Consider the following 114,533-nt stretch of genomic DNA (forward strand, 5'->3'; position numbering starts at 1 on the left):
GCCGGGGTCCCGACGGAAGATGCCGGCGACGATCGATTCCGCGCTCCGCGCCTCCTCGTCGGGTTCGGCGGGCCAGAGCAGCAGGGCGAGAACGGAACGGATGAGGAACCGTGCATCCGCGGGATCATCGGGGTCGACGCCGACCAGATCGGCGGCCACCGCGTGCACCGCGGGGGACGACAGGACGGTTGGCGTCGCGCCGATGAGGTTGTCGGGCCGGAGGAACTGCCGGATGACCCGGTCGCCGCGTAGTGCGCGCAGGGTCTCGATGATCGCCGTCTGGGCGCGATCGGGCCCGGTGAGATCCGCGACGGTCGCACGGATGGCGGCGAGCACCGGTGCCGACGTGGTGGCCAGCACGGACTCGATCAGCGCGGACCGACCGCCGGCATGGCGGTAGATCGTCGCCCTCGAACAGTGCGCCCGACGACCGAGCTCGTCGAGGTCGAACCCGTCGAGGCCACGGCGTGCGATGAGGGCCGCCGCGTGCGCGATCAGACGCTCGCGTGCAGCATCGTGCCGGTCTCCGTCGACCAGCCAGTCCCGGGCCATCGCTCCCCCGTTCTCATGGTGAGACGAACCATCCTGTCGATGAAGGACGTTCCAGCTGTTCACGAGGCTAGCCTGAGACACCGGATGGTGCTGTGACTTCTCACCGATCTCGACTTCGGGGATATGCGTGCGTCGACGGCCCGGGTTGCCCACGCTGGACTCCATGGACACCACCGCCGATCCCACGACCTTCTACTCGCGTCTGCACACCGGTTCGCCCGTGCAGCGAATCGGGGATTCATCGTTCTTCGCCGTCGGCTCCTGGGACCTGATCGCCGACGCGGTCCGACGCCCGGAGGACTTCTCGTCGAACCTGACCGCCACGATGGTGTGGCACGGCGACGGCACGGTCTCGGAGTTCCCGGTCGCCGGCCTGGGCGACGCTATGCACGTCCTCGCCACCGCCGACGGGGCCAGGCACCGCGATCATCGGAAGCTCGCCATGCGGTCGGTGTCTCCGGCACGTACCCGCGAGCTCGAACCGACCATTCGTCGATACATCACGGAGGCATGGGCCGACGATCTCCGTGGTGGCCGGATCGATTGGGTGAGCGCTGTCGCGCAACGGATTCCGATGGAGGTCGCCACGGCGGTGATCGGATTGCCGGTCGCCGACCGTGCCACGCTGACCCGGTGGGCGATCGCGACGAACGTCCTGATCGACGGCGTCATCACGCCGGACCAGCTGACGACGGCAACCGCGGCGGTCGGTGAGCTGACGGCGTATCTGTCGGCGGCGCTGCGCAACGCACACGCCCGGAGCGAAGCGAGCGGGCCGACCGCGTTGGTCGAGGTGGCACGCCGCGTCGCCGAGGGCAGTCTCGATCACGAGACCGCGGTGATGATCCTGTTCCAGCTGGTCGCCGCCGGGGCCGAGTCGACCACGAGCCTGCTCAACAGTGCCGTCTGGCTGTTGGACCGCCATCCCGACGTCGTCGAACGGTTACGCAGCGACCCCGGGCTCATCCCGGTGTTCGTGGAGGAGGCCCTTCGGCTCGAGACCCCGTTCCGTGGGCATTTCCGTCATGTGGTCGCCGACACCACGCTGGGTGACACCGCCTTGCCGGCGGGGTCACATGTGTTCCTGATGTGGGGTGCCGCCAATCGGGACCCCGGGCACTTCGACGATCCCGGCGCGATCGATCTCGATCCGGCGGCGCGGCGGTCGCACCTGGCATTCGGCAAGGGCCTGCACCTGTGTGTCGGGGCGACACTGGCACGATTGCAGGCGCGCCTCGCGGTCGAGCATCTGCTGCGCTCCACGACCGCTTTCCGGGTTGATCTGACGCAGACGGCGTGGGAGCCCGGGGTTCTCGTCCGTCGTTTCACCACGCTGCCGCTGACGATCACCCGCTGACAGCAGAATCCCGACTTCCGCTCGCTCAGCAGCGCGATGGAACCGATATGCCGTCCGATGCGTCGAAGGAAGACCGAGGAACCCGGCCCGTCGCCGGACCGGTGATCGCCCATCGAACGGAGTACTTCATGGCCCGCGCCCTTCTGTTCCGGCTGCTGCTGACACTCGCGGTGAGTGCGCTCGCGTGCCTCCTGGTGTTCGCACCGGCCGCGGCAGCACCCACCACCGACACGCAACGCATCACGATCACGCTGATCTCCGACCACGAGCACAACGGCGCCGCAGCGTGGACGGACGCAGACGGAAGACTCCGCACACAGTCCGAAGTGCCGCTGTCGCAACGAGATCCAGACGGCAAGTTCAAGGCGTCGTTGGTGTACACGCGGGCCGCGGCCGAGGCACCGGTCGACGCGCTGTTCCAGTCCGGCGGGCGGTTCGCCCGGTGCGAGATCACCGTCGACGGTGAACGGGTCGCCGACCACACCGCGCACGGGTCCCGTCCGACGAGTTCATGTCATTCCGGTTGACGCAGCCCGGCGTGGGTTCCGACCCCGCGTCGGCGAGAGGAATCGCCACCGAGACCGTACTCTTGCACTCGTCATGAGCACCAGAACACAGCCGGTCGAGCGCCCGCGGGAGCGGTTGCGGGTCTTGGAGATCCGGCACGCGGAGTCCGAACCACCCGGCGCCTACGGACCCGCCCTGCACGCGATCACCGAGACGGCCACCCTGCGGATCTGGCGCGAACCCGCGACCGTCGATCCAGCGGATTTCGACGCCATCCTCGTTCTCGGCGGAGCGATGGGAGTCGGTGACGCGGACCGCATCCCGTGGATCGCCGACGAGATCGACCTGCTCCGCCGTGCCCGTGAACGCGGTGTGCCCATCTGGGGTGTCTGTCTGGGCGCGCAGATGCTGGCAGCGGCTCTCGGTGGCGAGGTGCACACGAGCGACATACCGGAACTCGGTGTACGCCGGGTGCGTCTCAACGACGCAGGGATGGCCGACCCGGTGTGGGGCGGGGCGGTCATCGCACCCGCACCACGCGACATCGACACAGTCCAGTGGCATTTCGACACGTTCACCCTGCCACCCGGGGCCACCCTGCTCGCGTCCTCCGACGCCTGCGTCAATCAGTTGTTCCGCGTGGACAACTGCTACGGAGTGCAGTTCCACCTCGAAGCCGGCGGCGATCTCGTCCGGGGGTGGCTGTCACACCAGGAATCACGGTCCGCGGTGGCCGAGGTCCTGGGTGAGTCGGCCACCGACCGCTTCCCGATCGACGCCGCGGCCGCCGAGAAAGTGACCGTGCCGACGGCGGAGGCAGTGATGCGGCGCTGGTTGCACGATGTCGTCGGCAGCGCACGGCCCCGCTGGTAACGTGCGGCCGATGACCCCGACGTGGACTCGTCGTACCGCGTGCGCGCTCGTCGCCGTGCTGACCGTCGGAGTGCTCGGCCTCGTCCTTCGCGTCGGCCCGGCCGTGGCCGTCCCGCTGCCGACCGTACCGCCTCCGGCGATCACCACGCCGGTCACCGATCACTGCCCGCACAAAGTCGCCACGCCTCCGGCCGTCGACGAATCCGAGGTCGTCGCACCGGGTTCGACGACCCCCACTCCCCTTCCTGTTCCCGCACCGGCCGTCGGCGGTGACCAACTCGCCGGTTGCGGGGTCATCGCCGATCCGTCGGCCGGTCCCGTTCCGCCACTGCTGACCTCCGCGGGTTGGTTGATCGCCGATCTCGAGTCCGGACAAGTCATCGCCGCCAAGGATCCCCACGGCCGTTACCGGCCCGCGTCGACGATCAAGGTGCTGCTCGCACTGGTCGCACTCGACGAACTCGACCTCGCCGCGCCGGTCGTGCCCACCGTCGAGGACTGGAGCACCGAAGGCGACTCCTGTGGCATGGGGCCCGGTGGTGTCTACACCGTTCGCGACGTGCTCACCGGACTGTTGTTGGTGTCCGGCAACGACTGCGCGCATGCGCTCGCGCGTCAGCTCGGCGGCATCGACGCGACACTTGAGAAGATGAATGACCGGGCCGCGCAGCTGGGCGCGACGGACACGCGTGCTGCCAGCCCGTCCGGACTGGACGCCGCCGGGATGTCCTCCTCGCCCTACGATCTGGCGCTGCTGTTCCGGGCCGCGATGACCGAGCCGACCTTTCGCGAGATCATCGCGATGCCCACGTTCCGTTTCCCGGGCTACCCGCGGCGTCCAGATGTGCCCGGCGACAGAGATCATCCGCCCTACGACATGTACAGCACCAACCGCCTCCTCGTCGATGGGTATCCGGGAATGCTCGGCGGCAAGACCGGTTACACCGACGACGCACGGAAGACGTTCGTGGGTGCCGCCGAACGCGACGGCCGGACGGTGATCATCGTGCAGATGTTCGGCCTGTCCGTCGACGGGGATCTGTACTGGGACCAGGCGAAGGCGATGTTCGACTACGGATTCCGAACCGACCCCGCCATCTCGGTGGGCCGCCTCGTCGAGCCGTCGGCCGCGTCCGGACCGTCCTCGACACCAGCGCCGACGCGGACCGAGAACCGCGCCGTCGCAACAGGTTCCGACCAGGCGTCGTCGACCTCCGTCCAGATCCTCATCGGGCTCGTGGCCGCACTCGCGGCGGTCATCCTCCTGCTCATCGGGTTGAAGCTCGCCGGACGCCGCTGATCAGACGACCAGCGCCGGAGGTCAACGCCGCCGACGCGCTCCGATCAGCGCGGCCGCGACTGCGCCCAGTCCGACGGCGGCCGCGAGGGCGCCGGGCCGGGGCGCCGGGCTCACCTCGACCGTCGGCGAGATCTGGACCGGCCGGTGCAGTTCCGCGTCCGGTTCTTCCACCACCTGGTACTTGCTGTTGATGGGGTCGGTCGCGCACCACGCGGTGGCATACAGCACGATCCGCGACGCGAGGTACGCGAAGACGAACACACCGAAGATCGGACCGAACGCCACCCCGGCCGGCGAACCCAGGACCGATTGGAGATACAGCCCGCCAAGGGATTTCATCAGCTCGAACGCGATCGCGATGACCAGCCCGGCCTTCATGGCGTGCGTCATCGGCAGCGGCACCAGCGGTAGCCGCGCCAGCACGAAGGTGAAGAGCAGCCAGCTGGCGAACACCGACACGACGATGGCGACGGCCCGCACCACGACCGGGGCCCATGACGCGTCGTCGAGGCCCACCCAGGAGAGCATCGTGGTGGTGAGCCCGCTGTTGCCCAGCGTCGTCAGCGCCATCGTCACGGCGAAGGCCATGCCCAGCAATGCGAACGTGAGGAGATCCCACACCTTCGACAGCACGGGGTTGCGGTCGACGCGACCCCCGTACATCTCGGTGAAGGCCACCCGGACGCCGGAGATCCACCCGATCCCGGTGAAGGCGGCACCGATCAGACCGACGATCCCTACCGCGGCGCGGGAGGAGATCGCCGAATCGATGACCTCACTGAGCTGCTCGCCCATCTTGCCGGGCGCGGCGTCGACAACCGCCTGTTGCAGGTCTTCGAGCAGCTGTGGCTGATTCGCCAACACGAACGCGGCGACCGAGAACACCACCATGATGATCGGGACGAGCGCGAGGATGCCGTTGAAGCTGATGGCCGCCGCATACACGTTTCCGCGCCGGTCGTTGTAGCGTTCGACGGTCTGCACCAGGTGCTCGACGGCGGGCCACTTCTCCCGCGCCGCGGCGAAGGCCGACTTGCCCTTGTCGACGGTCGTCATCCCTTTGTCCACCGCCGATTTCGCCGTGTCCACCGGTGATCTCGCCGAGTCGCGCGCGGAGGTCATGGATCGCCTTCCTGGTCGGATCGCGGGACGGCGTCCGGCGGATGCGGTCTCACCGGCCAGGCGCCAGGAACCCCACCTTGTCATAGACCGACGCCAGCGTCTCGGAGGCGATGGCACGCGCGCGGGCCGCGCCCCGAGCCAGGATGGCGTCGAGTTCGGCCGGATCGGACAGGTACTCCTCGACCCGCCCGCGCAGCGGGGTGACGAACTCGGTCAGCACCTCCGCGGTGTCGACCTTCAGGTCGCCGTATCCCTTGCCCTCGTATTTGGCGACCAGATCGTCGACGCCGACACCGGACAGGGCCGACTGGATGGTCAGCAGGTTGGAGACACCAGGCTTATCGACGACATCGAACCGGATCTCCGAACCGGTATCGGTGACAGCCGACCGGATCTTCTTCGCCGAACGTTTCGGATCGTCGAGCAGATTGATCAGACCTTTGTCGGTCTCGGCGGATTTGCTCATCTTGGCCGTCGGGTTCTGCAGGTCGTAGATCTTGGCGAACTCGGCGACGATGTGCGCCTGGGGCACCTTCAGCACCTTGCCGAACCGGGAGTTGAATCGCTGGGCGAGGTCGCGGGTGAGTTCGAGATGCTGCCGCTGGTCCTCCCCGACCGGAACCCGATCGACCTGAAAGGCGAGGATGTCCGCGGCCATCAGGATGGGGTAGGTGAACAGGCCGACGCCCGCCGCGTCGACGCCCTGCTTGGCCGACTTGTCCTTGAACTGGGTCATCCGGCTGGCCTCGCCGAAACCGGTGATGCACGACAGGACCCACGTCAGCTGGGCGATCTCGGGGATGTGGGACTGCACATAGATCGTCGACCGCTCGGGGTCCACACCGACGGCGAGCAATTGCGCGACGCTCAGGCGGGTGCGTTCGGCGAGGACCTTGGGGTCGAACGGCACCGTGAGTGCGTGCATGTCCGGGATGAAGTAGAACGCCTCGAAGTCGTCCTGCAAGGCCACCCACTGCCGGACCGCACCGAGATAGTTCCCGAGGTGGAAGGAGTCACTCGTCGGCTGGATACCGGACAGCACACGCGGACGGGTCGGCATCGACTCGGCCGCGGGCTCTCCGTTGCGCTCTACGTCGCTGGTCATGACGCCCAGTTTGTCAGACCCGGTCACTCGTACCGCACGGTGACCGGAGCGTGGTCGGACCAGCGGAGGTCGTAGGCCGCCGCACGTTCCACCTCGGCCTTGGTCGCCCGGCCGGCCAGCATCTTGTTGGTGAGCTGATAGTCGATCCGCCATCCGGAATCGTTGTCGAAGGCCTTACCGCGCCACGACCACCACGAGTAGGGCCCGGCGTCGTCGGGGAAGAGTTCGCGCATGACGTCGCGCCACCCGGCGGCGAGCAGGTCGGCCACCCAGGCCCGTTCGTGCGGTAGGAAGCCGGGGCTCTTGAGATTGCCCTTCCAGTTCTTGATGTCGGCTTCGGCGGGCGCGATGTTCCAGTCGCCACCCACGACGACGTGGCGGCGTCGACGGACCAACCGATCCAGGTATGCGCCGAACTCACGCATGAAACGGACCTTCTCGTCGTGCTTGGCGATGTCCTTCTCGGCGTCGGAGAGCGCGGCACCCTTCGGCAGGTACAGGCTTCCCGCGGTCAGCGGTCCCAGGTCGGTGTCGACGTCGACTTCGAGATAGCGGCCGAGGTCGTCGAACTCCGCGCTCCCGAATCCGACGCGCACCGCCGACGGCGCGCTACGTGTCAGCACACCGACGCCCGCGTGACCCTTCACCGAGGACTCGCTCATCGTCAGATGCCATCCGGTGTCGAGCACCGGCGCCAGCGCGTCGCGGGCGAGTTCCTCGCTCGCGCGGACCTCCTGCAGCAGGACCACATCCGGTCCAGATGTGTCGAGCCAGGGCAGCAGGCCGCGGTTGGCCTCCGATCGATGTTTGACCGCTGCGCGGATTCCGTTGACGTTCACCGTGGAGATCGTGAGTGGCACGGGGCCACATCCTACGGCGGCGGTCCGACAGCCCATCGGCCGTGATCGCGCCACTCGGACAGCGTCGATAAAAGGTAAGGCAACCCTTGTGCGGACACCCTAAAATATGTAAGCATTGCCTAATCCAGGCACGAAGGTGAGTTTCCGAGATGTTCGTTTGCATATGCCGCGCCGTCACCGTGGACGAGGTCCATGCGCACTGCGATGCGGGCGCGTACACGGTCGACGCGATCAGCGACCGCTGCGGCGCGGGCGAAGGCTGCGGGACCTGCCTGGACGAACTGCACACCATCCTGAGCGAAAGGGCGTCAACCGCGACGACCGCTGCATGACCTGACCTCCGACCCGACGAACCTCGCGCGAGACGACGCGCGGGGGGTTTTGTCGTGTTACGGTTCGAACGGACATACACGGGAAATGGGAGGCGGACAGATGCGTGGCGACCCCGAGGTCATCGACCTCCTCAACGAACAGCTCACGAGTGAGCTGACCGCGATCAACCAGTACTTCCTGCACGCGAAGATGCAGCAGAGCTGGGGTCTCACCGAGATCGCCGCGAAGACACGGGCCGAGTCGATCGAGGAGATGACTCACGCCGAGGTCCTGACCGATCGCATCCTGTTCCTCGACGCCCTGCCCAACTATCAGCGCCTGCTGCCGCTGCGTATTGGGCAGTCGATCCGGGAGCAGTTCGAGTCGGACATGTCGATCGAGGTCGAGGTGGTGGAACGACTCCGCCCCGGAATCGCGATGTGCCGGTCCAAGGGCGATATCACCAGCGCCAACCTCTTGGAGCAGATCCTCGCCGACGAAGAGGAACACATCGACTATCTCGAGACGCAACTCGAGCTGATCAACAAGCTCGGCGAGCAGCTCTACCTGTCGAAGACGATCGCCACACCGCCCACGAACGGCTGATTGCACCGACTCGACGACACGAGGGCCGACCGGACTTATCCGGTCGGCCCTCGTCGTAGGTAGAACGGCCGCGCTCGTTCAGGACCCGACGGGCTGGTGCCGCGCGGTCGCGAGGGCCACGACGGTGACCGCGATACCCGCCACCGCGAGCATCACCCCGACCACCGACGGCGCCAGGTATCCGTAGCCGGCACCGACCACCACGCCACCGAGCAGCGCTCCGGCCGCGTTGGCGATGTTGAGCGCGGAATGGTTCAGGGCCGCGGCCAGGGTCTGTGCATCGGCCGCCACATCCATCAGCCTGGTCTGCAGCGCGGGTAGCATCATCGATCCCGTGAGCGCCACGAGGTAGGTGAGGATCAATGCCGCCCAAGCATTCTCGGCCAGCACCGCAAAAGCGCCGAGGGAGAGTGCGGTGGCGGTGAGTCCGCCGAGGATCGCCACCGCCACGCTGCGGTCCGCGACATAACCGCCGACGAAGTTGCCGGTCACCATTCCCAGTCCGTACAACATCAGGGCGAACGGCACGACCGACACCGACAGCCCGGTGTCGGTGGTCAGCGCGGAGTTGAGATACGTGTAGAACGCGAACATCCCACCGAACCCGACGGTTCCGATGACCAGTGTGAACCAGACCTGGGACCGCTTGAGTGCACCGAGCTCGGTGAGCGGGTCGGTGGTCTTCACCCCGCTGAGCGTGGGAAGCACCCGGATCAGCGCGACGACGGTGGCGATTCCGATCACGACCACGATCGCGAACGCGGACCGCCAGCCGAGCGTCTCACCGAGCCAGGCGGCCGCCGGTACGCCGAGGACGTTCGCGACGGACAGACCGAGCATCACCTGTCCCACGGCCTTGCCACGGTTGCGCGGGCCGGCCAGATGAGCGGCGACCAGAGCCGCGACACCGAAGTAGGCGCCGTGCGGGAGGCCGGCGACGAATCTCGCCACCAGCAGCAAACCGTAATCCGGTGCGAGGACGGTCGCGAGGTTGCCGACCGTGAACGCCACCATCAAGCCGATCAGAAGCGTCCGACGGGACATCCGCGCGGTGAGCGCCGCGATCAGCGGCGCACCCACCACCACACCCATCGCGTAGGCCGAGATGACATGTCCGGCAGTCGGTTCCGAGACACCCAGAGATCCGGCGATGTTGGGCAGGAGGCCCATGGCGACGAACTCGGTCGTCCCGATCCCGAATCCACCCAGCGCAAGGGCGAGGATCGTCCACCGACGCACCCGGCGGGACACCTCGGCCGATTCGGCCCGCGCGGGGCTGCGGAGTTCCCCGGCGGTGGACGGACCCGTCAGTGAGGGGTCGGCCGGGGCTTCGGTCGTCGAGAGAGCATCAGGCACGGTCGATGCCAACCCGCGCCCGTCAGCGCTGATTCCTCAGCCGGTGGTGAGTTCATTCACACACGCAGTGTCCTCAGCATCGCGCGGGGTGTCAGTCGCCGGCTTCGGAGCCCGCATCGCTGTCGGGGTCGGACGGGTCTGCGGAAGGCCCGTCCGGGTCCGAAGCCGTGTCGGACGAGCCGGCCTTCTCGCCGTCCTCTCCCCCGTGGCCGTCGGTTCCAGACGTCTTGACATCGCTTCCCGAGGGATCGGTGGCGGCCGGCGAGTCGTCGTCGCGAGGCGGGGCAGGCGCGGGGTCCGCGTCGGGCGTATCGGTCTCGGTATCGGTGCCCGTGTCGGCCCCCGACGACGTGTCGGTCGTGTGGCCCACCGGGGGCTGCTCGGCCGGTGACGGGTCGGTGGCATCCGGTTCGGCACCCCGGGCCGCCGACGGCTCGGACGAGGGGCCGGACCCGCCCACTTCTTCAGCGCGGACCGGCCCCACGGACTCGTCGGGTACGGCTGCCAGTCGCGCGAACGTGGACGATCGCAGGTGCGACGTGTCCGCCGCGAGAATCGTGACGGCGCCGCCCTCCGACGCCACCGGCCCGATGAGCGCGCCCGCCCAGTATCGGACGAAGTTGACCGGCAGCAGGACGATGCTGCGCACGCTGGCAGCCAGGGCGCTGACACCGCGCACGAACCGAGCCGGTGTCGCGGTGACGATGCCCTGCAGGATGTCCTCGAAGACGAAGATGTCGGGTAGGTATGCGCCGTACCCGAGACGTGGGAGTGGCGGCAGCAAGCCCTGCACCAGCCGGACCACCGGCTGCAGATTCGCCAGTTCGATGCCGAACGGAAGCCCGATGGTCGGGCGATCCGACAGGAAATCGCCGATGGCGCCCTGGTAGCCGAGGTTGCGAGCCCAGCCCTGGACGAGTTCGGCGAGTGCGGAGTCCGCAGCGACCATACAGACGCCGTCCGCACATTCGACCGGACGTTTCGCCCACGTGTATCCCGGCTGCAGCGGGTTGCCCGACATCTCCTCTGGATACAGGAAATGCTTGACCTGGTAGCCGAGGATGCCGTCGATGGCGCCGATCGGGTCGTAGACGGGATCGGGCAGGTCGCAGATCGGGTCGCCCTCGATGCACACCGACACGACCCGGTCGCTGACCGTCCCGAAGCCGGCGTCCGTGCTGCCGGCACCACGTGGCCCCGACATGGTCAGTCCGGGAATGATCCCGATCAGCGACAGCTCGATACCTCGCCCGGTCTTGTCACCGGCCTGCCGCGGATCCGAATACAGCTCGCCCGACACCCCGACGTCGGAGATCACGACGTCGTCGCTGGGATCGTCGGGCGTGTTCGCGACATCGAACTTCCGGCCGTTGCCGATACCGGCGAGCACGTCTCCAGCGATGCGCGCCCCTTGCGAATAGCCCGTCACCACCACCGGCGCCTCGGACCCGCACGCTTCTCGATACGACGAGATCGCGGACGCCGTCGATGCGATCCCCTGTTCGGTACTGCGGTCGTACCCCGTCGCTCCGAGCGGCCATATGGTCGCCGGGTAGGGCGCGTTGATCACCTCATAGCCCTGCTCGCGGTAACGCTCCTTGACGCCCTCGAGCAATAGCGACTCAGCGTCGACGGTCCCCCCGACCACCACGACGGCACCGCTGCACGAGGGCCCGCCGGCTGTCGCCGCCGCCACCCCGGTGAAGCCGAATGCGGCGAGGGTCGACAACGTCGACATCGAGGCGGCCAACAGAGCGACGCGTCGGGTCCGGAGATGAGCCATCACGGCCATGAGCGCTCCTGTGCGAACCCGGACCACCTGAGCGGAGCATTCCGGTGCAGCCGGGGCTGTCCCGAACTCTAGATCCGCGATCGCGGAACCGACAGCACGCTGAGCGTCGCTAACTACCTTGACCAGTGGTTTCGTATCTGACCACACCCGATTTCACTCGGTCGGAGGACAGCCACCGGCACCCTTCCGGTGCACTTCTCAAGGGTTGGGCGCGGCGTGACCGGGACGGTTCTCGGGCGCTCACATCCGTGTTATATCCTTGTCGCCAGGTCATGAGTATCAGTGCGAAGCCCCGGCTGGCTGATCGGCAACCCTCCTTCCGCGGTGGGGTGCTCCGGGTGATGACCGGGTTGCGGGATCGCAGTGGCGATCCCCGGCAAGCGCGGGTCCGAAGGTCGGACCCCAACAGGGTCGAGTTGGCCCTGCCGACCGTAGAAAGTGATGAATCGCCATGTCTGATGTCCCTGACGGCACCCTCGACAGCAACGATCCCAGCGAGAACTGGAGCTTCGAGACGAAGCAGATCCACGTCGGGCAGTCCGCGGACGCGGTGACCAACGCCCGTGCGCTGCCGATCTACCAGACGACGTCGTATGTCTTCAACGACACCCAGCACGCGGCCAATCTCTTCGGGCTCGCCGAACCGGGCAACATCTACACACGCATCATGAATCCCACGCAGGATGCCGTCGAGCAGCGGATCGCCGCGCTCGAGGGCGGCGTCGCCGCGCTGCTCGTCGCATCGGGACAGGCCGCCGAGACCTACGCGATCCTCAACGCCGTCGAGACCGGCGGGCACGTGGTGTCGAGCCCCCGCCTGTACGGCGGCACGTACAACCTCTTCCACTACACACTGCCCAAGCTCGGGGTCGAGGTGAGCTTCGTCGAGGACCCCGAGGATCCGGCGTCGTGGCAGGCCGCGGTCAAGGACAACACCCGCGCGTTCTTCGGTGAGTCGATCTCCAACCCCAACAACGAGATCCTCGACATCTCGGGGATCGCGGAGGTCGCGCACCGCAACGGCGTACCCCTCATCATCGACAACACCGTCGCCACCCCGTACCTGATCAGCCCGCTGGCCCACGGCGCCGACATCGTCGTGCACTCGGCGACGAAGTACATCGGCGGTCACGGCACCGCGATCGGCGGCGTCATCGTCGACGGCGGCACCTTCGACTGGCGGGTCCAGCGCGACGGGAAGGACCTGTTCCCCGGTTTCACCACGCCGGACCCGAGCTACCACGGTGCTGTCTTCGCCGACCTGGGCGCGCCCGCCTTCGCACTCAAGGCACGCGTGCAGTGGTTGCGTGACACCGGCGCGGCGATCTCCCCGTTCAACGCGTTCCTGTTGGCACAGGGCCTGGAGACGCTGAGTCTGCGCATCGAGCGCCACGTCGCCAACGCGCAGAAGGTCGCCGCCTTCCTCGATGCACACCCGCAGGTCGAGTCCGTGGCGTACGCGGGTCTGGAGTCCTCGCCCTGGTACAAGCGCGGTCAGGAATTGGCCCCGAAGGGTCAGGGTGCGATCATCGCCTTCGAGATCCAGGGCGGAGTGGACGCCGGCAAGAAGTTCGTGGACGCGCTCAGCCTGCACAGCCACGTCGCCAACATCGGCGATGTGCGGTCGCTGGTCATCCACCCCGCCTCGACCACCCACAGCCAGCTCACCCCCGAGGAGCAGCTCGCCGCGGGCGTGGCCCCGGGACTGGTCCGGCTCGCCGTGGGCATCGAGGGAATCGACGACATCTTGGCCGACCTCGAACAGGGATTCGCGGCGGCCAAGTGAAACAGGTGAGGCAGCTTTGTCGGTGAGTATCGACCTGAATGCGACAGCATCTGATCAGCCCGACTGGGAGACCCTCCCGGACGGGGAACTCGTCGGCATCCCCATCGGCTCGTTGCCTCTCGACAGCGGAGCACGGATCGACGACGTCACCCTGGCGTTCCAGCGCTGGGGGACGTTGTCACCGTCCCGCGACAACGTCATCCTCACGCTCCACGCATTGACCGGCGACTCGCACGTCACCGGACCCGCCGACGCCGACCACGACTCGGCCGGATGGTGGGACGGGCTGATCGGCCCGGGACAGGCCATCGACACCGACGAATGGTGCGTCATCTCCGCCAACGTCCTGGGCGGATGCAAGGGCTCGACGGGTCCGGGCTCCATCGCACCCGACGGTCGGCCCTGGGGCTCACGCTTCCCGCAGATCACCGTGCTCGACCAGGTCCGTGCCGAGGTGGCACTGCTGGACCGCCTCGGAATCCGCAGCGTCGGTGCGGTTCTCGGCGGTTCGATGGGCGGCGCCCGCGCGCTCGAGTGGGCCATCGAGTACCCCGACCGCGTCCGCAGCGCCCTCGTGCTCGCCGTCGGCGCCCGCGCGACCGCGGATCAGATCGGTATCCAGTCCGCACAGATCGCCGCGATCAAGGCCGACCCGGACTGGTGCGGCGGCGACTACCACGGCACCGGCCGCATTCCGTTGCAGGGCATGGGGATCGCGCGCCGGATCGCCCATCTCATGTACCGCAGCGAACCGGAGCTCGACTCCCGCTTCGGCAACGACGCCCAGGGCGACGAGAATCCCCTGACCGGCGGGCGCTACGCCGTGCAAAGCTATCTCGACCACCAGGCGTCGAAGCTGATGTCCCGCTTCGACCCGGCCAGCTACGTCGTCCTCACCGAGGTCCTCAACCACCACGACGTCGGCCGTGGTCGCGGCGGAGTCGCCAAGGCGCTCAACAATTGCCGCGTTCCGGTGATCGTCGGGGGGATCGACTCCGATCGTCTCTACCCGATCCGGCTACAGGTCGAACTCGCCGACGAGCTGGGCAACTGCGTCGGCGGACTTCAGGTCGTCAACTCCGAGACCGGCCACGACGGATTCCTGACCGAGTTCGATGCCATCAGCGATCTACTCAAGCGCACGGTCGAACTCGCGCGTCGCGACGCCTGACGGACCTGTCGGCGGCGTCTCGTCAGCGCGGCGCCGGGACCGACGGGACCGGGCTGCCGGACCGAGGTACCGGAGTCACCGGTGAGCGCGACTCCCCGTCAACGGATTTCGCGGGCTCGGGTACACCCGGAATCTGAGTCGACCCGGTCGCGCGGGTACTGCTCGGGCGCGGCGGGGCGCTGGGCGCGGAGCGCAACGTCGACGTCGAGTACGTGGGCGGCGGCGGAGTGGGCGCCGCACTCGGCGGGCGCAGACCCGGAGGGAGCAGGTCCGGCGGGATCGTCGGTGTCGAACCGGGCGGGAAGGTCAGGTCCGGCCACGGGAACGGCGAGAGGGTGCGGGTGCTGGTACTTGTCGAGGGCCGCGTCGGCGGCAACTCCGTGGTCGCCCATGCCGGCGGGTCGTTCCAGCCGGTCTCGGGCGCGGGCCGTTGCGTCGGAACGGGAGTGACAACTGTGGGCTCGACGGGTTCGGCCGGGATTCGGGTGATCGGCTGGGAGGTGGGCCGCGCGGTGGACGGCGGCTCCTCCTCGCTGGTCGCCGCCGCGGGGGGCACACTGCTGACCGACGGCTGCGGCTCGACGGCCGGACGGTCGGCGAACGACGAGCTCACCGCGTAGATCGTCATCAATGTGGCCGCGATGACCGCCCCGGCAACCGCAATTGGGGTCGCGGAAAGCCACTCGCGCTGCCGCTTGCCCCCGATGAACGCCAGACGCGCTGCGCCCGAATAACTCTGGAGGGCCAGCAAGGCTGCGCCGGTGGCCACGACCAGCTCCGGCGCCGTCGGGTTCACGACCTCGAGCTCATGCTCTGCCGCGATCGCGCGCACCGCGGGGAGGTTGGCGAGTCCGCCGATGAACACCACCGCGTCCGGTCGTACGCCGCGTGACCTGACGGCCGCTACATAGCGGGCGAACACTTCTTTCGCATCACCGATCATCGGCGCGATCGCCTGCTCGACCTGGGTCGCGGACAGCGCCACACGACCGGTGTTCGCCGAGACCGCGACGACCGACTCGGCGGCCGCGACGCCGCCGTAGGCGATCTCTTCTTTCGCGGTCCGGCACGCGCTGCGCAACTCGCTGCGCTCCGCCCGCGTCCGAGTGGCGTCGCCCAGGACGGGATTGTCGGCGGTCAGCTGGTCGACGATGGACCGGTCGAGACGACGACCGCTCAGCACGGTCGAGTGCTCGGCGTCGCCGATGCGACCCTCGCGGGGATCGACGGTGTAGAGCGACATGCCGGTGTCGCCGCAGTCGACGACGACGGCAGACGAGAAACGGTCGATCTCCCCGGTGTCGGTCAGGTAGGCCAGCACGGCCTCGTCCTCGCCGGCGAGACGGACCTGACGCCGGGGTCCGCTGCCCCGTGAACGCAATTGCCGACGCTGGCTCCCCGTGCGTGCGGCGACCCCGATCGGGCCCACTCGCGTCCCGGTCTCGCGGGCGGCGCTGAGCATCACGTCGATCCCGGCGTTGACCCGGCCGGCGGAATCGAGGCCGTCGGTGGGATCCACGTCGATCACGCGGGAATCGACCACACTGCGACCGAGATCGTCACGCGTCAAGAGGACGTAGTGAATCATGCCAGCCCCTGCTGACACGCCCATGGACGTCACTTCATTCACGGTGCCGTCGGTTGGTGATGCGGTGATACAAACTCCAGCGGTCGGTGTGTCTGCGCAGAGCAGCGGAAAATTGCCTGGTTGAGCGCATGACTGGTCCGCCAGGTCACGCTCAGGTCTCTATTGTAATCAATCCGTGCCCAAAGAGTCGATCGACGCCGCCAGCCACAGCATCACGCCGCCGACCGTGGCCATCGCCGTCACGTCGAACGATTTGCCCCTGACCTGCAACAGGCCTGCCCGCGACGACGGGATGAAGGCACGGAGTACGGCTCCGACGAGCAGAGCCGCCCCGAAGACGAAGGACCCACGCCGCCAGCGATCGAACATCACGAGCAGCGCGGCGGCCAGCACACCCAACATCACCAGCAGGTACGGGAGCTGGACGAGCACCGCCCGCAACCGGGAGGAGTCGGCGGCCCGACGCCCCCGGTGTCCGGGACGGGCGTCCGCGGCGCCGGGCGACTCGGAGTGAGCGGACTCACTCTGGTGCTCCTCTCGGGTCACGCGTCGCTGCCACTCCCCGAGGCGAGCATCTGCTCAGCGCGTTCGACCACATTGACCAGCAGGAACGCCCGCGTCAGCGGACCCACACCACCGGGGTTCGGCGAGACGTGGCCCGCGACCTCCCAGACATCGGGATGAACGTCGCCGGCGAGACGACCCTCGTCAGTACGGCTGACGCCCACGTCGACCACCGCGGCGCCGGGTTTCACCATGTCCGCGGTGATGAGGTGCGGGACCCCTGCCGCGGCGATGACGATGTCGGCGCGCTCGATCTCCGACGCCAGGTCGGTGGTGCCGGTATGGCACAGGGTGACCGTCGCGTTCTCGCTCCGGCGGGTCAGGAGCAGCCCGATGGGCCGGCCGATGGTGACCCCGCGCCCGACCACCGTGACCCGGGCGCCGGCCAGCGGGACGTCGTAGCGTCGCAGGAGGTGGATGACCCCGCGCGGGGTGCAGGGCAGCGTCGACTCCTTGCCCAGCACCAACCGCCCGAGGTTGATCGGGTGGAGTCCGTCGGCGTCTTTCAGCGGGTCGATCCGCTCGAGGGCGGCGTTCTCGTCGAGATGCTTGGGCAGCGGCAGCTGCACGATGTAGCCCGTGCAGGCCGGATCGGCGTTGAGCTCGTCGATTGCCGCGTTGAGCTGCTCGGTGGTGGCATCGGCCGCCAGGTCCTTGCGGATGGAGGCAACGCCGATCCGGGCGCAATCGGCGTGCTTTCCCTTGACATAGTAGTGCGAACCCGGGTCGTCGCCGACCAGAACGGTACCCAGACCAGGCGTGATGCCCGCCAGCCTGAGCTTCTCCACCCGCTCGGCCAGATCTGCGAAGATCTCGTCGCGCGTGGTCTTGCCATCGAGTCGTATCGCCGTCACGCCGACATTCTTCCACGGCGCTACTGTCGGAACGGTGACCGTGGTGCGCAACGACGTCGTCCTCGCCCGCGCGGCGATCGCACCCCACCTCCGTCGCACGCCGACACTGCGCACGACGATCGACACCGTCGACGGGCCGGTCGAGGTGGTTCTCAAACTCGAGTACACCCAGCTCGGCGGGTGCTTCAAACCGCGCGGCAGCCTGTGGGCCACGCTGCACGCCCGTGACCATGGGTTGCTGACCGACGCCGGCGTGCTCGTCGCCTCCGGCGGCAACGCCGCGATCGGCGCGACGATCGCCGCGCGGATCGTCGGCGTGCCGGTCACCGTGGTGATCCCCGAGACCGCGCCGCCGGTCAAGATCGACGCGCTGCGCGCCGCGGGAGCGCGCGTCCATCTCATCGGACGGCGTTATTCGGAGGCCGCCGACGCCGCCGTCGCGCTGGCGGAGCAGACCGGCGCGCTCGCGCTGCACGCCTACGATCTTCCCGATGTCGTCGCGGGCGCCGGCACGATCGGTCTCGAGATCATCGACGACGTGCCCGGACCGCTCACCACGGTTGTCTGTGTCGGTGGTGGCGGCCTGCTGGCGGGCCTCACCGCCACACTGCGCCCGGGCGACCGCATCGTCGGCGTCGAACCACTCGGTGCGTCGTGTCTGCATCAGGCCCTCGCCGCGAGAGCTCCCGTACCCGTCGAACTCGAGAGCATCGCCGCGGACTCGCTCGGCGCCACCAGCGTCGGCGAGCTCTGTTGGAAGGCCGTCGCCGGGAACCCGGCGGTCGGCAGCGTCCTGGTGACCGACGAACAGATCATCGCGGCGCGACGGATGCTCTGGGACACCCACCGCATCCTCGTCGAACACGGCACCGCCACCGCGGTCGCCGGTGTGGTCTCGGGAGCTGTTCGGCCGCAACCCGATTCGACGCTGTGCATCGTGCTCTGCGGGGCCAACACCGCGCTCGCCGTGTGACCGGCGCGATCGCGCGACATCTGCGACGGTCGTCACCGACTACGCTGACACCATCATGTTCCGAATCATGTTCTACCAGCCGTGCATCCCGCCGAACACCGGCAACGCGATCCGGCTGGCCGCCAACACGGGGTGCGAACTGCACCTCATCGAACCGCTGGGGTTCTCGATGTCCGACGCGCAGGTGAAGCGCGCGGGACTCGACTATCACGAGATGGCCAACGTCACCGTGCATCCGAACCTGGTGACCGCCTGGACGACGCTGAAGCCGGAACGGGTCTTCGCGTTCACCGCCCATGCCGAGCGCTATCACACCGACGTCGACTACCAGCCGGGCGACGTGTTGCTGTTCGGCCCCGAGCCGACCGGGTTACCGGCGGAGGTCCTCGACGAACCCGAGGTGACCGACCGGGTCCGCATCCCGATGCTCGCCGGACGTCGTTCCCACAACCTCGCCAACGCCGCGAGCATCGTCGTCTACGAGGCGTGGCGTCAGCACGGTTTCGCCGGCGCGGTGTGATCAGCCGACGCGGTAGCGCTTGATGCGTGCCGTGGCACCGCCGATGAGCGCGATCTTGCTCTTCGGGACCCCGAGGTGGGCGGCGAGCAGTTCGGAGACGGCCTTGTTCGCCCGGCCCTCGGTGGCCGGCTCGCGGACGTAGACGGTGATCGCGCCGCCGGGACCCGTCTCGACCAACGGGCCCTTGCTGCTCTTCGGTTTGACGGTCACCACGACCTGTTGCGGCATGACTCTTCCTGTTCTTCGTGAACACCGATCCGGCTCGGACATCCCGGCGCGTCCGCCGGAGGACTACTGCCAGTCCCGGGATCTGCTCCCCACCCGAAGATCCATGCGCTGCAGTCGATCTGCGACGACGGTCACAGCGCCTTCGGCGTTCTGCACCCGGCCGCGGATCAGCAGAGCGGGTGCCGTCTGAGCGAGTACACGGTACCGCGCCCACAAACCGACCGAACACACCACGTTGACCATCCCGGTCTCGTCCTCGAGGTTGATGAAGGTCACCCCGGACGCGGTGGCGGGACGCTGCCGATGGGTCACCGCGCCACCGACCAACACGCGCGAACCGTCGGGCACCGACAGCAGGCGATCGGCGGCCAGCACTCCCATCGCGTCGAGCCGGGGACGCAGGAACTGCGTCGGATACGACGTGGGGGTGATCCCCGTGGCCCAGGCGTCGGTGGCCGCCAGCTCGACGTCGGAGAGACCCGGAAGGGTGGGGGTCGCCTGCGCCGATTCCAGGGCCAGCTGATCGTCGCGCACCGTCGCGGCGGCCCCGGCCTCCCACAGGGCCTGACGCCGGCTGAGGCCGAACCCGTCGAAGGCGCCGGCACCGGCGAGCCCCTCGAGTTCCTTGGTCGTCAGCCGGGCGCGCCGGGAGAGATCGGTGATGTCGAGGTAGGGACCGTCGGACCGGCGGTCGACGATGCGCTGCGCCGCCTCCTCCCCGACCCCGCGTACACCGTCGAGACCCAACCGGACATCGAGACCCTCGTTCTCCAGAGTGGCGTGCGCGAGTGAGGCATTGATGTCGGGGCGATGGACCGCGACACCGTGCCGTCGGGCGTCGGCCACCAGGGTCTGCGGTGAGTAGAAACCCATCGGTTGCGCCCGTAGCAGCGCGGCGCAGAACGCCGCCGGGTGATGCAGCTTGAACCACGACGAGTAGAACACCAGGGACGCGAAGCTCTGCGAATGACTCTCCGGGAAGCCGAAATTGGCGAACGCGGCCATCTTCTCGAAGATGCGGTCGGCGGTGTCCCCGGTGATGCCGTGCAGGTTCTCCATGCCCTCGTAGAAACGTTGCCGCAGGCGTTCCATCTTCTCCGGCGACCGTTTGGAACCCATCGCCCGGCGCAACTGGTCGGCCTCGGAGGCGTCGAATCCGGCCACGTCGACGGCCAACTGCATCAGCTGCTCCTGGAACAGCGGCACCCCCAGGGTGCGTTCGAGCGCCCTGCTCATCGACGGATGCTCGACCGTCACCGGCTCTTCCCCGTTGCGCCGTTTGATGAACGGATGCACCGAGCCGCCCTGGATGGGGCCGGGCCGAATCAGGGCCACCTCGACGACGAGATCGTAGAAGCAGCGCGGTTTCAGCCGCGGGAGGGTGGCCATCTGCGCACGGGACTCCACCTGGAACACGCCGACCGAGTCGGCGCGACAGAGCATCTCGTACACAGCGGGTTCAGCGAGGTCGAGGGTGGCGAGGTCGACGTCTATCCCCTTGTGTTCGGCGACCAGGTCGATCGCATAGTGCAGCGCGGAGAGCATGCCGAGACCCAGCATGTCGAATTTGACCAGCCCGATGGCGGCGCAGTCGTCCTTGTCCCACTGCAGCACGCTGCGGTTCTCCATCCGCGCCCACTCCGTGGGGCAGACATCGGCGATCGGCCGGTCGCAGATCACCATGCCGCCGGAGTGGATGCCCAGATGCCTTGGCATTCCGAGGATCTCACCGGCGAGTTCGGCGACGTCGGCGGGAGCGGTGTCGGGCATCTTGGCCCAGGCGTCCTGCTGGCCGGGCGCGTACCCGAGCGCCCGGGCCATGTCCCGGATCGCCGACTTCCCCCGGTAGGTGATGACGTTGGCGACCTGCGCGCTGCGCTCCCGGGTGTAGCGGCGGTAGACGTACTGGATGGCCTCCTCGCGTCGGTCGGACTCGATGTCGATGTCGATGTCGGGCGGGCCGTCGCGCTCGGGGGCCAGGAACCGTTCGAAGAGCAGCGTGTTGGCGACCGGGTCGACGTTGGTGATCCCGAGGGCGTAACAGACGGCCGAGTTGGCCGCACTCCCCCGGCCCTGGCACAGGATGTCGTTGGCCTTGCAGTAGTCGACGATGTCGGCGACCACCAGGAAGTAGCCGGGGAACGTGAGCGTCTCGATGATGGCGAGCTCGTGCTCGATCTGCCGGTAGGCCTGCGGATGTTCGGCGGGGGTGCCGTACCGGCGGCGTGCCCGGGTCATGGTGAGTTCGCGCAACCAACTCGCCTCGGTGTACCCGTCGGGGACGTCGAAGGGTGGCAACTGCGGTGCGATGAGGCCCAGGTGGAATGCGCAGTCCGCGGCGATGCCCACCGCGTTGTCGATGGCATCGGGATGTGCGGGCAGCAGCCGCGCCATCTCGTCGCCGCTGCGCAGATGTGATCCGGCGACGCCGGGCATCCACCCGGAGATGGTGTCGATGTCGGTGCGGGCCCGGACGGCGGCCATCGCCATCGCCAGCCGTCGGCGCCGGGGCGCGGCGAAGTGGGCGCCGGTGGTGGCCACGGTCGGCACGCCCGCCCCGGCGGCGAGGCCGGCGAGCACCGCGTTGCGTTCGTCGTCGTCGGCCATGCCCTGCGCGGTCAGCTCGACGACGATGTTGTCGTGGCCGTAGGTCTCGATCAGTTCTCGCAGCGCCTGCTCGGCGGCCGGGACGCCGCCGCGGTCGAGGGCGCGTCGGAGGGCACCCTTCCGGCATCCGGTGAGGATGAGCCAGTGCCCGCCGCCGGCCGCGGCGAGCGCTTCGCGGTCGTAGCGGAGCAGACCCTTCTCCCCTGCGACCATGTGCGCCTCGGCGATGGTCCGTGACAGACGGCGGTAGCCCTCACCGTCCCGGGCGAGGACCAGCAGATGCTCGCCCGGTGGATCGTTCTGACCCGTCCGCGCGATGTCGGGTTCCAGTGACAGCTCGGCACCGAAGACGGTCGGCATGCCGAACTCACGGGCCGCCTCGGCGAAGCGCACGATGCCGTAGAACCCGTCGTGATCGGTGACGGCCAGTGCGCGGAGTCCGAGCCGTTGCGCCTCCTCCACCAGCTCCTCCGGCATCGACGCACCATCGAGGAAGCTGTACGAACTGTGGGCGTGCAGTTCTGCGTAGGGCACCGCCGACGAGCCGCGCGCGATGTCCTCGGCCTGATAGGCGCCGCGTTTGCGCGACCAGGCCGGACTGTCGCCGCCATCCCCGGGGAACGGCGCCCATTCGCTGAGGTCGGGACCGAACTCGGTGCCGGGCCGGTCGGCACTGCCGGGCGCTCGGCCGGCGAGCACCCGTTCCATCTCCGACCACGTCGGTGGTCCTTGATCCCAGCCCACCCGCCAAGCTTATCGAACACAAGTTCGATGCAACAGCGGGGAGGACTCAGCTGTTGGCCCGGCCCCGCTCGACGATGCCGAACCGACGATCGGCCACCCGAGCGGGGTCGAAACCTGCCATCCACTCGACCGACGTGTCCTTTTCCACGTCGAGCGCCGGGCCGACGAGATGCTGCTCGGCACGTCGATACGAGTCGAGCATGGTCCGCACCGCGAGTTGGTCACTCCCGGCCATGGACACCGCGAGTTCCATCGCCGAGGCCATCAGCTGATCGTGGGCCACCACCTCGGTCACCAAACCGACCCGCAGCGCCGTCTGGGCATCGACGAACTCCCCGGACAAGCTCATGCGGCGCGCGAAACCCCGGCCGACCGCTGCCGGCAATCGGGACGTCAGACCCCAGCCCGGCAACACCCCAACCCGCGAATGGGTGTCGACGAAGCGAGCCCGTTCGGACGCGATCAGGACATCGCACGCGAGGGCGAACTCCAGACCACCGGTGGCGGCGACACCGTTGACGGCGCCGATGATCGGCTTCGAGATGGGGCGCCACGGATGCCCGACAGGTACGTCCGCATGATCGAGCAGTCGAGCACTCTCGGTCGACGAGCCCAACTCGGCCAGGTCCAAGCCGGCGCAGAATGCCGAGCCCGCGCCGGTGAGGATGACGACGTCGACGTCATCGTCGTGATCCGCGTTCGCCAATTCGGAACGGAGAGCGTCGATCAGGCCGGAGCTGAGCGCATTCCGGACCTCCGGACGGTTGAGGACCAACGTCCGCACCCGTCCGGATTGCTCGATCAGCAGAAGCGGTTCTCCCGACGTGGCCGTGTGGTCACTGGTCATGCGATGACTTTCGGTGACGTCGGATCAACCCGCCGACTGCGGACGCTCGGCGAGCCCGAGCCGCAAGTGTTCGCTGTGGTAGACCGCCTCGTCGAGCAGCTGGGCGACATGGCTGTCATAGAGGCTGTAACTGATCGACCGACCCGACCGGGTGCCGGTGACCAGCCCGAGGTTGCGGAGCAACCGGAGCTGATGGGAGACCGCGGACTGCTCCATGCCGACGGCGTCGGCGAGATCGGTCACCGAACGCGGTCCGGACCGCAATTCGGTGAGGATGAGCAGCCGGCTCGGGGTTGCCAGCGCCTGCAGAGTGGTGGCGACGTGCACGGCCGATTCCGGATCGAGCCGCGCAGCCGGCCGCATCCCTTCGTCGATGCCGTGTCCCATGCAGCGGATGCTACCGGTCGGACATCATATGAAAATATCTTCATATGAACTGTTACTGTCTGAGAGGTGGTTGTCGGCAAGTGGCTTCGACTCGGCGCCTCGCTCGCGCTCGGTGCCGGCTCAACCAGCAGGAAGGTGGCTGTCGGCAAGTGGCTTCGACTCGGCGCCTCGCTCGCGCTCGGTGCCGGCTCAACCAGCAGGAGGGTGGCTGCCGGCAAGTGGCTTCGACTCGGCGCCTCGCTCGCGCTCGGTGCCGGCTCAACCAGCAGGAGGGCGGCTGTCGGCAAGTGGCTTCGACTCGGCGCCTCGCTCACGCTCGGTGCCGGCTCAACCAGCAGGAGGGCCGACGACAGACGGGAGACACGATGGGTACGGCGGAGACGACGGAACGAACGGCCCGCAACTCGACGCGCGCGGGAGCCGACCGCGGGAGCACCCCGCCGTCGATCCTCCGGACGGGACTCCGGCTACCCGAGGTGCGCTGGGCGGGCCTCGCGCTGGCACTGTTCCTCGCGGGTTGGTTGCTCCAGATCAGCCAGGCGCCCGAATGGTCCTGGTGGACCGCGTATCTCGCGTGCTATCTGGCCGGCGGATGGGAACCGACCCGATCGGGCCTGCAGGAACTGCGGGGACGACGACTCGACGTCGATCTGCTGATGATCGTCGCCGCCGTCGCCGCCGCGTCGATCGGGCAGGTCTTCGACGGCGCGCTGCTGATCGTGATCTTCGCGACCTCGGGAGCTCTGGAGGTCGTCGTCACCCAGCGCACCGCCGATTCGGTGACCGCCCTGCTCGGACTGGCCCCCGAACGTGCCACCCTGTATGCGCCCGACGGCACGACACGCGAGATCGACTGCCGCGAACTCGAAGTCGGCCAGCGTATCCTCGTCCGTCCGGGCGAACGGGTGGGCGCGGACGGCGTCGTCGTCGACGGCCGCAGCGAGGTCGATCAGCAGGCCGTGACCGGCGAGTCGGTCCCGATCGTGCGGGCGGCGGGCGACGACGTGCTGTCCGGCACCGTCAACGGCACCGGCGCGCTGATCGTCGAGGTCGCCCGTCCGGCGTCGGAGTCGGCCATCGCCCGCATCGCGACGCTCGTGGCCGAGGCATCCGAGACGAAGGCACCGACCCAGCTCTTCATCGAGAAGGTCGAGCAGACGTACTCCGTCATCGTCGTCGTCGCCACCCTGCTGGTGCTGGGCATCCCGGTGATGTTGTTCGGCAATACTTTCGACGAGGCGCTGCTTCGTGCCATCGTGTTCATGATCGTCGCCTCGCCCTGCGCCGTCGTCCTGTCGACGATGCCGCCGCTGCTCGCGTCGATCGCCAATGCCGGTCGGCACGGCGTCCTGGTCAAGTCCGCCGCGGTGATGGAGTCGGTGGGACGGACCTCGGTCGTCGCGTTCGACAAGACCGGCACCCTCACCGAGGGACGCCCGCAGGTCGTCGACGTGGCGGCGCTCGACGGTCACGACCCGTCGCAGGTGTTGGCGCTGGCCGCCGCGGTCGAGTACCCCAGCGAGCATCCCCTCGGTCGCGCGATCGTCACCGCCGCCGCCGACCGCGGACTGGACGTCGAATCGGTGGAGGGTTTCCGGGCGCTTCCCGGACGCGGGGTGACGGGGGCGGTCGGCGGGCGCCGCGTCACCGTCGAGCGCACCGTCGCCGGTTCGACCGGGACGGTGGTCGGCGTACTCGTCGACGGGCGGGAGATCGGCCGGATCGAACTCGTCGATCGCCTGCGGGACGACGCCGCCGAGGCGGTGCGGCTTATCGGCGACGTCACGTCGGGTTCGGTCCTGCTGCTGACCGGCGACCGGCCATCGGTCGCCGCGGACGTCGCCGACCGGACCGGAATCCGCGAGGTACACGCCGACCTGCTGCCGGAGGACAAGGTCCGGATCGTCGGCGAGATCGAGGGACACGTGCTCGTGGTCGGCGACGGCATCAACGACGCACCGGCACTCATGGCGGCCGGGACCGGCATCGCGATGGGTCGTCGCGGTGCGGACCTCGCCGTCCAGACCGCCGACGCGATCATCGTGCGTGACGACCTCACCGCGGTCCCCGCGCTGATACGGCTGTCCCGCCTCGCCCGCCGTTACGTCATCGCCAATCTGTGCATCGCCGCCACCGTGATCCTCACCCTCGTGACCTGGGATCTCATCGGCACCCTGCCACTCCCCCTGGCCGTGGCCGGGCACGAGGGTTCGACCGTGCTCGTCGCGCTCAACGGCGCCCGCCTGTTGCGGAAGTCGGCCTGGTCGGGCGATCGCGGTGCACAATCGACGGGGTCGAACGCACAGTCGACGGAATGAGACGCACGATCGACGCGTACGGGCGCGCGACGCCGCGCGCGTAGTCATTGCCATCGCCGCAAGTTAGTGTCACCCTGAGTACCAGACAGATCCGCGGCCCGCGGACCGTGGACAGCCAGCGGGCCGTCGGCCCGCCCATCTGATGGGATCTCTTCCATGACGAGCTACTTCATCACCGGGGGCAGCGGGTTCATCGGGCGACGCGTACTCGAACGTCTCCTGACCGTCGCTCCCGACGCCACCATCCACGCACTGGTACGCGAGACCTCGCGCGCGGCGTTCGTCGCCATGCTCGACGACCTCGACGCGGGCGACCGCGTGACACCCGTGGTCGGCGACCTGACCGCACCCGGACTCGGTATCGCACCGGACACCGTCCCCGCGATCGATCACGTCATCCACCTCGCGGCGATCTACGACATGGCCGCCGATGCGGAGTCACAGCGCGCCGCCAACGTCGTCGGGACCTCGCGCGCCGCCGACTTCGCGATCGCGCACGATGCGCTGTTCCACCACGTCTCCTCGATCGCCGTGGCCGGTGACCACCGCGGGCGGTTCACCGAGATGGACTTCGAAGTCGGACAGGGCTTTCCGACTGCCTACCATCGCACCAAGTTCGAGGCCGAACGTGTCGTGCGCGAACGCGAGGGACTCCGCTGGCGCGTCTACCGGCCGTCGATCGTGGTCGGCGACTCGCGCACCGGCGAGATGGACAAGATCGACGGTCCCTACTACTTCTTCGGCCACCTCGCGACGCTCGGCCGACTGCCCTCGATGCTGCGACTGCCGATGCCCGATCTCGGGACGCTCAACATCGTGCCGGTCGATTACGTCGCCGCCGCGATGGTCGCCCTCCTCGGCGTGAACCCCACGCGCAGCGGTTTGGTGTTCCATCTCAGCGACCCGAAGTCGCTCACCACCACCGAGATGTACAACGCGCTGGCACCGGCGTTCAAGGCGCCGAAGGGGTTCGACGCCATCCCACGGGCTGCGGTGGAACCCGTGATGACGTTGTCCGGCATGGGGATCGCGCGCGTCGGACGCAACCTCGTAGCCGCCCAGCAGGGGATCCCCGGGGCAGTACTCGACGCGGTGACGCTGCCGGTCGACTTCCGCGCCGACACCACCGTGGCGGTCCTGGGTGACCTCGGCATCACCGTGCCCGACTTCGCCGACTACGCCCCGCGCCTGTGGACCTACTGGTCACGACACCTCGACCGGTCACGCAACCGGCGCACCGATCCGCGCGGGCCGCTCGTCGGCAAGAACGTTCTCATCACCGGCGGGTCGAGCGGGATCGGCAAGGCCACCGCACGGATGTGCGTCGCACGCGGGGCCAACGTCCTCATCGTCGCCCGCAACGCCGACGAACTGGAATCGGCGACCGAGGAATTGAACTCGACGACGAGCAAGAAGGGCATCCCGCCCGGTCAGGTGACCGCATACCAGTGCGACATCACCGACGAGGAATCGGTCAATGCGCTCGTCAAGACCGTGCTCGCCGCGCACGGTCACGTGGACGTCCTGGTCAACAATGCCGGCCGGTCGATCCGTCGTGCCACGATCAACTCGGTGGATCGGTCTCACGACTACCACCGGGTGATGGCGGTCAACTACTTCGGCGCGGTGAACCTCGTCCTCGGACTGCTGCCGCACATGATCGCCCGGCAGGCGGGTCATGTGGTAAACGTGACCTCGATCGCGGTGCAGTCGCGTGGCCCGCGGTTCGGTGCCTACGCGGCGTCAAAAGCCGCTCTGGAGGCCTTCAGCGACGTCACCGGCACCGAAACGGTGTCCGACCACGTGACCTTCTCCAATGTCCGTCTCCCCCTCGTGAAGACGCGGATGATCGCGCCCACCGAGGCCTACGACAACCAGCCCGGGACCTGGAACGTCGACCGGGCCGCGGCGCGCGTGCTGCACGCGATCATCGATCGACCCAAGCGCGTCGACTCGCTGGTCGGGCTCGTCGCCGAGATCGGGCACCGCGTCACCCCCGGACTGACCACCCGCATCCTGCACCAGGAGTACCTGGTCTTCGGCGAATCGGCGGCGGCGCTGGGCCGTTCGGATCGTGACGCCGGCGGGCGGGACGCGTGATCGACACCCCGTATCTCGAGGTCGACGTCGACCGCATGACGCGCAACCTCGCGGTGCTCGCCGACCGCGCGCGATCGGCGGGCGTCGACTTCCGGCCGCATGCGAAGACCCACAAATGCGCCGAGATCGCGCGGATGCAGATCGATTCCGGTGCCACGGGGCTGGCGGTGGCCACCATCGGCGAGGCCGAGGCCTTCGCCGACGCCGCCGACATCACCTCGTGCACCGACATCTTCATCGCCTATCCCATCTGGCCGACCCCGGCGAAAGCCGCCCGGTTACGCGCCCTCGCAGACCGGGTGTCGCTACGGGTGGGTGTCGACTCGGCGGAGGGCGCACGGCATCTCGGGGCGCTGCTCGGCGGGCAGCGGGTCGAGGCACTCGTCGAGGTCGACTCCGGGCAACACCGCACCGGGACCGCACCCGGGGACGCCGGAGGCGTCGCGGCGGCGGGCGTGTCAGCGGGGCTCGACGTCGTCGGCGTCTTCACCTTCCCCGGCCACGGCTACGGCGTCGGCGACACCCGCCGGCGGGCCGCGGAACAGGAGGTGGCGGCACTGCGTACGGCGGCGGAGAGTCTCCGAGCGCAGGGCATCGATCCGCGGGTGCGCAGCGGCGGATCCACACCCACCGTCGAATTCGTCGGCGACCCCACGTATGCGGGCGTGCTCACCGAGATCCGTCCGGGCGTGTATCCCCTCAACGACGCCCAGCAGGTCGAGATCGGCACCTGCGGATTCGACGACGTCGCTCTGACCGCGGTGGCAACCGTGGTGCGGAGCGAACCCGGACGGATCGTCCTCGACGCCGGCAGCAAGATCCTCGGCGCCGACCGAGCCGCCTGGGCGACCGGCCACGGACGCCTCCTCGATCACCCCGACGCCCGCGTCGTGCAGTTGTCCGAACATCACGCGGTGGTGGAGTTCCCGGCGGAATCGACGTCAGCCCCCCGGTTGGGCGACGTGATCCGGGTGGTGCCGAACCACGTCTGCACTGCGGTCAATCTCGTCGACGAACTGGTGGCGATCGACGGCTCGGACAGCCGGTGGCCGGTCATCGCGCGGGGGCACAACAGTTGAGTCAGATCGGTCGGATGCCTTCACGGACCAGGAATTTGCGTGCCCGTCCGAACTTGCGGTCGGTGGAGAACGCATACCACTGCTGACTCACACCCGCTTCGTGGACGACGTCCCGGAACCTGCGGAACGCACCTCGTCCCTCGATCGCGCGCTCCAGACGGTTTCGCAGGTCGGGATCGGTGGTGCGCGTGGCGAAATCGGCCATGTCCCGCCAGCTGTCGCGCGAACCGATGCAGTCGAAGCGCAGCCAGCGGTCCGGGTCCTCCTCGACGTCGATCTCCTCATCGAGCACGCCCGGGTCGAGCATCTCGTCGTTGTACACGAAGCCGGTGCTCAGGTCGATGAGTCCGCCGGTGGACCGGTTCGGATCACCCTCCATCTCGTCGCTGAGCATCTCGAGATCCACCGCGATCGGCCGTCCCGGCGCGGGTTCCCCGCGCAGGCTCGCGAGCAGTTCCTCGGCGAGTTCGGCGTCGCCGGCCTCTCCCCGTCGTTTGAGTTGTTCGACGATCGACACAGCCACCGGTTCGGCTCGCTCGCGGCGCTTCTGCAGTGCCATCGGTACCCCGGGGCCGACCTGCTGGAGTGCGTCGTGCAGATCGCATCCGATGACGGCATCCAGGAAACGATCGGCATCCGACGACGCGATCGACCCGCGTACCTCGCCCAGATCGAGTTCACGTATCTCCTTCTGCGCGGGCCACTGGCCGACGAGCATCGGATGAGGAACGGTGGGGCGTGGTGGCGTCTCGTCGTCCCCATCGGCCGTCCGTCGACCGTACTGATCCGGGATGTCGCCCCAACCGAAGTACGCCAGCGGCGCTGTCGGCTTGATGCCCAACACGTCCACCGGGTCGACCTTCAGATCTCCCACGACGCACCGATGGGTCCACTCGTCGCCTAGATCGAAGGTGTACTGGAACTCGGAACCGGTCGCTGCGAACGCGGCGACCTTGGCCGTGGCGATGTCCACGGGCTCGGAGATCGGGCCGCCGATACCACCGGCCAGGTCGGCACCGAGCGCGGCGTCGGCGACGACCCGGCCGTCGTCCAGGGTGAACAGTGACAGATGGGAACGATCCCATCGAGCGAACGCGTCATCGATGGCGGTCGCCAGATCCTTGAACGTGTGCGCCGGCCCGACCGCGAAAACCCTTCCGGGCCAGGGCCACAAATCGATTCCACGACCACCGAGCAGTTCCACGGTGACCGACAACCAGGTACGTGCCATGCGTCGAGAGTGGCATCTTCGAGGCGAACGCGCACGCTTTCGGTCGCGGCGTTTCTTCCCGAAGGCCACTCCGCGGGACGCAGTCACTCGTAGACACCTTCGACGATCCACTCCCCGGCGCGGTAGCACAGCAGCAGGGCGCGCGAATCGTCGAGCAGCACCTGCGCCCGCGCGGTCAGTCCGGTCTCGGCGGCTCCGGTCGGCACCGAGGCCCCGGCTGGCCGGTCGGCGCCTCCGACCGGCCACGGCCCGGCCCACCAGCACAGGCCCCAACTCGACCGGCGCGCCCGGGACGAGGCCAGCGCGACGGTCACCGGTTCGGCGGTGAAGGCCCCGCGATCGGTCACCTTCACCGGTTGCCCCACGGCGTCGAGCACGTGGATCGCGGTCTCCACCAGCACCGTCGGGCTGGGTTGTGGCAGGCGTCCGGGCCACGGCGCCGACGGATCCCGGCGCGGAGCCGGCTCGTCGCCCAGTGAGACCATGGTGATCCGTTCGGCGGGTCCACGACCACCGCTCAGCACGGGAATACGGACCGCATCCCCGCCCAGCAGCCCCTGTATCCGCACCAGCGAACGCCGGGCGCGCTCCTCCACATCCGGTTCACCGGCCAGCCCGCCACGGGAGAGATCGTCGGTGAGCTGATAGTGCAGGGCCCCGGCCTCGACGACCTCGACCGGTTCGAGCCGCAGCCGGACGATCGGCGAGTCGGGTCGGGCACTGCTCCTCGCTGCGCGCGGCTCGACCCGCGGGGAGGTGGGCCGCGCCGCGCCGGTCAGCCACCCCTCGAGTTGCCATCGGACACGATCCGCGGTCGTCTCCGGCGTCAGCGGTTGGGCACATCGCCAGGTTCGCGAATGCTGTTGTCCGCGTTCGGTGGTCGCGATGATGGTGAGTCGCGTGCAGGCCACCGCGGCATCACGCAGGCGTCGGTGCAGCACGTCGGCGAGGGTGCGACCGATGAACGCCGCGACGTCGATGCGGTCGACCGGCGGGTCGCAGGTGTGGTCGACGTCGAGTTCGGCCGGCACACCACGTGACGACGGGACACGCCCCGGCAGCGCATTGGCCAGCCGGTGCGCGACGACCGCATCCCGGGCGAACCGGGTGGCGACGTCGGTGACGGACATGTCGGCGAAGGCGCCGATCGTGCCGATCCCCAACCGGCGCAGCAACTCCACGAGATCGGCACGGGACGGATCGCTCATGCTGGGTTCGACGGCGAGGTCGGCGACGGGGCGGCCGGCGAGGTACTCCCGGTCACCCCCGGGCTCCACCTGATGCCCGTTCCGGGCGGCGAGGACGGCGGTGAAGATCTCGTCGGCGATGCCGACCTGCGACTCGATGCCGCACGCCGACACCACGTCGACGAGCTCCTCCGCGAGGGCCTCCATCCCGCCGAAGTAGCGGGCGGCACGGTCGCCGGCGATCACCAGGAGACCCGGCCGGAGCACTTCGAGGGCGGGGATCACCTCGGCGACCGCGGCGACCACCGGTTCGAACAGCCGTCCGTCCCGGTTCTCGTCGGCGGCGACCACGGTCATCTCCGTGCACGCCGCCTGCGCCTGTCGCTTCCGCATTCCCCGCCGCACACCGGCGGCCCGTGCCGAGGCCGAACAGGCCACCACCCGATTCGCCGACAGCACCGCGACCGGATGCAGCGGGGGCAGATCCGCCTCGGCCGCCGCGGCCATCGCCGGCCAGTCCGGGCACCAGAGCGCGAGGATACGCCGGGACCCCTGCTCTCCGGAGGGCATCAGTTCGCCACCGCGAGCACCGGGGAGACGGTCGCCGCCGCGACCATCTCGACCGTGCGATCGGCACCGTGGCCCGTCGCCCGGAGTTCGACCTCGGTGCTCTCGGATCGCCGGCCGCGGCCCGACACCGTGACCTCCAGCCGCATCCCGCCGATGCGGCCGTAGCCGCTGCGTGCGGAGTCGAGACCGGCCGCGCGGGAGGCGGGAGCAGACCGGCCGGGCAGGCCCGGACTGTGCCGGTAGGTGAGGACACGGGCCTCGAGGGCCAGTTGCGCACCCGGCCATGCACCACCGGTCACCAGCAGCACCGACGACTGTTTGCGCACGCGGCCCATGACCACCCGGGCACGCGAGGGGGCCACCATCTCGTTCCGCGGGCGAGCACCCTCGCCACCGCTCCCCAGGTCCAGGATCACCAGGTCCATACCGTCGAGCAGCACCGCTGCCACCTCGACCGGGTCGGGACCGGGATCGGGGATGGTGGCGATGCGGGACAGGTCGGCGCCCATCTCCGCCGCGGGCAGCAGACTCAACCGGGGCAACCCGACGATCCCCACCTGTCCACCCGCACGGGTCACCGAAGCGATCATCGCGATCAGCACCGAACGGGCGCCGTCGAGCCGGGCCACCGACCCTCGCGGAATACCGTTGTGCGGCAAGATGTCCGACAACGATTCCGGCACGGGAAGGACACCCACCGACCGGTCTCGGACCTCGACCACCCGCTGGTCGGGCCGACCGGACATGGCCGCCATCCGCCGGCGCAAACCCGCCAGCTCGTCGGCCCGGCCACCGGCCGCCGTATCGGTCACGGCATCGGTCACGGCCACACCAGCAGAGACATCCATCCGGCACCCTCCAGTCGACATGAGTAGTTCTCGAGCGAGCCGGGAAGGTGCGCGCCATCAGGGTTCTCGACACAGTTCCCGAACGATCCCGAGGAGGCCCCTCGTCCGCCGATCATTCGAACACTGTTTCGATTGTTCGAGAGTAGAACCAACCACCGACAAGCGTCAACCGAAGCCGAAAGCCGTTGCGCAGCACAGGATGTTTGCATCCACGCCGAAAACAGCCCAGCTCAGGGGCGCGGTCAGGACGGCACGGGTCAGAACAGGGTGAGGGCGTGCCGCAGCTCGGGCGCGGCCACCGTCGCCGGCGAGTCGGGACCCGATTGCCGGAGACCGCCGGAACCGGCCAGGCCATGCCGGTGCACGAGCGGCTTCATCCGGTCACGCAGCCACGAGGAGTACTCCGGGGTGACATAGGCGCCACGCCCGTAGAGCCCCCGGTACCGGCGGATGAGCGCCGGATGCTCCTCCGCCAGCCACTCGAGGAACCACGGCTTGGTCGAGGATCGCAGATGCATCGGGAACGCGGTCACACCAGACGCGCCCGCCTCGGCGAGTGCCTCGAGCAACGAGTCGAGATGCGCGGTCGAATCCGTGAGGTACGGGATGACGGGGGCCACCATCACATGCGGCGCGATGCCGGCATCGGCGAGATCGCGGATCACCGACAGCCGCGCCTGGGGCGACGGCGTCCCCGGTTCGATCTTCTTCTGCAGGTCCTGATCGAGGATCGCCAGCGAGATCCCGACGCTGACCGAGACCTCCCCCGCAGCCTGACGCAACAGCGGAAGATCCCGACGGATCAAGGTGCCCTTGGTCAGGATGGAGAACGGCGTCCGGGACTCGGCGAGCGCGGAGATCACGCCCGGCATGAGTCGGTACCGCCCCTCGGCACGCTGATACGGGTCCGTGTTGGTGCCCAGCGCCACCGTCTCCCGGGTCCACGACCGGCGTTTGAGTTCCTTGCGCAACACCGCCGCGACGTTGAGCTTCACCACGACCTGGGTGTCGAAATCGGTGCCCGCGTCGAGGTCGAGGTACTCGTGCGTCGGACGGGCGAAACAGTAGCGGCAGGCATGCGTGCACCCGCGAAAGGTGTTGACCGTGAACTGAAACGGGAGCTGCGAGGCCTCCGGCACGCGGTTGAGCGCACTCTTGGCCAGCACCTCGTGGAATGTGACACCCTCGAAATCGGGCGTACGCACCGACCGCACCAGACCCGAGCGGCTCAGCCCCGGGAGCGACCCGTCGTCGACCTCGACCGCCTGATCCGACCATCGCATGATGGGAGTCGAACATACGTACGAGATGGCTGTCAAGTGCGGTGCCCGCGGCGTCGACCTCGCCGCTATCATCTCCGTATGTCGACGACCGCCGGAACCCACCATGCGCCGGGTCCCCAGTACCTGGTGGCCGGCCGGTACCGTCTGAAGTCGCGCATCGGCGGCGGCGGCATGGGAACCGTGTGGCTCGCCCGCGACCAGCTCCTCGACCGTGACGTCGCCGTCAAGCAGGTCGTCTCCACCGAGGGCCTCACCGAGGACTCCGCCGACAACGTGCGCAAGCGGGCCATGCGGGAGGGGCGGATCGCCGCGAAGCTCTCCCACCGCAATGCGATCGCCATGCACGACGTCGCCCTCGACCGGGGTGAGCCCTGGCTGGTCATGGAATACCTACCCTCCCGCAGTGTGGCCCAGATCTTGCACACCACAAAGACTCTCGCGCCCGCCGAGGCCGCCCAGATCGGCGCCCAGGTGGCCGATGCGATGGTCGAGGCCCACGCCGCGGGGATCGTGCACCGCGACATCAAGCCCGGCAACATCCTCATCGCCGAGGGCGGACGGCAGACCGGCCTGGTCAAGATCACCGACTTCGGGATCTCGCGGGCGAAGGACGATGTCACTCTCACCCAGACCGGCGTGATCACCGGAACGCCTGCGTATTTCGCTCCCGAGGTCGCGCGCGGCGCCGATCCGCAGGAGGCCTCGGACGTCTACTCGCTGGGCGCGACCGTCTACACGATGGTGGAGGGTCAGCCGCCCTTCGGTGTCGACGACAACTCGATCGCGCTGCTACACAAGGTCGCACGCGCACGCATCAATCCCATGCAGAATGCCGCCGAGCTCGAGCCGATCCTGCTGCGCCTCCTGGAACCGAGCCCGACCAAACGCCCGACGATGAGTCAGGCACGAGACATGCTCACCTCGTTCGCGGCCGGTTCCCGAGGCACCCGCGACCAGGTCCTGACCGGCCTCATCACCCGGCCCGGAGCGGGCACGCCGACCTGGTCACAGCGCGGCGGCCGGTCGTCGACGACCGGTTCGCATCGTCCGGCCGGTGCCACCCTGCCCCCCTACGCCCCGACGATGTCCGCCGATCGCGGCTCCCGCGACCTTCCGGACACACGTCGCGGCATGTCCCCGACCCTGATGTCGACGCCGCAACCACATTCGTCGACGCCGAGACCGCCTGCCTCCCAGCAGTACTCGTCCGAATCCCGGCAACCGAACCCCGGTCCGCCGGCGCCGGGCACGTCGAGCACGGCACTGGCGGTGTCGATCTTCGTGTTCTTCGCCGTGCTCGCGGTCGTCGTCGTACTCGCGATCGCGCTGTTGCGCTGAGCCGGCGCCGCTGCGGTCAGCCGATGTGACGGGTGGCCGCCCATCGGGTGAGGGCATTGCGGTTGGACTGCTGGGTCTTCCGCAAAACGTTCGACGCATGTGTCTCGACCGTCTTGATCGAGATGAACAGCTCCTCGGCGATCTCCCGATAGGTGTACCCGCGCGCCAGCAGGCGCAACACCTCCAGTTCGCGCCTGGTCAGCGAGTCGAGTTCGGGGTCGAGCGGCGGTTCGGGTGCCGAGGATTTTCCGGTGAACGAGTCGAGGACGAAACCCGCGAGACGTGGGCTGAACACCGCGTCGCCGTCGGCGACCCGGCGGACCGCGTCGGCGAGTTCCGGGCCCGCGATCGTCTTGGTCACGTAACCGCGGGCACCGGCCCGGATGGTCGCGATGACATCCTCGGCCGCGTCCGACACACTCAGGGCCAGGAAGACCGGCGGTGTCGAACCCGTTGCATTCGAACCCGTTCCGTTCGATCCGAGTCGATCGAGCACCCCGCGCAGGACCGCCACCCCGCCGCCGGCCGGCATGTGCACGTCGAGCAGGACCACATCGGGAGCCGCCGCCACGATCCCGTCGATTGCCTCGGGTACGGTGCCCGCCTCGCCGACGACGCGCAGGCCCGGCTCGTCGGCCAGTTCGGCACGGACCCCGGAGCGGAAGACCGCATGGTCGTCGACGAGATAGAAGGTCACCGGACCGGGGCCGGTCGGGTCGGAACTCGGGGAACTCGGCGTCATCGTGCCTTCCTGTTGTCGGTCGGGGCGACCGCGTCGACGGTCACCTCGGCAGAGCGTCGGGTGTCGTCCGCTCTCTCGTCGATCGATCCCGATCCCCCGTCACCACGCGGCATCATCAGACCCACGTTCGTCCCGCGCCCGGGGGTCGACGTGATCCGCACGCGGCCGCCCATCCTCTCCACACGTGCGCGGATCGACCGGGAGATGCCCTGGCGGTCGTCGTCGACGGCGTCGGGGTCGAAACCGATTCCCCGGTCACGGACATACACCTCGACCTCGTCGTCGGTGATCTCGCCGTACACGTCCACGGTGCGTTCACCGGAGTGCTTGGCGGCGTTGACCAGCGCCTCGCGGGTGGCCCCCACGAGAGCCGACCAGCGTTTGGCGTCCCGGGTGTTGTCCGGACGCAGATCGCCGACGGTGATGATCTCCACCTCGATACCGTAGGCGTCCTCGACCTCGGCGCCGACACTCCGGAGTGCGGCCGCGAGCGAGCCGCGTTCGGTGGCCGGGTCGCCGAACAGCCAGGCCCGCAGCTCGCGTTCCTGACTCCGGGCCAGGCGTGCCACCTCCTCGGGGCGGCCCGCCTTCTTCTGGATCAGGGCCAGGGTCTGCAGGACCGAGTCGTGCAGATGCGAGGCGATCTCCTCGCGCTCGGCGTTGCGAATGCGGGCCGAGCGCTCCTCGTTGATGGTGCGCAGCATCCGCATCCACAGGGGCACGGTCAACAGGACGACGCCGATCAGGGTCGCCCCGACCGCGAGGATCGTGGAATTGAGACCGCCGAAGCTGCGATCCCCGGCCACCACCACGACCACGAGGCCGCCGACAACGAGCGCGACGCCGCCGATCAACCGCGTCCAAGTGCGCAGTGGGGTGCGGGGTGCGCGCGGGGATGTATCGAATTCGCGCCACACGAGGGCGGCGCCCAACGCGATGAAGACGAACGGGATGAGGTACTCCGCCGGGGTCCCCGACGCCGCGAATCCGACCACGCCCATGGCCACCAGCCCGACCATCGCCAGACCGAGGGATTGACGACGCTCTCCCGGTGCCGGTGACGCGGTGTCGTCGCCCTGCGGGCAGAAGAACCACAGCAGCCCGTAGGCGGCGACCCCGGCGCCGGCCAGCGCGGCCAGGACCACGAAGACGATCCGCACGCGGAAGACCTCGACCCCGAGATGATCGGCCAATCCGCCGGCGACACCGGCGACGACGCGGCCGCCGTCGCGGCGCACCAGTTTCGGGACCGGCTCGACCTCCATTCGACTCACTCCTCGATCGTCCCATGCGATCGGCTTCGCGACATCGGGGTCAACCCCGGTTCATGCGCCGCGATCTCAGGGTGTGTCCGCTCCGCCGCCCCCGGGCCTGGCGGATTCTCCGGGGGACAATTCAGGGGATCACCCGATGTGTCCGGGGCCGGACGGGCGGCACGATGATCGTCATGGACACCAAGGAGTTCCAGCAGCAGATCCAGGGCCTGTGGGCGACCCGTCCGTATCGGCCCGACGATCGGACGATTGCCGGCGTGTGCACCGGCATCGCCGCCCGGTATCGCGTCGACCCGACTCTGGTGAAGGTCGCGTTCGTGGTGGCCGCCTTCTTCGGCGGCAGCGGACTCATCCTCTACCTCGCGGCCTGGGTCGCGTTCCCGGGCGCCGGACGCGCCCGCGCCGATGCGCTCCGTGTCGATTCCCCCCGGGCCGGTCACACCGCGTCGCACAACTCGATGCACGGCCTGGGGAATCCGCAGGTGATCCTGCTGGTCGTGCTCGCGATCGTCATCGTCACCTCATTCGGCCCCAATCGCACCTGGGGCTCGGGCGGGCTCGTCGGCGCGATCCTGATGCTCGGCGGCTGGTACCTGCTGTACCTGCGGACCCCGACTCCACCGGCCGGTACCAGCATCGACACCGCGGCGGTCACCGACATCGTCGTCCCGCCACCGGCGGCCGGGCAGTTCGAACGGTGGGTGCCGCGCGCGATGAGCCACCCGGCCCCCGGCGCGGTCACCCCCACGGACGGCCCCCAGACCCCAGGAGTATCCATGACCAAAGCACCGGGCCCGTCCGCGATCGGCGGGAATCCGGCCACCGAACACCCGGCCACCCCGGTGCCGGAAGTCGAACTGTCGAAGAACGAACCACTCGAGGCGAGTCCACCCGCGTGGGATCCGTTGGGAGCGGCGCGGTTCGCCTGGGATCTGCCCGAACCGACCCGCCCGGCCGAACCGGCCGTCCGTCGGCACCGTCGCTCACCGCTGACCCTGATCGTGGTCGGTCTGGCGACCATCGTGGGTGCGATCGGTGCGGGCCTGCACCAGATGGGTGTCGAGTGGTTCACCGTCCCCCACATCCTGTCGCTCTCCCTCGCCGTGATCGGAGCCGGACTCCTCGTCGCGGCCGTCGTCAAGCGTCGCACCGGCGAGCACAGCACGGGCCTGGCGCCCATCGCGGTCTCTCTCGGTGCCGCGGTCATCGTCACCACCGTGATCTCCGGGGTCAACGGCCTGTCCGGCCCGCTGCCGCCCGGCGGGGTCGGTGACCGCGAGTGGAAGCCGTTGACCGAGAACGACATCCAGGCCGAGTACTCACTCGGCATCGGCGAGATGGCCCTGGACCTGCGCGCGGTCGAACTCACCGCCGACCGGACCGTACGACTCGAGAGCGGGGTCGGCAAGATCACGGTCCACGTGCCGGAGACGATGAACGTGCGTGCCGACTGCCAGACCGGTGTCGGCGACTACAACTGCCCCACCGGGCTCGACGGCGGACGTGACGGCACCGATGGCCCGGTCCTGCAGATCGAGGCCCGCACCGGATTGGGAGAGGTAGAGGTCCTGCGATGAGCACTGAGATGAACGCTTCCGGCACCGATGACGACCGAGGTTGTGGCGCCACCCATCGCGCTCCCGGTCTGGGGCTGCTCGGACTCGCCGCCCTTGCCGTGGCCGGGTGGGGGCTCGCCGACGGGCCGGCGCTTCCCGACGCCGCCGACCTCGGATGGGTCGTCGTCGGGATCGGGCTGCTGGTCGGACTCGTGCTGATCGTGTCCGGCACGCGTTCCCGGCGCTGAGACCCGGCACGCGCAGACGAGAGCGGCCGGTGGCAGACGCCACCGGCCGCTCTCGTCAGCTCATTCCCACTCGATGGTGCCCGGCGGCTTGCTCGTCACGTCGAGCACCACCCGGTTGACCTCGGCGACCTCGTTGGTGATGCGGGTGGAGATGATCTCGAGGACCTCGTAGGGCACACGCGTCCAGTCCGCGGTCATCGCGTCCTCGCTCGACACCGGGCGCAGCACGATCGGGTGGCCGTAGGTGCGGCCGTCTCCCTGCACGCCCACACTGCGCACGTCGGCCAGCAACACGACCGGACACTGCCAGATCTGCGAGTCGAGGCCGGCGGCGGTCAGTTCCTCGCGCGCGATCAGGTCGGCCTTGCGCAGCGTCTCCAGTCGGTCGCCGGTCACCTCGCCGACGATGCGGATCGCCAGGCCGGGCCCGGGGAACGGCTGGCGGGCGACGATCTCCTCGGGCAGCCCCAGTTCGCGGCCGACCGCACGCACCTCGTCCTTGAACAGCAGACGCAGCGGTTCCACGAGACTGAACTCGAGGTCGTCGGGCAGACCGCCGACGTTGTGATGACTTTTGATGTTCGCGGTGCCGCTGCCGCCGCCGGACTCGACGACGTCGGGGTACAACGTGCCCTGGACGAGGAAGTCGACCTTCTCCCCCGCCTCGGCCTCCTCGCCGAGGACCTCGCTGACCGCACCCTCGAACGACCGGATGAACTCGCGGCCGATGATCTTGCGCTTGGTCTCGGGGTCGCTGACGCCGGACAGCTCACGCAAGAAGGTGTCGGCGGCGTCGACCGTCACCAGCTTCGCCCCGGTCGCCCCGACGAAATCGTGCTGTACCTGTTCGCGTTCTCCGGCGCGCAGAAGACCGTGGTCGACGAAGACACAGGTCAGACGATCGCCGATGGCGCGCTGCACCAGCGCGGCGGCCACCGCGGAATCCACGCCGCCGGAGAGCCCGCAGATGGCCCGCCCGTCACCGATCTGGTCGGCGACCGCGTCGATCAGCGCGTCGGCGATGTTGGCCGCCGTCCAGGTGGCCTCGAGACCGGCGATCTCGTACAGGAAACGGGTGAGGATCTGCTGGCCGTGCGGTGTGTGCAGCACCTCGGGGTGGTACTGCACACCGGCCATCCGGCGCTTCAGGTTCTCGAAGGATGCGACCGGCGCGCCGGGCGTCGACCCGGTGACGGTGAACCCCTCCGGCGGGGACTGGACGGCGTCGTTGTGGCTCATCCAGACCGGCTGGGTGTCCGAGAGACCTTGGTGGAGAACGCCTTCGCCGTTGGTCGTGAACGTCGTCCGGCCGAACTCGCGCCCGCCGGTGTTGGCCACCTCGCCGCCCAGCTTGTCCGCCATCGCCTGGAAGCCGTAGCAGATGCCGAAGACCGGGACGTCGAGGTCGAAGAGGGCGGGATCGAGGTCCGGCGCGTCCTCCGCGTACACCGACGACGGTCCGCCCGACAGGATGATCGCGACCGGATCCTTCTCCTGGATCTCCGCGATCGGCGCCTCGTGCGAGATCACCTCCGAGTAGATCCGCGCTTCCCGCACCCGACGCGCGATCAGCTGCGCGTACTGCGCGCCGAAGTCGACGACGAGCACCGGCCGCGGGCCCTCGAGGAAATCCTCGGGAGAGGACGAGTTCGCAGAAGAAGTGTCTGTCACCGGGCCGAGTCTAGTGGGCGGACCGGCGTCGATACCTGGTCACCCCGCCCGGTGGGTGCGGCTGCGCCGCCGCCGCGTGAAATACTCCGGAATCGACATGACTGCATCGCCGAAATCCCCCAACCGCTGGTCGCTGAGCATCGGCGACCTCACCCAGGCCGCCGTGTTCGCCGCGCTGATCGCCGCGCTCGGCCTGCCCGGGACCATCAACATCGGCACCAGCGGTGTGCCGATCACGTTCCAGTCGCTCGGGGTCATCCTCGCCGGGGCGGTCCTCGGCCCGCGGAAGGGCACGCTGGCCGTGGTCATCTTCATGGTGCTGGCGATCGCCGGACTCCCGATCCTCTCGGGCGGACGCAACGGCCTCACCGCGCTGTCCTCCCCGACGGCCGGATACTTCATCGGGTTCCTCCCGGCGGTCATCGTCATCGGGGTGCTGACCGCACTCATGGTCTCGACCGGCGGGAAGACGGGCTCCGGGAAATATCGCGTGCTGTGGGGCATCGGCATCAACGCGCTCGGCGGCATCGTCGTCCTCTACGCCTGCGGGGTGCTCGGCCTGCTGGTGCGGACCGACCTGACACTGTGGGCGGCCATCGCGACCAACGGTTCGTTCATCCCCGGCGACATCGCCAAGTGCGTCATCGCGGCCCTGGTCGCGGCCCAGGTCCACCGCGGCCGGCCGGGCCTCATCGAACCGTTGCGCGCGCGCCGATCCGGCACCGTGGCCGGCTGAGAAGCCGCCCCACCCCAGCGGCGATGATCGAATTCACCGATGTCACCCACGCCTACGGCGACCGGGTCGTCCTGCGCGAGGTCTCACTGACGTTGTCGGAGAACCGGATCGGGATCGTCGGCGCCAACGGCAGCGGCAAGTCGACGCTGGCGCGGATGATCAACGCGCTCGTCGTGCCCGACTCCGGGACCGTCATCGTCGACGGGCTATCGGTCGCGAAGAACAAGCGTGAGGTCCGACGCCGGGTGGGCTTCATCTTCTCCGACCCCGACCGTCAAATCATCATGCCGACGGTCCGCGAGGACATCGAACTGTCGCTTCGTCGAACCGATCTCGACAAGTCCGCGCGCGCCGAGCGTGCCGGCGAGGTGCTCGCCCGATTCGGCCTCGCCGACCACGCGGACCATCCGGCCCAGCGGCTCTCCGGCGGGCAGAAGCAGCTCCTCGCCCTGGCGTCGGTGTTCGTGACCGACCCCGCGATCATCGTCGCCGACGAACCCACCACCCTGCTCGACCTGCGCAACACCCGCATGCTCACCGACGTGTTCGCGACCCTCGACGAGCAACTCGTCGTCGTCAGCCACGATCTCGACATCCTGGCCGACTTCGACCGCGTCATCGTCATCGACGAGGGGCGGGTCGTCGTCGACGACGAACCTCGGCCTGCGCTGGCCGCCTACCGCGGGATGATGTCGTGAACGTCCTCGGCGTCTACCGTCCCGGCAACACGCTGCTGCACCGACTGCCCGCAGGCGTCAAGTTCGTCGCGATGGGCGTGGTGATCCTGGTGCTGTCGCTGACGGTCCGGTCGCTCACCGCCCTCGGCATCGCGACGGCCGGGGTCGCGGTCGTCTACGCGCTGGCGGGGATCGGGCCGCGCGAGGCGTGGCGGCAGCTGCGGCCACTGATGTGGTTGCTGCTGTTCATCTTCGCGTTCCAGGTCGTCTTCACCGACTGGCGGCGGGCGGTAATCGTCTGCGGCGTCCTCGCGCTGTCGGTCGCACTCGCCGCGGCCGTCTCGCTGACCACCCGCACGACGGACATGCTCGACACGATCGTCCGTGCGCTCGGCCCCCTGAGACGGCTCGGGGTGCGCGTGGACCTCATCGCCCTCGCGCTGGCGCTGACCATTCGGGCGATCCCGCTGATGGTCGAGGTGGTGCGGGAGGTCGACGAGGCACGCAAGGCTCGCGGGCTCCGGCCCGGTCCACGCATCCTCGTCGCGCCGGTCGTCCTCGCCGCCCTGCGCACCGCCGACGGTTTCGCCGACACCCTCACCGCGCGCGGACTGGACTGAGGCGACCTCTCAGAGCAGATCGGAGAGTGCGTCCTCGAGCCGTGGGAAGCGGAATTCGAAACCGGCGTCGGCCAGTACATCAGACCGCGCGCGGCGCCCCGTGAGTCCGAGGGCCGGGTCCGTGCGCAGCACCACCGCACCGAGCTTCAGCAACCACGCGGGCGTCGGCGGCGCGGGCGGCCGTCCGATCTCCGCGCGCAGCATCGCCATGAGTTCGGAGTTGCGCACCGGATTCGGACTGGCCGCCACGACGACACCGTCGGGCAGCGACACCGCGCCGTCGACCCGCAGCGCCGCGCGGGCGATCGCGAGCCAGTCGTCGATGTGAATCCAGCTGAACCATTGCCGGCCGTCGCCGACCCGCCCGCCGAGTCCGAACCTGGTCAGGCCCACGAGGCGTCGGATGGCCGGCGAATCCGCATCGAGCACGATCGAGGTGCGCAGCACGGTCAGATGGTCGGTGTTCGCGCCGTCCACCGCCTCCTCCCAGGGCTGCGCCACACCGGTCATCTGCGGGAGGCCCACCGGGATCGGCGTCGATTCGGTGCACCACAGTTCACCCGCGTCGCTCCAGATCGCGGTCGTGCTGGACTGCAGCCAGTACGAGATCGGCGTCGTGCGTTCGCGCGATGCGGTGACGAGTGCTCGCGTCGCGTCGACCCGACTGTTCCGCAGTGCGGCGATGTTGGCGTCCGTGGGGCGGCAATCCACGAGTTTGCCCGCGAGGTTGACCACCGCCGTCGGACGATCTGCGGCCAGCGTCTCGACCCAGTCGCCCTGGGTCCTGCCGTCCCAGACCACCTGCTCGAACGGCGACGACGGATCGACCCGCCGCGTCAGGATGACCGGATGGTATCCACGCTCGGCGAGATCGGTCGCCAGATGCGTTCCCAGCGAGCCACTTCCGCCCGCCAACACCACGGTCAGCGGCTCTGTACCCGACATGCGTCTCCCCCCGTTCGGCACTGGACGACGACACTACCCGCCGACGCCTCCGACCGGGATTTCGTGGTCACAGTGCGCGTGACGGCGCACCGGCGCTACGAGATGCGTTGTGCCGTGAGTGGAGTGGCGGGGACGACCGGGGTGATCGGCAGCCGCAGGGCGCCGGGTGCGTCGGCCGGCACCACCGGGGACGCCGGCGTCGTCGGCTCGATGCGGCGGTACGGGTCGCCCTGCGCAGGACGCCGGTCCTGTTCGCCCTTGTTCGGCCACAGTGCCGCCGCGCGTTCCGCCTGCGCGCAGATCGTCAGCGACGGATTGACGCCGAGGTTCGCCGACACCGACGCGCCGTCGGCGATGTGCAACGTCGGGTAGTTCCACACGCGCTGGTAGGGATCGATGACGCCGTTGTCCGGGTCGTCGGAGATCGCGCAGCCGCCGAGATAGTGCGCGGTCAGCGGCATGTTGACGATGTCGCCCCAGGTCCCGCCGGCGACGCCGCCGTCGAGTTTCGCCGCGATCCGGCGAGTTGCCTCGTTGCCCTTCGGAATCCACGTCGGGTTCGGCTCGCCGTGGCCCTGCTTGCTGGTGACGTACCGCACCGGTCCGCGCTTGCGGACGAAGGTGGTCAGCGAGTTGTTGTTGTTCTGCATGACCAGGGCGATCACGGTCCGCTCGCTCCACTGTCGCACCACGAGCAACCGCACCAGCAGGAACGGGTTGCGGGCGACCTGACGCAGGAACTGCCCGAACCGATTGCGCCGGGACCCGCCGTCGGTGAGCAGGGTCTGCAGGTACGCGATCGCGTTGGAGCCCTTGCCGTATCGCACCGGTTCGATGTGCGTGTTCGGCTCGGGATAGAACGACGAAGTGATCGCGACGCCGCGCGAGTAGTCGTTCTCCGGATCGATCCGCGACCCCATCGCACCCAGTATCGACTCCGAGTTGGTGCGCGTGAGCCGACCCATCGCGTCCGAGATCTGCGGCAGCGTACCGAGTTTCGCGTGGTGCAGCAGTCGTTGGGTGTTGAACGTGCCGGCCGCCAGGATGACCTGACCCGCCGTGATCGTGCGTCGACGGCGTCCGAGCGGACCCCACGACGACGAGTGATGCGTGCCCACCTCCCAGACATCGTCGGCGCGCTGCCGGAGCGAGTCCACCGTGGTCCGGTCGATGATGGTGGCGCCGTGGCGTTCCGCGAGGCCGAGATAGTTCTTCAGCAGGGTGTTCTTGGCACCCACCCGGCACCCGGTCATGCACGCGCCGCACTCGGTGCAGGCGGTCCGGTCCGGACCCGCACCGCCGAAGTACGGGTCGGCGACGGTCTCGCCGGGCGCCCCGGACAGACCCGTCTTCGCACCGAAGAACACACCGACCGGCGTCGGGGTCACCGTGTCCCCGACACCCATCTCGGCGGCGACTTCGGCGACCACGCGGTCGGACGCGGTGACCGTCGGGTTGGTGACCACGCCGAGCATCCGCCGGGCCTGGTCGTAGTACGGGCTGAGCTCGTCCTCCCAGTCGGTGATGTGATTCCACTGGGGATCGGTGAAGAACGGCGTCGGGGGCTTGTAGAGCGTGTTGGCGTAGTTGAGCGAGCCGCCGCCGACGCCCGCCCCGGCGAGGATCATCACGTCTTTCAGGGCGTGGATGCGCTGGATGCCGTACAGGCCCAGCTTCGGTGCCCACAACCACCGGTTGAGGCGCCAGCTGGTCTTGGCGAAGTCCTCGTCCTCGAACCGGCGCCCGGCCTCGACCACGCCGACGCGGTACCCCTTCTCCACCAGCCGCAACGCACTCACGCTGCCGCCGAACCCGGAGCCGACGATCAGAACGTCGAAGTCGGTGGCGTGTTCGGTCGACTTGTCGAATCCCATGCCGAACATACTAACGCGCATTGTCACATAAAGAGACCCAGGTCACCCTAACTATCAGCCGCGGACGGACAACCCCACGCGCTGGAATTCCTTGAGGTCGCAGTAACCGGCCTTCGCCATGGCCCGACGCAGTGCGCCGACGACATTCAGTTCGCCGTACGGGTCGTCGGAGGGGCCGTAGAGAACCCGCTCGAGACTCGGTCGGTCTTCACCCGCGGCGACCTGCAGGAGGGCGCCGCGCGGGGTGTCGGGGTGAGCAGCGGCCGACGGCCAGTACCATCCGTTGCCGGGCGCGGAACTCGTTGCGGCGAGCGAGGTTCCGAGGACCGCGGCGTCGGCTCCACAGGCGATCGCCTTGACGATGTCGCCCGAGCTGTGGATGTCGCCGTCGGCGATGACGTGGACGTAGCGACCGCCGGTCTCGTCCAGGTAGTCGCGACGCGCGGCGGCGGCGTCGGCGATGGCGGTGGCCATCGGCACACCGATGCCGAGCACCTCGCCCGTCGTGGTGGCTCCCGCGGCGGAACCGTAGCCGACGATCACGCCCGCGGCACCCGTCCGCATCAGGTGCAGCGCGGTGCGGTGGTCGTGCACGCCGCCCGCGATGACCGGTACGTCGAGATCGGCGATGAAGGTCTTCAGGTTCAGCGGTTCCCGCTGCGTGCCGTCGGCATCGACCTGCGCCACGTGCTCCGCCGAGATGATCGTGCCGTGCACCACCAGGATCTCCACCCCGGCGGCCAGCAGCGCCGGGGTCAGCTCGGGTGCGTGCTGCGGGCTGACGCGGACGGCCGTGGTGACCCCCGCGTCGCGGACCTGGGCCACGGCCTCGCCGAGCAACCCGCTGTCGAGCGGGGCCGAGTGGAGTTGCTGCAGGTGTCGAACCGCCGCATAGGGATCCGGGTCCTCCGCCGCGATGGCGACGAGTTCGGCGATCTTCGCCTCGACGTCGCGGTGACGGGCCCACAGCCCCTCACCGTTCAGGACGCCGAGCGCGCCGAGCTTGCCCAGTTCGATCGCGACCGACGGCGACACCAGGGCATCCGTCGGGTGGCTCAGGATCGGCGAGGAGAACCGGTAGGCATCGATCTGCCATGCGGTGGAGACGTCCTTGGACGAACGGGTCCGACGGGACGGGACGATGCTGATGTCCCCCAGCTCGTAGGTCCGTCGGGCTGTCCGGCCCATGCCGATTTCGACGAGGTCACGCACCACTGCGCCTTTCTGCGGAGTTCAGCTGCACAACGACCCTACGGCCTGGCCCCCCGGACGAGTCCGGCGGGAACGACCTCGGGGAGTTCAGCGGGAATAGTAGTTGGGTGCCTCTGCGGTCAGCGTGATGTCGTGCGGGTGGGATTCCTTCAGGCCGGCCGCGGTGATCTGGACGAACCGCGCGGTCTGCAGATCCGGGATCGTCGACGCGCCGGTGTAGCCCATCGCGGCACGAAGGCCGCCGACGAGCTGATGTATCACCTGCGACAGCGGACCGCGGAACGGCACCCGTCCCTCGATGCCCTCGGGAACCAGCTTCTCCTCTTTGAGGACGTCGTCCTGGAAGTAGCGGTCCTTGGAGTACGACTTCGCCTGTCCGCGACCCTGCATCGCACCCAGCGAACCCATGCCGCGGTAGCTCTTGAACTGCTTGCCGTTGACCAGGACCAGCTCGCCGGGGGCCTCGGCGGTGCCGGCGAGGAGCGAACCGAGCATCGCGGTCGACGCCCCCGCCGCGAGGGCCTTGGCGATGTCGCCGGAGTACTGCAGACCACCGTCGGCGATCACGGGCACTCCCGCCTTCTGACAGACCGCCACGGCTTCGAGGATGGCGGTGATCTGCGGGGCACCGACACCCGCCACGACGCGGGTGGTGCAGATCGAGCCCGGTCCGACGCCGACCTTCACCGCATCGGCGCCGGCGTCGACGAGGGCCTGCGCGGCCTCGCGGGTCGCGACGTTGCCGCCGACCACGTCCACCCGATCGCCGACCTCGGCCTTCAACTTGGCCACCATGTCGAGCACGAGCCGGTTGTGCGCGTGGGCGGTGTCGACGATGATCACGTCGGCCCCGGCGTCGGCCAACGCCATCGCCCGGTCCCACTGCGGGTCACCGGTGCCGACGGCCGCCCCGACGAGCAACCGTCCGTCGGAGTCCTTGGTCGCCAGCGGATGCTGTTCGGTCTTGACGAAGTCCTTGACGGTGATGAGTCCGGTCAGGCGACCGTTGCCGTCGACGATCGGCAGCTTCTCGATCTTGTGCCGGCGGAGCAGTCCCAGTGCGGCCTCTGCGGAGACGCCCTCCTGGGCGGTGATGAGCGGGGCCTTGGTCATCACCTCGGCGACCGGACGGCTCTGGTCGACCTCGAACCGCATGTCGCGGTTGGTGATGATGCCGACGAGCTCACCCTTGTCGTCGACAACGGGCAGACCGGAGATGCGGTAGCGCGCGCACATGGCGTCCACCTCGGCGAGCGTGTGCGTGGGGGTGCACGTCACCGGATCGGTGACCATGCCCGCCTCGGACCGCTTGACGGTCTCGACCTGGCCGGCCTGCTCCTCGATCGACAGATTGCGGTGGAGGACACCCATACCCCCGGCGCGCGCCATCGCGATCGCCATCCGGGACTCGGTCACGGTGTCCATCGCCGAACTCACCAGCGGGACACGCAGCGTCACGTTCTTGGTCACCCGCGACGAGGTGTCGACCTCGCTGGGTATCACGTCCGACGCCGAGGGCAGCAACAGGACGTCGTCGAAGGTCAGGCCGAGCATCGCGACCTTGCCGGGATCGTCTCCACCGGTACGAACAGCAGTCATCGGACCATGGTATCGAGTCCCTTGTTGCGGCGATCGTCACACAGGAGTCTTCGCGCCGATGAGGTCGCCCGACCCACTCTCAACAGGTGCGCTCGACCGGTGAACGCCTGCGGCGCGCGCACCCGCGGATCGGCTACGGTGGTGTGGTGCGTGACCACCTGCCACCCGGCCTCCCGCCGGATCCGTTCGCCGACGATCCCAGCGATCCCGCATCCGCATTGGACAGCGTGGAGCCGGGTATCCCGTTGGACGAGAACGAGCGGCTCGCGGTCGAAGAAGACCTCGCCGATCTCGCACTCTACGAGGCCCTACTGGCCAATCGCGGTGTACGCGGCCTGGTCGTCGTGTGTGAGGACTGCCGCGAGGACCACTACCACGACTGGGACATGTTGCGCGCCAACCTGATCCAGCTTCTCATCGACGGCACCGTCCGGCCGCACGAGCCCGCGGTGGATCCCCGTCCGGACGCCTACGTCACGTGGGATTACTGCCGCGGTTACGCCGACGCCCGTAGTCATCTCGACGACGAGCGCTGATCCTCCACGGACGCGGCGGTAACTGTCGCCGACTCTCCGGCACCACCAATGAGCGAGGCCCCGCACCGATCGATCCGGTGCGGGGCCTCGCTCATGATCTCCAACGACCGTTGGGGCCGGCGATGGTGCGGTCGCGTCAGCCGATCGGCCGACCGGCGTCCACGCCGGGCGGCGGCGTCCACGGGATCTCGGGGAACTCGGCCGGGAAACGGGTGACCTTCGTGCTCGACGACGGCGTCGACGGTTCTGCCGGCTCGCTCGAGGGCGGGACCGACGACGGCTCCTGCGGGTCGCTCGTCTGCTCGGACGGCGTGGTCGGTTCATCCGTCCCGCCGCCCGGAGGCGTCGACGCGTCGGGTGAGGGCTGGTCCTCGGAGTTCCGGAGATCGGGCCGGGTCGGGTCGATCGTCCCGGGCTGTTCCGCACCGGTCGACGGTGCGGGATCGGTGGTCTCGGTCGGCAGACCCGCACCCGCGCGGATGCGGTTCATCCAGTCCGTCATCTCGTCACGCATCTCGTTGTCCATCGGACCCATGCGCTCCTGCGCCTCGGCCAGCAGGCTGGCCGCCGCACCCGGATCACCGGCGGCGATCGCGGCCTCGGCACGCTCGAGGTTGTTCCGGACGTCGTGGGCCGCCTGCGTCTGCGACGCGGCCTCGGCGAACACGACCTGTTTGATGCCCCACAGCGGGTCGCCGGGTTGCGAGCCCTCGGAGAGCACGGTCAGGCCGGCAGCCGCAACGATGACGATCGCGGCGGCACCCGACACGACGCGCAGGTGACGGACCATGCGGCGGCCGCGACTCGCGCGCTCGCTGGTCCCGATTGCCCGCTCGACGTCGTCGACGGACAGCAGCTCGGGCTCGGGGGTGGACACGATCTCCGACCGCCAGCCCGACAGCATCTCGGCCAGCTGATACTCGGCCGCGTCGCGGGTCGGCACCGGCACATCGCGGGTCAGCGCGTCGAGGAAGTTCTCGTCGAAGTTCAGTTCGGAGAGATCGAGCGCGTCATCGGAAGCGGAGAGATCGAACGCGTCGAGTCCGGACTCCGCGTCCGAGGAGAACGGGTCAACCGGGCGGGGTCCGGGCCCGGCGGGCGCCGGGCCGCTCGAACCGGGCGCGCGACGGTGCGCCGGCGGCTGACCGGGTCGATTCGGCTGGTCACCACCGGCGACACGGCGTCTACGCCAATCAGACTGTCCGCTCATCGTGACCTCCTGTCCGTCTCAACTCGTCTTTCAATTTCGCCAGCGCTCGATGCTGGGCGACTCGTACTGCTCCCGCGGTGCTGCCGATCGCCTGCGCGGTCTCCTCCGCCGACATCCCGACGATCAACCGCAGGACCAGTACCTCGCGTTGTTTCTCGGGGAGGATGCCCAGCAGGGCTCTCATCCGCCTGCTGCCGTCGGCATCGATCGCGAACTGCTCGGGGCCACCGGTGACGTGTGAGACCTCGGGGATCTCCTCGACCGGGTCCGACTTCACCCGTGCCGCCACCCGCATGGCGTCGGCGACCTTGTGCGAGGCGATGCCGTAGACGAAGGCCATGAACGGTTTGCCCTGGTCACGGTACCGTGGTAACGCGGTCATCACCGCCATCAATGCCTCCTGCGCGATGTCGTCGGCGGAGAACAGATGCCGTTCCCCTACCCCGATGCGTCCTCGGCAGTAGCGCAGGATCGGTTCCTGCACGCTTTCGAGAACTGACGTGAGAGCTGCCCGATCGCCTTGGCCCGCGGCCCGAACGGCGTCGTTCAACTCACCACCTGTCAACTTCATCGCGCGTAGGAATCCCCGTGTTACAAGTCGGCCAACCGGTCTAATTGCCGGTCCTGGTCCGGGCCCCGGCACGGTGACGCCGCCGGTGGCGATCGTCGTGGCACGCGGCTGGAGAGCGCGTTCCGGCGACGTCTCCGGCGGCGACGACGTGGCAGACCCCAACACACCTTAGCGATCAACCGTCCGGCATCAGCGCCATGCCCTTGCCGATCAGCGTGGCGCGGAGCCGGCGGTGGTGAACGGCCTCGTCGCCGGACGCGGCTCCGGTGCCCAGCAGCAGGCTCATCGCCGCCCACTCCAGGGGCAGGAGGGCCTCGTCGCGAGCGTCGGCGACGACGTCCCGCGCCGCGTTCGCGGTGCCACCCCGATCCCCCGCGCCCGCGGCGGCAGCCGCGGCGATCAACGCGGTCTTCACTCGATGGCGGGCCGGGACCGGAGTCGCCGCGTCGTGCATCTCCCGCACCAGCAGTGCCCCCGCTCGGGCGTGTTCGAGCCCGGACGCCACGTCACCGCGGTACAGACCGAGTTCGGCGCTCACCCATTCCCAGCGCAGGCGGCAGCGCGTGGCCGTCATCCAGTCCGCGTCCGCCGGCCGCCAGGACCACTGTTCGGGGTTCGCCCCGACCGGCCGCTCGTCCGTGGGATCGAGGACCGTTCGCGCCCGGTCGAGCAGCCGACGGGACGCATCGAACCGCAGCAGACCCAGATTGTCGGCCGCGAGCCCGACGAGTCCGTCCGCGACCGCCGCTCGGATGAGCGAGACCTCGCGTGGCCCGGGGCCCGGTGCACCCGGCTCGGCCCGGGCGCCGGAGATGCCGACGGTGAGGAGGGCTCGACCGTCGACCCCATGCGAGATGTGGTGTCGCCCGGCCTGGCGGATCAGCGAGGCCCGCGTGCTCTGACACAGAGACAGCACGGCGAGGTGGGGGTCGGTGGGCGCGAATCCCCGCGCTCGCACACCGGCGACCCGTTCGAGGGACGCGAGCTCGGTGAGCGCGCGGGCGTAGTTCCCGTCCCCGCCGGCGGAGACCGCCGCGGCCCACGCATGCAGCAGCGGGACCACCGAAGGTCGCATCGAGGGGTGTCGACGCAGCTCAACGGCTTTGTCGAGCGTCGAGGAGGTGTTCTTGGTCACTCGATCTTTTTCGGTTTGCATGAATTTAACGAACGATTCCCAACGTTAATTCTCTGGACAGATCACGGGTGCATCATCGGAAGATTTCCGCCGTGTAAATCGGTTCGATCGACGTCACCACACCCCTACGTCCGACGCACTGGACAGACACCTGGACCCGGCAGTCATCATTGCAGGTCACACCGGGTCGGTCACCCCGGATCAGGGGGCACCGCAACGACGCATCCGCGCTGTGCTATCCAACCGCGATCACCTAACCCGCCGTTAACATTTCTGAGACTTTCGCAGCAATCCGGTCCCATTTCAGGGCTATTGACGCAATTTCTCAGGCCCGCTTAATGTGAGTTCAGCGTTGCAGGAAATCGACGTTTCCCACCGAAGCACCCCGGTGCGGCCCACGACAAGGAGTAGCTGTCATGCCTCAGCCCAATCATCTCCCCGGCCCCAACGCTGACATCTGGGACTGGCAGATGTCAGGACTCTGCCGCGGCGTCGACTCGTCGATGTTCTTCCATCCGGACGGCGAACGCGGCCGCGCCCGAGCGCAGCGTGAGCGACGCGCCAAAGAGATGTGCCACCAGTGCCCGGTCATCGCGCAATGCCGGGAGCACGCACTCGCGGTGGCGGAGCCGTACGGCATCTGGGGCGGACTGTCCGAATCCGAGCGCAGCATCTTGATGAAGCGGGGCGTCGGCCGCCGGATGGCCAGCTGAGGCCAGGGGCGTCGAACCCGACCAGACCACGACCGCGAGAGCCGGGCATCCCTGCGAGGATGCCCGGCTCTCGTGTTCGTCGAACTGCGCGGAGTTACGTCAGTGCGCGTGCCCGTGTCCCGCGTGACCGGCCGGTTCGTCGGCCGGCTGATCGGTGATCGCCGTCTCGGTCGTCAGCACCATGCGGGCCACCGACGCGGCGTTGACGACCGCCGACCGGGTGACCTTCACCGGGTCGATGATGCCTTCGGCGACCAGGTCGCCGTAGGACAGGCTCGCGGCGTTGAACCCCGAGCCCTCGGCCCCACCGGCGACCTTGTCGACCACGACCGCACCGTCGAGTCCAGCGTTCGCGGCGATCCAGTAGAGCGGCGCCCGCGCGGAGTCGCGGACGACCCGCACACCCAGGGCCTCGTCACCGGTCAGGGACTCGGCGAGGGCGTCGAGCTTCTTCGACGCCTGCACGATGGCCGAGCCACCACCGGGGATGATCCCCTCCTCGACGGCGGCCTTGGCCGCCGCGACGGCGTCCTCGACGCGGTGCTTGCGCTCCTTGAGCGCGGTCTCGGTGGCCGCACCCACGCGGATCACCGCGACACCACCGGAGAGCTTCGCCAGACGCTCGGCGAGCTTCTCCTTGTCCCAGTCGGAGTCGGACTGCTCGATCTCCCGTCGCAGCTGCGCCGAACGGTCCGCGATCGCGTCCTTGGTGCCGGCACCCTCGACGAGGGTGGTGGCGTCCTTGGTGACGACGACGCGACGGACCGAGCCGAGCACGTCGAGACCGACCGTCGGCAGGCTCAGGCCGATGTCGGAGGAGACGACGGTTCCGCCGGTGACGATCGCGAGGTCTTCGAGGAAGGCCTTGCGGCGGTCGCCGAAGAACGGCGCCTTGACGGCGACGGCGCGGATCGTCTTGCGGATCGAGTTCACGACGAGGGTCGACAGCGGCTCGCCCTCGACATCCTCGGCGATGATCAGCAGCGACTTGCCTGCTTCGACGACCTTCTCCAGCAGCGGCAGGAAGTCCGGCAGGGAGCTGATCTTGTCGCGGTAGAGCAGGACCAGCGCGTCCTCGAGAACCGCTTCCTGGCTGTCGAGATCGGTGACGAAGTAGGGCGAGAGGAAGCCCTTGTCGAACTGGACGCCCTCGGTGATCTCGAGGTCGGTGCTCAGCCCCGAGCTCTCCTCGACGGTCACGACACCATCGGCGCCGACCGCGGTCATCGCCTTGCCGACCATCTCGCCGATCTCCTCGTCGCGGGAGGACACGGTGGCGATCTGGGCGATGGCCTGTTCACCGGCGACGGGGGTCGCAGCGGCGAGCAGGGCCTCGCTCAGCGCATCGGCAGCCTTGCTGATGCCCTGCCCGAGAGCGATCGGGTTGGACCCGGCGGCGACGTTGCGCAGGCCGGCCTTGACCATCGCCTGTGCCAGCACGGTCGCGGTGGTGGTGCCGTCGCCCGCCACGTCGTTGGTCTTGGTGGCGACGGACTTCACCAATTGCGCGCCGAGGTTCTCGAACGGATCGTCGAGCTCGATGTCGCGCGCGATGGTGACGCCGTCGTTGGTGACACTCGGTCCGCCGAACGCCTTGGCGAGGACCACGTGCCGTCCGCGCGGGCCGAGGGTGACCTTCACGGTGTCGGCGAGCTGGTCGATGCCTCGCTCGAGCGCCCGGCGCGCGGTTTCGTTGAATTCAATCTGCTTGGCCATGAATCACTTTCTGCAACGGGAGCCTGTCGGCGTAACGCACATCGCCCCGGTACCCCTGCACGGGGCGCCGGGGCGATGTGAGACGCGATGAAGGCTCGCGGGGTCTAACTCGGCCGGAGTTCGGTGCCGGTCCTACTTGCCGATGACGGCGAGGACGTCGCGCGCCGAGAGGATCAGGTACTCCTCGCCGGCGTACTTGATCTCGGTGCCGCCGTACTTGCTGTAGATGACGGTGTCACCTTCCTTGACGTCCACGGGGACGCGGTTGCCCTGCTCGGTGACCCGACCCTCGCCGACAGCGATGACGGTGCCTTCCTGCGGCTTCTCCTTGGCGGAGTCCGGGATGACCAGGCCCGACGCGGTGGTCGTCTCGGCCTCGACGGCCTGCACCAGGATCTTGTCCTCAAGCGGCTTGATGTTCACGCTCGCCACGATGTGAGTCCTCAACTTTCGTACTGAGAAAGAATCTGCACGTTCACGGCCCTGCAAAACCCCGTCGTCGCGGGTGTCCGAGGCTTCGGTCAGCGCCATCTAGCACTCTATACATGCGAGTGCCAGCACTCAAGGGTGGAGGCTGCAAAAACCCGGCCGTGTTCGCTCCCCGCGAAGACGGCCGGGCTCCGTCCGCTACAGCTGACTGACACGCACCGACATCGCCGGGTCCGACGCCACGGTCAGCGGCGAGGGCGCCGCGCCCCCGCCGATCACATGAGCGCCGAGCGTCGCGATCATGACGCCGTTGTCGGTGCACAGGCGCGGCTTCGGAACCCGCAGGTCGATCCCGGCCGCCGCGCAGCGTTCCTCCGCCAGCGATCGGATGCGCGAATTGGCGGTGGCACCGCCGCCGAGGACCAGGGTGTCCACCCCGAGGTCACCGCAGGCCCGGACTGCCTTCATCGTCAGCACGTCCGCCACCGCCTCCTGGAACGAGGCCGCGACGTCCGCCACCGGTACCTCCACACCGTCGCGCACGCATTTCTCGACATACCGTGCGACCGCGGTCTTGAGTCCGCTGAAGGAGAAGTCGTGCCGCGAGTCGCGGGGACCGGTCATACCGCGTGGGAAGGCGATCGCACCCGGGTCACCCTCACGGGCGACGCGGTCCAGCGCCGGCCCCCCGGGAAAACCGAGATCGAGCAGGCGGGCGACCTTGTCGAAGGCCTCCCCGGCCGCGTCGTCGACCGTGGTGCCCAGTTCGACGATGGGCTCGGCGAGATCGGTGACGTGCAGCAGGTGCGTATGTCCACCGGAGACCAGCAGTGCGACGCACTCCGGCATCGGTCCGTGCTCGAGGGTGTCCACCGCGACGTGCCCGCCGAGATGGTTCATCGCGTACAGCGGCACGTCCCAGGCGAGTGCATAGGCCTTCGCCGCGGCCACCCCGACGAGCAACGCGCCGGCGAGTCCCGGCCCGATGGTGACCGCGATGGCGTCGGGGCGGTCGATCCCGGCCGCCTCCCGCGCCCGACGCATCGTGGGGACGATCGCCTCCAGGTGCGCTCGGGAGGCGATCTCGGGGACCACGCCGCCGAACCGGGCGTGTTCGTCCACGCTCGACGCGACCTCGTCGGCCAGCATCGTCGCGAATCCGGGTGTGTCGCCGTCGCCCGGCGTCCACCGGACGATGCCGACACCCGTTTCGTCGCAGGAGCTTTCGATGCCGAGAACGATCACGCCGGGCCCTCCTCCGGTTCGAGCGGCCGGCCCGACACCGGGAGCCGCAACATCGTGTAGGCATCCGCGCCGGACGGCTGATAGTAGTTGCGGCGAAGACCCGCGGTGCTGAACCCGTGATGTGAGTACAGCCCGATAGCCACCTCGTTGTCGGTGCGTACCTCCAGGAACACCGCGGCGTCGTTCTCGTCCGCGACGGCGAGCATGGCCTCGAGCAGCGCCCGGCCCACTCCCCGTCCCCGATGGTCCGGATCGACGGCGATGGTGTGGATCTCGCACTCCCAGGCGTCGGGTTGCCCGAGCGTGGAGATCCCGGCGTAACCGATGACGTCGGCGCCGAGGCGCTCCCGAGCCGCGAAATAGGTGTTGTACGGGGCGTTGAGTTCGGCGCGGAAAGCCGCGGCGGGCCAGGGTGAGTCGTCGGCGAACATCCGCCGTTCCAGCGCGGCGCAGCGCGGGATGTCACCGAAGGTGAGCGCGTCGATGACCAGCTCCGGTGTGGTCATCGCGCCGCACCCGCCCGACGGGCCTTCTGCTCGACCGCGTCGGGGCGTCGTAGATACAGCGGCACAAGGGGTTCGGGTTCGGCGCCCGCGACGATGTCGGCGGCAGCCGCCATGACCACCCCGCGTACGGTCGGCACGCCGGTCGCGGGTGGATCACCGGTCCAGCCGGCGAGTTCGAGGTGGGCCGCAGAACCCGCCACCGCACCGATCCGCCCCCCGGCGACATCGGGGGCGAGCTCCTCGGCGACCACCGCGGGCGCGGTCACCTCGGGGCCGCGCACACGGCGGCCACCCTCGTAGAGCGCCCAGTAGACCTCGCGCCGGCGCGCGTCGGTCACCACCAGAGCCCGCGATCCTGCGTCGTCCGGACCGGCGTCGACGGCAAGCGCATCGAGGGAGCACACGCCATACGCCGGTATCCCCAGCGCGTCGGCGAAGGCGGCGCCGGTCGCCATCCCCACCCGGAGTCCGGTGAACGGCCCGGGCCCGCAGCCGACGACAACCGCGGTCAGTTCGGTTCGGGCCGTGCCGGATTCGGCAAGACACTCGGCGACCAGGGTGGTGAGCAGTTCCGCGTGCCGTCGGTGGTCGGCGACCACCCGTTCGGCCAGCACGCGCACCTCACCGTCGCGCAGTTCGGCCACTCCGGCCACCACCGAATCGGTGGCGGTGTCGACCGCCAGCACCAGACCCTGACTCATTCCGCGCTCACCCACTCCCACTCGGCGTGTCGCACATCGGTTTCGGTGTCCCGTCGCAGCCGCACGACCAGATGCCGGTCGGCGAGCCGCTCGGCCACACCTTCGCCCCACTCGACGACGACGACCGCCTCGTCCAGGTCGGAGTCCAGGTCCAGGGCATCGAGTTCGTCGAGCATCCCGGACCCGCTTCCCGTACCGCCGAGCCGATAGGCGTCGACGTGGACCATCCCCGGGCGGTCGGGCCGGCCCGGCCGGTGCTCGCGGGCGATGATGAACGTCGGCGAGGTCACCCGCCCCTCGACGCCGAGACCGGCACCGATCCCGCGGGCCAGCGCCGTCTTTCCCGCGCCCAACGGACCGTCGAGGATGACCACGTCACCTGCTGCGAGGGTCGACGCCAGCTCGGCGCCGAAGGCCTCGGTGTCGTCGACCTCGGGGAGGTCGCGCGTACCGCGGGGACCCACGCCGCTCATCGGCGGCCTCGCTTCCACCAGCGCCGACGGGGGGCCGGCAGAGCGATCCGCGCGCGATCCACCAGTTCGGCGATCGCGTCGCTGACGAGCCGGGGCTCCTCCATCTGGACCATGTGGCCGGCGCCCTTGGAGACGACCAGGCGGGAATCGGCGCCCAGCTGGGAGTACATCCGGACCGAGTTGCGTAATGGTGTGAGCCGGTCCCGGTCTCCGCACACGACCGTGGTCGGCACCTGGGCGACCACCGGCAGGGCGGTCGACTCGTCGTGGATCTCCAAGGCGTGCAAGAAGTTCACGATGGTCTCGATCGGCGTGCTCTGGATCATCGTGTCCACCGCGGCGCCGAGGGCCGGACTGTAGAACGTCGGCCCGAAACTCGCCGCGACCAGCACCGGTTCGAGGGCGGCGCGGGTCAGTCCGCGGCCCGCCTGGACCAGGCGCGGCGCGCGGCGCACACTCATCCGGAAGGCATCCACCACCGGATTGCGCAGTCCCTCACCGAGTCCGGCGTCGGTGACACCGCGCGACGCCGTCGCCACCAGCGCCACCCCGGCGACCGGACCGTGCGACGAGAACAATGCCGGGTGCCGGCGCGCGAGCCCCATCAGCGTCATCCCGCCCATCGAATGACCCACGAGGACAACGGGTCCCACAGGTACGGTGGCACGGATCACCGCTGCCGCGTCGTCGGCCAGCTGCGCGATCGTGCAGGTCTCGGTCGGGGCCGGGTCGCTCTCCCCGTGCCCCCGGTGATCGAAGAACACCAGCCGGTAGTTGCGATCGTGCCACTCGGCGGCGAGTTGCTCGCGCTGGAAATGCCAGCTCGACAACCGGAGGCTGAAGCCGTGCACGAACACGATCGTGAGGTCGGGCACGGAGCCTTCCGACACCGTCCCGAGGTCGACGATCCGCACCGCGAGATCCAGCCCGTCGTCGGCGGTGACCGTGGTCCCCCGCTCGCGGTAGAGCGCGGTGAGATCGACATCGGCGTGCGGATCCGGACGGCCCACCACGCTCTTGCGGGCGATGTTGCGCGCTGCCCCGACGGCTGCCATGCCGCCCAGGGCGGCGATCCCCGCCACCCCGGCCAGCAGTCCGACCCGGTCGGATTCCACCACTGCTGCCTCGCTCACTGTCCGGTCTCCGTTGTCTCGGCGGCGAGCCCGACCTGCCTCTCGCCGAGGTAACGACGGACCACGCGCGTCCCGACCTGGGAGACGATCTCGTAGTCGATGGTGCCGATCGCGTCCGCCCAGTCCTTCGCGGTGGGGCCGCCCGAGGCGCCGGTGCCGAACAGTTCGGCCTGGTCGCCCTCGCGGACACCCGCGCCGTCGGGTCCGAGGTCGACGACCAGCTGATCCATGCAGATCCGGCCCACCCCGTCGAACATCCGCTCGCCGATCCGGACCCGGATCCGGCCCGACAGCAGTCGCGGCACGCCGTCGGCGTACCCCGCGGCGACCACGGCCACCACCGTGTCGCGCGGCGCGATCCACGTCTCGCTGTAGGACACACCCTGCCCCGCGGCGACCCTCTTCACGAGCGCGATGGTCGCGGTCAGGGTCATCGCCGGGATCAGCCCGAAGTCGCCGCGTGCCGGTACCGGGGTCCGGCCGTAGACGGCGATCCCCGGCCGTACCAGGTCGCGGGCGAGATCCGGACGGGTCAGCGCGGCAGGCGAATTGGCGATGTGCACCACCTGCGGTGCAGCGCCGAGTCGGGTCAGGTCGGCGACCGCGGCGTCGAGCCGCTGCGCCTGTGCGTCGTTCAGCGGGTGATCGGGTTCGTCGCCACGCGCGAGGTGGCACATCGCCGCACGCAGGGCCACCGAGCCATCGACGTGCGCCTTCGCCACCCGCTCGGCGAAATCCGCCCATTCGTCCACCGCGACGCCGCTCCGATTGAGGCCGGTGTCCACCTTCGCGGTGACGACCGCGGACCGGCCGGTGCGGTGTGCCGCCGCGATCACCGCGTCGAGTTGCGAGATCGACGAGAGGGCGATGTCGATGCCGTCGGCGATCGCTCCGGCGAAGTCGGCTCCCGGCGTGTGCAGCCACGCGGTGATCGGGGCGTCGATGCCGGCTGCGCGGAGCGCGGCCGCCTCGGTGAGGTGCGCGACCCCGAGTTCGGCGGCGCCGGCGGCGAGCACGGCGCGGGCCACCGGCAGGGCGCCATGGCCGTAGGCGTCGGCCTTCACGACCGCCATCACGTCAGCGCCCGAAGCGGCGCGCAGCACGCCGACGTTGTGGGCGATCGCGCCGAGATCCACGGTCGCGGTCAGAGCAGGGGAAGTCATCGTCGACCATTGTCCCAGATCGCCGGGTGCGGTTCGTCCCGGCTGCCTCCGGCGTGAGGTGCGCGTCGTTCTGCGGAGATGGTCTGAGTAGTCACACCGATGTGCGGCGTCGGGCAGGACGGTTGAGTGGACCCCGACGCTGATCCCGAACCGCCGCATCCACCGGAAGTCACCATGTACACGAACTCGAATCCGCAGGACCCCGCCGTTCTCACCCCGGTCGGCCTCGTGCGCCCAGCCCACGACCTCGCCGGCTTCACGCCCGCCGGCTTCGTGCCCGTCGACCCGGTCGTCCCGCCCGCGCCTCCCGGTCGGCCGGGCCTGCGCGCATCGCTGACGTCGTGGGCCGCCAACACCATCGGGTGGGTGGCGTTCGCCACGGCCGCGGTGCTCTTCCTTCTCGCCCTCGGGCACGCCATGGCGGGCGAACCCGCCGACGGGTACGGGGTCGCGGCTCTCGTCGCCTTCGGCGTGGGAGTACTCGCGACGATCGTCGCCTGCGCGGGTCTCGTCGTGTCGTTCGTCCAGCGGGTCTGGCACGGCGCCTTTCGGCGCCCGGGCGTCATCGCCGACGCGATCGTGCTGTCGTCGGTCACCGCGTTCAGCGTGCTGACGGCGCTGTACCCGCTCGCGTTCGCGCTGGCGGCGTGGTGAACTCACGGATCGCCGGCCGCAGCGCCGCCAGCAGCGTCGACGCCCCGATCGGCGCGCCGCCACTCGCGAGCTGCGCCGCCCGGGCGTGGACGCGCGCCGCGGACGCACCGGCGACCAGCGGCGACCTCCCGGCGGCGAGCAGGGCCCCGGCGATCCCCGACAGGACGTCGCCGGCCCCGGCGGTCGCCGCCCACGACGACACCGCGTCGTTGCCCAGGACGTGACCCGTCGGGTCGGCGACCAGCGTGATACGTCCCTTGAGCAGCACCGTGACGCCCCACCGCGCGGCGAGACCGGAGACGGCGGTCAGACGGTCGGCGCCCAGTTCGGTACCGGTCAAGCGGGCGAATTCGCCGGCGTGCGGGGTCAGCAGCGTCGGTGCCGTCCGTCCGTCGACAAGGCCCGGGTCGCGGGCTATCAGGGTGAGCGCGTCGGCGTCGGCCAGGACCGGCAGATCCGTGTCCAGGACGGTGCGCAGGCTCGTCGCCGCCGCATCGTCGGTACCCATGCCGGGGCCGAGGACCCACGCCTGCACGCGTCCGGCACCGGCGAGGTCGGGCGTGGCGACGACCTCCGGCCACTGCGCCACCACCTCGGCGTGGGCGGAGCCGACGAACCGGGTCATTCCGGAGGTCGCGGTCACCGCCGCGCCGGTGGCGAGGACGGCCGCACCGGGGTACCGATGCGACCCGGCGATCACCCCGACCACCCCCTGCGTGTACTTGTCGTCCCCGGGACCCGGTGTCGGCCAATCGATCTCGTCGTCGGTCAAGGTGGCGAGCGCCGAATCGGCGGGGTCACCGAGGCCGGCGTCATCGAGGCCGATGTCGACGAGGACGACCCGCCCGCACTGTGGGGCGGCGAGCAGGTGGGCGCGGCGTAGGACCCCGAAGGTGACGGTGATGTCGGCACGGACCGCCGGGTCGTGGACCTCACCGGTGTCGGCGTCGACGCCCGACGGCAGGTCGACCGCGATGACGGTGGTTTCCGGACCGACCGCCGCGAAGACCTCGGCGGCGTTCGCCCGCAGCGGCCCCTGGCCACCGAGTCCGACCACGCCGTCGACGATCACCTCGAGGCCGTCGGGTAGCCGCTCGCCGATCCGTCCGCCGGCGGCGCGGAATGCCCGCAGCCCGGCGGCGTGGGCGCGGTCCGGGGCGAGCAGGACCGCGTCGACCCGCACGCCGCGGCGGCACAGCTCGGCACCGGCGAACAGCGCGTCGCCGCCGTTGTCCCCCGCACCGACGACCAGCCCGACCGGCCGTCCATAACATCCGCCGGTCCGGCTCAGCTCTGCCGCGATCACCCGGGCGACGCCGTGCGACGCCCGGCGCATCAGGACGCCGTCGGTGAGCAGGTTCCCCGTCGCCCGCTCGGCGGCGCGGACCTCATCGGCCGTCAGGTACCGGATCGGCATGCGGAACCGCTATTCGACGGTCACCGACTTGGCCAGGTTCCGCGGTTTGTCGACGTCGTAGCCACGGGCCTGGGCGACGCTCGCCGCGAACACCTGCAGCGGCACGGTCGAGACCAGCGGTTGCAGGAGCGTCGGCGTCTTCGGGATGGGGATGAACTCGTCGGCGACGGCACGGGCGGCCGCGTCGTCGGGCTCGGCGATGACGATCGTGCGGGCTCCGCGGGCCTGGATCTCGCGGATGTTGCTGACCATCTTCGAGTGCAGCACGGCGCGGCCGTCCGGCGAGGGCATGACCGTGATCACCGGGAGCCCGTCCTCGATCAGCGCGATCGGCCCGTGCTTGAGCTCGCCGGCCGCGAACCCCTCGGCGTGCATGTACGCGAGTTCCTTGAGTTTGAGAGCGCCCTCGAGCGCCACCGGATACCCGACATGCCGGCCGATGAACAGCACCGTGTTGTGGTGCGCCAGCGAACGCGCCAGCTCCCGGACCGGCTCCATCGTGTCCAGCACCTGCGCGACCGAGTCGGTCATCGCCTCGATGGCCGCGAACTCGCGGGCGACCTCGTCGGCGTACTTCGTGCCGCGTGCCTGCGCAAGCGCGAGCCCCACGAGATAGGCGGCGACGATCTGCGCGAGGAAGCACTTCGTCGACGCGACGCCGATCTCGGGGCCCGCGTGGGTGTAGAGAACCGCGTCGGATTCCCGGGGGATCTGTGCCCCGTTGGTGTTGCAGATCGCGAGGACGCGTGCCTTCTGGTCCTTCGCGTGCCGGACCGCCTCGAGCGTGTCGGCGGTCTCACCGGACTGCGAGATGGCCACCACCAGGGTCGACCGGTCGAGAACCGGGTCGCGGTAGCGGAACTCACTGGCGAGTTCGATCTCGACCGGGAGGCGCGTCCAGTGCTCGATCGCGTACTTGGCGAGCAGCCCGGCGTGGTAGGCGGTGCCGCAGGCCACCACGAACACCTTGTCGACGTCGCGCAGATCGTCGTCGGTCAGGCGTTGCTCGTCGAGCACGATGCGACCGTTCTGCAGGTGCCCGAGGAGGGTGTCGGCGATCGCGCGCGGCTGCTCGGCGATCTCCTTGAGCATGAAGAAGTCGTAGCCGCCCTTCTCCGCGGCCGCGAGATCCCAGTCGATGTGGAACGGCTTGCCGTCCCGGGCGTTCTCGTCGAAGTCGGTGACCGTGTACGAGTCGGCGGTGATCACCACGACTTCGTCCTGGCCGAGCTCGACCGCGTCCCGGGTGTGTTCGATGAAGGCCGTGACGTCCGACGCGAGGAACATCTCGCCCTGCCCGACACCCACCACGAGCGGGGTCGACCGCCGCGCGGCGACGATGGTGTCCGCGTGGTCGGCATGGGTGAACACGAGCGTGAACGCACCTTCGAGGCGACGCAGCGCCGCATACGCGCTCGCCACGAAGTCGCCGGCGGTCGGCCCGAACGCGTAGTACTTCGACACGAGGTGCACGGCGGTCTCGGTGTCGGTCTCGGACACGAACTCGATGCCGTCGTCCTCGAGTTCGGCGCGTAGCTCGGCGTAGTTCTCGATGATGCCGTTGTGGACGACGGCGAGCTTGCCGTCGTCACTGGCGTGCGGATGCGCGTTCCGATCGGTCGGCTTGCCGTGCGTGGCCCACCGCGTGTGTCCGATCCCGGTCGTGCCCGACAGCGACTCGCGCCCGACCGTGGCGATCTGCTTCTCGAGGTTCTCCAGCCGGAGTGCCTTCTTCTGGATCGCAGTGCTTCCCTCACCGTCGAGGATCGCGACGCCCGCCGAGTCGTACCCGCGGTATTCCATCCGCCGCAACGCGTCGACGACGATGTCCAGGGCATCGCGCCGCCCCACGTATCCCACGATTCCACACATAGCTAGTCAGGGTACCTGCGGACGCGCGGGCGGCAGCGCGGCGCGTCGGGTGCCGAGCGGGGGTCACAGCAGGCCGCCGTCGGGTGCCGCGGCACGGACGTCACTCAATGGTGTCGGGCACCACCGCGTTCGGGGCCCGGGACGGCACCGGGCTCGCCGCGCGGCGGCGTTTGCGTTCTTTCGCGCCGAGCAACTTGGCGATCTTGTCCTGGATCTCCGGCGGATCGTCGAGGTCCACCGCGGGCACCTTGCCGAGCTCGGTGTCGGCGTCGGCGAAGGCCTTGTACCGGCTGTCGTCGTCGAGGGTGTGCAGCAGGAATCCCGTGGTCAGGGCGCGTGCGGCGGTGTGCGTCTTCTTGTCGGCGCCGTTGCCGCCGAGGAGTGATTTGATCGACCGGTGCTCGATCAGCCCGCGGGACGTCGCGGCCGGCGGGGTACGCAGCACCACACCGGGACGGGGATCGGCGGCCGACTCCGACCCGTACGCCTGTGCCAGCGGCAGGGCGTTGCCGTCGATGGTGTCGAGTTCGCCGATCGCCGACACGATGAGTCCCGGAGCACTCACCCGGCGGGCCGCGGGCAGGAGTTGCGCAGTCGTCGGCGCCGGGAACAGTGCGACCACCCCCCGGGCCGGCGGTTGCGGCTGACCGTGCAGCACGCCCTCCGACGCGGCCAATACCGCTGCGGCGGCACCGAAGCCGTGGCCGGCGAACCCGATCTTGCGCGGGTCGACGGTGATCTCGCCGAAGCCGAGCGGGACCCGGGTCACGATCGACAGCGCTGAACGGAGCTGGGCGGCCATCGTGTCGTCGGACGCGAGCACGCCTCGCTGACCCGCCGGGACGGCGACGACGATGCCCCAGGACGCGAGGTGGTGGCACAGGTCGCGGTAGCGCTCGACCGACGTCATCCACCCGTGCCCGAACGCGATGGCGGGGAGTCGTTCGCCCTCGGCGGGAGTGAACACGACACCCGGGGTCCCGACGATCCCGAGGTTGCCGCGCAACACGCGATGGGGGCCGCGTCGGGCGAGCGCCTTCATCAGCTTCGCGGGCGACTGCGTCGGCTTCTGCTGCTTCTTGCCTGGCACAGCAGACAGCCTATGTGTTGCGCGGCGGCAGATGGGGACTGGCGTCGGCCACGTCGGCCGGCAACATGATGCCCGGGGTGGCGTCCGCGGCGTCGGCGGCGTTCTCGAGCTCGTCCCGGAGCTGCTGCGTCTCCGACCGCACCGCGTTGCGGCGATGCTCGTCCATGGCGAGTTCGAGGTCCCGCTGTCGAGCGGAGAACACGTGTGACGCCTCCGCGACGCCGGCGGTCGCGGTGCGGGCGAGGGCCTCGATCTGGTCGGCGAGGTTCACTGGTCACCCGCCAACGCCAGATCACCCGACGATCGGTCCGGCGATGCCTCCGGTTCCGGCCCCGACCGATTCTGTTCCGACCGATTCGGTTCCGCGGCTTCGGTTTCGGCGACCGCCCCGGTTGCCGCCTCGACGGTGGCCGATGCCGTCGGCCCCGACGCGACGGGCGCGTCGTGTCCCTCGGCGCCGCCCAGCCGGAACGGGACGTCGACGCCGTCGTCGCGGGATGCGCGCGCCGACTCGTCGGGCTCCGACGACCGTACGGACGCCGGGGGCTCGGACGCGGCGACACCTGACATCGACACCGGGGGCTCTGATCGTGCCGCGGCGGTCGCCGCCCCGGTTTCCGCCGGTCGGGCATCGGTGGTCGATTCGGCCATCCAGGTCTGGGGTCCCGGTGCGGGCGCGGCGACGGTCTGCGCCGGTGCCGCCGCGGACGGTGATCCCGGCGACACGACCGGGACGGCGCCCGGGGGCCCGGCGTCGACCGGATAAGCCTCGTCGTCGATGCCGTCGACGGACCGGTTCAGGAGGTCGAGGATTCCGACGATCCCGCGGGTCGTCGTCTCGAGCGAGGTGCTGAACAGGGCCAGCCGGGACGAGATGTCCTCGACCGCCACCCCGATCGGCACGCGACCGGTGAGCACCGCCTGCGGCAGTTCCGCCGGCAGCACCCCGGCCGCGGTCGGTGCCGACAACCGGGCGACGGCCAGATAGAAGGTGCGCAGCAGGCGGTCGATGCCCGACGCCGCGGCCGAGGTGGCGTCGGTGAGCGTGCGCAGGATGTGCAGATCCGATTCGGCGCGACGCTGATGGTCGATGACCGTCGTGAGGGCGACGGCCGCGGACTCGCTGTTCCAGCCGTCGTCGAGGCGGACCTGCTGTTCGGGGAGATGGTGGAGTTGTTCGGACACGGCCCGGTGCGCCGACACCAGGGCGCGGCTGTCCGCGGACAAGGCCGCGATGTCGAATCCGTCGACCACGCGGAGTCCGTTGCGGAGGGTGACATCGTCGGGGGCGGCGACCCCCATCAGACGCCCGGCCGCCACGAGTTCGATCAACGTCTCGACGCCACCCCGGGCGTCGGACCTCAGCACCGACAGCGAGTCCGCGCCGCGCCTCACCGGACGTCCACCTCCGAAGGCGGCAGCGCTCGCGAGATCTCGCCCGCCACGCGCCGATCCCCGTCCGCCATGGTCAGCGCACTGTTACGGAGAGTGTCAGCGAGCGCCGCAGCGGCCGTGGCCTGCACCCGTAACCGGCGCGACAGCGTCGCGCTCATCTCGGCGTACGCCGCGGCCGACGGCCCGAAGGCGACCGGGTTCCCGTCTGCTGCGATCGACTCCCGAGCCCAGGTCCCGAAGTCGTGTGCGGCCAGATCGTCGGCGACCGCCGACAGCACCAGCGAGGACCTGCGGTAGTACGCCGACACCGCGGACACCGCGGCGGTGTCCATCGAGATCGGGCGCGACCCGACACCGTCCGCACCGTTGCCGTTCATGTCACCCCTCCCCGACGTGCGCCCACCAGTTCACCGCGATCCCGTCCGCGCGGCCTGCATTCTTGGACGCACGGCAGCGGCCGTCGGTTCCCGGGACTTCTCCGGACACGCAGGGAATTGTCGCGTACGGAGGCACGAGGCGCCAGAGCGGCATCAGACGAGCGCTCAGTCGGGCAGTTCGATGCCGTTCGAGGTCACGGCGTCGAGCAGAGCGGTGGGCCGGTCGGCGGCCGGGACGTCGTGGACCAGCGCGAACGCGCAGCCGAGGGCGCGCGCCCCGCCGTCGGCGGTCTCGCTGTCCCCGACCATCAGCACCTCATCGGCCGGCACGCCGAGCGGGTCGAGCGCGGCGCGGAAGATCCGGGGGTCGGGTTTGATCGCCCCGACCTCGTACGACAGCGCGAACGCGGCGACGAGGTCCTCGACGCCGTGCAGGGCCAGGACCTTGCGCAGGTCGAAGGCGATGTTGCTGACGATGCCGACCGGAACCCCTGCCGCACCGAGCTTCTGCAGCACCGCGACGGTGTCGGCGAACGGAACCCACGAGGACGGGTCGAGCACCCGGTTGTAGAGAGCGTTCGCGTGGTCGGCATTGCTCATCCCGACCGTGCGCAGCAACGCCAGGTAACCGGTCCGATGCAGCGCCGGGTCGAGATCACGACGTTCCCAGGCATCCTGGTCGGCACCGACGACGCCGTCGGGCAGACCGACGGGTGCGACCATGCGCCGGATGATGTCCGCCTGACGGTCGCGGTCGAACTCGGCACCGGAGTCGTCGCGCAGGTCGGCGAACCACTCGTCGCGCGCCTCGAAGCGGAACAGGGTGCCGGAGAAGTCGAACAGGACCGCGCGCGGTGCCCCACCGGTCATGCCCCGGCCCCCTGGACGACGTCGGCCAGACGGCCGGCCACCGCCAGCGCCTGATCGGCGGTCGCGGCTTCGACCATCACGCGGACGAGTTGCTCGGTTCCCGACGGACGCAGCAGGACGCGACCGGTCTCCCCCAGTTCGGCTTCGGCGGCCACGACCGCTTCTTTCACCGATTGCGATTGGGCCACTGCGTGTTTGTCGCCGACGCGCACGTTGATGAGCTCCTGCGGCAGCACCGTCACGATGCCGGCCAGGTCGGCGAGCCGCGTCGACGTGGCGGCCATCCGCGCCATCAGCATCAGCCCGGTCAGGATGCCGTCACCCGTCGTGCCCGAACCCGGGACGACGATGTGACCGGACTGTTCCCCGCCGATCGAATAACCACCCCGCCGTAGTTCCTCGAGGACGTACCGGTCCCCGACCCCGGTGGTGTGCACGGTGATCCCGGCCTCGCGCATGGCGATGTGCAGTCCGAGATTGCTCATGACGGTCGCGACGAGCACATCGTCGTGGAGCTTGCCCTGGTCTTTCAGGGACGTCGCCAGCACGGCCATGATGGCATCGCCGTCGACGATCTGACCCGTGGAATCGACTGCGAGACAGCGGTCTGCGTCACCGTCGTGAGCGAGTCCGAGGTCGGCTCCGTGCTCGAGCACGGCCGCCTGCAACTTGTCCATGTGCGTGGACCCGCAGTCGGCGTTGATGTTGAGGCCGTCCGGCTCGGCGTGGATCGCGATGACCGTCGCCCCGGCGTCGGCGTAGACCTGCGGAGCGAGCTCCGACGCCGCGCCGTGCGCGCAGTCGACGACCACGGTCAATCCGTCGAGGCGGGTGTCGACGGCCTGTGCGAGGTGGCGCCGGTAGCGGTCGCCGGCGTCCGGCGCAGCGACGATCCGGCCCACCGCAGCCCCGATCGGGCGGATGAACTCGCCGTCCATGGTCGCTTCGATGCGGTCCTCGACAGCGTCGTCGAGCTTGTGCCCGCCGCCGGAGAAGAACTTGATCCCGTTGTCGGGCATGGGGTTGTGCGACGCGGAGATCATCACGCCGAAGTCGGCGTGGTAGTCCGCGGTCAGGAAGGCGACCGCCGGGGTCGGCACGGTGCCGACGCAGATGGCGTCGACTCCGGTGGCGGCGAGCCCCGCACACACCGCGGCTTCCAGCATCTCGCCGGATGCGCGCGGATCACGTCCGACGACCGCGCGCGGACGCCGGTGCGAATCGGTCGCCGAACTCTCTGCGAAAACGACCGCGGCGGCCGAGGCCAGGCGCAACGCGAGCTCGGGGGTGAGCTCGTCGTTGGCCAGGCCTCGGACGCCGTCGGTTCCGAAAAGGCGTGCCAAGATCAGCGCTTGGAGTACTGCGACGCCTTGCGGGCCTTCTTGAGGCCGTACTTCTTGCGCTCGACCGCACGCGGGTCACGGGTGAGGAAGCCGGCCTTCTTCAGGGCGGGACGATCCTCCGGGGTGACCTCGATGAGCGCACGCGCGATGGCGAGACGCAGCGCGCCGGCCTGGCCCGAGGGGCCGCCGCCGACGAGCTTGGCGTAGATGTCGAACGACTCGGTGCGCTCGACGGTGACCAGCGGGGCCTTGATCAGCTGCTGGTGCACCTTGTTGGGGAAGTAGTCCTCCAGCGAACGGCCGTTGAGGGTGAACTCACCGGAACCCGGCGCCAGGCGAACGCGGACGACGGCCTCCTTGCGGCGGCCGACGGTCTGGATCGGACGGTCGATGACGACCGGCTCGCGGACCTCTTCGACGACAGCGGCGTCGTAGTCGTCAGCGGCGACCTCGACGGCCTCCACGACCTCGACGGCAGCCTCGTCGACGGCCTCGACGGCGTCGTTGATGTTCTCGTTGCTCACTGGGCCACCTGCTTGATCTCGAAGGGGACGGGGCGCTGGGCCGCGTGCGGATGGTTCGGGCCGGCGTAGACCTTCAGCTTCGAGGCCATGGCGCGGCCGAGCTTGGTCGACGGCAGCATGCCCTTGACGGCCTTCTCGATGACCCGCTCGGGGTAGGTTGCGAGCAGCTCGGTGGTGGTGCGGGACTTCAGGCCACCGGGGTGCCCCGAGTGGGTGTAGTTCAGCTTGCGATCAGCCTTGTTGCTGGTCAGCGCGACCTTTTCCGCGTTGATGATGACGACGAAGTCGCCGCCGTCCATGTGCGGGGCGTAGGTCGGCTTGTGCTTGCCGCGAAGCAGGTTCGCGACCTGCACGGCCAGCCGGCCGAGCACCACGTTCTCGGCGTCGATGACATGCCACGTACGCGTGATGTCACCGGCCTTCGGGGTGTAGGTAGGCACAGTTGTCCTCAACTCTTGTCGAATGGATGCTGGTCGGGTGCACGGCAGAGGTTGTTCCCGGCGACCAGTGGGGACCCGGGCCTCCGCTGACCTGGACACACAGCTGTGCGCCGGGCGCCGAGCACCAGCGATCCAGGCTACGCGACCGCGCTGGTCAGGGTCAAAACGGACTCGGCCTCACGACGACGGCGACACCCGGACCGACCGCACCGCCGCCGCGCACTCGTCGTCGGCGGATTCGGCCGCGGTACCCGCCTGACAGCCGATCGAGACCTGCAGACCATCGTCGACCACGACGTACCAGCGGATCGCGCCGCCCGAGGCCGGTGACTCGCGGTAGCCGATCACGTCCCGCCCGCCGAACCGGGTGGCGGCGGAGAACTCGGTGACGACGTCGTCGCCGCGCTGCTCGATCCGGTTGCGCAGGCTCCCCGCGACCGATTCCCGGGTGGAGCCGGCGCGCACCTCGGTGAGGACGGCGATGATGCGCCGGCCGTCGTCGGGATCGACGAACACCGCGCGAGTGGTCGAGGGGTCGTCGGCCGAACCGCTCGGGGTCCGCTGTTCGGACTGCCGCCAGTCGCCGGGCACCGCCAGCGTCGCACGCCCGAGGCCGACCTCCGTCGACGCCGCGTCCGGTGCGGTGCCGCGCTGCCAGAGTCCCACCCCGATCGCACCGCTCACGACCAGGATCGCCATCACCGCCGCGGCGAGCAGCGTCCCCGACCGGCGCCGGGTGGCGCCGACCGGGAGCGAGGGTCCGGGATCGGCGCCCGGGGCCATCGTGTCCTCGTCCGCACCGCCGGTGCGGTGGCCGAGCCGGACCACGAGCTCGCGGTCGACGGCGACCACGCGTCCCGCGACCGCGTGCCCGGCGATGACGCCGATCGCCGCGGACACCTCGTCCGGGCGGTCCCCGTCGACGAACACCGCCTCGACCGAGTCGTCGATGACGTCGAGGCCGTCCGCGTTCGGCGAGGAGCGCGGCGCACGGTCGGCGCCGGGACGGATGAGCCCGGAGCGCTCGATCACCCAGCCGTCCGGACCGCGTCCGACGATCTGCACGTCCCACCACGCCGGTCGCGGGTGGCCGGGATCGGCGGGCGGCCGCGGGAGATGTGTGGTCTCGACGACGGCGCACCGCCGCACGGTGAGGTCGGCGTGACTGCGCGCGACGAGCACCGCCCGCGGTAGGAGTGCCACCGGCGCGCGGCCGTCGCCGAGGTCGGCGAGCGTCGATGCCCGACGGGGTCCCCAGGTGCTCGGGTGCCCGACGACGAGGGGTCGGCCCGCGGGCAAGTCGAGGCCGGCGAAGACCCGCCGCCACACCTGCCGCAGGTGTTCGCGCCGACCGTCGACCACGACACTCATCTGGTCCACCGACTCGAGCAGCGGCCGCACATCGCGATCCACCCGGCGCAGCCCGTGCTCCGGGTCATGGGCCAGCGGCGTCCCGAACGCGAGATCGACCACCATCGGACGGATCCCGTCGCCGATCGGTTGCACCTCGCCCGGCTGTGTCATCCGGCCCGACCCACCCCTAGTCGCCGATCGGGAGATGGGCGACCTGGATCATCTCCTGCGGCCGGACGCGCGACACCAGTTCGCCGCGGCCGGGCACCAGCGTCTGCATCCTCGACCGGCCGGTGATGAATCCCTCGTCCCGGTCACCGCTCATCAGCAGGATGTCCGACGACAGGTCCTTGAGGCGCGCGATCAGCGGATCGAACATCGCCCGACCGAGGCCGCCGGAACGTCGGGCGAGCACGATGTGCAGCCCGATGTCGCGCGCATGGGAGGCCAGTTCGACGATCGGCAGCATCGGATTGCCGGTCGAGGTGACGACCATGTCGTAGTCGTCGACCACCACGTACACCTCGGGCTGGCCCTCGAGCCAGGTGCGGTCCCGCAGTTGCTGGACGGTCACGTCCTCGGGTGGCATCCGGTTCTTCAGATACGCCGCCAGCTCCGTCATCATCGACGCCGCGCGGTCGGGCGAACTCGCGTAGCCGGCGAGATGATCGCCGTCGATGATCCCCAGCATCGTGCGGCGGTAGTCGACGAAGACGATGCGCACCTGCTCGGGTGTGGCACCCGCGACCAGCCCGGTGACGATCGTCCGCAGCAGGTTGGTCTTGCCGTGCTCGACGTCGGCGAACGCCATGAAATGCGGTTGGGCGGTGAAATCGAGGACCACCGGGGCGAGTTCGAGCTCGCCGACACCGATCGCCACCTGATTGGGTGCCAGCGTCAGCCCGGCGGCGGCAACCGCGCGCTGCACCGATGCGTAGTCGATCGCGGTGCTCAGCTTGCGCACGGCCATCGCCGAGCGGCCCGGATAGGCGGCGGTGAGCTTCTCGACCGACTGGGCGACGCCCGCGGGCAACGACTCGGCACTGCTGACGGAATCGAGCCGGGGCAGCGCGATCAGCATGTGCAGCTCCTGCCCGGTCAGGCCGCGACCGGGTCGGTTCTGCGGGACCAGGGCGGCGGCGCGACGACCCATGTCGGAATCCATCGGGTCGCCCAGCCGCAGCTCGATCCGGGTACCCATGAGATCGCGGACCGCCGGGCGCACCTCGGCCCACCGGGATGCGGTGACCATGACGTGGACGCCGTAGCTCAACCCCTGGGCCACGATCGCGGTGATCTGTTCCTCGAGCGATTCCAGTTCGGTCCGCAGCACGTTCATGCCGTCGAGGACGAGGAACACGTCGCCGAACCGGTCCTGCGCCAGCGGGTCCGACGCCGGCGAGGTGACGCCGGACCGGAACCACGCTTCCCGGCGGGACCGGTAGTCGCGCATCGACTCGATGCCCAGCCGCGTGAACAGCAGTTCGCGCGACCGGACCACGGCCGCCACCTCGGCGACCGTACGGCGGACCGCGTCCATGTCGCCGCGCGAGGCGACCGAGCCGACATGCGGGAGGCCGGCGAGACCGGCCAGACTGCCGCCGCCGAAGTCCAGACAGTAGAACTGCACCTGTTCGGGCGTGTGGGACGCGGCGGCCGACATGATGATCGTGCGCAGCGTCGTCGACTTGCCCGACTGCGGACCGCCGACCACCGCCACGTTGCCCGCGGCCCCCGCGAGGTCGATGACGAGCGGGTCGCGTCGCTGGTCGTAGGGCCGATCGACGACGCCGATCGGAACCGTGAGATGCCCCGGCACCGCCGGGTGGGACCAGTCCCGCTCGCCGAGAAGATGTTCCACGGTGGGCGAGTCGTCCAGCGGCGGCAGCCACACGCGGTGAGCCGGCGGGCCCGCGTGCTCCATGCGTTCGACGATGGTCTCCATGAGCGTGGGCACCTGCGCCGAGACCGGCTCGAACTCGGTGGGCGCCTCGGGTGCCGGCGGTTCCTCGTCGAGCAGGCTCTCGGCCTGGTCGAGCAGCGAACGCGACGCGCCCTCGTCCAGCGGCACCGGAAGTGCGGTGAACACCTTGAGGTTTCCGCGACGCGATGACGCCGTGGTCGTCGGATCGGCCGACTCCGTGACCGTCGGCGAGTAGTAGGCCCCCGACACGTAGGAGGTGTTGAACCTGATCGGGTCCGCCGAATCGCACTTGAGGTATGCCGAACCCGGGACGCTCGGCAGGTGATAGGCGTCGGGAACACCGAGAACCGAGCGGGACTCGTTGGCGGAGAACGTTTTCAGGCCGATCCGATAGGACAGGTGCGAGTCCAGGCCACGCAGCTTGCCCTCTTCCAGCCGCTGCGAGGCGAGCAGCAGATGGATGTGCAGCGAGCGACCCAGACGACCGATGGCGACGAACAGTTCGGCGAAATCGGGCTTCTGCGAGAGCAGTTCGGAGAACTCGTCGACGACGATGAAAAGCGCCGGCAGCGGATCGAGGCGCACCCCCGAGGCGCGGGCGCGCTCGTAGTCGGCGACGTTGGCGTAGTTGCCCGCCGCCCGCAACACCTCCTGGCGCCGGTTCATCTCGCCCGAGAGCGCGTCCTTCATCCGGTCGACCATCGAGAGTTCCTGCTCGAGGTTCGTGATGATCGCGGCGACGTGCGGCGCGGATTCCAGGCCCAGGAACGTCGCGCCGCCCTTGAAGTCGACGAGCACGAGATTCAGCTCCGACGGCGAATGAGTCGCCAGCATCGCCAGGACCAGCGTGCGCAGGAACTCCGACTTCCCCGATCCGGTGGCGCCGATGCACAGCCCGTGCGGACCCATGCCGCCGTGCGCGCTCTCCTTGATGTCGATCTCCACGGGCGCGCCGGTCGGCGTGTAACCGATCGGCACGCGCAGGCGCTCCCGGCCGGTACGACCGCGCCAGGCCGTCGCCGGATCGAAGCGTGCGGCGTCGTCGATGCCCAGCAGCGCGGGCAGGCCGGGGTCGGCCGAGGTCGCCTCGGACTCGAGGTGGGCCAGCGTCGCCGCGGTGGCCAGCCGGTAGCGCGCCATGCGCCGGGCGATCGCCTCCGCCTCGGGAATCGTCAACGAGTCCATGTCGGCGAACTCCTCGACGCCGGCGGCACTGCGCGCGGAGACCTTGCCCCCGCGCACGACGAGTTGCAGCCCGCGCCGCACCGCGAGACCGTCCGGCGGCGCGGTCAGGTCGAGGATCGTGACGCCTTCCATGCCGGCGTCGTTGATGATCCGCTCGTCGCCGACGACGTAACCGTCGTCGATGATCACCACGAGGTGTGCGCGGTTGGCGTTCGGCGGCGCCGACCGGCTGAACCGGCCGCGCTCGAGGAGGTCCGCGGCCATCGAGTTCTCGAGGTCCGCCAGCGTCGGATAGATCATCCGCATCGCCCCGACGCCGTCGCGCAGCGTCGGATGTCCCACGTGCGGAAGCCATTTCGCCCAGTCCCAGGCCTCCCCCGCCGGATCACCGGTCACGATGCCGATGTGCAGATGATCGGGACCGTGGAACGCACACAGCTCCACGACCATCGACCGGATGAGTTCGCGGGTCTCCTGCCGCGCACCCTCGATGTTGATGGCCGGGAAGCCGCGCAGCGAGATCGAGGTGGGCAGGCGGTACACCGCGGAGTGCGTGCGCACGAACCGGCGCAGGGCCACCATCGACACCGGCTCGATGTCCTCGAGGGGCCCGGTCTCCGGCGGCATGAGCCGCGTGGCGAGTCGCTGGACACCCACCCCGACGCGCACATGGGCGAAGTCGGCGTCGCTGGGGCGGCGTTCCCACATGCGCCTGCTGCCGATCACGTCGAGCAGCGCACGCGGGTCCGGGTGGCTCCAGGTGCGTGCCGCGCGCTGGTTGTCGACGGTCTCGAAGACCTGGCCGCGCAGCTGGCCGAGATAGCGGAAGTAGTCCTTGCGTTCCTCGTTGAGTTCTCCGGCGCGTTTGCCCCCGCCACGGCCGCCGGCGGCGAACATGCCGAACATCGACATCAGCATCATCAGCGGGAACATCATGAACAGCGGGTTGGTCAGGATGTTGCGCCCACCGGTGACGACCATCAGTGCCACCATGCCGACGACGGCGACGACCATCACCACCGGCAGCAGTTTCATCAGGAGGCCGCCGGGCACCACCCGCGGCACATCCGGCGGCGCCTGGATGTTGACCTCGCCTCCGGGCGTGCGTGGGGGCGTGATGCGCGGGCGACGCACAAAGCCCTCCGTCGTCGTGACCACACGTCCCCCCTGACATGTCGCGCTGTGTATCCCCGGGCGGTCGAACCCGCCGCGGTTGGCTATGTTAGCTGCTGAATCTAGGGGGAGGATTGACCTGATGTCGTCTGTGGACGGATTCGCACCGGGGTACCCGGCCACCGCTGCCGACGCGGACACCGGGGACCGCCGGCGGGGTGAGGGGGCCGTCGAGCCTCAACTCGTACGGGTGTCCGTGCTGGGCGGCAACACCCAACTCGACGTCGGACTGCCGGCCGGCATCCCCATCGCCGGACTCATCGGTGACCTTGTCGCCCAGATCGAATCGCGCAATCCCACGAGGTCGGACCCCGACGACCCGGATGCCGACGCCCGCAATCCCGGCCGACCGCACGACCGGCAGAACAAGTGGACGCTCGCGCTCGTCGGACAGGACCCGCTGCCCCTGCACCGGTCGCTGTCGGAGTCGGGAATCCGTGACGGCGATCTGCTGCTGTTGACCTCCACGCGAACCGGGGAGTCCCCGGTGCTGTTCGACGACGTGGTCGACGCTGTCGCCCGATTGAACGAATCGCAGTTCGTCGACTGGACCGCGGCGTCCGCCCGCAAGGTCGGTTACGCCCTGGCACTCGTCGCCGCGGTCGCGGCGGCGGCGTCCCTGGCCGCCGTCCGCTCCGGCACCGGCGCCCTGTGGTTCGCCGGGTTGTCCGGGCTGGCGGTCGTCGGATTCGTCACCGCCTCGACGATCGTGTCCCGCTACTACCGCGACGAGCAGAGTTCGACGGTGCTGTCCCTGTGTGCCGCGCCGATGGCCTTCGTGACCGGGATGATCGTGACGCCCGGGTCATACGGCGCCGCACACCTCACCCTGGGCTTCGCGTTCACCCTCGCCGCCGCCGTGGTCAGCTACCGCATGACCGCGGCCGGGGCGACCGCACACAGCGCCGTGACCAGCGCGGCGCTGCTCGGCGCCACCGGTTGTGGGGCGCGACTCCTCATCGATGCGCCGGTGGCCGATGTCGCCGCCGTCATCGCCGCGGTCGGTCTGCTGTGCATCGGTCTGGCTCCCCGCACGACGATCCTGCTCGCGAAACTGCCGCTGCCCCCGGTGCCGACCGCGGGTGCCGCCATCGACGTCAAGGACATCGAACCGCGACCGGCCATCGAGGGCATCGGGGCGATCGGCGCGACCGCCCTTCCCAAAGCCGATGCGCTGGAACGGCGTTCCTACCTCGCCAACGCGTACCTGACCGGCATCGTCGGCGGGCTCACCGTCGTCACCGCCATCGCGGCCGTGCTCACCGCCGCCCCTCTCGCCGGGTTCGAATGGCGCAACGCCGTCTACGCCGCGATCATCGGCGTCGTGCTGTGTCTGCGGGGCCGCTCTCACAGCGACCTGTTCCAGGCGGGAATCCTCGTCATCGGCGGATCGCTCGTGGTGATCACCCTGATCACCGGTCTCGCGTTCGGCGACGATCAGTGGCCGGTGATCGGTTTCGCCCTCGGCATCCTCGTGGTGATCGGCGCCCTCGTCTTCGGGGTCGTCGCGCCGAACCAGGACTTCTCACCCGTGATGCGTCGGTGGGCCGAGATCGGCGAGTACATCCTCGTCGCCCTCATCGTGCCCCTGCTGTTGTGGCTGCTCGACCTGTACCGAATGGTCCGCGAGATCTGATGCGCGACAACCGTGTCCGTGGTGCCGGAGTATTCGCGACGACCCTCGTCGCGGCACTCGTCGGGGCCTCGGCGACGCCCGCTGCTGCGGTCACCCCACCTCGGATCGATCCCGGCGCCCTCGTCCGGTCGGCCCCGGTCGCCCCGCTGGAACCGACCGAGCAACGCCACCTGTGCAACATCCCGGAACTGACCCGCACCGTGACGAAACCGACTGCGGCACAGGCGATGATGAATCTCCCGGAGGCGTGGCGGTTCAGTCGCGGACAGGGTCAGCGAGTGGCCGTGATCGACACCGGGGTGACGCCCCATCCTCGTCTCGGTCGCGTCGTCGCCGGTGGCGATTACGTCTCGGGCGGCAACGGACTCGACGACTGCGACGCCCACGGCACCCTGGTCGCCGGGATCATCGCCGCCCGGCCCAGCACCGCCGACGCGTTCGTCGGCGTCGCGCCCGCGGCATCGATCATCTCGATCCGCCAGTCCAGCAGCGCTTTCCAGAAGAAGAACTACCGCGCCCGGGACGACGCCGCGCCGGTGGTCGGCTCGGGTTACGGGTCCGTCCGGACGCTGGCGCACGCCATCGTGCGCGCGGTCGATCTACGCGCCACCGTCATCAACATCTCCGAGGTGGCGTGCGCGTCGGCGTCGGATTCGGTCGACGACCGGGCGCTGGGTGCGGCCATCCGGCACGCCTACGACCGGAACGTCGTGGTCGTCGTGGCAGCCGGCAACCTGACGCGCGACGGCGCCTGCCAGAACCAGAATCCGGCTCCCGCCGCCGACGACCCCGACGGATGGCGGTCGGTGGCGACCGTCGCCAGTCCCGCCTGGTACTCGCCGTACGTGCTGACGGTCGGCTCGGTGGACGCCGATACCGGCTCGCCGAGCGATTTCAGCCTGCATGGCCCGTGGGTGGGCGTCGCGGCGCCGGGCACGGACATCGTGAGCCTGGACAGCCGGCGTGGTTCGAGCCGGCTGGCGTCGGCCCAGCAGAGCGACGGCGGGCCGGTGCCCTTGATCGGCACGAGTTTCGCCGCGCCGTACGTCGCGGGCACTGCCGCGCTGATCCGGGCCCGCTTCCCGGATCTGACCGCGCGCGAGGTGATGGACCGCATCATCGCCACCGCCCATTCCCCGGGCCCCGGGCGCGATCAGCGGATCGGACACGGTGTCGTCGATCCGGTCGCCGCCCTGACCGCCGAGCTGCCGGCCGATCAGCAGCCGGACCGGGCCTCGGCGCCCATCGCCGCACCTCCCGTGGCGCAGCCACCGGACAATTCCGCGCGCAACGTCGCGATCATCGGCAGCGCCGTCGCGGCGATCGTCATCGCCGCCGTCCTCGCGATCGCACTACCCCATCGACGGGTGCGCAAGCTCGACCCGGACGAGTTCTGACCTGTCGACGCCGGGCCGTGGCCCGAGGTCAGCTGGACGAACGTGCGGGGCGCAGCTCGCGCGGGAGCGCGAAGGTCAGCGTCTCGTTGGCCGTGTTGACCGTCTCGACCGTGCCGTAGCCGCGTTCGGCCAGGTAGTCGAGAACCCCGCGGACCAGCACCTCGGGCACCGACGCGCCGGAGGTGACCCCGACCGTCGTCACACCGTCGAGCCACGAGTCGTCGATCTCACGGGCGTAATCGACCAGGTGGCCGGCCTTCGCGCCGGCCTGCAGGGCCACCTCGACGAGGCGCACCGAGTTCGATGAGTTCTGCGATCCGACGACGATCACCAGGTCGCATTCGGGAGCCATCGCCTTGACCGCGACCTGCCGGTTCTGGGTGGCGTAGCAGATGTCGTCACTGGGCGGGTCGTTGAGCAGCGGAAACTTCTCGCGGAGTCGACGGACCGTCTCCATGGTCTCGTCGACCGACAGGGTGGTCTGCGACAACCAGACCAGCTTCGACTCGTCACGGACCTCGACCGCGTCCACGCTGTCGGGACCGTCGACGAGCTGGATGTGCTGTGGGGCCTCGCCGGCGGTGCCCTCGACCTCCTCGTGGCCCTCATGGCCGATCAGGAGGATGTCGTAGTCGTCGCGCGCGAATCGCTTCGCCTCTTGATGGACCTTCGTGACCAGCGGACACGTGGCGTCGATGGTGCGCAGGTTGCGCTCGGCGGCGGTCTGGTGCACCAGCGGGGACACCCCGTGCGCGGAGAACACGACCAACGCGCCCTCGGGCACCTCGTCGGTCTCGCCGACGAAGATCGCCCCGCGCTCGGCCAGGGTCTCCACGACGTGCCGGTTGTGCACGATCTCCTTGCGCACGTAGACGGGAGCGCCGTGCTTGTCGAGGGCACGCTCGACCGTCTCCACCGCACGGTCGACACCAGCGCAGTAGCCGCGGGGTTCGGCGAGCAGGACACGCTTCGTCTCAGACATGCTTCCCAGGGTACGGGTTACGCGGCGTTGCCCGTGATGGCAGAGTGTTGGCATGGATCGCGCACCGTACCCCGCCCGGATAGCCGCAGGTCTGATCGTCACCGCCCTCGAGGAGACACGGAAACTCCCGGCGCTGCTCATCACGTTGCCGATGACCGCCATCAGCCAGACCCTCCAGGCCGGTATGCGGGCGCAACAGAACATCGCCGAACTGGCCATCAAGGGCGACGCCGCCCTGGAGATGCTCTTCGACCGGCCCGACGAACAGCCCGAGTGGGCACGTTTCGACGAGGACGACGCAGCGGGTCCCGACCCGGTCACGCCCGCCGCGCCCGCGGAGACCACCGATACGTCTGTGCAGGACGAGAAGCCGAAGGCCGCCGCGACGACCCCGTCGCCCACGACCATCGACGAGGAGATCGAGGAGGCGGCCGCCGACGCCGATCTCGCCGCACCGCCGCGCGCCGATGCCGGGCGGTTCGCGCTGTACAGCTCGACCCCCGACGAGGTCGTCGCGGCCGAGGTGCCGGGCACCGAGGCGGTGAGTTCCGCCGACGGCTCCGGGCCCGAGATCGTCGAGCTCATCGACTACGACACCCTCACCCTCGCGCAACTCCGGGCCCGTCTGCGGTCGGTCGCCGTCGAGGACCTGATCGCACTTGTCGACTATGAGAAATCCCGCCGCGACCGCGCGCCGTTCGTGACAATGCTCGAGAACCGGATCGCCGCGCAGAACAAGCGCTCCACCGAAGCGTGACCGGGGCCGACACGAGCGACACACCGCGACGTTCCTCGTCACCGAACTCGGCCGAGCATCCCTGGCCGGTCCGGACGGTGAACACCAAGATCGCCGACTGGATCCATCGGCTCGGACAGATCTGGGTCGAAGGACAGGTCACCCAGATCAGCCGGCGGCCGGGGACCCGCACCGCGTTCCTCACCCTGCGCGACCCCGCTGCCGACATCTCGATCTCGGTGACATGCAGCCCCGACCTGCTGGCACGCACCGAGGTCCCGCTGACGGACGGCAGCTCCGTGGTGGTCCTGGGCCGGCCGAGTTACTACACCGGGCGCGGCACGGTGTCGCTGCGGGTCAGCGAGATCCGGGCCGTGGGCATCGGCGAGCTGTTGCTGCGCATCGAACGGCTGCGACAGCTCATGGCCGCCGAGGGCCTCTTCGATTCACGGCTCAAACGGCCGCTGCCGTTCCTGCCGCGCGCCGTCGGCCTGATCAGTGGCCGCGCGAGCGCAGCGCAGCACGACGTCGTGAGTGTCGCGACCGCTCGATGGTCGAACGTGCGCTTCGACATCCGCGAGGCCCCCGTGCAGGGGCCGACGGCGGTCGCCCGCATCCTGACCCACCTGGCCGACCTCGATGCCCACCCCGATGTCGAGGTCATCATCATCGCGCGCGGCGGCGGCAGCGTAGAAGACCTGCTCCCGTTCTCCGACGAGGCGTTGCTGCGCGCGGTGTCGCGGTGCCGGACCCCGGTCGTCAGCGCGATCGGGCACGAACCGGACAATCCACTGCTCGATCTCGTCGCGGATCTGCGCGCCGCCACTCCGACCGATGCGGCGAAACGGGTCGTTCCCGACGTCGAGGCCGAACTCGCGGGCATCGCGGATCTGCGTCGACGCAGCGCGCAGGCCCTGCGCAACTGGGTGCGCCGCGAGTCCGGCGTCGTCGCCGCGCTGCGGGCGCGGCCGGTGCTCGCCCGTCCCGGGGTGCTCGTGGACTCCGAAGCCGGGCAAGTGGCCGAGCTGGTCCGCGCCTTGCGCCGAGATGTGTTGCGCCACATCGACTCCGAGGAACGACGTACCGACCATCTCGGCGCGCGCCTGTCGACACTCGGTCCCGCGCAGACCCTGGCGCGCGGCTACGCGGTGGTACAGCGCACCGACACCGACCCGCCTCATGTGGTCGGCACGCTCGCGGACCTGCCGGCGGGTGCACCCCTGCGCATCCGGGTCGCCGACGGCGCCGCAACCGCCCGGGTCGACGAACCCACGACCATGCCGGAACACGGAGGAAATGCGTGAGCACCGACGAATCATCCACTCCGATCGAGGAACTCGGCTACGAGGAAGCACGCGACGAACTCGCCGAGATCGTCACCACCCTAGAGCACGGCGGACTCGACCTCGACGCCTCGCTGGCGCTCTGGGAGCGTGGCGAGGCCCTCGCGACCCGCTGCGAGGAGCACCTGCGCGGTGCCCGCGAGCGCATCGAGGCGGTCATCAGCACCGGCTCCGACCCCGACGACCCCGAGGACGACTGAGACCGATCAGTCGAACCGGGTGAGCGCCTCGCGGTCGAGAACACTGATGCGCGTGTGCACGGCGGTCGGTCGCGCACCGACCCGCGCGAGGACCGGCCGACGATCCTCCCCACCCCTCGACAAGGAGGAAAGCGGCCGCCCCACAGCGGAATCCGGAGGCAGCCCGACGATGTACGGAAGACCGGGTGCGGGCACCACGGTCCCGGATCGCGGGTCGGTCAGCGCATCGATGGCGCCCGCCCGTTGCACCGGAACGGTCACCACGAGCAGCACGAGGGCCGCGACGAGCACGAGCCTGGCCCACACGAGATGCAAGCCGAACCCCGATCCCCCATCCATGAGCGCCTCCTGCCGACGACGCTAGGAACTCCGGGCCGGGTCCTCACGAGTAGTGCGCTACCCCAATTGCAGCGGCTGCTGGGCGACGACCGACGACGCGATCGTCTCGATGTCGGCGTCGCTGCCGCGCGACAGGACCGCGATGCGTACCTTGCCCAGGTCCGTGATCCAGAACCGCTTGCCCTCCGACGTCTCGTAGGTCACCCACTGCCGCCCGCCCGCCTGGCGCGTACCGGTACCGGAGATGTCGGCGAAATCACCCCCGCTACCGCCGCCGAGGTAGGGGACGAACACGTCCTCGGGCGCATCGGACTGACTGAGCTGGACGTAGGCGCCGTCGCTGCTGAGCCATCCCACCGTGCTGACCCGGTGCCCCTCGATCGCGTCCGAGGAACCGGAGTTGGGCCGCCAGCCCTCCGGCGTCGGCGGGCGACGGATCGGGAACGGGAGCTGGGCGGCGTCGGCGTTCAATGCGCTGACCACGTCGAACGGCGGTAGCTTGCTGTCGGCCACGTCCTTGGAGGCCCCGATCGAGCAATTCCCCGACGCGATCGCCACCAGCGCACACAGCGCGAGCAACGGGACCAACGACCAGAACATGTCCTTGCCGTTGTTCAGAATGCGGGGTTTGTCTGCCATGGCGCCGAGTATCCCACCAGCAGGGTCACTGACCGAATGCCCGGTGTGACATGCAAGGATGGTGGTCGAGACCACCGCCACCATCACTCGGCGCCGCTGGAGTCGACCCGCGCCGAACAGAGGAGTCGATTGCCCATGACCGTCAGCACCCATCAGGCCCCGGACCGCAACCTCGCGATGGAGTTGGTCCGCGTGACCGAGTCGGCTGCACTCGCGGCCGGTCGTTGGGTCGGTCGTGGCGACAAGAACGGCGGCGACGGCGCGGCGGTCGACGCGATGCGCGAACTGTTGTCGTCGGTCTCGATGCGCGGTGTCGTGGTCATCGGAGAGGGCGAGAAGGACGAGGCGCCGATGCTCTACAACGGCGAAGAGGTGGGCAACGGCGAAGGCCCCGACTGTGACGTCGCCGTGGATCCCATCGACGGCACCACGCTGATGGCGGAGGGCCGCCCCAACTCGATCTCGGTGATCGCGGTCAGCGAGCGCGGCACGATGTACGACCCGTCGGCGGTCTTCTACATGGACAAGATCGCTGTCGGACCCGAGGCCAAGGGCGCCATCAACATCAACGAGTCCGTCGAGTGGAACATCAACTCGGTCGCGAAGGCGAAGGGCATCGACGTCGCCGATCTGACCGTGATCGTCCTCGACCGTCCTCGTCATGCCGATCTCATCGGTGAGATCCGGCAGGCCGGCGCCAAGATCCGCCTCATCTCCGATGGTGACGTCGCCGGTGCGGTCGCCGCCGCCGACGACTACTCCACCGTCGACATGCTGATGGGCGTCGGTGGCACTCCCGAGGGCATCATCACCGCCGTCGCGATGAAGTGCATGGGCGGCGAGATCCAGGGCAAGCTGTGGCCGCGCAACGACGAAGAGCGTCAGAAGGCCATCGATGCCGGCCACGACCTGGACCGGGTGCTGACCAACGACATCCTGGTCAGCGGCGAGAACGCCTTCTTCTGCGCCACCGGGGTCACCAACGGCGACATGCTGCGCGGCGTCACCTACCGGCCCAATGGCGCGACGACCCGGTCGCTGGTGATGCGCTCGAAGTCCGGCACCGTCCGCCGCATCGAGGCCGTCCACAAGCCGGCCAAGCTCCGCGGCTACTCCCGAATCGATCTCTGAGACACGACATCGGCCCCACACCAACACCGGTGACTTCACGAGTCAACCTCTGGCGTGGTGCCGATGTCGTGGGCGATACGATGCGGTCCGTGAGTAAACCAGCCTCAGCCCCCGAGTTTCTCTACTCCGATCTGCTCCCGACCGGCGCCGACGAGACCCCGTACCGGTTGATCACGACCGAGGGTGTGTCCACGTTCTCCGTCGACGGTCGGACCTTCCTGAAGGTCGACCCGGAGGCCATCCGGAGGCTCACCGCGGAGGCCATGCACGACATCAGCCACTATCTCCGCCCGGCTCATCTCGCGCAGTTGCGCAAGATCATCGACGACCCGGAGGCCTCGGGCAACGACCGGTTCGTCGCCCTTGACCTGCTGAAGAACGTCAACATCTCCGCCGGCGGCGTGCTGCCGATGTGCCAGGACACCGGCACCGCCATCGTGATGGGCAAGAAGAGCGAAGGGGTCCTGACCGGCACCGACGACGCCGAGGCCATCTCCCGCGGTGTCTACGACGCCTACACGCAGCTCAACCTGCGGTACTCGCAGCTCGCCCCGCTGACGACGTACGAGGAGAAGAACACCGGCTCGAACCTGCCCGCCCAGATCGAGATCTACGCCACCGAGCAGGGGCCCAAGGGTCCGGAGTACAAGTTCCTGTTCATGGCCAAGGGCGGTGGCAGCGCCAACAAGTCGTTCCTGTTCCAGGAGACGAAGGCGATCCTGAACCCGACGAGCATCCTGGAGTTCCTCGACGAGAAGATCCGCTCGCTGGGCACCGCGGCCTGCCCGCCGTACCACCTGGCCGTCGTGATCGGCGGCACCTCAGCCGAATTCGCGCTCAAGACCGCCAAGTACGCGTCGGCGCACTACCTCGACAACCTGCCCACGCAGGGTTCGATGTCGGCGCACGGTTTCCGCGATCTCGAGCTCGAGGAGGAGGTCTTCCGGCTGACCCAGTCGTTCGGCATCGGGGCGCAGTTCGGCGGCAAGTACTTCTGTCACGATGTGCGCGTGGTCCGGCTGCCCCGCCACGGTGCGTCGTGCCCGGTGGCGATCGCGGTCTCCTGCTCGGCCGACCGTCAGGCCCTCGGCAAGATCACCGCCGACGGCGTGTTCCTCGAGCAGCTCGAGACCGATCCGGCCCGCTACATGCCCGCAGCCGGTGTGGCCGAGGACATCTCGGGTGGCGAGGTGGTCGAGGTCGACCTCAACCGCCCGATGCCGGAGATCCTCGCGCAACTCTCGCAGTATCCGGTCAAGACGCGCCTGTCGCTGACCGGACCGCTGGTCGTCGCGCGCGACATCGCCCACGCCAAGATCAAGGAACGCCTCGATGCCGGCGAGCCGATGCCCGACTACCTGCGCGACCACCCGGTCTACTACGCCGGGCCGGCGAAGACCCCCGAAGGCATGGCCTCCGGATCGTTCGGTCCGACGACGGCAGGCCGGATGGACAGCTATGTCGAGCAGTTCCAGGCCGCCGGGGGCTCGATGGTCATGCTGGCCAAGGGGAATCGATCCAAGCAGGTCACCGAGGCGTGCGGCGCGCACGGCGGTTTCTACCTCGGCTCCATCGGCGGGCCCGCGGCACGTCTCGCGCTCGACTGCATCAAGAGCCAGGAGATCATCGAGTACCCCGAACTCGGCATGGAGGCCGTGTGGAAGATCGAGGTCGAGAATTTTCCCGCCTTCATCGTCGTTGACGACAAGGGCAACGACTTTTTCACCGACCCGAGTGGGGCCGTCAACGTCCCGCTGAGCGGCATAAGGATTCGATCAAAGGAGTAGGCACGCCGATGACCGAGGAAACACAGACCGACGCGCAGGGCGAGCAATACCGCATCGAGCACGACACCATGGGCGAGGTCCGGGTACCCGTCGACGCCCTGTGGCGGGCACAGACGCAGCGTGCCGTGGAGAACTTCCCGATCAGCGGACGCCCCCTCGAACGGACCCAGATCCGGGCGATGGGACTGCTGAAGGCGGCCTGCGCCACCGTCAACGCCGACCTCGGTCTGCTCGACAAGGAGAAGGCCGACGCGATCGTCGCCGCGGCCACCGAGATCGCGGACGGACGCCACGACGACCAGTTCCCGATCGACGTGTTCCAGACCGGTTCGGGCACCAGCTCGAACATGAACACCAACGAGGTCATCGCGTCGATCGCCAAGTCCAACGGCGTCGAGGTGCATCCGAACGATCACGTCAACATGTCCCAGTCGTCCAACGACACCTTCCCGACGGCGACGCACGTCGCCGCCACCGAGGCCGCCGTCACCGACCTGATCCCGGCGCTCGAACATCTGCAGAAGACGTTGGCCGACAAGGCAACCGAATGGCGTGAGGTCGTCAAGAGCGGGCGCACGCATTTGATGGACGCGGTACCGGTCACGCTCGGACAGGAATTCGGCGGTTACGCGCGTCAGGTCGAGGCCGGCATCGAGCGCATCACCGCCGCCCTCCCGCGCGTCGGCGAACTGCCCATCGGCGGTACCGCGGTCGGCACCGGCCTCAATGCGCCAGATGGCTTCGGCACCAAGGTGGTCGCCGAACTCGTGTCGCTCACCGGCGTCGAGTCACTCACCCTCGCGAAGGACAACTTCGAGGCGCAGGCGGCCCGTGACGGGCTCGTCGAACTCTCCGGCCAGTTGAAGACCGTCGCGGTGTCGCTGACCAAGGTCGCCAACGACGTCCGTTGGATGGGCTCGGGTCCGCTCACCGGGCTCGGCGAGATCCTGCTCCCCGACCTGCAGCCGGGCAGTTCCATCATGCCGGGCAAGGTCAATCCCGTTCTGCCCGAAGCTGTCACGCAGGTGGCGGCGCAGGTCATCGGCAACGACGCCGCAGTCACCTGGGGCGGCGGCAACGGCGCCTTCGAACTCAACGTCTACATCCCGATGATGGCGCGCAACGTCCTCGAGTCCCTGAAGCTGCTCGCGAACGTCTCGCGGTTGTTCGCCGACCGCTGTATTACCGGTTTGCAGGCCAACACCGAGCGGTTGCGCACGCTCGCGGAGAGTTCGCCGTCGATCGTCACCCCCCTCAACAGCGCCATCGGCTACGAGGAGGCAGCGGCCGTCGCCAAGCAGGCACTGAAGGAGGGCAAGACCATCCGCGAGACCGTCCTCGAACGTGGCCTGGTCGGCGAGAAGCTGACCGAGGACGAACTGGACGCCCGGCTCGACGTGCTGAAGATGGCCAATCTCGACCGGGAGCGCTGAGAACCGTGACGGCGCAGCTGCTCCCCTTCCCCACCGACTGGCAGACCGCGCTCGTGCTCGTCGCCCACCCCGACGACCCCGAGTACGGGATGGCGGCGGCCGTCGCCCGTTGGACCGGCGAGGGCCGCCGCGTCGTCTACGCGCTGGCCTCCAGCGGCGAGCGGGGCATCGAGGGTCTGCCGCCCGCCGAGTGCGGCCCCCTGCGGGAAGCGGAGCAGCGCGCGTCCGCGTCGATCGTCGGCGTGGACGAGGTGGAGTTCTGGGGGTTCCCCGACAGTGACATCCGCAACGTGCCGGAGTTGCGGGACAAGATCACCGAGACCGTCGAACGGGTGCGGCCGCAGGTGATCGTCTCGCTCTTCGGTGGACCCGAGTGGGCGCCGGGCATGCCCAATCAACGCGACCACATGGAGTTCGCCGCGGCGGTCCTCGAGGCCTACGACGCCCTGGAAGCCCCGCCGTCGTGGTTGTTCGAGAACGGTCCGGCGGCGACCCACGGCGTCGAGGTCGAGGAACAACTCGACACGGCCGTTCGCGCACTGGCCGCCCACGACCGCTACCTCTCCGTCCTCGATCCGGACACCCCGGTCCTCGACCAGGCGCGGGCGCAGATCGAGATGGCGACCGCGCCGCGGGACGGCGATGCCCGTCATGTGACCGGCTTCGAGCTCAAACGGGGTCGGCCCGCCTGAGTCGGCACGACCCGCCGCGCATCAGCAGCGGCAGCGGCGACGACCCGACGTTTCCTTGGCCCCTCGGATCGGTGACCTTCGGCCCCTCCCGGCGGGCGCGACGCCGGTGGATGGTGTGAGGGTCAATCTCTCCGCACACCGTTCGGTGCAAGCTCTCCCAGGGGGACCGTCATCACTCTCACGGCCGTTCTCGTCGCTTTCCTCGCCGCATTCGCCGTCTGCGCGGTCATCGGATTGTCCGTGTGGCTGCTCGTGCTCTTCGGAGTGCTCACCGGACTCCAAACGGTCGCCTGGCTGACCGAGCGCATGTCGGCATGGCGACTACCGGCCGAGGCGGATGCCCCCTAGTGGGGTGTCTCCACTAGAGCTGCGCCGACCACCGCAGCGCGAGACCGCCGCCCGGCGGCGGGGTCGTCGTGAACGCCCCGCCGGCCTTCTCGGCCCGGAGCGCGAGGTTGGCCAGACCGCTCGGAGTCACGTCCGCCGGCAGCCCGATGCCGTTGTCGATGACCTCGACGACCAGCTCGTCGGCGACCGTGATCGACACCGTCACCGTCGTGGCCCGGGCGTGCTTCACGACGTTGCTGACCGCCTCGCGTATCACCGCGACGACGTTCTCGGCCAAGGGGCGATCGACCACGGACAGCGGACCCGAGGTCCGCACGTGCATCTGGATCGGCAGATCGTCGATCTGCTGGTCGATGACCTCCTGCACGCGCTGCCGCAACCGCGTGACCGTCATGTCCTCGGTCTGCAGGTCGAAGATGGTCGAGCGCACCTCCTGGACGATGTCCTGGAGGTTGTTGATCGACCGGGTGAGTCGCGAGCGGATATCGGGTGAGTGGGTGCGCTGCAGCGTCGCCTGCAGGCTGAGCCCCTCGGCGAAGATCCGCTGGATCACGTGATCGTGGAGGTCGCGCGCGATGCGCTCACGGTCTTCGAGCACGCGCATGTGATGGGCCTGCAACGTCGCGGTGGCCAGTTGCATCGCGAGTGCGGCCTGGTCGGCGAAGTCGGCGCACAGCCCGAGGAGATCCCGGGCGAACGGCTCCCGCCCGTCAGCCCGCATGGCGATCAACACGCCTCGTGTGGAATCGATGGTCCGCAGCGGCGCGGCCATGACCGGCCCGTAGCGCGTCGAATCGCCGACGTCGTACTCCAGGTGATTCCGGAGCACGGGCCGTCGTTGGACGAATGCCGTCCCCGAGGTCGACCCGGTGATGGGGATGCTCTGGCCGCGGAAGACGTGTCCGTCCTCTCCCTCGGCGACCGTGATCACCAGTTCGTCGATCAGCTCCACAGGCTCTTCGGTGTCGTGGGGCTCGGCGATGAAGACCAGGTCGGCATCGGCCAGGGTCAGCACCTTCCGCGCGATCTGCTCGAGGACGTCTTGATGATCGGCGCCGGTCAGCAACTCGGTCATCACGTCGCGGTTGGCCTCGATCCAGGCCAGCTGGTTCTGCGCCTGCGCGTAGAGCCGGGCGTTGTCGATCGCGATCCCGGCAGCCGAGGCCAGTGCCTGGATGACCACCTCGTCGTCCTCGGTGAAGACGCCGCCGTTCCTCTTCTCGGTCAGATAGAGATTGCCGAAGATCTCGTCGCGGACCCGGATCGGCGTGCCCAGGAAACTCGTCATCGGCGGGTGGTTGGCGGGGAAACCCACCGATTCGGGGTGCTCGGACAGGTCGGACAACCGCAGGAGCTCGGGCTGGTCGATGAGCTGACCGAGGACGCCACCGCCGGTGGGCAGGTCGCCGATGAGTACCCGGGTCTCGGCATCGATGCCCTGGGAGAGGAACGCGGACAGATGATGCCCGCTCCCGAGCACGCCCAGCGCCCCGTACTCGGCGTCGACGAGACGGATCGCCGACGCCACGATCGATTCGAGGGTGGTTTCCAGATCGAGTCCGGAACTGACGACCAGCATCGCCTGCAGGAGTCCGTCGGTCTGATCGCGTACTTCGGCGATCTGGCTGATCCGGTCGGAGACCTCGTCGAGCAGTTCGCGCAAACGCATCTGCGACAGCGCTTTCTGCAATTCGAGCGATCTCGGATCCAGTTCCGAGAATTCGGAAACCATGTACCGGATCATAGTCAGGTTCATTTCCGGGTGCTGCACTTCGAGTTCGAACGCGGTTTCGCTCGGGTTGGGACACGAGCGATGACATTTGGTAGACCTGCACACATTCGTCGAATTCGTCCGGCCCGTCCTACAATCCGATTCAGGTGTCCGATCCGGAGGGAGACGGCATGATCAGGGTTTTCCTGGTGGACGACCACGAAATCGTCCGACGGGGACTCGTCGAGTTGCTCGACTCCGTTTCCGACGTGGAGGTCGTCGGCGAGGCCGCCAGCGTCGCGCAGGCGCTCGCGCGCATTCCCGCGGTGTCTCCGGATGTCGCCGTGCTCGACGTCCGGCTTCCGGACGGCAACGGCATCGAATTGTGCCGTGAGCTCCTCAGCAGGGTGGACGGCCTGCGTTGCCTCATGCTGACCTCACTGACCGACGACGAGGCGATGATGGACGCCATCCTGGCCGGGGCCAGCGGATACGTCATCAAGGACATCACCGGGATGGAACTGGCGCGTGCGATCGCCGAGGTGGGCGCCGGCCGGTCTCTGCTCGACAACCGCGCCGCGGCGGCGTTGATGGATCGGCTACGCGCCCGGCAGGACGCCGCGGAACCGGCGGACGACGGACTCAGCGAGCAGGATCGGACGCTGCTGGCCCTTCTCGGCGAGGGCCTGACCAACCGGCAGATCGCCGCGCGGATGCATCTCGCCGAGAAGACCGTCAAGAACTACGTCTCGCGACTGCTCGGCAGGCTCGGCATGGAGCGTCGGACCCAAGCGGCGGTGTACGCGGCGAAGACCGCGAACCGCGACCGACGACGCTGAAGCGCCACGCGGAGGGTCGATCGAACGATGTGTCATTCGACTCTTGAGATCTACGTCACATAAGCCGACACTGAAATGGTCGCTCGTCCGACAGGGAGGGCTCTCGGACGAGTGCGGCCCGACGCCCCAACAAGTGACAGAGAAGGTCCATCGAGATAACAGTTGTTTCCGCATTCGTGGAAACCGGAACTTCCCCCTCCGACCGGCACTGCGGTAGTTGCGGACGCGCGTTCGCGATCCGTACGCCGCTCCGCCAGTCCGATCTGGACGATCTCGCCCGGGTCAACGGGTGGCACATCAGCACCGAGGCCACGTGGTGCCCCGGCTGCCGATGTGCCCGGATGAGTTTGTCCGACGTTCGCGCCCGGCCCGGCCGGACCGATCAGCCCGCCTGACCGCCGAGCCCGAAGAGGGCCGGAACCACGCCGACGAGCTGCGAGAGCAGACCGGTCAGGACGTCGGCACCCGGAACACCCGAGGTGGTGGGAGGCGTCGTCCCCGGCGTCGTGCCCGGAGCGGTTTGAGGGGTTGCTCCGGGCGCGTCGCCCGCGGGTGCACCCTGGTTGACACCGATGGTGATCTTCGGGCTCTTGGCCGGATCGAGCCACACGAGGATCTGTTTCATCAGCTCGCGTTCGATCGCGACGCAGCCCATCGTCGGTTCACCGTTCGTCACGTGGAGGAACATTGCCGACGCCCGACCCGGGGTGCGTTGCGGGTTGTGCGCGATGTTGACCGCGTAGTCGTAGACCGGGCCGGAGTTGTAGAGGTTCTCACTGTCCCCACCGGGGCTCTGCGGCTGACGCACGTGCGTGTTGTAGGTCGGCGACTTCATGTTCGAGTCCCACCAGTCCTGCTGGTCGACCTTGCGATACGGCATCTTGGTCCCGGGATTCTCCGCACGGCCGAAGGCCTGGTCGAGCGGGAAGGTGCCCTGCGGGGTCCGGTGGACGTCGTCCTTCGGCTCGCCCATGCCCAGCGAACCGAGGTAGGCCTTCGTCGGGCCGATGACGGGTTTCCAACTGCCGTCGGCGCCCCGGTCGAAGGCCGTCAGGGTGGCGGTGGTGTCGGACGCCTTCGGCGCGGTCACCACGATCATCTGGCTCGTCGGCCCACCCGCCCCGGGTGCACCGGCACCGCCGGTGCCGTCGTCCGACCCGGTCCCACCGGCGAGCTGGTCGAGAATGCCGTCGAGCAGCGGCATGCCCGACCCGGGCGTCGTTCCCGGACTAGGTGTGGTGGACGTCCCCGGCGTGGATGTCTCGGGTGTAGTTGTCTCCGGGGCGGCGACCGACTGCCCGGCGCCGCCGACAATCGCGGCGAGCACCGCGATCACCAACAGTCCCAACAGTCTCATTCGCCTCATCAGTAACTTCTGCACCATGCCAGTCTGACAGTGCGCAAGAGACCATGAGTCACGTCCTGGTCACGGTGCGGTTCGGATCAGGTGTCGGCGACGAGCCGGTCGGCGTATGGACAGAAGCCGTATTCACGCGGTCGAGGTCGATTTCTCGATACGAAAACACCGAATTGCCATGATTCGAAATGCAGTACAAAAACGCATTCGACGAATCAATCTGAGAAATGGGTCGAATTCTCTTGGACTTTGTTTGCGCGTTTGTTATCAGATCATTACTGTTGCGAACGACGGCGTCGAATAAAGGCGGCCGTCGAAACGGATAGCCATTCGATTAAGGGAGAACAATGACATCCTTGGAGAACGTCGAACTGCTCACCGCCATCGTCGACCTCTTGAATTCGCTCCGCGACTTCACCCCGATCGAACCGCCGACCGCCTGATCTGACACACGAGGGCCGCGTCGACTCCCTTCCGGTGTCGACGCGGCCTTCGAGTTTCCGGCGGCGAAATCCTTACGGCCACCGAGCAATTGGAACCCAGAGGTCGGCGCCGACCCTACGGCGCGAACTCCTCGAGCATCTCGGTCACGAGTGCGGCGATCGGCGACCGCTCGCTGCGGGTGAGCGTGATGTGCGCGAAGAGCGGGTGTCCCTTCAGCTTCTCGATGACCGCGGCGACGCCGTCGTGGCGGCCCACGCGGAGATTGTCACGTTGCGCGACATCGTGGGTCAGCACCACGCGAGATCCCGATCCCAGGCGGGACAGAACGGTGAGCAACACGTTGCGCTCCAGCGACTGCGCCTCGTCGACGATGACGAACGAATCGTGCAGCGACCGCCCGCGGATGTGCGTCAGCGGCAGCACCTCCAGCATGCCGCGGCTCAAGACCTCGTCGATGACCTCCGGCGACGCGAGCCCCTCCAGCGTGTCGAAGACCGCCTGCGCCCACGGACCCATCTTGTCGGACTCACTACCGGGCAGATAGCCGAGCTGTTGTCCGCCGACTGCGTACAGCGGCCGGAACACGACGACCTTCCGCTGGGTACGCCGTTCCAGGACCGCTTCCAGTCCCGCACAAAGCGCGAGCGCCGATTTTCCGGTACCGGCCTTGCCGCCGAGCGAGACGATTCCCACGCTCTCGTCGAGGAGCAGGTCGAGGGCGACCCGCTGCTCGGCCGACCGTCCGTGCAGTCCGAAGGCCTCGCGGTCGCCGCGGACCAGTTGCACCCGCTTGTCCGCGTTCACCCGGCCCAGGGCACTCGACGTGGCGCTGAGCAGTCGAACACCGGTGTGACACGGCAGTTCGCGTGCCTCGTCGAGGTCGACGACGCCCTCGGCGAACAACGTGTCGACCGTGGCGGTGGCGACATCGAGTTCGGTCATGCCCGACCACCCCGAGACCACGACATCCTGCGCGTGGTACTCGTCGGCGGCCAGGCCCACCGCACCGGCCTTCACCCGCAGCGGTGTGTCCTTCGAAACCAGGGTCACGTCCTTGCCCTCGGCGCGCAGGTTCAGTGCACAGGCGAGGATCCGGGAGTCGTTCGAGTCGGTGCGGAAGCCGGCGGGCAGCACGGCGGGGTCGGTGTGGTTGAGCTCCACCTGGAGGGTGCCGCCCTCGTCGCCGATCTCGAGCGGCAGGTCGAGCCGGCCGTGTTCGAGTCGCATGTCGTCGAGCATGCGCAGCGCCTCACGCGCGAACCAGCCGAGTTCGTGGTGGTGACGTTTGCCCTCGAGTTCGCTGATGACCACCAGTGGCAGCACGACGTGGTGTTCGGCGAAACGCATGACCGCCCAGGGATCGGACAGCAGCACGGAGGTATCGAGGACGTAGGTGCGTGTGGTCACGTGGGGCTCCTACGTTCGTGCGGCTCCCGCACAAACCAGTGTTGGTCGACCGGCCGGTCCAGTTGTCCGTTGTCCCGGCGTCAGCCGAGGTGGACGAGGACCGGGGCCGGTCCCCTCGCGTTGCTCGCACAAACCACGAATTGAACCTCCCGAACGAACCGCTTCCCCGCGGTCCGTCACTCGCCAACGTACGCGCGAAAATCGTTGGCGGCGCGCCGGAATCCGGTGTGTCGGCGTGAATTGTGGGTAAACCGCCGTATCGTTTCCACCGGAGACGCAACACGGCGCCACCAGGACTTTCGTCGTCCCGGTGGCGCCGTGTTCGTACTGGGCGCGAGTCGTCAGCGGCCGGTGCGGGCGAGGATGCGGGTGCGCGCGGCCTCCGCCTCCTCACCGAGACCGGAGACGGTGTCGAGCTTGACCGCGTCGGCCAGGGCCGCCGCGATGGCCGCCTTCACCTCGGCGTTCTCGTAGTCGGCGATGAGTGCGCGCTCGGCGTCGAAGTCGGCGATGTCGTGGCCGATCGGCTCGTCGAGGGCCAGCGCCCGGTCGATGGCGAGGACGGTGGCGTCCTGGTCGGCGACAATGCCGGCGTTGAGGAACGCGCCGAAGGTGGTGGCCTGGCCCTGGTCGTCGTTGGAGATCTTCGTCAGGATCTCCACGAGTGCCTCGTCGCCGGCGACCGCGGACAGGCGCTTGATGAAGTGGACGCACTGGTTCTCGTGTACCGCCATCAGCGCGAGCACGTCGAGCGGGCCGAGTGGCTCGACCTGCTCCGGCGTCTGCCGATACCCCTGCGTGACGTGGATGCGACGGCGCTCCTCGGCGTCCACCGGATCGATCGCGCGCCGGACGACGAGGTAGTCGCGCAGGACGATCGCGTGGCGGTTGTCCTCGGCGGTCCACACGCCCACGAGCTGTCGCCAGTCGGAGAAGGCCGGGAAGTGCTTGGCCAGCACCCGGTGGTACGACGGCAGGTTGTCCTTGGTCAGCAGGAGGGCGAGCAGTCCCGCACGTGCCTCATCGGACAGGAAGGCCTCCGACGGATCGAAATCCGCTCCGCCGAGGAACCCGAAGTTGCGTCCGTCGTCCCACGGCACCCAGTCGTGCGGATTCCACGGAGCCGCGGCCGACTGGTGGTCTTCGGCGATCTCGGGAAGAGCCTTCTCGAGCGCGATGATCAGGTCGTCTTCAGTGAGGGCGTTCATCGCTGAAAGGATACGGACGCGCCGCCGGGACAGGCAATCCAGGTCAGATCCGGCTCATCAGGCCCCACTCCTCGAGACCGTCGTAGAGCGGGAAGTCGAGGGCGAGCTTGGACACGCGCCCGCGCAGGGCCGAGACGTCGGCGGCATCGCCGGCCGCGAGCGCGGTGGCGATGATGTCGGCGACCTCGGTGAACTGTTCGTCGCCGAAGCCGCGGGTGGCCAGTGCCGGGGTGCCGATACGTAGACCCGAGGTGACCATCGGCGGTCGCGGATCGAACGGCACCGCATTGCGGTTGACGGTGATGCCGACCTGATGCAGCAGGTCCTCGGCCTGCTGGCCGTCGAGGGCGCTGTTCCGCAGATCGACGAGCACGAGGTGGACGTCGGTACCGCCGGTCAGGACCGAGACGCCGGCCCCGGCCACATCCGAGCCGTTGAGGCGTTCGGCGAGGAGCCGCGCCCCGGACAGGGTGCGCCGCTGGCGCTCGGCGAATTCGTCGGTGGCGGCGATCTTCAGGGCCACCGCCTTACCGGCGATCGCGTGCATGAGCGGCCCGCCCTGCTGACCGGGGAACACCGCCGAGTTCAGCTTCTTGGCCCACTCCTGCTTGGCCAGGATGATCCCCGAACGCGGGCCGCCGAGGGTCTTGTGCACGGTCGAGGACACGACGTCGGCATGCGGGACCGGCGACGGATGCAGGCCGGCGGCGACGAGACCGGCGAAGTGGGCCATGTCGACCCAGAGGTGTGCGCCGACCTCGTCGGCGACGGAGCGGAACGCCTCGAAGTCGAGCGTGCGCGGGTAGGCCGACCACCCGGCGACGATGACCTTCGGTTTGACGTCGAGGGCGATCTTGCGCACCTCGTCCATGTCGATGCGGAAGTCCTCTTTGCTCACGCCGTAGAAGGCGTTCTCGTAGAGCTTGCCGGAGAAGTTCAGGCGCATGCCGTGGGTGAGGTGACCGCCGTGCGCGAGGTCGAGACCGAGCATGGTCTCCCCCGGCTCCATCAGGGCCTGCAGCACCGCGGCGTTGGCCTGGGCACCCGAATGCGGTTGCACGTTGGCGAAGTCGGCGCCGAACAGCTCCTTCGCCCGGTTGCGGGCGATGTCCTCGACGACGTCGACGTACTCGCACCCGCCGTAGTAGCGACGTCCCGGGTACCCCTCGGCGTACTTGTTGGTCAGCACGCTGCCCTGGGCCTGCAGCACCGCACGCGGCACGAAGTTCTCCGAGGCGATCATCTCGAGGGTGTCCCGCTGGCGGCTGAGTTCACCGTTCATGGCGGCTGCGACGTCGGGGTCGAGCTCTGCCAGGGACATCGAGTTCAGGGATGACGGGTTCGCGGTCATGCCCCGATTCTAGGCACCGAGTTCGCGCCGCAGACTCGCCGCCCGCTCCCTGAGGAGTCCCGGAGCCTGCGGAGGGACGTCACGAAGGGTCTACAGCAGTTCGCGCCGCAGACTCGCCGGGATGAGTGGTTCGTCGAGCAGGCGACCGAAGGCGGCCGCGCGGTCGTCGGCCTGCTCGAGCCACGCCTCGAGCAATCGGTATCCCTCGACGTAGGTGCTGATGTAGGCGCGCCAGAGCGGCGAGGTGAGGAATCGCAGCATCTGTCGGGCCCGTTCCTCGGGCGCGAGAAGCCAGCGCCGGAGATGTTCGGCGACGGTGTCGGCGTCGGCGTGGCGGTCGTGCAGCAGCAGCGCGGCGTCCTGACGAACGCCGAGGAGCCCGGCGGTGGCGCGTCCGACGCCCATCGCCCGCCCGGCGTCGAAGCGGAGTCCGAGGTCGGCGTAGATCTCCTGTGCCCACGTTCCCCACTCGGGACCGACGATCGCGGCCAGCGCGTGGTCGGCGAGGCCCTCGGCCATCAGGCACTGTGGGGTGTTGACCAGGAAGATCGACTGCTCGTCGTGCCCCGCGCCGACGAGCAACTGCTCTTTACGGCAGTGCTCGGTGTGGTGACCGGGGTAGGCCTCGTGCGCGATGAGGGCCGGCAGGGAGGACATGTACTGCGTGAGATCGGCGTTGATGGCGACGCGTGAGCGATAGTTGCCGAGGTAGTAGTTGAATCCCGACCACGGCTTGTCGGTGACGACTTCGAACTCGACGATCTCGTTGTCCGGCAACGGATATGCGGACCGTACTCGTTCGCGGAGCGCGCTGCTGAACGCGCGGACGCACTCGTCGACCCGCTCGGGTGGGATCTCGTCGGCACGCCGGTGCGCGGCGTAGATGTCCCGGAGCTCGTCGCCGGTGGCGCCCGGGACGCCGAGGGCCTCCGCCAGGTCGGCGTGCGCCTGCCGATACCGGTCCGGATCGGCCATCGCGATGTCGACGTCGAAGTAGGCGCGGACCTCGTCGATGAATCCGACGTCGTCGCCGGCGAACTTGCGCGCCGAGCACTCCAGCGCGCGCAGGTGGGCGCCGATGAACTCGGCGCGCGCCGCGTCGAGCGCGCCGGGCAGGTCGGCGAGCAGCCCGCGCGCGCGGTCGGCGAGCCGGGCGGGATCGGGTGCGGGCGCGTTCTCGACCTCCGCCTTCAGCGCGGGATCGCCGGTGTAGGCGTCGACGAAGCCCCGTTCGAGGCGATCGAAGGCGAGGCCGAGACGGAGGTACTCGGCCACCAGCGGGTCCGAGGCGTGGTCGGTGTCGGCGACGGTCGGGGACGGCATACCGGCAGGCTACCGATCGACGCTGTCACACGTCGCCCTAAGCTGTACGCATGATCACTCAGGGAGCGGCGGAACCGACATCGGCGGAGCTGCCCTGATGGCCCGCAACGCCACCGATCGGGATCCCAGTCTGTACCTGGAACTCGACCGGAGGCAGTGGCGCGAACTCCGCGAGTCGATGCCCCTGGTCCTCAACGAGGACGAACTGGCCGAGCTCGTCGGCCTCGGTGAGCAGATCGACCTCGACGAGGTCGCCGACGTGTATCTGCCGCTCTCTCGTCTGATCCACCTGCAAGTCGCTGCGCGGCAACGGTTGTTCGCCGCGACCTCGACCTTCCTCGGTGAGCGGCAGACCAATCGGCAGGTGCCCTTCGTCATCGGGATCGCGGGCAGTGTGGCGGTCGGGAAGTCGACGACGGCCCGCGTGCTCGCCGCCCTGCTCGCCCGCTGGGAGTCCCACCCGAAGGTGGACCTGATCACCACCGACGGTTTTCTGCTGCGCACCGCGGAGATGCAGCGTCGGGGCATTCTGCACCGCAAGGGATTTCCCGAGTCCTACGATCGCCGGGCCCTTCTGCGCTTCGTCACCGAGGTGAAGTCGGGTGCGCGCGAGGTCGCCGCGCCGGTCTACTCGCACCTCGCCTACGACATCGTGCCCGACGTCTATCACTATGTGCGCCAGCCCGACATCCTGATCCTCGAGGGCCTCAACGTGCTCCAGACCGGAGCGACGCTGATGGTCTCGGACCTGTTCGACTTCTCCATCTACGTCGACGCCAAGATCGACGACATCGAATCCTGGTACATCTCGCGCTTCCTGCAGATGCGGACCACCTCGTTCGCCAACCCGGACTCGCACTTCCACGCGTACGCGTCGCTGACCGACGATCAGGCGACCGCCGCGGCCCGGGATCTGTGGACCTCGATCAACCGTCCGAATCTGATCGAGAACATCCTGCCCACCCGGCCGCGGGCGTCACTGGTGCTGCGCAAGGACTACGACCACTCCATCAATCGGGTGCGCCTGCGGAAGCTCTGACCGACGATGCGGCCCGGCGTTCGTCGAGTCCGGCCGGGTACCCGCCGGCCAGCGCGATGCGGTTCCACGCGTTGATCATCACGATCGACGCGACCAGCTGACCCATCGCGGCGGCGTCGAAATGGGCTCGTGCGGAATCGAACACGTCGTCGGGGACACCGTTCTCGCCGATCAGCGTGACGCTCTCGGTGAGAGCCAGCGCCGCCCGTTCGGCCGGGGTGAACGCCGATCCGGCCTCCCGCCACGCGGCGATCAGCATCAGTTTGTGCGGGTCGATGTCCTTGGCGAGGGCATCGGAGGTGTGCATGTGCAGGCAGTAGGCGCACCCGTTGAGTTGCGAGGCCCGGATGACGATCAGTTCGGCGAGTTCTGGGTCAACCCCGGCCGACGATGCCCGCTGCAGCGCCACGAGGGCCTTGTACACGGACGGATTGTCCTGCGGTATCCACATTCTCGTCGCAGGCCGGGCGGCGGTGCTCATCGCCGTTCCCCCGCGCTCGCATTCTCGCGACCGGCCAGCCACCCGTCGAGCGTCGTCGACGTGACGACGTCGGGATCGACTGGCACGAGTCCGCCCTCCCGTATCGCCGGCCCCCCGAACCGGACGCCGAATATCCATCGTGGTGAGCCGGTCTGCGCAGCAACCGCTTTCGCCACATCGACCAGGTCCATCTCCACCGGTCCGCTCACCTCGATCGTCCGCTTTCCGGTCGGACCCGCGGTCACCACGTCGGCGACCGCCACGGCCACGTCGGCGACCGCGGCCGGGGCGCACCGCATCCTGGGCACCGCGGCGATCGGACCGAACCCCATCGACGACATCATCTGCTCGGCGAGCTCGAACCACTGCACCGACGCCAGGATGGTGAGTGCCGCGGGGTCGACGACCTCGCCGTAGGCGGCCTCCTGTGCCGCTTTGCCCTGGTAGTAACCGAATTTGGCGTTGACCGCCGGATCGCCGGCGTTGACGATCGACACCACGACGACGTGCGCGACACCCGCCGTCGTCGCGGCACGGCCGATCTTGGTCGCCGTGGTCTCGAAGAAGTCGATCGCCTCCTTCGCCTTCAGCGTCTGGAGACTGAGGCAGTCGACGACGGCGTCGGCACCGTCGAACGCCGCCGCCAGACCCGTTCCGGTGTAGGCGTCGACGCCGGTCGCCCGGCTGGCGCGCACCACCTCGTGGCCCCGCTCGACGAGCAGGTCGGCGACCCGACTTCCCAGCGCACCGCTGGCACCCACGACCACTATCTTCATCTCGTTCCTCCTCAAGGACGGACAGCTCTGTGTTGTGGGTTTAGGCTATGCCGCAATTAGCTCAAGAAAGTGGTCCAATCCGATGGCAGAAAAGCGGGTCAATTCGACGGCGGATCCCTGGGCCGAAGTGGCCGAGCGGCTGGGCGCGGACCTTTTCCTCGACCTGCAGCCCGATCCGGGCGCGGGTGCACGCGGGCGCGGTGCCACCCTGCGTCGGGCCCTCACCGAGGCGCTGCGCTCGGCCATCCTCGACAACCGACTGCCCGCGGGCACCGCATTGCCGCCGTACCGATCCCTCGCCGCGGACCTCGGTCTCGCTCGCGGCACCGTGTCGGCGGTCTACTCCGAACTGATCGCGGAAGGGTGGCTGACCGCGCGCCAGGGCTCGGCCACCCGGGTCGCCGACGGTGCGGCACGGCCACCGGCCATCGACGATCCCGGTGCGTCCACCGCCATGCCGGCCCTGCGTCACGACTTCTCGCTGGGACGACCCTGCGCCGGGATGTTCCCGCGCAACGACTGGATCCGCGCCACCCGACGCGCCCTGACCGAGACCCCCGACGACGCCTTCGGACCGGCTCACCCCCGCGGGCGCCTTGAGCTGCGGAACGCCCTCACCGGTTACCTGGCCCGCACGCGGGGTGTCCGCACCGCACCGGACCTGATCGTTCTCGGGACGTCGGTGCTGTCGGCACTGGAGTTGTTGGCGCGCACGGTGATCGGTGGTGTCGTCGCGGTCGAGAGCCACGGTCTGCCCTTTCACCGGCACGCCCTCGAGCGCGGCGGCGCGCGGGTCGTACCGGTGCGCATCGACGCCGACGGCATGGTGATCGACGAGCTCGAACGCACCGGGGCGGCCGCGGTCGTGCTGACCCCCAGCCACCAGTTCCCCACCGGTGTCGCTCTTTCGCCGGCGCGCCGGATGCAGGTCGTCGACTGGGCGCGGCGGACCGGCGCGGTCATCGTGGAGGACGACTACGACGGCGAGTTCCGCTACGACCGCGAACCGGTCGGTGCGTTGCAGGCGCTCGGCCCCGACGTCGTCGTCCACACCGGCTCGCTGAGCAAGAGCCTGTCGCCGGCGGTACGCGCGGGCTGGCTGGCCACTCCCGCCCACCTGGTCGAACCGGTGTTGCGCGGCAAGGGCTTCCGTGAGGCCGACGCGAGCATCGTCGATCAGCTCACGCTGGCCGAACTGATCGGTTCCGGAGCCTACGACCGGCACATCCGGCGCAGTCGTCAGGCGTACCGGACCCGGCGCGATGCGCTGGTGTCGGCCCTGGCCGGAATCGGACTCGAACTCCCCGGCATCGCCGCCGGACTGCACGCGTTGATCCCCGTCGACCATGCCGACGAGGGAGCCATCGTCCACCGGGCCTACGAACGCGGAATCGCGGTGACCGGACAGTCCCTGTTCCGGCATCCCGACGCCGACCCGCTGCCCTCCGGCGGGATCGGCGTCGGCTTCGGCACTCCCGCGGCGTCGACCTTCGGCGCCGATCTCACCGCATTGACCGGGCTCCTGGCCGACTCCGCCGCACGCTGAACCCGGCGCGGATCGACACCGGCGGAGTCACTTGCCGAACCGCCGGCTCCGCGCGGAGTAGTCGCGCAAGGCGCGCAGGAAGTCCACCCGACGGAACTCCGGCCAATAGGCGTCGGTGAACCAGATCTCCGAATAGGCGCTCTGCCACAACAGGAATCCCGACAGCCGCTGCTCTCCGGAAGTCCGGATCACGAGATCCGGGTCGGGCTGACCCTTGGTGTAGAGATTGGCGTCGATCGCCTCCACGGTGACCGCATCCACCATCTCGGCCGCAGTCGCCCCGGCGGTCACCTTCTCCTCCAGGAGCGCGCGAACCGCGTCCACGATCTCCTGCCGCCCGCCGTATCCGACGGCGACGTTGACGTTCATCCCCTGCCGTTCGGCGGTGCGGTCGGCGGCCGCCCGCAGACGTCCGGCCACCAGCTCGGGCAGTGCGTCGAGGGTGCCGACGATGCGGATCCGCCACTCGCCCTCGGGCGCGGAGATCTCGTCGACGATGTCCGGCACGATCTCGAGGAGTGCGTCGAGTTCGTCCGACGACCGGTTGAGGTTCTCGGTCGACAACAGGTAGATCGTGACGGCTTCGATGCCCAGGCCGGCGCACCAGCCGAGCATGTCCGCGATGCGCTGGGCACCCACGCGGTGTCCGTGGCTGACGTCCTCGAAACCAGCCTCACGCGCCCACCGCCGGTTGCCGTCGCAGATGATCGCCACGTGACGCGGCAGACGCTCGGTGTCGAGGAGCTGGATGAGCCGCCGTTCGTAGACGGAGAGAACGGGTCGTCGAAGCCGGTCCGGCAGGAGCTTCATCGTCGCGTCGTTCCCGCGTCGTGTCGGCCTCGTGTCACGCAGGACACCTTACGCGTCGCATCACGCCTTGCCGGTGACGCTGTGGACGCGCGAAGTTACGGTACCGTAGGTTCGGTGAGCACGTTGCTGAACCCGCCGGCTGACGTCCGCCCACGACTGCGCGGGGTCATCCACCACTACTCCGCCTATGTGGCCGCGGTCGCGGGGCTGGCCCTGGTGATCGGCGCGGCCACGGTCGGCGACCCCGTCGCCGTCGTACCGTGTGCCGTCTACGCGGTCACCGTGCTCGGACTCTTCGCGATCAGCGCCGGCTACCACCGGATTCCGTGGAAGACCGCCCGCGCGCGGACCCGGATGAAGCGTGCCGACCACGCGATGATCTTCCTCTTCATCGCCGGCACCTACACGCCGTTCTGCGCCCTCGGGCTTCCCTCGCCGACCAGTTGGTGGGTCCTCGGCATCGTCTGGGCCGGCGCAGCCGCCGGTGCGACCCTCAAGATCGCGTGGCCCGGCGCACCCCGCTGGCTCGGCGTCACCCTCTACATCGTGCTGGGCTGGGTGATCGTGGCCGTCGCCCCGGCGCTCGTCGGCGAGACCGGTCTGCCCGTTCTGATCCTGCTCGCGCTCGGCGGTGTCTTTTACAGCGTCGGTGGCGTCCTCTATGCGGCACGCTGGCCCGACCCCTGGCCGGAGACCTTCGGTCATCACGAGGTGTTCCACGCCTGCACCGCAGTCGCGGCCCTGCTGCACTACGTCGCCGCCTGGCTCCTGGTGTTGGGCTGACCTGCCCGTACGGTGACCGCACGCGGTTCGGGCATGACCGCCGTCGCTATGCTCCTTCCGTGAACCCGGACGTGCGCGCCCTCCACCGCCTTCGCGGTGGGGTCGTCGGCGCGCTGTCGGCGAGCACCGCGGTGGCCGCGCACGGGCTCGCGGCGGGTTCTCTCCCCGCCACCTCATCTCTGGTGTTCATGATCGCGGCGTGCACCGTACTCGGCTGGGCGATCGGCGCGACGGCCCGTCGTCGTCCCGGGTGGCTCGGCACGATCGGGCTCCTCGCGGCCGGGCAGGTGCTCGCACACGTGTCGCTCACCGCGCTCGATGCCTCGTCGGCGCACCACGCGGGCGTGAGTGCGCTTGCACACGCGCCGAGCGGGACCATGATGTTCGTCCACGCGGTGGCGACTCTGCTCACCGCCGCCGCCATCCACGTCGTCGAACCCGCCCTGCTCAGCGTCCTGACCGCGGTCGTCGCACTCATCCGGGCCGTCCTCGACCCGCCCGCTGACGACGCGATCCCGCGCGCCCCGCGGGCGACCCACGACGACGCGCGGCCCCGCCTGCGCGCCATCGCCGCTCTCGACACCCGCGGACCCCCGGCCCTCACGCGCTGATTCCCTACTCCGCCGACCCGTCACCCGACGGGCCGGTCGGTGCGCGTCTGCCCTCCCGCCTGACCGCGGTCAATGCCGCGCGCCGTCTTCCGCATGAGAGGCCCACCCGTGTCCCTGTCGAACCTGTCCCGCCCCGGTGAACCCGCCGGGCCGCCCGACCCCCGTCCCGAAACATCCGACGACAACCCCACTCCACCAGCCGCCGCACCAGACCGGCGAGTGACCCCGAACAGCTGGCAACCTCTGCTGCGCCGGTTGCACTTCTACGCCGGCGTCTTCATCGCGCCGTTCCTGATCGTTGCGGCGGTCAGCGGCGGGCTCTACGCGATCTCCCCATCGCTGGAACAGGTCGTCTACCGCGATCAACTCTCCACCGAAAGCACCGGCGACGCACGTCCGATCTCCGAACAGGTCGAGGCGGCGGCCCGGATCCGGCCGGACCTCACCCTGTCCGCGGTGCGCCCGGCCGCCGAACCCGGCGACACCACCCGCGTCCTGTTCGACGATCCCTCCCTCGGGGCGTCGAAGCGCCAGGCCGTGTTCATCGATCCGGTGACCCTGGAATCGACCGGAGAGCTGGTGTCCTACGGCAGCAGCGCGGCGTTGCCGATGCGCACCTGGATCAGCGAACTGCACCGTCACCTCCATCTCGGCGAGCCCGGCCGGATCTACAGCGAGCTCGCCGCCTCCTGGCTGTGGGTCATCGCCGTGGCCGGCCTCGCGCTGTGGATCTCCGCGTATCGCGCGCGCCGAAAACGACGCGCCGCCGACCTGGTCGCCTTCGACCGATCGGCGACCGGACGCAACCGCACCCGCAACCGGCACGGCGTGATCGGCGTCTGGATCGCGGTGGGGTTGGTGTTCTTGTCGGCCACCGGTCTGACTTGGTCGAAGTACGCCGGTGAGCACGTCTCCGATGTGCGCACGGCGCTGAGCTGGACGACCCCGACGGTCGACACCTCGCTGTCCGGATCGACGTCCGGATCGGACGGGCTGGGTGATCACAGCGGGCACGGCGATCACGGCGGCGCGGGTCACGGGCAGCGCGTTCCGGAAACGTCCGGCCAGACGATCGCGCAGCTCGACCGGGTGCTGGGCACCGCTCGGGCCGCCGGTGTGGACGGCCAGGTGGAGGTCTCGATCCCGACCGATGCGGACACCGCCTTCACCGTCGCCGAGACCAGGCAGCCCTGGCAGTTCGCCCAGGACACCGTCACCGTGAACGGCGCGACCGGTGCCGTTGTCGACGAACTGCGGTTCGCCGACTGGCCGCTCGCCGCGAAACTCACGACCTGGGGCATCGCACTGCACATGGGCATCCTGTTCGGCTGGGTGAGCCAGCTGGTTCTCCTGCTCCTGGCGATCGCGCTCGTGGTGCTGATCGTCCGCGGCTATCAGATGTGGTGGCAACGGCGGCCGAAGCGTGGCGGCGCGGTCGCGGTGGGTCGCCCGCCGGCACGGGGTGCACTGCGTCGGGTGCCGGTGGCCGGCGCGGTCGCGATCGTGGTGGTGGCCGCGGTGGTGGGCTGGTTCGTGCCGTTGCTCGGACTCAGCCTCCTCGGCTTCCTCGTGGTCGACGCCGCACTCGGAATCCGCGCCCGTCGCAAGCAAGTCGGCGTCGTCACCGGCGCCGGGAGCGAGTCGAGCGGGTCGGTCGACTCGCGGTAGCCCGTCGGGCAGGCGGCGGGGACGTACGCGTGGAGGTCGGAGACTTCACCTCCGCATCATGTCCCCGCCGTCTGCAGGTGGAGCCCAGGTCAGGTGATCCTGGTCGGCTGAGGCCATGCGGGGAAACCCGGCCGACGCATCACCGGCCCTTCTCACACCGTCGACCATCCGTTGTCATCCCGACCTCACGCTCCGCGGCGGCACTTCCCGACGCCGCTTCCTCACCTGGTCGGCACTCGTCGCCGGTCTCGCGTTCACGCCCGGCCTCCTCGGCGGCACCTCGCCGGCCCTACCCACACCGGCTCACCCCGCCGGCGTCTTCGGACTCGGGGTGGCGTCCGGTGACCCCCTCCCCGACGGCGTTGTGCTGTGGACGCGGTTGTCGCGCAACCCGTTCGCGCCCGGTGGCGGCATGGGACCACGCCCGGTGCGGGTCGACTGGGAGATCGCCGCCGACGAATCCATGACCCGCATCGTCCGTCGGGGTACGGTCCACGCCACCGCGGAATGGGGACACAGCGTGCACGTCGATGTCCGCGGTCTCGCGCCCGCCGCCGACTACTTCTATCGGTTCCGGGCACTCGGCGAGGTCTCGACGATCGGCCGGACCCGAACGGCACCAGCACCTTTCGCACGAGTCGAGAAGATGACGGTCGCCGTCGCGTCCTGCCAGAACTGGTCCGACGGCTACTACCATGCGTACGCTGACCTGGCGGCGCATGCACCCGACGTGGTGCTCCACCTCGGTGACTACATCTACGAGAAGCCGATCCCGGTTCATGGTGGCGCGAGACCCGAGGCGGTGCTTCCTCTCTCGGCAACACGGGAAGCAGTCGACCTCGACGACTACCGCGAGCGCTACGCGCTGTACAAGTCCGACCCCGACCTCCAACTCGCCCACGCGATGACACCGTTCGTGATCACCTTCGACGATCATGAGGTCGACAACAACTGGGCCGCAGCGATTCCCGAGGACCACACCCCACTCACCGCGTTCGCGCTGCGTCGCGCCCGCGCCCTGCGCGCGTGGTGGGAGAACACGCCGGTGCGGGTGGCGGCCCGACCGAACGGAACCGTCATCCGCGCGCATCGGCGGCTCGGCTTCGGCGACCTGGTCGACCTCACCCTGCTCGACACCCGCAGTCACCGCAGCGATCAGGCCAACGGAGACAACGACACCGGGCAGAACGCGCGCACCGCGGACGCCTCCCGAACCATCCTCGGTGCCGAACAGGAACGATGGGCGCTCGACGGCTTCGCCTCGTCCCGGCACCGGTGGAACGTCCTCGCCCAGCAGGTACCGATGGCCGACCTCGCCCGAACCGTCGGCTCGACCCGGGCGGTCAGCATGGACGGGTGGAGCGGCTACGAGGCCTCGCGCTCCCGCATCCTCGGCGGCGCCGCCGACCGGGGCGTGCGCAACCTGGTGTCGCTCGCCGGCGATATCCATCGCAGCGTGGTCGCCGACCTCCGGACCTCCTACACCGATGAATCGCCCATGCGCGGCGTCGAATTGGCCGCGACGTCGATCACCTCCGGCGGGGACGGGGAGGACATCGACGACGGCGACCGCCGCCTCAAGGAAGCGTCACCCCACGTCCGGTTCGGCAACTCGCAACGCGGCTACCTGCTCAACCGGATCCACTCCGATCGGTGGGAGGCCGAGTTCCGCGTGGCGCCGTCGGTACGGTCGCCCCGCGGAACACTGCGTCGTCGAGCACTGATCACGATCCCGGACTCGACGTCTGAGGTCGACGTCGTCTGACCCGAGCGAAGCGTCTCCCATCGTTCCCCGGTCCGAAAGAAGCACACAACCCACTGATCCCTGAGGTGCGAGGAGCGCAAGCGACGAGCCACGAAGGGCCTGGTGAGACACGTTGCTACACCCTTCGTGGCTCGCTTCGCTCGCACCTCAGGGAGCATGAGATTCGGACGCTCACGAGTGTTCTTTCATGGTCCACGACGGCCGCCGAGCCGCAGATACTGAGGCGAGGGAAGGGTCAGCCCCGCGCGAGCGCCGCCAGGACCTGGGCGCTGGCCTCCCAGCCCATGCACTTGTCGGTGACGGACTTGCCGTACACCAGCGGGGTGGCCTCGGTCGACTGCGCGCCGGGCTCGAGGAAGCTCTCCAGCATCACGCCGCTGACGTTCGAGGGCTCACCGGCCTCGCGCGCCGCCCGGAGGCGCGTCGCGATCTCGGTGGCGACCTCCGCCTGACGGACATGATCCTTGCCCGAATTGGCATGCGAGCAGTCGATCATGACCCGGGCGGGCAGGCCGGCCGCGGCGAGCGCCTCGGCGGCCGCCGACACCGACTCCGCGTCGAAGTTCGGGCCGCGCGTGCCGCCGCGCAGGATGATGTGGCAGTCCTCGTTGCCCGCGGTCTCCACCACGGCACCGTTGCCGAAGTCGTCGACTCCGAAGAAGACGTGTTCGGCCGCAGCGGCTTTCACGCCGTCGATGGCGACCTGGACGTTGCCGTCGGTGCCGTTCTTGAAGCCGATCGGCATCGACAGGCCCGACGCCAGCTGCCGGTGGACCTGGGACTCGGTGGTGCGGGCGCCGATGGCACCCCACGCGACCGCGTCGGCGATGTACTGCGGGCTGGTCGGTTCGAGGAACTCACATCCGACGGGCAGACCGAGGTCGATGATGTCGAGCAGCAACGACCGGGCGGTGCGCAGGCCACGCTCGACATCGAAGGTGTTGTCCATCCCGGGGTCGTTGATCAGGCCCTTCCACCCGACGGTGGTGCGCGGCTTCTCGAAGTAGACGCGCATGACGATCTTGAGTCGCTCGGAGTAGGCATCGGCCAGCGGCGCGAGGCGCCGGGCGTAGTCGATGGCGGCGATCGGATCGTGGACCGAACAGGGCCCGACGATGACGAGCAGCCGGTCATCGCGGCCGGCGAGGATGTCGGCGATCTCGTCCCGGTCGCGCTGGACGGCGACTGCTCGTCGTGCCGAGAGGGGCAGTTCGCTGCGCACGGTGTCGGGCGACGGGATCGGACGGAACGCCCGGATGCGGCGGTCGGAGGTCGATTCGGCGTTGTCGTCGGATCGGATCGGGAGGTCCGGCAAGGTGGTCACGTTGTGTGCCTTTCGAGGTCATGCCCGTGTCGTTGTGGTGACGAGGCATGCCCTGGGTGTGGTCGGAGCCCCGCTCAAATGACAAGAGCAGCGACCGTGGGGTCGCTGCTCGGGCTCCGGGGGTGTCGTGCGCGCGTCAGGTCAACGCATCATCGTGGCCCCACCCGGAGCCTCGATAAAGCGCCAATACGCGCGCACGGTGCTGATCACGGCGACCACACTAGCACAACGGTTTCGACACCCCGATTCTCACGGGTGCCCCCGGTCGATCAGCTCGCTGAGCACGAGGATCGACTCTGATCGATCCACCGGGCCCGCCCGCCGGATGCGTTCGAGCGCCTGCTCGAGGTGCCGTACGTCGCGGGCCATCACGCGCAGGACGGCGTCGGCCTGACCGGTGACCGTCGCCGCGCCCACGACCTCCGGTATGGGCTCCCACGCCGCCTTCAACTCGTCGGGCGAGATGTTGCCCCGGCAGTAGACCAACACGTATGCCTCGGTGGTCCACTGCATCGCGTGCGGGTCGACGACCGCGGTGAAACCCCGGATGACGCCATCGGCGACCAGTCGGTCGACGCGTCGTTTCACCGCGGGGGCCGACAACCCCACCTGCTGCCCGATCTGCTGGTAGGTCGCCCGGGCGTCCCGGGTGAGGTGCGCGAGCACCCTCTCGTCGAGGTCGTCCAGTGTCCGCAACAGACCGCTCCCCTTCGCGTCCATACCGGCGATCCGTTGCGTTCAGACGCAATCGACGTCGATTGTTTGCACCAGACCTCGACGATACCCTCGATTCATGACGAGGACGAGCCCCGGCACCGGCACCCACGCCAGCGCGGGTGCGCCGCTCGACGTCGTCGAACCTCATGTGGCGCAGAACTATTCGCCGATCCCGGTGACCGCGGCCACCGCCGAGGGGGCCTGGATCACCGACATCGACGGCCGTCGCCACCTCGACTGTCTCGGGGCCTATTCCGCGGTCAATTTCGGCCACCGCCATCCACGCATCGTCGCCGCCGCACTCGATCAGCTGGCGCGGGTCACGCTCACCAGCCGCGCATTTCGGTCCGATCGACTCGAACCGTTCTGCGCCGCACTGGCTTCCCTGTGCGGCAAGGACATGGTCCTGCCGATGAACACAGGTGCGGAGGCGGTCGAATCCGGGATCAAGGTCGCCCGCAAGTGGGGTTACGACGTCAAAGGCGTACCCGACGGCCGCGCCACGATCGTGGTGGCCTCCGGGAACTTCCACGGCCGCACGACGACGATCGTCTCGTTCAGCGACGACCCCGAGGCGCGCGCCGGATTCGGCCCCTACACACCGGGATTCGTTCGCGTCCCGTTCGGCGACCTGGCTGCCCTCGATGCCGCGATCGACGAGAACACGGTGGCCGTCCTGCTCGAACCCGTCCAAGGCGAAGCCGGCGTCGTCGTGCCTCCCGACGACTATCTGCCCGGCACGCGGGCCCTCTGCTCCGAACGCGGCGTGCTGTTCATCGCCGACGAGATCCAGTCCGGTCTGGGCCGCACCGGTAGGACCTTCGCAGTAGAGCACTGGGGCGTCGAACCCGACGTCTACCTGCTGGGGAAGGCACTCGGCGGCGGGCTCCTACCGGTGTCGGCGGTGGTTGCCGACCACGACGTCCTCGGCGTGCTGCATCCCGGTCAGCACGGATCGACCTTCGGCGGTAACCCGCTCGCCGCAGCCGTCGGTCACACCGTCGTCGACATGCTCGCCGACGGGACCTGGCAGCGACGGGCGGCGGAACTGGGCGATCATCTGCACGCCCGACTGCGCGACTTCGTCGGGAACGGGGTGGTGGCGGTGCGCGGCCTCGGCCTGTGGGCAGGGATCGATCTCGACCCCGCGCTCGGCACCGGCAAGGACTTCTGTCTGCGGCTGTCCGAACGCAATGTCCTCGCCAAGGACACCCACGGCTCGACGCTGCGACTCGCACCACCGCTCGTGGTCACGGAATCCGAGATCGACTGGGCGATGGACCGATTCGCCGCGACGCTCAGGCAGGCGCCGGTGACCGCCGACCACGATTGAGCCACCAGGCGCTCGTCGAGAGCACGGTGGCGAACGCGCACCACGCCGGGTAGGCGGCGAGCGCGGCACCTGCCGTCCGGTTCGTACGTGCGGTGCGCCGGGCGAGGTCGGCGCTGCTCACGGTGAGCGCCGCCGCCGCGACCGACGCGGTTCCGAGGGCGCCCCGGCCGAAGTAGATCCAGCTCCACCCGCCGTTGAGCACGAGGTTGGCGCCGAGCGCCGCGAGATACCGCTGACGTTGTTCGTGGTCGCCGTCGTCGGCCAGGTCGTCGAGGGTGACTGCCGAGGTCACCGCGAGGTCGGCGTAGAGCGAGGTCCAGGCGAGCGGGAACGCCCAGTTCGGTGGTACGAAGGACGGTTTCGCCAGCTTCGGATACCAGGTCTCGACCGCCGGCTTGGTGACCACACTGCCGATGGCTGCCGCCGCAGCGGTCGCGAGTGACGTCCCGATCAGAGTGGAGATGCGCATGACTCCACTTCTACGCCTCGACTCAGGTGTCGGCGGGCCGCCGGTCGTCGGTGCCCGCGGCACTGGTGGCACCCGGGGTCCCGGGCGGGTTCGGTGCGACCGCGTCCGAACCGGCCGGGCCCGGCGAATCGGTTCCCTCGTCGAAGGCCTGGTCGGCCTCCGGGTGTTCGGCGTCGAAGGACGCGGGCAGCTTCTTCAGCTGCCGGTTCATCGACCAGATGAGGAACGCGGTCCCGACGAGCAGCAACAGGATCACGAGCAGACCTAGCGGTGAGGCCTTGCCGAACTCCGGCCCCTGGGGTTCCTGCGCCAGGACCATCAGGGTGTCGTTCACGACTGTGCTGGTGCCCATCACGCCTCGATCCCGGCGAAGAGATCGGTCTCCGGCAACGCGGTCTTGACCCGGGTCCGGGCGAGCTCGAACTCCTCCGTCGGCCACAGGCGTTGTTGCCACTCCAGCGGCACCGCGAAGAACACCCCGTTCGGATCGATCTGCGTGGCGTGGGCGCGCAGCGCGTCGTCACGCTGCGGGAAGTACTTGGAGCACTCGACCTGGGTCGTCACACGTCCCATCAGATCGCCACGGCTCGGGTCCCACTTGCTGAGCCACTCGGCGAACGGACTCTCCTGGCCGTGCCGCGCGAACTCGTCGGAGAACAGGACCATCCGGTCCCGGATGAACCCGTGGGTGTAGTAGAGCTTCGACACCGTCCACGGTTCGCCGGCGTCCGGGAACGCGTCCGGATCGCCGGACTGCTCGTACGCCGCGACCGACACCTCATGGCAGCGGATGTGATCGGGATGCGGATATCCGCCGTGCTCGTCGTAGGTGACGATCACGTGCGGGCGGAACTCGCGGACCACGCGCACCAAGGCCTCGGTGGCCTCGTCGAGCGGCACCGAGGCGAAGGAACCCTCCGGAACAGGCGGGAGCGGGTCGCCCTCGGGGAGGCCCGAGTCGACGAAGCCGAGCCATGTCTGTCGGACGCCGAGCGCCTCGGCGGCCTTGGCCATCTCCTCGCGACGGACCTCGGTCATCCGCTCTTTGATGCCCGGGCGGTCCATCGCCGGATTCAGGATGTCGCCACGCTCACCGCCGGTGAGTGTGACGACGAGCACTTCGTTGCCCTCGGCCGCATACTTCGCGGTCGTGGCGGCACCCTTGCTCGACTCGTCGTCTGGGTGCGCGTGCACCGCCATCAGCCGGAACACACCCGACTTGGGGTCGCCGACGTGGGATTCGGTCACAGTTCCTCACCTTCGGATCGCTACTCCTCCCATGGTAGGTATTGACGCGTGAACAGTTCGGATGGGGGCGCCGCAGACGCCGGTGACGCGCCGCGCGCGACACCCGACACCTTGCGACCGCACAGCGGTCCGCGCGCCACCTATCCGGAGCGTTCGGAGACCGCCTCTGGGCGTCGTCGCTGGTTCATCGCCCTGTCGATCCTGGTCGTCGCGGCCGGCGTGACCCTCGCCGTCATCGGCTACAGCAAGTTCTCGTCGGCGGACGTGACCGGTGAGGCCACCGGCTACGAGATCATCGACGGCTCGACCGTCGCGGTGCAGTTCACCGTCGAGCGTTCCGATCCGAGCCGGGCGGCTGCCTGTGTGGTGCGCGGCCGCTCCCGCGACGGCGGCGAGACCGGGCGTCGCGAGATCCTGATCCCCGCGGACTCCGCAGAACGGATCGGCGTCCGCACCGAGGTCACGACGTCGAAACCACCGGTCATCGGCGAGGTCTTCGGGTGCACCCTTGACGTGCCGGCCTACCTGAAGCCGTCGGCCTCGTGACCGCCGCGTCCACCGGCAGCGAGCTGCCGTCGCCGCGCGCCGCCTTCGCCTCCATCGGCAGCCGCTACTTCCCCCTTCTGGTCGCCGTCTTCGTCGGCGTCATGCTCATCAGCAACGTCACCGGCACCAAGGGCGTCGTGCTGTTCGACGAATGGCTGCAGGTCGATCTCGGGCCGATCCAGATGGACGGCCTGGTGACCGACGGCGCCTTCTTCCTGTTCCCGCTCGCGTACGTCCTGGGCGACGTGATCAGCGAGGTCTACGGGTTCCGTGCCATGCGCCGGACGATCCTCGCCGGGTTCGCGGTCCTGATTCTCGCGTCGTTGTGTTTCTGGTTGACCATTCACCTGCCGGCCGCCGAATTCTACGAAGGCCAGGCGGCTTTCGAGACGGTTGCCGGGGTCGTCCCACAATTCCTGCTCGCCGGATTGGCCGGTTACGTCGTGGGCGAATTCCTCAATTCCTTCGTCCTGGTGAAAATGAAGGAACGCGCCGGGGAAAATCGCCTCTGGGCGCGCCTGCTGGGTTCGACGATTGTCGGCCAGTTGGCCGACACCATCGTCTTCTGTTCGATCGCCGCCACCGCCCTGGGTATCTCGACCTGGGGAGATTTCATCAATTACACGATCGTCGGGTTCGTGTGGAAGACACTCGTCGAGGTCATCCTCATGCCTGTGACGTATTTCGTTGTGGGATGGCTGAAACGGATGGAACCGACGTATCAGGACGCTCTCGGCGCGCTGTCGCGCGGTAGTACCGATGTGCCATAGGTCTCACCACCTGGTACCCTGAACGGATACACGGCTCCGCGAGGGGTCGTGTTGCTGCATTTTCAGCAGTCCATATG

At 69.1% G+C, this 114,533-nt stretch carries 105 protein-coding genes and 1 riboswitch (1 of these 106 only partly in view); of the genes, 41 read left to right on the top strand and 64 right to left on the bottom strand.

Translation table 11 applies throughout. The features are described from left to right. Positions 1-552, bottom strand: the 5' portion of a protein-coding gene (locus JW364_RS01840) for a TetR/AcrR family transcriptional regulator (RefSeq protein WP_058250662.1). Its footprint begins 27 nt before the window's first position; only the first 552 of its 579 coding nucleotides appear in the window; it begins with the start codon at positions 550-552; the stop codon falls past the left edge of the window. A gap of 163 nt (positions 553-715) precedes the next feature. On the opposite strand from JW364_RS01840, the gene JW364_RS01845 reads away from it, so the two are divergent. From JW364_RS01845 to JW364_RS01860, 4 genes are all read left to right on the top strand, one after another. After that, complete coding sequence (locus JW364_RS01845; RefSeq protein WP_068971756.1) at positions 716-1,909, top strand: cytochrome P450; 1,194 nt, start codon at positions 716-718, stop codon at positions 1,907-1,909. 47 nt (positions 1,910-1,956) lie between these two features. Beyond that, positions 1,957-2,436, top strand: a complete 480-nt coding sequence (locus JW364_RS01850; protein WP_223258988.1) for a hypothetical protein — start codon at positions 1,957-1,959, stop codon at positions 2,434-2,436. 73 nt (positions 2,437-2,509) lie between these two features. Beyond that, positions 2,510-3,289 (top strand): type 1 glutamine amidotransferase, encoded by a 780-nt coding sequence (locus JW364_RS01855; protein ID WP_058250664.1) that lies wholly within the window; start codon positions 2,510-2,512, stop codon positions 3,287-3,289. A 10-nt stretch (positions 3,290-3,299) separates the two neighbouring features. Continuing rightward, a complete protein-coding gene (locus tag JW364_RS01860; protein ID WP_058250875.1) occupies positions 3,300-4,589 on the top strand; it encodes a D-alanyl-D-alanine carboxypeptidase family protein in 1,290 nt (429 codons plus the stop codon). Between the two features lie 21 nt (positions 4,590-4,610). On the opposite strand, the gene JW364_RS01865 is transcribed toward JW364_RS01860, so the two are convergent. The 3 genes from JW364_RS01865 to JW364_RS01875 are packed head-to-tail and all read right to left on the bottom strand — an operon-like array spanning position 4,611 to position 7,676. Further along, on the bottom strand, positions 4,611-5,711 hold the full coding sequence (locus JW364_RS01865; RefSeq protein WP_058250665.1) for a YhjD/YihY/BrkB family envelope integrity protein: 1,101 nt from the start codon (positions 5,709-5,711) through the stop codon (positions 4,611-4,613). Between the two features lie 49 nt (positions 5,712-5,760). Further along, complete coding sequence (gene trpS, locus JW364_RS01870; RefSeq protein WP_058250876.1) at positions 5,761-6,816, bottom strand: tryptophan--tRNA ligase; 1,056 nt, start codon at positions 6,814-6,816, stop codon at positions 5,761-5,763. A 23-nt stretch (positions 6,817-6,839) separates the two neighbouring features. Continuing rightward, on the bottom strand, positions 6,840-7,676 hold the full coding sequence (locus JW364_RS01875; protein WP_058250666.1) for an exodeoxyribonuclease III: 837 nt from the start codon (positions 7,674-7,676) through the stop codon (positions 6,840-6,842). A 149-nt stretch (positions 7,677-7,825) separates the two neighbouring features. On the opposite strand from JW364_RS01875, the gene JW364_RS01880 reads away from it, so the two are divergent. Together JW364_RS01880 and bfr are read left to right on the top strand one after the other, a co-directional pair. Further along, a complete protein-coding gene (locus tag JW364_RS01880) occupies positions 7,826-8,008 on the top strand; it encodes a bacterioferritin-associated ferredoxin (RefSeq protein WP_058250667.1) in 183 nt (60 codons plus the stop codon). A 100-nt stretch (positions 8,009-8,108) separates the two neighbouring features. Then, positions 8,109-8,594, top strand: coding sequence for a bacterioferritin (bfr, locus tag JW364_RS01885; protein ID WP_058250877.1), 486 nt, complete (start codon positions 8,109-8,111; stop codon positions 8,592-8,594). A gap of 78 nt (positions 8,595-8,672) precedes the next feature. On the opposite strand, the gene JW364_RS01890 is transcribed toward bfr, so the two are convergent. Then, the gene (locus JW364_RS01890; protein ID WP_058250668.1) at positions 8,673-9,950 is read right to left on the bottom strand and encodes an MFS transporter; all 1,278 of its coding nucleotides are present in this window, start codon (positions 9,948-9,950) and stop codon (positions 8,673-8,675) included. Between the two features lie 91 nt (positions 9,951-10,041). After that, positions 10,042-11,742, bottom strand: coding sequence for a cutinase family protein (locus JW364_RS01895; RefSeq protein WP_068971755.1), 1,701 nt, complete (start codon positions 11,740-11,742; stop codon positions 10,042-10,044). Positions 11,743-12,010: 268 nt separating this feature from the next. Continuing rightward, a riboswitch (SAM riboswitch) is annotated at positions 12,011-12,131 on the top strand. A 62-nt stretch (positions 12,132-12,193) separates the two neighbouring features. Here JW364_RS01895 and JW364_RS01900 point away from each other — a divergent pair. Together JW364_RS01900 and JW364_RS01905 are read left to right on the top strand one after the other, a co-directional pair. Further along, positions 12,194-13,528 carry a bifunctional o-acetylhomoserine/o-acetylserine sulfhydrylase gene (locus tag JW364_RS01900; RefSeq protein WP_058250669.1) on the top strand — a complete coding sequence of 445 codons (1,335 nt, stop codon included), beginning with the start codon at positions 12,194-12,196 and terminating at the stop codon, positions 13,526-13,528. A gap of 16 nt (positions 13,529-13,544) precedes the next feature. Continuing rightward, positions 13,545-14,699 (top strand): homoserine O-acetyltransferase, encoded by a 1,155-nt coding sequence (locus JW364_RS01905; RefSeq protein WP_058250670.1) that lies wholly within the window; start codon positions 13,545-13,547, stop codon positions 14,697-14,699. A 22-nt stretch (positions 14,700-14,721) separates the two neighbouring features. On the opposite strand, the gene JW364_RS01910 is transcribed toward JW364_RS01905, so the two are convergent. The 3 genes from JW364_RS01910 to JW364_RS01920 all read right to left on the bottom strand — a co-directional run bounded on the left by JW364_RS01910 (position 14,722) and on the right by JW364_RS01920 (position 17,705). Further along, entirely contained in the window at positions 14,722-16,287 is a 1,566-nt protein-coding gene (locus JW364_RS01910; protein ID WP_205333269.1) for an Hsp70 family protein, read from the bottom strand. A 168-nt stretch (positions 16,288-16,455) separates the two neighbouring features. Further along, positions 16,456-16,728: a DUF3017 domain-containing protein gene (locus JW364_RS01915; protein ID WP_240198524.1), complete on the bottom strand. Its 273-nt coding sequence runs from the start codon at positions 16,726-16,728 to the stop codon at positions 16,456-16,458. A 101-nt stretch (positions 16,729-16,829) separates the two neighbouring features. Then, on the bottom strand, positions 16,830-17,705 hold the full coding sequence (locus JW364_RS01920; RefSeq protein WP_205333268.1) for a bifunctional methylenetetrahydrofolate dehydrogenase/methenyltetrahydrofolate cyclohydrolase: 876 nt from the start codon (positions 17,703-17,705) through the stop codon (positions 16,830-16,832). A gap of 34 nt (positions 17,706-17,739) precedes the next feature. On the opposite strand from JW364_RS01920, the gene JW364_RS01925 reads away from it, so the two are divergent. Both JW364_RS01925 and JW364_RS01930 read left to right on the top strand, forming a co-directional pair. Then, on the top strand, positions 17,740-18,678 hold the full coding sequence (locus tag JW364_RS01925; RefSeq protein ID WP_205333267.1) for a serine/threonine dehydratase: 939 nt from the start codon (positions 17,740-17,742) through the stop codon (positions 18,676-18,678). A 55-nt stretch (positions 18,679-18,733) separates the two neighbouring features. After that, positions 18,734-19,198, top strand: a complete 465-nt coding sequence (locus JW364_RS01930; protein WP_058250672.1) for a tRNA (cytidine(34)-2'-O)-methyltransferase — start codon at positions 18,734-18,736, stop codon at positions 19,196-19,198. Here JW364_RS01930 and JW364_RS01935 read toward each other — a convergent pair whose 3' ends face one another. The 4 genes from JW364_RS01935 to JW364_RS01950 form a co-directional block, all read right to left on the bottom strand. Further along, positions 19,199-19,426, bottom strand: coding sequence for a DUF167 domain-containing protein (locus tag JW364_RS01935; protein WP_058250673.1), 228 nt, complete (start codon positions 19,424-19,426; stop codon positions 19,199-19,201). It lies immediately after the preceding gene. 63 nt (positions 19,427-19,489) lie between these two features. After that, a complete protein-coding gene (locus tag JW364_RS01940) occupies positions 19,490-22,777 on the bottom strand; it encodes an error-prone DNA polymerase (RefSeq protein WP_065630704.1) in 3,288 nt (1,095 codons plus the stop codon). A 46-nt stretch (positions 22,778-22,823) separates the two neighbouring features. Beyond that, complete coding sequence (locus JW364_RS01945) at positions 22,824-23,624, bottom strand: enoyl-CoA hydratase (RefSeq protein WP_205333266.1); 801 nt, start codon at positions 23,622-23,624, stop codon at positions 22,824-22,826. A 24-nt stretch (positions 23,625-23,648) separates the two neighbouring features. Next, positions 23,649-24,011, bottom strand: coding sequence for a metalloregulator ArsR/SmtB family transcription factor (locus JW364_RS01950; RefSeq protein ID WP_078112077.1), 363 nt, complete (start codon positions 24,009-24,011; stop codon positions 23,649-23,651). 365 nt (positions 24,012-24,376) lie between these two features. On the opposite strand from JW364_RS01950, the gene JW364_RS01955 reads away from it, so the two are divergent. The 3 genes from JW364_RS01955 to JW364_RS01965 all read left to right on the top strand — a co-directional run bounded on the left by JW364_RS01955 (position 24,377) and on the right by JW364_RS01965 (position 29,508). Continuing rightward, complete coding sequence (locus JW364_RS01955; RefSeq protein WP_078112078.1) at positions 24,377-26,329, top strand: heavy metal translocating P-type ATPase; 1,953 nt, start codon at positions 24,377-24,379, stop codon at positions 26,327-26,329. Between the two features lie 156 nt (positions 26,330-26,485). Then, positions 26,486-28,429 (top strand): SDR family oxidoreductase, encoded by a 1,944-nt coding sequence (locus JW364_RS01960; RefSeq protein ID WP_078112079.1) that lies wholly within the window; start codon positions 26,486-26,488, stop codon positions 28,427-28,429. Beyond that, the gene (locus JW364_RS01965) at positions 28,426-29,508 is read left to right on the top strand and encodes an alanine racemase (protein WP_165630260.1); all 1,083 of its coding nucleotides are present in this window, start codon (positions 28,426-28,428) and stop codon (positions 29,506-29,508) included. Before JW364_RS01960 ends, JW364_RS01965 begins: the two co-directional genes overlap by 4 nt. 1 nt (position 29,509) lies before the next feature. Here the strand turns inward: JW364_RS01965 and JW364_RS01970 are convergent, their stop codons facing one another. From JW364_RS01970 to JW364_RS01985, 4 genes are all read right to left on the bottom strand, one after another. Then, the gene (locus JW364_RS01970; protein ID WP_205333265.1) at positions 29,510-30,739 is read right to left on the bottom strand and encodes a UPF0158 family protein; all 1,230 of its coding nucleotides are present in this window, start codon (positions 30,737-30,739) and stop codon (positions 29,510-29,512) included. An 83-nt stretch (positions 30,740-30,822) separates the two neighbouring features. Continuing rightward, positions 30,823-32,496, bottom strand: a complete 1,674-nt coding sequence (locus JW364_RS01975) for a DNA polymerase Y family protein (protein ID WP_205333264.1) — start codon at positions 32,494-32,496, stop codon at positions 30,823-30,825. Further along, positions 32,496-33,344 (bottom strand): hypothetical protein, encoded by an 849-nt coding sequence (locus JW364_RS01980; RefSeq protein ID WP_175404281.1) that lies wholly within the window; start codon positions 33,342-33,344, stop codon positions 32,496-32,498. Before JW364_RS01980 ends, JW364_RS01975 begins: the two co-directional genes overlap by 1 nt. Before the next feature lie 257 nt (positions 33,345-33,601). Next, entirely contained in the window at positions 33,602-34,627 is a 1,026-nt protein-coding gene (locus tag JW364_RS01985) for an Rv2578c family radical SAM protein (protein ID WP_205333263.1), read from the bottom strand. A gap of 78 nt (positions 34,628-34,705) precedes the next feature. On the opposite strand from JW364_RS01985, the gene JW364_RS01990 reads away from it, so the two are divergent. Then, entirely contained in the window at positions 34,706-35,965 is a 1,260-nt protein-coding gene (locus JW364_RS01990) for a serine/threonine-protein kinase (protein WP_058250683.1), read from the top strand. 16 nt (positions 35,966-35,981) lie between these two features. Here JW364_RS01990 and JW364_RS01995 read toward each other — a convergent pair whose 3' ends face one another. Next, on the bottom strand, positions 35,982-36,707 hold the full coding sequence (locus JW364_RS01995; protein WP_058250684.1) for a response regulator transcription factor: 726 nt from the start codon (positions 36,705-36,707) through the stop codon (positions 35,982-35,984). Then, positions 36,704-37,972, bottom strand: a complete 1,269-nt coding sequence (locus tag JW364_RS02000) for an ATP-binding protein (RefSeq protein ID WP_058250685.1) — start codon at positions 37,970-37,972, stop codon at positions 36,704-36,706. The genes JW364_RS01995 and JW364_RS02000 overlap by 4 nt, the downstream gene beginning before the upstream one ends. A 173-nt stretch (positions 37,973-38,145) precedes the next feature. Here JW364_RS02000 and JW364_RS02005 point away from each other — a divergent pair, with 173 nt between their 5' ends. After that, complete coding sequence (locus JW364_RS02005) at positions 38,146-39,558, top strand: PspC domain-containing protein (RefSeq protein ID WP_078112081.1); 1,413 nt, start codon at positions 38,146-38,148, stop codon at positions 39,556-39,558. Next, positions 39,555-39,785 carry a hypothetical protein gene (locus JW364_RS02010; protein ID WP_058250687.1) on the top strand — a complete coding sequence of 77 codons (231 nt, stop codon included), beginning with the start codon at positions 39,555-39,557 and terminating at the stop codon, positions 39,783-39,785. Before JW364_RS02005 ends, JW364_RS02010 begins: the two co-directional genes overlap by 4 nt. A 60-nt stretch (positions 39,786-39,845) precedes the next feature. Here the strand turns inward: JW364_RS02010 and guaA are convergent, their stop codons facing one another. Beyond that, complete coding sequence (gene guaA, locus JW364_RS02015; RefSeq protein WP_058250688.1) at positions 39,846-41,393, bottom strand: glutamine-hydrolyzing GMP synthase; 1,548 nt, start codon at positions 41,391-41,393, stop codon at positions 39,846-39,848. 160 nt (positions 41,394-41,553) lie between these two features. Here guaA and JW364_RS02020 point away from each other — a divergent pair, with 160 nt between their 5' ends. Genes JW364_RS02020 through JW364_RS02030 form a run of 3 tightly spaced genes read left to right on the top strand, consistent with a single transcriptional unit; the run spans position 41,554 to position 43,489 of the window. Beyond that, on the top strand, positions 41,554-42,192 hold the full coding sequence (locus JW364_RS02020) for a biotin transporter BioY (RefSeq protein ID WP_058250881.1): 639 nt from the start codon (positions 41,554-41,556) through the stop codon (positions 42,190-42,192). A 23-nt stretch (positions 42,193-42,215) separates the two neighbouring features. Then, the gene (locus JW364_RS02025; protein ID WP_058250689.1) at positions 42,216-42,890 is read left to right on the top strand and encodes an energy-coupling factor ABC transporter ATP-binding protein; all 675 of its coding nucleotides are present in this window, start codon (positions 42,216-42,218) and stop codon (positions 42,888-42,890) included. Further along, positions 42,887-43,489, top strand: coding sequence for an energy-coupling factor transporter transmembrane protein EcfT (locus tag JW364_RS02030; RefSeq protein ID WP_058250690.1), 603 nt, complete (start codon positions 42,887-42,889; stop codon positions 43,487-43,489). The genes JW364_RS02025 and JW364_RS02030 overlap by 4 nt, the downstream gene beginning before the upstream one ends. 9 nt (positions 43,490-43,498) lie before the next feature. Here JW364_RS02030 and JW364_RS02035 read toward each other — a convergent pair whose 3' ends face one another. From JW364_RS02035 to guaB, 4 genes are all read right to left on the bottom strand, one after another. Then, positions 43,499-44,434: an epimerase gene (locus JW364_RS02035; protein WP_058250691.1), complete on the bottom strand. Its 936-nt coding sequence runs from the start codon at positions 44,432-44,434 to the stop codon at positions 43,499-43,501. A 95-nt stretch (positions 44,435-44,529) separates the two neighbouring features. Next, entirely contained in the window at positions 44,530-46,317 is a 1,788-nt protein-coding gene (locus tag JW364_RS02040) for a GMC family oxidoreductase (protein ID WP_083229439.1), read from the bottom strand. 45 nt (positions 46,318-46,362) lie between these two features. Then, positions 46,363-47,520, bottom strand: coding sequence for a GuaB3 family IMP dehydrogenase-related protein (locus JW364_RS02045; protein ID WP_058250882.1), 1,158 nt, complete (start codon positions 47,518-47,520; stop codon positions 46,363-46,365). A gap of 87 nt (positions 47,521-47,607) precedes the next feature. After that, a complete protein-coding gene (guaB, locus tag JW364_RS02050) occupies positions 47,608-49,119 on the bottom strand; it encodes an IMP dehydrogenase (protein ID WP_058250693.1) in 1,512 nt (503 codons plus the stop codon). Between the two features lie 146 nt (positions 49,120-49,265). Here guaB and JW364_RS02055 point away from each other — a divergent pair, with 146 nt between their 5' ends. Continuing rightward, positions 49,266-49,655, top strand: coding sequence for a DUF5319 domain-containing protein (locus tag JW364_RS02055; RefSeq protein ID WP_058250883.1), 390 nt, complete (start codon positions 49,266-49,268; stop codon positions 49,653-49,655). 136 nt (positions 49,656-49,791) lie between these two features. On the opposite strand, the gene JW364_RS02060 is transcribed toward JW364_RS02055, so the two are convergent. The 3 genes from JW364_RS02060 to JW364_RS02070 all read right to left on the bottom strand — a co-directional run bounded on the left by JW364_RS02060 (position 49,792) and on the right by JW364_RS02070 (position 52,571). Beyond that, positions 49,792-50,865: an anti-sigma-D factor RsdA gene (locus JW364_RS02060; RefSeq protein WP_068971738.1), complete on the bottom strand. Its 1,074-nt coding sequence runs from the start codon at positions 50,863-50,865 to the stop codon at positions 49,792-49,794. Further along, on the bottom strand, positions 50,849-51,436 hold the full coding sequence (locus tag JW364_RS02065) for a sigma-70 family RNA polymerase sigma factor (RefSeq protein ID WP_010841867.1): 588 nt from the start codon (positions 51,434-51,436) through the stop codon (positions 50,849-50,851). The genes JW364_RS02060 and JW364_RS02065 overlap by 17 nt, the downstream gene beginning before the upstream one ends. A gap of 175 nt (positions 51,437-51,611) precedes the next feature. Further along, the gene (locus JW364_RS02070; RefSeq protein ID WP_058250695.1) at positions 51,612-52,571 is read right to left on the bottom strand and encodes a hypothetical protein; all 960 of its coding nucleotides are present in this window, start codon (positions 52,569-52,571) and stop codon (positions 51,612-51,614) included. A gap of 416 nt (positions 52,572-52,987) precedes the next feature. On the opposite strand from JW364_RS02070, the gene JW364_RS02075 reads away from it, so the two are divergent. After that, on the top strand, positions 52,988-53,284 hold the full coding sequence (locus JW364_RS02075; RefSeq protein ID WP_010841865.1) for a WhiB family transcriptional regulator: 297 nt from the start codon (positions 52,988-52,990) through the stop codon (positions 53,282-53,284). A 99-nt stretch (positions 53,285-53,383) separates the two neighbouring features. Here the strand turns inward: JW364_RS02075 and groL are convergent, their stop codons facing one another. From groL to alr, 8 genes are all read right to left on the bottom strand, one after another. Further along, on the bottom strand, positions 53,384-55,000 hold the full coding sequence (gene groL, locus JW364_RS02080) for a chaperonin GroEL (protein WP_058250696.1): 1,617 nt from the start codon (positions 54,998-55,000) through the stop codon (positions 53,384-53,386). 132 nt (positions 55,001-55,132) lie between these two features. Continuing rightward, on the bottom strand, positions 55,133-55,432 hold the full coding sequence (gene groES, locus JW364_RS02085; RefSeq protein ID WP_004019185.1) for a co-chaperone GroES: 300 nt from the start codon (positions 55,430-55,432) through the stop codon (positions 55,133-55,135). 195 nt (positions 55,433-55,627) lie between these two features. Then, a complete protein-coding gene (gene tsaD, locus JW364_RS02090) occupies positions 55,628-56,674 on the bottom strand; it encodes a tRNA (adenosine(37)-N6)-threonylcarbamoyltransferase complex transferase subunit TsaD (protein WP_068970174.1) in 1,047 nt (348 codons plus the stop codon). Continuing rightward, positions 56,671-57,180, bottom strand: a complete 510-nt coding sequence (gene rimI, locus JW364_RS02095) for a ribosomal protein S18-alanine N-acetyltransferase (protein WP_065629901.1) — start codon at positions 57,178-57,180, stop codon at positions 56,671-56,673. Before rimI ends, tsaD begins: the two co-directional genes overlap by 4 nt. Further along, a complete protein-coding gene (gene tsaB, locus JW364_RS02100) occupies positions 57,177-57,881 on the bottom strand; it encodes a tRNA (adenosine(37)-N6)-threonylcarbamoyltransferase complex dimerization subunit type 1 TsaB (protein WP_137809234.1) in 705 nt (234 codons plus the stop codon). Before tsaB ends, rimI begins: the two co-directional genes overlap by 4 nt. Continuing rightward, positions 57,878-58,354 (bottom strand): tRNA (adenosine(37)-N6)-threonylcarbamoyltransferase complex ATPase subunit type 1 TsaE, encoded by a 477-nt coding sequence (gene tsaE, locus JW364_RS02105; RefSeq protein WP_068970173.1) that lies wholly within the window; start codon positions 58,352-58,354, stop codon positions 57,878-57,880. The genes tsaB and tsaE overlap by 4 nt, the downstream gene beginning before the upstream one ends. Further along, positions 58,351-59,487 carry an alpha/beta fold hydrolase gene (locus tag JW364_RS02110; RefSeq protein WP_068970172.1) on the bottom strand — a complete coding sequence of 379 codons (1,137 nt, stop codon included), beginning with the start codon at positions 59,485-59,487 and terminating at the stop codon, positions 58,351-58,353. The genes tsaE and JW364_RS02110 overlap by 4 nt, the downstream gene beginning before the upstream one ends. Further along, the gene (gene alr, locus JW364_RS02115) at positions 59,484-60,650 is read right to left on the bottom strand and encodes an alanine racemase (protein WP_068970171.1); all 1,167 of its coding nucleotides are present in this window, start codon (positions 60,648-60,650) and stop codon (positions 59,484-59,486) included. The genes JW364_RS02110 and alr overlap by 4 nt, the downstream gene beginning before the upstream one ends. A 126-nt stretch (positions 60,651-60,776) precedes the next feature. Between alr and JW364_RS02120 the strand changes: the two genes are divergently transcribed. Beyond that, entirely contained in the window at positions 60,777-61,304 is a 528-nt protein-coding gene (locus tag JW364_RS02120; protein ID WP_242696987.1) for a hypothetical protein, read from the top strand. On the opposite strand, the gene JW364_RS02125 is transcribed toward JW364_RS02120, so the two are convergent. The 12 genes from JW364_RS02125 to eccCa form a co-directional block, all read right to left on the bottom strand. Then, positions 61,252-62,721, bottom strand: coding sequence for an NAD(P)H-hydrate dehydratase (locus JW364_RS02125; RefSeq protein WP_068970169.1), 1,470 nt, complete (start codon positions 62,719-62,721; stop codon positions 61,252-61,254). The genes JW364_RS02120 and JW364_RS02125 overlap by 53 nt on opposite strands. Positions 62,722-62,730: 9 nt before the next feature. Next, a complete protein-coding gene (glmS, locus tag JW364_RS02130; protein ID WP_058250703.1) occupies positions 62,731-64,593 on the bottom strand; it encodes a glutamine--fructose-6-phosphate transaminase (isomerizing) in 1,863 nt (620 codons plus the stop codon). 100 nt (positions 64,594-64,693) lie between these two features. Then, positions 64,694-65,683 carry an alpha/beta hydrolase gene (locus JW364_RS02135; RefSeq protein WP_068970168.1) on the bottom strand — a complete coding sequence of 330 codons (990 nt, stop codon included), beginning with the start codon at positions 65,681-65,683 and terminating at the stop codon, positions 64,694-64,696. A 10-nt stretch (positions 65,684-65,693) separates the two neighbouring features. Then, positions 65,694-65,954 carry a hypothetical protein gene (locus JW364_RS02140; RefSeq protein WP_058250705.1) on the bottom strand — a complete coding sequence of 87 codons (261 nt, stop codon included), beginning with the start codon at positions 65,952-65,954 and terminating at the stop codon, positions 65,694-65,696. Next, positions 65,951-67,078 carry a hypothetical protein gene (locus JW364_RS02145; protein ID WP_068970167.1) on the bottom strand — a complete coding sequence of 376 codons (1,128 nt, stop codon included), beginning with the start codon at positions 67,076-67,078 and terminating at the stop codon, positions 65,951-65,953. Before JW364_RS02145 ends, JW364_RS02140 begins: the two co-directional genes overlap by 4 nt. Then, complete coding sequence (locus JW364_RS02150; RefSeq protein ID WP_068970166.1) at positions 67,075-67,455, bottom strand: hypothetical protein; 381 nt, start codon at positions 67,453-67,455, stop codon at positions 67,075-67,077. The genes JW364_RS02145 and JW364_RS02150 overlap by 4 nt, the downstream gene beginning before the upstream one ends. A 165-nt stretch (positions 67,456-67,620) precedes the next feature. Further along, on the bottom strand, positions 67,621-68,325 hold the full coding sequence (locus tag JW364_RS02155) for an HAD family hydrolase (RefSeq protein ID WP_068970165.1): 705 nt from the start codon (positions 68,323-68,325) through the stop codon (positions 67,621-67,623). Continuing rightward, positions 68,322-69,668, bottom strand: coding sequence for a phosphoglucosamine mutase (glmM, locus tag JW364_RS02160; protein WP_068970164.1), 1,347 nt, complete (start codon positions 69,666-69,668; stop codon positions 68,322-68,324). Before glmM ends, JW364_RS02155 begins: the two co-directional genes overlap by 4 nt. 2 nt (positions 69,669-69,670) lie before the next feature. Then, complete coding sequence (rpsI, locus tag JW364_RS24395) at positions 69,671-70,192, bottom strand: 30S ribosomal protein S9 (RefSeq protein WP_065629913.1); 522 nt, start codon at positions 70,190-70,192, stop codon at positions 69,671-69,673. Further along, positions 70,189-70,632, bottom strand: coding sequence for a 50S ribosomal protein L13 (gene rplM / locus JW364_RS02170; protein WP_058250710.1), 444 nt, complete (start codon positions 70,630-70,632; stop codon positions 70,189-70,191). The genes rpsI and rplM overlap by 4 nt, the downstream gene beginning before the upstream one ends. A 177-nt stretch (positions 70,633-70,809) precedes the next feature. After that, the gene (locus JW364_RS02175) at positions 70,810-72,156 is read right to left on the bottom strand and encodes a type VII secretion-associated protein (protein WP_065629914.1); all 1,347 of its coding nucleotides are present in this window, start codon (positions 72,154-72,156) and stop codon (positions 70,810-70,812) included. A gap of 16 nt (positions 72,157-72,172) precedes the next feature. After that, a complete protein-coding gene (eccCa, locus tag JW364_RS02180) occupies positions 72,173-76,252 on the bottom strand; it encodes a type VII secretion protein EccCa (RefSeq protein ID WP_068970163.1) in 4,080 nt (1,359 codons plus the stop codon). Positions 76,253-76,349: 97 nt separating this feature from the next. Between eccCa and eccD the strand changes: the two genes are divergently transcribed. Both eccD and mycP read left to right on the top strand, forming a co-directional pair. Continuing rightward, positions 76,350-77,903 carry a type VII secretion integral membrane protein EccD gene (eccD, locus tag JW364_RS02185; protein ID WP_068970162.1) on the top strand — a complete coding sequence of 518 codons (1,554 nt, stop codon included), beginning with the start codon at positions 76,350-76,352 and terminating at the stop codon, positions 77,901-77,903. Continuing rightward, positions 77,903-79,300 carry a type VII secretion-associated serine protease mycosin gene (gene mycP / locus JW364_RS02190; RefSeq protein ID WP_068970161.1) on the top strand — a complete coding sequence of 466 codons (1,398 nt, stop codon included), beginning with the start codon at positions 77,903-77,905 and terminating at the stop codon, positions 79,298-79,300. Before eccD ends, mycP begins: the two co-directional genes overlap by 1 nt. A gap of 28 nt (positions 79,301-79,328) precedes the next feature. Here the strand turns inward: mycP and JW364_RS02195 are convergent, their stop codons facing one another. Further along, positions 79,329-80,282 (bottom strand): 4-hydroxy-3-methylbut-2-enyl diphosphate reductase, encoded by a 954-nt coding sequence (locus tag JW364_RS02195; RefSeq protein WP_058250715.1) that lies wholly within the window; start codon positions 80,280-80,282, stop codon positions 79,329-79,331. A gap of 52 nt (positions 80,283-80,334) precedes the next feature. On the opposite strand from JW364_RS02195, the gene JW364_RS02200 reads away from it, so the two are divergent. Genes JW364_RS02200 through JW364_RS02210 form a run of 3 tightly spaced genes read left to right on the top strand, consistent with a single transcriptional unit; the run spans position 80,335 to position 82,561 of the window. Beyond that, the gene (locus JW364_RS02200; RefSeq protein ID WP_137809246.1) at positions 80,335-81,039 is read left to right on the top strand and encodes a lipid droplet-associated protein; all 705 of its coding nucleotides are present in this window, start codon (positions 80,335-80,337) and stop codon (positions 81,037-81,039) included. After that, positions 81,036-82,322, top strand: a complete 1,287-nt coding sequence (gene xseA / locus JW364_RS02205) for an exodeoxyribonuclease VII large subunit (protein ID WP_068970160.1) — start codon at positions 81,036-81,038, stop codon at positions 82,320-82,322. The genes JW364_RS02200 and xseA overlap by 4 nt, the downstream gene beginning before the upstream one ends. Beyond that, positions 82,319-82,561 carry an exodeoxyribonuclease VII small subunit gene (locus tag JW364_RS02210; protein ID WP_068970159.1) on the top strand — a complete coding sequence of 81 codons (243 nt, stop codon included), beginning with the start codon at positions 82,319-82,321 and terminating at the stop codon, positions 82,559-82,561. Before xseA ends, JW364_RS02210 begins: the two co-directional genes overlap by 4 nt. A 6-nt stretch (positions 82,562-82,567) precedes the next feature. Here the strand turns inward: JW364_RS02210 and JW364_RS02215 are convergent, their stop codons facing one another. Next, positions 82,568-82,900, bottom strand: a complete 333-nt coding sequence (locus JW364_RS02215; RefSeq protein ID WP_068970158.1) for a hypothetical protein — start codon at positions 82,898-82,900, stop codon at positions 82,568-82,570. Positions 82,901-82,957: 57 nt separating this feature from the next. Continuing rightward, entirely contained in the window at positions 82,958-83,539 is a 582-nt protein-coding gene (locus tag JW364_RS02220; RefSeq protein ID WP_068970157.1) for a DUF4245 domain-containing protein, read from the bottom strand. Between the two features lie 135 nt (positions 83,540-83,674). Here JW364_RS02220 and glpX point away from each other — a divergent pair, with 135 nt between their 5' ends. The 4 genes from glpX (at position 83,675) to JW364_RS02240 (ending at position 88,582) form a co-directional block, all read left to right on the top strand. Then, a complete protein-coding gene (gene glpX / locus JW364_RS02225) occupies positions 83,675-84,670 on the top strand; it encodes a class II fructose-bisphosphatase (protein WP_065629922.1) in 996 nt (331 codons plus the stop codon). An 89-nt stretch (positions 84,671-84,759) separates the two neighbouring features. Beyond that, complete coding sequence (locus tag JW364_RS02230; RefSeq protein ID WP_068970178.1) at positions 84,760-86,457, top strand: fumarate hydratase; 1,698 nt, start codon at positions 84,760-84,762, stop codon at positions 86,455-86,457. 8 nt (positions 86,458-86,465) lie between these two features. Next, entirely contained in the window at positions 86,466-87,890 is a 1,425-nt protein-coding gene (locus JW364_RS02235) for a class II fumarate hydratase (RefSeq protein WP_137809247.1), read from the top strand. 5 nt (positions 87,891-87,895) lie between these two features. Continuing rightward, positions 87,896-88,582 (top strand): PIG-L deacetylase family protein, encoded by a 687-nt coding sequence (locus tag JW364_RS02240; RefSeq protein ID WP_068970156.1) that lies wholly within the window; start codon positions 87,896-87,898, stop codon positions 88,580-88,582. Between the two features lie 361 nt (positions 88,583-88,943). Here the strand turns inward: JW364_RS02240 and JW364_RS02245 are convergent, their stop codons facing one another. Next, positions 88,944-90,662, bottom strand: a complete 1,719-nt coding sequence (locus JW364_RS02245) for a GAF domain-containing sensor histidine kinase (protein WP_068970177.1) — start codon at positions 90,660-90,662, stop codon at positions 88,944-88,946. 170 nt (positions 90,663-90,832) lie between these two features. On the opposite strand from JW364_RS02245, the gene JW364_RS02250 reads away from it, so the two are divergent. Further along, positions 90,833-91,480: a response regulator transcription factor gene (locus tag JW364_RS02250; RefSeq protein ID WP_068970176.1), complete on the top strand. Its 648-nt coding sequence runs from the start codon at positions 90,833-90,835 to the stop codon at positions 91,478-91,480. Positions 91,481-91,862: 382 nt separating this feature from the next. Here the strand turns inward: JW364_RS02250 and JW364_RS02255 are convergent, their stop codons facing one another. The 5 genes from JW364_RS02255 to JW364_RS02275 all read right to left on the bottom strand — a co-directional run bounded on the left by JW364_RS02255 (position 91,863) and on the right by JW364_RS02275 (position 98,570). After that, positions 91,863-92,837 carry a L,D-transpeptidase gene (locus tag JW364_RS02255; protein WP_068970155.1) on the bottom strand — a complete coding sequence of 325 codons (975 nt, stop codon included), beginning with the start codon at positions 92,835-92,837 and terminating at the stop codon, positions 91,863-91,865. Between the two features lie 558 nt (positions 92,838-93,395). Further along, entirely contained in the window at positions 93,396-94,688 is a 1,293-nt protein-coding gene (locus tag JW364_RS02260; protein WP_058250725.1) for a PhoH family protein, read from the bottom strand. A gap of 341 nt (positions 94,689-95,029) precedes the next feature. Next, entirely contained in the window at positions 95,030-95,896 is an 867-nt protein-coding gene (locus tag JW364_RS02265; RefSeq protein WP_068970154.1) for an acyl-ACP desaturase, read from the bottom strand. 43 nt (positions 95,897-95,939) lie between these two features. Then, positions 95,940-97,247: a serine hydroxymethyltransferase gene (glyA, locus tag JW364_RS02270; protein WP_068970153.1), complete on the bottom strand. Its 1,308-nt coding sequence runs from the start codon at positions 97,245-97,247 to the stop codon at positions 95,940-95,942. 90 nt (positions 97,248-97,337) lie between these two features. After that, the gene (locus tag JW364_RS02275; protein ID WP_068970151.1) at positions 97,338-98,570 is read right to left on the bottom strand and encodes a DUF885 domain-containing protein; all 1,233 of its coding nucleotides are present in this window, start codon (positions 98,568-98,570) and stop codon (positions 97,338-97,340) included. Between the two features lie 97 nt (positions 98,571-98,667). Between JW364_RS02275 and coaA the strand changes: the two genes are divergently transcribed. Continuing rightward, positions 98,668-99,609, top strand: coding sequence for a type I pantothenate kinase (gene coaA / locus JW364_RS02280; RefSeq protein ID WP_058250729.1), 942 nt, complete (start codon positions 98,668-98,670; stop codon positions 99,607-99,609). Here coaA and JW364_RS02285 read toward each other — a convergent pair. After that, positions 99,581-100,090, bottom strand: coding sequence for a carboxymuconolactone decarboxylase family protein (locus JW364_RS02285; protein ID WP_068970150.1), 510 nt, complete (start codon positions 100,088-100,090; stop codon positions 99,581-99,583). The genes coaA and JW364_RS02285 overlap by 29 nt on opposite strands. Continuing rightward, positions 100,087-100,866, bottom strand: a complete 780-nt coding sequence (locus JW364_RS02290) for an SDR family oxidoreductase (protein WP_068970149.1) — start codon at positions 100,864-100,866, stop codon at positions 100,087-100,089. Before JW364_RS02290 ends, JW364_RS02285 begins: the two co-directional genes overlap by 4 nt. An 82-nt stretch (positions 100,867-100,948) precedes the next feature. Between JW364_RS02290 and JW364_RS02295 the strand changes: the two genes are divergently transcribed. Continuing rightward, positions 100,949-102,412: a PLP-dependent aminotransferase family protein gene (locus JW364_RS02295; protein WP_068970148.1), complete on the top strand. Its 1,464-nt coding sequence runs from the start codon at positions 100,949-100,951 to the stop codon at positions 102,410-102,412. A 27-nt stretch (positions 102,413-102,439) separates the two neighbouring features. Here JW364_RS02295 and JW364_RS02300 read toward each other — a convergent pair whose 3' ends face one another. After that, the gene (locus JW364_RS02300) at positions 102,440-103,222 is read right to left on the bottom strand and encodes an isoprenyl transferase (RefSeq protein WP_068970147.1); all 783 of its coding nucleotides are present in this window, start codon (positions 103,220-103,222) and stop codon (positions 102,440-102,442) included. Positions 103,223-103,336: 114 nt separating this feature from the next. Between JW364_RS02300 and JW364_RS02305 the strand changes: the two genes are divergently transcribed. The 4 genes from JW364_RS02305 (at position 103,337) to JW364_RS02320 (ending at position 108,049) form a co-directional block, all read left to right on the top strand. Continuing rightward, complete coding sequence (locus tag JW364_RS02305) at positions 103,337-104,005, top strand: hemolysin III family protein (protein WP_068970146.1); 669 nt, start codon at positions 103,337-103,339, stop codon at positions 104,003-104,005. Positions 104,006-104,064: 59 nt separating this feature from the next. After that, entirely contained in the window at positions 104,065-104,616 is a 552-nt protein-coding gene (locus JW364_RS02310; protein ID WP_223258833.1) for a hypothetical protein, read from the top strand. A gap of 93 nt (positions 104,617-104,709) precedes the next feature. Next, positions 104,710-106,284 carry a PepSY domain-containing protein gene (locus tag JW364_RS02315; protein WP_083229305.1) on the top strand — a complete coding sequence of 525 codons (1,575 nt, stop codon included), beginning with the start codon at positions 104,710-104,712 and terminating at the stop codon, positions 106,282-106,284. Positions 106,285-106,399: 115 nt separating this feature from the next. Then, the gene (locus JW364_RS02320; RefSeq protein ID WP_068970144.1) at positions 106,400-108,049 is read left to right on the top strand and encodes an alkaline phosphatase; all 1,650 of its coding nucleotides are present in this window, start codon (positions 106,400-106,402) and stop codon (positions 108,047-108,049) included. A gap of 235 nt (positions 108,050-108,284) precedes the next feature. Here the strand turns inward: JW364_RS02320 and JW364_RS02325 are convergent, their stop codons facing one another. Then, a complete protein-coding gene (locus JW364_RS02325; RefSeq protein WP_058250736.1) occupies positions 108,285-109,373 on the bottom strand; it encodes a 3-deoxy-7-phosphoheptulonate synthase in 1,089 nt (362 codons plus the stop codon). Positions 109,374-109,622: 249 nt separating this feature from the next. Continuing rightward, on the bottom strand, positions 109,623-110,069 hold the full coding sequence (locus JW364_RS02330) for an Lrp/AsnC family transcriptional regulator (protein WP_058250893.1): 447 nt from the start codon (positions 110,067-110,069) through the stop codon (positions 109,623-109,625). Between the two features lie 97 nt (positions 110,070-110,166). Between JW364_RS02330 and rocD the strand changes: the two genes are divergently transcribed. Further along, entirely contained in the window at positions 110,167-111,423 is a 1,257-nt protein-coding gene (gene rocD, locus JW364_RS02335; RefSeq protein ID WP_068970465.1) for an ornithine--oxo-acid transaminase, read from the top strand. Here rocD and JW364_RS02340 read toward each other — a convergent pair. From JW364_RS02340 to mca, 3 genes are read right to left on the bottom strand one after another with little or no spacing between them, the layout of a single operon-like run. Beyond that, positions 111,389-111,892, bottom strand: coding sequence for a TspO/MBR family protein (locus JW364_RS02340; protein WP_058250738.1), 504 nt, complete (start codon positions 111,890-111,892; stop codon positions 111,389-111,391). The genes rocD and JW364_RS02340 overlap by 35 nt on opposite strands. A 22-nt stretch (positions 111,893-111,914) precedes the next feature. Next, positions 111,915-112,244, bottom strand: a complete 330-nt coding sequence (locus JW364_RS02345) for a hypothetical protein (protein WP_058250739.1) — start codon at positions 112,242-112,244, stop codon at positions 111,915-111,917. Continuing rightward, the gene (gene mca, locus JW364_RS02350) at positions 112,244-113,140 is read right to left on the bottom strand and encodes a mycothiol conjugate amidase Mca (protein ID WP_055474886.1); all 897 of its coding nucleotides are present in this window, start codon (positions 113,138-113,140) and stop codon (positions 112,244-112,246) included. Before mca ends, JW364_RS02345 begins: the two co-directional genes overlap by 1 nt. 48 nt (positions 113,141-113,188) lie before the next feature. Between mca and JW364_RS02355 the strand changes: the two genes are divergently transcribed. Together JW364_RS02355 and JW364_RS02360 are read left to right on the top strand one after the other, a co-directional pair. Continuing rightward, positions 113,189-113,686, top strand: coding sequence for a DUF4307 domain-containing protein (locus tag JW364_RS02355; RefSeq protein ID WP_055474887.1), 498 nt, complete (start codon positions 113,189-113,191; stop codon positions 113,684-113,686). After that, positions 113,683-114,456 (top strand): queuosine precursor transporter, encoded by a 774-nt coding sequence (locus JW364_RS02360; protein WP_055474888.1) that lies wholly within the window; start codon positions 113,683-113,685, stop codon positions 114,454-114,456. The genes JW364_RS02355 and JW364_RS02360 overlap by 4 nt, the downstream gene beginning before the upstream one ends. The last annotated feature ends 77 nt before the right edge of the window (positions 114,457-114,533 follow it).

The organism is Gordonia sp. BP-119 (assembly GCF_016924115.1).
In the GTDB taxonomy this organism is placed as follows: Bacteria; Actinomycetota; Actinomycetes; order Mycobacteriales; family Mycobacteriaceae; genus Gordonia; species Gordonia hongkongensis.

What these genes read in the sequence shown, in the direction of transcription:
- rimI (WP_065629901.1), bottom strand. Translation starts at nt 57,180, where the DNA reads ATGACCACACCGGAGCTGGTCATCGACGCGCTCACCTTCGGTGACATC.
- JW364_RS02250 (WP_068970176.1), top strand. Translation starts at nt 90,833, where the DNA reads ATGATCAGGGTTTTCCTGGTGGACGACCACGAAATCGTCCGACGGGGA.
- JW364_RS01980 (WP_175404281.1), bottom strand. Translation starts at nt 33,344, where the DNA reads ATGGATGTCTCTGCTGGTGTGGCCGTGACCGATGCCGTGACCGATACG.
- JW364_RS01845 (WP_068971756.1), top strand. Translation starts at nt 716, where the DNA reads ATGGACACCACCGCCGATCCCACGACCTTCTACTCGCGTCTGCACACC.
- JW364_RS02125 (WP_068970169.1), bottom strand. Translation starts at nt 62,721, where the DNA reads ATGCCGATCCGGTACCTGACGGCCGATGAGGTCCGCGCCGCCGAGCGG.
- rocD (WP_068970465.1), top strand. Translation starts at nt 110,167, where the DNA reads ATGACGAGGACGAGCCCCGGCACCGGCACCCACGCCAGCGCGGGTGCG.
- JW364_RS02020 (WP_058250881.1), top strand. Translation starts at nt 41,554, where the DNA reads ATGACTGCATCGCCGAAATCCCCCAACCGCTGGTCGCTGAGCATCGGC.
- JW364_RS02010 (WP_058250687.1), top strand. Translation starts at nt 39,555, where the DNA reads ATGAGCACTGAGATGAACGCTTCCGGCACCGATGACGACCGAGGTTGT.
- JW364_RS02265 (WP_068970154.1), bottom strand. Translation starts at nt 95,896, where the DNA reads ATGAACGCCCTCACTGAAGACGACCTGATCATCGCGCTCGAGAAGGCT.
- JW364_RS01880 (WP_058250667.1), top strand. Translation starts at nt 7,826, where the DNA reads ATGTTCGTTTGCATATGCCGCGCCGTCACCGTGGACGAGGTCCATGCG.
- JW364_RS02300 (WP_068970147.1), bottom strand. Translation starts at nt 103,222, where the DNA reads ATGAAGCTCCTGCCGGACCGGCTTCGACGACCCGTTCTCTCCGTCTAC.
- JW364_RS02200 (WP_137809246.1), top strand. Translation starts at nt 80,335, where the DNA reads ATGGATCGCGCACCGTACCCCGCCCGGATAGCCGCAGGTCTGATCGTC.
- JW364_RS02320 (WP_068970144.1), top strand. Translation starts at nt 106,400, where the DNA reads ATGCGGGGAAACCCGGCCGACGCATCACCGGCCCTTCTCACACCGTCG.
- JW364_RS01895 (WP_068971755.1), bottom strand. Translation starts at nt 11,742, where the DNA reads ATGGCCGTGATGGCTCATCTCCGGACCCGACGCGTCGCTCTGTTGGCC.
- JW364_RS02195 (WP_058250715.1), bottom strand. Translation starts at nt 80,282, where the DNA reads ATGTCTGAGACGAAGCGTGTCCTGCTCGCCGAACCCCGCGGCTACTGC.
- groL (WP_058250696.1), bottom strand. Translation starts at nt 55,000, where the DNA reads ATGGCCAAGCAGATTGAATTCAACGAAACCGCGCGCCGGGCGCTCGAG.
- glyA (WP_068970153.1), bottom strand. Translation starts at nt 97,247, where the DNA reads ATGACCGCGAACCCGTCATCCCTGAACTCGATGTCCCTGGCAGAGCTC.
- JW364_RS02060 (WP_068971738.1), bottom strand. Translation starts at nt 50,865, where the DNA reads ATGAGCGGACAGTCTGATTGGCGTAGACGCCGTGTCGCCGGTGGTGAC.
- JW364_RS02175 (WP_065629914.1), bottom strand. Translation starts at nt 72,156, where the DNA reads ATGACACAGCCGGGCGAGGTGCAACCGATCGGCGACGGGATCCGTCCG.
- JW364_RS02340 (WP_058250738.1), bottom strand. Translation starts at nt 111,892, where the DNA reads ATGCGCATCTCCACTCTGATCGGGACGTCACTCGCGACCGCTGCGGCG.
- JW364_RS02235 (WP_137809247.1), top strand. Translation starts at nt 86,466, where the DNA reads ATGACCGAGGAAACACAGACCGACGCGCAGGGCGAGCAATACCGCATC.
- JW364_RS01910 (WP_205333269.1), bottom strand. Translation starts at nt 16,287, where the DNA reads ATGATTCACTACGTCCTCTTGACGCGTGACGATCTCGGTCGCAGTGTG.
- glpX (WP_065629922.1), top strand. Translation starts at nt 83,675, where the DNA reads ATGACCGTCAGCACCCATCAGGCCCCGGACCGCAACCTCGCGATGGAG.
- JW364_RS01995 (WP_058250684.1), bottom strand. Translation starts at nt 36,707, where the DNA reads ATGACGCCGAGTTCCCCGAGTTCCGACCCGACCGGCCCCGGTCCGGTG.
- bfr (WP_058250877.1), top strand. Translation starts at nt 8,109, where the DNA reads ATGCGTGGCGACCCCGAGGTCATCGACCTCCTCAACGAACAGCTCACG.
- JW364_RS01930 (WP_058250672.1), top strand. Translation starts at nt 18,734, where the DNA reads ATGTTCCGAATCATGTTCTACCAGCCGTGCATCCCGCCGAACACCGGC.
- trpS (WP_058250876.1), bottom strand. Translation starts at nt 6,816, where the DNA reads ATGACCAGCGACGTAGAGCGCAACGGAGAGCCCGCGGCCGAGTCGATG.
- JW364_RS01855 (WP_058250664.1), top strand. Translation starts at nt 2,510, where the DNA reads ATGAGCACCAGAACACAGCCGGTCGAGCGCCCGCGGGAGCGGTTGCGG.
- JW364_RS01985 (WP_205333263.1), bottom strand. Translation starts at nt 34,627, where the DNA reads ATGCGATGGTCGGATCAGGCGGTCGAGGTCGACGACGGGTCGCTCCCG.
- coaA (WP_058250729.1), top strand. Translation starts at nt 98,668, where the DNA reads ATGGCCCGCAACGCCACCGATCGGGATCCCAGTCTGTACCTGGAACTC.
- eccD (WP_068970162.1), top strand. Translation starts at nt 76,350, where the DNA reads ATGTCGTCTGTGGACGGATTCGCACCGGGGTACCCGGCCACCGCTGCC.
- JW364_RS02075 (WP_010841865.1), top strand. Translation starts at nt 52,988, where the DNA reads ATGCCTCAGCCCAATCATCTCCCCGGCCCCAACGCTGACATCTGGGAC.
- guaB (WP_058250693.1), bottom strand. Translation starts at nt 49,119, where the DNA reads ATGACTGCTGTTCGTACCGGTGGAGACGATCCCGGCAAGGTCGCGATG.
- JW364_RS02315 (WP_083229305.1), top strand. Translation starts at nt 104,710, where the DNA reads ATGAGAGGCCCACCCGTGTCCCTGTCGAACCTGTCCCGCCCCGGTGAA.
- JW364_RS01850 (WP_223258988.1), top strand. Translation starts at nt 1,957, where the DNA reads ATGCCGTCCGATGCGTCGAAGGAAGACCGAGGAACCCGGCCCGTCGCC.
- JW364_RS01865 (WP_058250665.1), bottom strand. Translation starts at nt 5,711, where the DNA reads ATGACCTCCGCGCGCGACTCGGCGAGATCACCGGTGGACACGGCGAAA.
- JW364_RS02155 (WP_068970165.1), bottom strand. Translation starts at nt 68,325, where the DNA reads ATGACCGGTGGGGCACCGCGCGCGGTCCTGTTCGACTTCTCCGGCACC.
- JW364_RS01945 (WP_205333266.1), bottom strand. Translation starts at nt 23,624, where the DNA reads ATGACCAGTGACCACACGGCCACGTCGGGAGAACCGCTTCTGCTGATC.
- JW364_RS02220 (WP_068970157.1), bottom strand. Translation starts at nt 83,539, where the DNA reads ATGGCAGACAAACCCCGCATTCTGAACAACGGCAAGGACATGTTCTGG.
- JW364_RS01860 (WP_058250875.1), top strand. Translation starts at nt 3,300, where the DNA reads ATGACCCCGACGTGGACTCGTCGTACCGCGTGCGCGCTCGTCGCCGTG.
- JW364_RS02345 (WP_058250739.1), bottom strand. Translation starts at nt 112,244, where the DNA reads ATGGGCACCAGCACAGTCGTGAACGACACCCTGATGGTCCTGGCGCAG.
- JW364_RS02025 (WP_058250689.1), top strand. Translation starts at nt 42,216, where the DNA reads ATGATCGAATTCACCGATGTCACCCACGCCTACGGCGACCGGGTCGTC.
- JW364_RS01960 (WP_078112079.1), top strand. Translation starts at nt 26,486, where the DNA reads ATGACGAGCTACTTCATCACCGGGGGCAGCGGGTTCATCGGGCGACGC.
- tsaB (WP_137809234.1), bottom strand. Translation starts at nt 57,881, where the DNA reads ATGAGTCAGGGTCTGGTGCTGGCGGTCGACACCGCCACCGATTCGGTG.
- alr (WP_068970171.1), bottom strand. Translation starts at nt 60,650, where the DNA reads ATGACTTCCCCTGCTCTGACCGCGACCGTGGATCTCGGCGCGATCGCC.
- JW364_RS01935 (WP_058250673.1), bottom strand. Translation starts at nt 19,426, where the DNA reads ATGCCGCAACAGGTCGTGGTGACCGTCAAACCGAAGAGCAGCAAGGGC.
- JW364_RS01900 (WP_058250669.1), top strand. Translation starts at nt 12,194, where the DNA reads ATGTCTGATGTCCCTGACGGCACCCTCGACAGCAACGATCCCAGCGAG.
- JW364_RS02295 (WP_068970148.1), top strand. Translation starts at nt 100,949, where the DNA reads ATGGCAGAAAAGCGGGTCAATTCGACGGCGGATCCCTGGGCCGAAGTG.
- JW364_RS02065 (WP_010841867.1), bottom strand. Translation starts at nt 51,436, where the DNA reads ATGAAGTTGACAGGTGGTGAGTTGAACGACGCCGTTCGGGCCGCGGGC.
- JW364_RS02035 (WP_058250691.1), bottom strand. Translation starts at nt 44,434, where the DNA reads ATGTCGGGTACAGAGCCGCTGACCGTGGTGTTGGCGGGCGGAAGTGGC.
- JW364_RS02255 (WP_068970155.1), bottom strand. Translation starts at nt 92,837, where the DNA reads ATGAGACTGTTGGGACTGTTGGTGATCGCGGTGCTCGCCGCGATTGTC.
- JW364_RS02150 (WP_068970166.1), bottom strand. Translation starts at nt 67,455, where the DNA reads ATGAACGGCAACGGTGCGGACGGTGTCGGGTCGCGCCCGATCTCGATG.
- JW364_RS02290 (WP_068970149.1), bottom strand. Translation starts at nt 100,866, where the DNA reads ATGAAGATAGTGGTCGTGGGTGCCAGCGGTGCGCTGGGAAGTCGGGTC.
- glmS (WP_058250703.1), bottom strand. Translation starts at nt 64,593, where the DNA reads ATGTGTGGAATCGTGGGATACGTGGGGCGGCGCGATGCCCTGGACATC.
- JW364_RS02005 (WP_078112081.1), top strand. Translation starts at nt 38,146, where the DNA reads ATGATCGTCATGGACACCAAGGAGTTCCAGCAGCAGATCCAGGGCCTG.
- JW364_RS02000 (WP_058250685.1), bottom strand. Translation starts at nt 37,972, where the DNA reads ATGGAGGTCGAGCCGGTCCCGAAACTGGTGCGCCGCGACGGCGGCCGC.
- JW364_RS02285 (WP_068970150.1), bottom strand. Translation starts at nt 100,090, where the DNA reads ATGAGCACCGCCGCCCGGCCTGCGACGAGAATGTGGATACCGCAGGAC.
- JW364_RS02275 (WP_068970151.1), bottom strand. Translation starts at nt 98,570, where the DNA reads ATGCCGTCCCCGACCGTCGCCGACACCGACCACGCCTCGGACCCGCTG.
- JW364_RS01955 (WP_078112078.1), top strand. Translation starts at nt 24,377, where the DNA reads ATGGGTACGGCGGAGACGACGGAACGAACGGCCCGCAACTCGACGCGC.
- tsaE (WP_068970173.1), bottom strand. Translation starts at nt 58,354, where the DNA reads ATGAGCGGCGTGGGTCCCCGCGGTACGCGCGACCTCCCCGAGGTCGAC.
- JW364_RS02215 (WP_068970158.1), bottom strand. Translation starts at nt 82,900, where the DNA reads ATGGATGGGGGATCGGGGTTCGGCTTGCATCTCGTGTGGGCCAGGCTC.
- JW364_RS02040 (WP_083229439.1), bottom strand. Translation starts at nt 46,317, where the DNA reads ATGTTCGGCATGGGATTCGACAAGTCGACCGAACACGCCACCGACTTC.
- mycP (WP_068970161.1), top strand. Translation starts at nt 77,903, where the DNA reads ATGCGCGACAACCGTGTCCGTGGTGCCGGAGTATTCGCGACGACCCTC.
- JW364_RS01970 (WP_205333265.1), bottom strand. Translation starts at nt 30,739, where the DNA reads ATGGCACGTACCTGGTTGTCGGTCACCGTGGAACTGCTCGGTGGTCGT.
- JW364_RS01975 (WP_205333264.1), bottom strand. Translation starts at nt 32,496, where the DNA reads ATGCCCTCCGGAGAGCAGGGGTCCCGGCGTATCCTCGCGCTCTGGTGC.
- JW364_RS01950 (WP_078112077.1), bottom strand. Translation starts at nt 24,011, where the DNA reads ATGGGACACGGCATCGACGAAGGGATGCGGCCGGCTGCGCGGCTCGAT.
- JW364_RS02245 (WP_068970177.1), bottom strand. Translation starts at nt 90,662, where the DNA reads ATGGTTTCCGAATTCTCGGAACTGGATCCGAGATCGCTCGAATTGCAG.
- JW364_RS01990 (WP_058250683.1), top strand. Translation starts at nt 34,706, where the DNA reads ATGTCGACGACCGCCGGAACCCACCATGCGCCGGGTCCCCAGTACCTG.